This is a genomic window from Dehalococcoidales bacterium (assembly GCA_041656115.1).
In the GTDB taxonomy this organism is placed as follows: Bacteria; Chloroflexota; Dehalococcoidia; order Dehalococcoidales; family UBA5627; genus UBA5627.
On record JBBAED010000006.1, the window covers coordinates 1 to 83,111 of the forward strand.

Consider the following 83,111-nt stretch of genomic DNA (forward strand, 5'->3'; position numbering starts at 1 on the left):
GTTCAGGATGACAAAATGAGATTGCCACGTCGCTCGCTAACGCTCACTCCTCGCAAAGACGTTTATTAACTTGTCATTCTGAGCTTGGCGAAGAATCTGGGGGTTGGCGGATAGTGCACTGTTTGGTAGCGGGTTTTAGGGTAGGGAGTTGTCCCTTTTTTGTTGCTGAAGATGCCTAATAGCTTGTATTTCCCGTCCTCTTAGATCCTTCACTTTGTTCAGGATGACAAACCCCCGTTCGCCCTGAGCCTGTCGAAGGGTCTAACGAACTAGGAGAAAGACGAGGGATTACTGTCCGGTCGCCGTTATGGTTCGACAGGCTCACCACGAACGGCTGGAGCTCTCTATCTTGTATTTGCGAGCGTAGCGAAGCAATCTCATATAAGTCGCAAAGCCAGTCTTTCGGCTTTGGCGGTATGAAAGCATTAAGGTCAAGTTGGTAATAAAAAAGAAGCCGGTTTTTTAGACCAGCTTCATATTTTTACGAACTAACTTCATTGTATCCTGCGCAATCACTCGCGCACGTTCGGCGCCTTCGGTTAGAATCCCCTCCAGGGCTTTTGGGTTGGCTTCAAGGTCCCTGCGGCGTTCGCGTATCGGTCTCATTGCGTTGTTGATGGCTGTTGTTAGTAAATTCTTGCACTCAACACACCCGATTTCGGCGTTTCTGCATTTTTCGTCAATCCCTTTTCTGCCCTCAGGGTCAAACTCACCCAGCAGTTTATAAACATTGCAAATCTCGGGGTGTCCCGGGTCGGAGCGGCGCAGGCGGGCAGGGTCGGTAAAGGCCGTTTTTATTTTATCGGCGGTTTCCTTTTCGGTCATCGCTATTTCAATATGGTTTCCGGCTTGCTTACTCATTTTACCTTTGCCGTCTAACCCAACAACACTCGGGAAATCGGTTAGCTTGGCTTGCGGCTCAATAAGTGTTTCGCCGAACAGGGTGTTAAAGCGCCTGACTATTTCACGGGTTAGTTCAAGGTGCGGCAGTTGGTCTTCGCCGACTGGTACGGTATCCGCTTTGTATAACACAATATCGGCTGCCATTAGCACCGGATAGCCTACCAAGCCGTAGTTTACGTTTTCTTTTTGTAACCTTACTTTGTCTTTAAAAGTGGGGACCCTTAAGAGCCAGCTTAAAGGTGTAATCATTCCTAAAAAGGTATTGAGCTCCGTGACTTCCGGCACATGAGATTGCACGAACATGATGCTTTTTTGAGGGTCAATCCCAACCGCAAGCCAATCCAATAACATCTCGTGTACATTTGCCTGAAGATTGGTGGTATCTTCCATTGAAGTTAAGGCATGGATATCGACAATGCAGTACACGCACTCGTAATCGTCCTGCAATTTAACCCAATTCTGCAAAGCACCGAGATAATTGCCAATATGCAAACGTCCTGTGGGGCGCGCCCCGGAAAAAATACGATGTTTCATAGCTCTCCTTTGGAATGATCAAAAAAAGTTTAGCATAATACATTATTTACGACAAATTAGATTATCGTATTTGTGATTAAAGAGCAATAGTGCGATAATGTATTATGTATTGAATAAGACATAACGGTGAACAAATGATAAAGCTGGATAATATTACCAAAGAATACCATATGGGCGAGGAAATTGTTCGTGCGGTTTCCGGCGTCACTTTAGATATCAAAGAAGGTGAATTTGTTGCTTTAGTGGGGCCTTCCGGCTCCGGTAAATCAACCACAATGCATATTATCGGCGGGTTGGATACCCCGACATCGGGGAAGGTCATCGTTGACGAGCAGGATTTAACCCGTGCCAGTGACAAAGAGCTTTCATTCTATCGCAATGAAAAAATCGGCTTTGTTTTTCAGGCCTTTAATCTGCACCCAACTTATACCGCAACGGAAAACGTGGCTTTGCCGCTTATTTTTTCGCGTATCGGGAAAAGCAAACGCATTGAGTTAGCCAACGAGGCGCTCAGGGTTGTTGGGCTTGCCGAAAGGGCTTCGCATCGCCCCAATCAACTTTCCGGCGGCGAAAGACAACGTGTCAGTATTGCGCGTGCACTTGTAACTCAGCCTAAAATACTTTTGGCAGACGAGCCGACCGGCAATCTTGATACCAAAAACGGCAAAAATATTATGGAATTATTATCGCAGTTAAACAAAGAAAAGGGGATTACGCTGATAATCGTTACCCATGATATGGAAATTGCCGCGGTGGCCGAACGAATCATTAGGATGAGAGACGGAAAGATTGTTGAGGATGAGAGATGAGATTTATTGATGTAATTCAAACCGCTTTTTATAATTTGTGGCGCAAGAAATTCCGCACCTTTCTGACGGTGCTGGCGATTGTTATCGGCGCTGTTTTAATTGCCCTAATGACATCTATCGGCACAGGCTTGCAAAGGTTTATTGTTGATCAGTTTGGCCTAATGGTGCCTCAAAATGCTTTGACGGTATCCGCAAGCAGCGGAAGCCCGGTGCACACCGAAGGGCCGCATGAAATTGTCGACCTCGAAAGTATTGTTATTCGCTCCTTTAATGCCGAGGATATCGATAATCTTTATGCGATTGACGGCGTAGAAAAGGTTGACTATAACGTCAGCGTATCAGGGTTGTATATTAAGGCGGAGGACGGTGATAAAAGGTTTTCCGTTTCAATTAATACCGGCCCAGACTATAAGGCAAGGATGTTAACACTGGTGGCCTGTGACTTTTTTGCTGAAGAAGACAGCGGCAAATGTTTGATTAGCTACGATTATTTGGCAGCTTTTGGCTGGGATAAGGCGGAAGATGCGATTGGAAAGGAAGTAACGATTACAATCGGTAAATCAAATGCCTATAAAATCGAGACTGCCGATTATAATTTCATTGTTTCGGGTGTGGTTCAAAAAACAATTAATGCCACGCAAGTAGTTTTGCCTTTAGGCGATGCAACCGAAATGGCACGCTATTACCGCGATAACCCGATTCAATACACGCTTGAACAGCCGGGGACGACCTTACTTGTAAAGGTGAGTGATACCGCCGATATAGAAAAAGTGGCCGAAGAGATTCGGGCGGCCGGGTTTAGCACCATTACCCCGGACGAACTGCTTAAAGAAATTAACAATATCTTTTCAATTATCCAAATTGGTCTAAGCGCCTTTGGCGTGATTGCCTTAATTGTTGCCAGTATCGGGATTATTAATACCCTCATGATGTCTATTTACGAGCGTACGCGAGAAATTGGGGTTATGAAAGCGGTTGGTGCCACTAGGGGTGTTATTCGCTTGCTGTTTACGATGGAAGGGGCTGCGCTTGGGCTTATCGGCGGTGTAGTGGGCGTTGCCATCGGTTTTGCTGCCGGTAAAATATTAAATGTCGTTGGCAGTTATACATTCCTTAGCGATTACCCCACATTTGAGATGTCGGTATTTTCCGTTCAGCTGGTGTTAACGGTGGTTGCGATAACTACAGCGATCAGTTTGATAGCGGGGCTGTATCCGGCAAACCGTGCCGCTAAACTAAATGCGGTTGATGCTTTACGTTACGAGTAAGTTAAGCCAAACCTTCCAATCTGTCAACCACTTCATCAATGGTGGATTGGTCGGTTGAGGCGCCGGACGTGACTCCGACGGTCTCTTTTCCTTTGAGCCAAGCGGGGTTAATTTCGTCGGCTGTTTCCACGAGGTAAGTCGGGGTTACGGTTGAACAAAGCTCAACCAAATGGCGGCTGTTGGCGCTGGTGTGCCCGCCGACCACCAAAACAAGGTCGCATTCTTTGGCCAGTTCCAGCGAATTGATTTGCCTTTGGCGGATATCGTGACAGATAGTATCAACCACCCGTAATTCGGCATCTTTAAAAGCCGGTGAAACCAAGAGATTCTTAATAAAATCGGCAAAACTGTCCAAAATTTGAGTTGTCTGGGCAAGCACTCCCAACCTGCGCGGCAGGGTACCGTTTGCGATAAGCAAGTCAACGTTCATGGTAGCGATGCCGCGTCCGCCGGTTCTTCCCAAAATCCCTTTTACTTCGGGGTGTTCGGCATCCCCGAAAACAATTGTAAAAAAGCCGTCCTTAGCAAATCGCTCAGCGGTAATTTGCGCGCGTTTAACAAAGGGGCAAGTGGTATCGATGGGGTCAATTTGCCGCATTTTGATATCTTCGGCTACCTCGGGGCTGATGCCGTGGGAACTGGTAATTACGACATCCCCCTTAACATCGGTAATATCTTTTACAACGGAAACGCCTTTTTGGGCCAGTTTGCGCAGTACCGGCTGATTATGGACAATCGCCCCCAAAGTTTCCACGTTTCCGCGTTCTGCGGCGACACGTTCGACAATATCTATGGCGCGTCGGACACCAAGACAAAACCCGATTCCTTCGGCACGTTTAATCTGCAACTTCTGTCCCCTTATATCTTGTTATTTCTGATTATAGCGTCAAGCCCAAGATAAGACAATTTTTTTCATTACTTATCTTAATATAGGTTGTATCCGTTAAATAAAAGTGCTATTCTGAAACCGGAAGGAAATTATTGGAAGTGGCCGATATGAAAACATTAAGATTAATTAAAGCTGTTGGTATTCTTGTTGTTATGGCTTTTCTGCTCATGCCTTCTTATGCTGTTTTTGCACAAGGAAAGGAGGGGCTGGTTATCAGTTATGCGGGAGGAGGTTATTACAACGAAATAACCCCCGGTGAAACGATTTTGATATATGTCGAGGCTGCTAACTACAGCGACGCAAATACCTCCAATATCCGCTTTTCTTTTACCGCATCGGAAGATTGGGAGATTGAATTTAGCCCGTCAAATATTGCTGCTTTAAGCGCTAATACCTCTCAGGTTATTGAAATGAAAGTAACGGCGCCGCGTCAATTAAAAACGGGGGATCATTTTATTACGGTTGTCGCCGATTCGGATATCGGCCGCAAAGTAATGAGCGTCTATTTATTTACTAAAGAAGGTAACGTGACATGGGTTTGGATTGGCGCAGTCGCGGGGCTTATTACCTTAATTGCGTTTATTGTCGTTTACAGGGTTTTCGGCAGGGATTAACATTACCAAAAAGGAGAACAGACTATGATGATTGAAAAAGTTCACGAGCATATTTTGGGCGAATTAAACGCCAATACACGTACCGATACCATTTTTGTACTTACTGCCATCCTTTTAAATTTGATAACGCTTGGCATAAATTCCGGGTTGGCTTCGGGGAGCGGTGACGTTACAAATACAATTGTGATGTTTACCTTTGTCTTCTTAATCCTTGTGGTTAATTTTGTTGTTGAAGTGGGTCTAATCAGGGGCAGGCAAATGCGGAAGAAGCTACTGGACGGGCTGATGAAAATGTATAAAGATCAAGGTGTTGACGGATACTACGATCCCTCAATGCTCGGTGATTACAAAACCAGATATAACCTTTTTATGCTAACGGTATTGGTTACCGGTTTAATAGCAATCTTTATTCCCTTTGTAATCAGATAACTTAAATTTAACGGGTTTCATTTTAGTAAGCGCCTCTTGATTCGGGGCGCTTTGCTATTCCCTTATCGTTTTTAGAGACAGCAAATGGATTGTTACCCCGCCGGCAATTACAACCAACAGAATTCTAACTGCAAGCAATTCAATAACAAAAATTGCCGTTGCCGCCATGACTACCCACATTAAACTGATAACGTAAACCTTTAGTTTGAGAGGGATGCCCCCTTTTTCGCGGTAATCCCTGATGTACTTGCCGAAGTAGCGGTTATTAATAAGCCAGCAATAAAAACGCTGCGAGCTGCGTATGTAGCAAGCGGCTGCCAAAAGTAAGAAGGGGGTGGTCGGGAGGAGGGGGAGGAAGATACCTAAAAAACCGAGCGCAACAGACAAGGTGCCGACTGCAATCAATAAATATTTTAACCAGCCCTTCGTTTCTCGGCATTCCTTAACGTTAGGCTTTTCCGAATTCTGTTCCATTTTTATCTTTTTTTAAGATTCAACTTCAAGGCTAAAATCAAGTGATTTGGCCGAATGAGTTAATGCTCCTATCGAAATATAATCTACACCGGCAAGCGCCGCTTCTCTGATATTATCCAAATTTATGCCGCCGGAGGCTTCCAGTTTAACCTTTCCGCCGGAGGCTGCCACTACCTTTTTCATATCTTCCGCATTCATATTATCAAGCAGGATTATATCAACATCCGTTTGTAGCACTTCCATTGCATCGTCTACGTTATCAACCTCAACTTCGATTACGGTGTTGCTGTCGCTGTTTTTACGGGCTTTTCTGATAATATCGGTTAATGTTGTCCCGTTTTTTCTTAAAAAAGCGAGGTGATTATCCTTAATTAAAATCCCGTCTGCCATATTGAGGCGGTGGTTCTCGCCGCCGCCAACGGTTACGGCATACTTTTCGAGTAAGCGCATGCCAGGCAGAGTTTTACGGGTATCTCGAATAATCGCTTTGGTTCCTTTAACCTTTTCAACATAACTTGCCGTTATTGTCGCAATTCCGCTTAAATGGCTCAAAAAGTTTAAAACGGTTCTTTCAGCAACAAGGATTTTCCTTAAATTTCCTTCAATCTCCGCTATAATGTCGTCTTTTTTAATGTGTCCGCCTTCATTTTGCAGTAAGTTGACCCTGATTGTCGGGTCAACGGTGTGCAGGATTGGCAGTATAATATTCACGCATGCCAAAACCCCTTCTTCTTTGGCAATAATAAAAGCGGTGCCGGTTTGGTTTTCGGGAATAATGGCATTACTGGTAATATCGTTCTCGTAATCGTCTTCTTCTAAAGCCAGTCTGATAATGCTTTCAATTTGTTCTTGCGGCAGTTTATTCATTACACTGCTCCTGTGCATCTATAGTTATAATTATATGCCTTAGCCACTCCTCCGAGTGCTTGGGAAAATCGGTGCGGTAATGGGCACCGCGGCTTTCTTCTCTTAATAAAGCGGCCTCAGCCATTAATCTGCCGGTTGTAATTAAATTTGCCAGTTCAAAAGATTGACGGGTTGTCGGTTGCGGCAGTGATTGCTCCCAGGAACCTAAAATATTTATTGCTTCTTTTAACCCTTCTCCGTCTCTTACAATACCGACATTATTCCAAAGCAGGTTTTGAAGCGCTTCAAGAGTTAGCTGAGGGGTATCGTCTGCCGGTTTTCCGCGTCTAAGTTTATACCGGATATCCTCGCTGGGCAGATTGGAAGCGAATTGGGTTTTAATCTCTGAGCCGGCTCCTTCTTCGATTCGTCTAAAAATACGCTTTCCGATAATCATAACTTCGAGCATTGAGTTTGACGCTAATCTGTTGGCTCCGTGCGCCCCTGTTCCGGCACACTCACCGGCGGCAAACAGGCCGCACACGGAAGTTTCACCCCAGCTGTTTGTCCTTACCCCGCCGATCATATAATGGGCGGCCGGTGCTACCGGTATTGGGCTTACGGTGATATCCAGCCCTTGGTCTAAACAGAATTGGTAGATATGCGGGAAACGCGTTTTGACGCGCTGTGGCGGTAAGTGGGTAACATCCAGGAAAACATTATCCTGTTTTGTTTTTTGCATTTCACTAAGGATACTGCGCGCAACCACATCCCTGGGGGCCAGTTCGGCCAGAGGGGCATAGTCCGTCATAAACCGTTTCCCGTCTGCATTGCGCAGTATTCCCCCCTCGCCGCGTACCGCTTCGGAAATCAAAAAGGGAGCGATGCCGGGAATACGCAGGGCGGTGGGGTGGAACTGAAAAAATTCCATATCGGTAAGCTCGGCACCGGCTTTTAGGGCAAGCGCAATTCCGTCTCCGGTTGCAACTTTGGGGTTGGTGGTATATTTAAAGAGCTGCCCTGCGCCACCGGATGCCAGTATCAAATAGCGGCATCCGAATTCTTCGTAGCACCCCTTTTCGCAATCAAAAACTTTAATGCCCTTAACACAGTTTTGTTCGGTAATAATCTCGGTTGCCATATGGTGTTCGAGTACCGGTAAATTAAGTGTCCGCACCACTTTGGAAAGGGTGATTTCGATATGCTTACCGGTAGCATCGCCACCGGCATGCAAGATGCGCGGGATACTGTGAGCCGCTTCCAATGTCAGCGAGATTTCACCGTCTATGGTATCAAACGGCACCCCGAAGTTAACCAAGTCGGCAATTCGGTCGGGGCCTTCCTCGGAGAGGATACGCACCACTTCTTCGTCACACAGGCCGTCTCCGGCAATCAGTGTGTCTTTGTAGTGTAATTCGGGGGAATCATCAACGCCGATGGCAGCGGCAATTCCGCCCTGGGCATGGCGGGTATTGCAGTCCTCGATACTGCCTTTGGTTACTATTAGAACACTGCCGTACTTGCGTGCGAGTAAGGCACAATACAAACCTGCAATACCGCTGCCGATTATAACATAGTCATACGTTTTTATGGTGCCACCCCCAAATCAAATCATTAAAGCTGTGGAATGGAGTATGGCAAAGGAAATTATTTTGCCTCATCAGGCTGCTTACCGGAAATGGCGCTTTTGGCCATTCTCAGAAGTTCACCGGATTCAACTTTAATTACATAGCTATCCTCCCGGATGCTGTCAATCCTGCCGTAAATACCGCCGATTGTAATAATTCTGTCACCGACTTGCAGGCTGCTAAGCAGATTCTGATGCTCTTTTTGTCTTTTGGTTTGGGGTCTGATAATCAAAAAATAGAAAAGAGCAAATAGCCCCACCATAATAAGAATCATGTAGAGCGAACTGCCGCTTCCCTCGCCGGATGCCGGAACACAGCTTGAAAGCAGCCCTACACCGAAAATAGCGGATAGCCCCAATAACGAAGCAACAATTTTCTTTGTCATTTTTAACTCCTTAAATTTAAGATGTTTTATGTTACTAAAATCCCTTGTAACGACCAAGGGCTCGTTTTTTCAATTTTAATATTAACCAATTGTCCAAGCAGGTTATTGTTGTGGTTGAAGAATATTAGTTTACCACTTCGGCTTCTTCCGTGCCACTTTCCCTTCTTGCGGCCCTCGACTAAAACCTCGATAACACTGCCTTCAAGTTCGGCGTTTATTTCCGCTGCAATTTGCCCCTGCAGCTCCTCAATGATGGCGACACGCTCTTTTTTGGTTTCCGGCGGTATGTCATCCTCGTATTCGCGTGAGGCGATTGTTCCCGTTCTGGCCGAGTAAGCGGCAATATGAGTATTATCGAACCTTAATTCTTTTAATAAACGAACCGATGCGTTAAATTGCTCTTCGGTTTCCCCCGGGAACCCAACAATCAGATCGGTACTGATTGCAATATTGGGGGCTTTAGCACGAATACGCTGCACTAAATCCCGATATTGGGCGGAGGTGTATCCGCGGCGCATAGCCTTTAAAATTGCGTCGTCTCCGGCTTGCACCGGTAAGTTAATCTCTTCGCAAACCTTATCAAGCCCGGCAATAGCATCAATCAGCCGCTCGCTCATATCTTTGGGGTGATTGGTTAAAAAGCGCAGCCTTGCCAATCCTTCTATTTGGTTTATTTGGGCTAAAAGATAAGCAAGGTCGGGTTTATCGGGCAGGTCGTGTCCGTATGAATCCACGTTTTGTCCGACAAGTACAATTTCTTTGGCGCCTCTGGCAACCAGCGTTTTAGCCTCGTTAACTATTTCATCTACCGGACGGCTTTTTTCCCTGCCTCTGCGGTAGGGGACGATACAGTAAGAACAAAAGTTATCGCACCCCTGGATGATATTAATAAAAGTGCTAACGTCCGGTTTTAGAGGGGTAATATCCGTTATATCGGCTTCATCTTTCCAAGGGGGCATTCCCCCGGCTTTAAAGAAATAATCAATAAGCGGAAATCTTTTTTGCAGTTTGGAGATGTCGGAATCCACGAGACACCCCGTTAAAGCAATTTTCAAATTCGGGTTATTTTTCTTTAACGATTTTAAGGTGCCTATTTTACTGACAACTTTATTTTCGGCACTCTGGCGGATAACGCAGCTGTTTAAAATGATTAAATCTGCTTCTTTTGCGGACGCAGTCGGACAGTAGCCGGACTGTTCAAACAGACTGGCCAGCCTTTCGGATTCGGCCTTGTTCATTTGGCAACCTATTGTCCAAATATGATATAGAGGCATAATTGTTATTTAACTCTTAATATAATTTTTAGCGGGAAAGGATTCTATCGTCTTATCTGTAATCGGATAGCCTTTACCGATAAATCCCAAACACTATTTATTTCTTAAAACCGGCAATTTGCCCAGTTGGTGCATACATACCGGGTAATCGGTAGGGGGGTTTGCAACTTTTTTAAAGGATACTTTAATAGAAAGAGATTGGAGGTATTATTATCCGAAAGCCTTTCGGTTATTGTTTTCTTTCCGAGACAGCGGTTTTTACTTTTTAATTCCAAATTCCCTTCGCAACCAAGGCAGATAAAATCCGAGGCGGGCAATGTATCTTTCTGCACACGCAATTTATTGATAAACCCCCGGCTGTTTGAGAAGAGCTTGGATAATTATTGCCCAAATCCGTATTAAATACCGGATTTACAGCAAGGGAGTTTTATTTTATAAACATTCCCTAAAGCAGGCTGGCGGAGGGGGAGGGATTCGAACCCTCGACCCCGGTTTCCCAGGGTAAGCGCTTAGCAGGCGCCCGCACTCGACCACTATGCGACCCCTCCGTAGAAGCAGCATATTTTTAATATAGATAATATAGCATAATCGGAATGATTGCTCAAAATAACGGAGGGTTGACCGTTTTTATTGCAACGGATTTAACACACGCCCGATAAACAGTACGGAACCGGTATCAATATCGCGAATAAGGAAAATAAACGAGTGGTCAATATTGATTTCGGTTGTTTCAAGCGGCATGGAAGTTACCCCGATAATTACCGCTGTGGCAGCTGCCGCTTCGGTGCCTTCTTCATCAACGGAAACAAACGCTTTATGGACAACATCGCCGATGGCAAGACTGATTTTATCGGTAATCCCCGAAAAATCGGCGTTATCGGAGAAGGCCTCCGGCATTCCCATTGAGATTAAAGACTTCTTTAAGCCGAAATCGGATTCAAATTCGAATTTAGGCATTGTGAGGTTAACTTGTGACCGCATCAGGTTCCCGAGAATCTCATCTAAGAGTTCCGGCGAGAGGGAATTTTCAATTTCACCGAATTTACCCTCCTTCGGCATTATTATAACCATCGACATATTATAGGTATCGTAAAGCATTTCGATTGCCGTGTAGTTATTTTGAACGGTACAATCGAATGTATTGTGTTGGTGCATCATCGGGACCGTAATAACAGTGCCGTCTGGTAAATGGAAAACACCGTCGTAAGTTGATTCCTTATCAAATTGGTGCAGCCAAGCGGCTTTAAAATAGATTGCATTGGTAATTACCAGGCGCGTTAGTTCGTTAATTGTCCCCTCAGGGATTAAATCCTCAATTTTGCCTTTCGTTTTTTCGCTCACCCACTTGTTAATGATTTGCCGGCAGGCTTCGGGGTCGTTTTCGTAATCCAAGAGCCTGATTCCGGCATCGTAATTTTCGGCCAGTATATCCAAAAAGGTTTCTAAAAATTCAAAACCGAGCTGCCCCCATGTGGCATTCACGATATTAAGTTCAAAACCTTGCGACAGGCTGCCTGTTGGAACTTTACCGCGGTTGTTGAGTTCAACCGAGAGTTTGTTGAAAGCGTTATGCAGGTCTTTATCTGCCAATAAGAAGTTTAAAGTGGCGGACATCTCATCCTTGGTTTGTCCGTTAGCACCGGCATAAGTCATTGCCAAGGCCAGTGAAATACTAAAGGGTGAATAAAAGAAGTTACCTTCTTTTTGGCTGTTAAGTTCTTTATAGAGGTCAAAAGCAAACCTATTATTGCCGTCTACAAGCGCTTCGAGCACCGAATCGCTTATCTGCGGCGAATTATTATAAGCTTTGTCTGATTTTGCTTCGGCACCGTAAACCGTTACCGGGGCACATGAAATATTACTTAAAATCAATACTATACTCAGCAGTAAAAAAATAAACCTTTTCATAACAGCCTCTCTTAATTTAGCTTTCCCAATAATTATAACGCAGAAACCTATTGAGGGTTAGCTATTGGAAGTAAATATTTTTTAAAACCGCTAAAAATTATGATAATTTTATCTTAAAACAGCGCTATCCAGTATCAAAAATTGTCGATATGCTAATCCTATGCTATTATGAGCACGATGGAAATAAATATTCTGATTGATGAAGGTTTTGAGGGTTTTCTTAGCGAAGATTGGCTGCGTAAAATAATTGAAGCCACTCTTAAGGCCGAAAATGCCGGTGATAATATTGAAATGGGCTTACTGATTACCGGGCAGGAACAAATCCAACAACTCAACAAAGAATACCGTCAAATAGATAAACCGACCGATGTTCTCTCTTTTGCGATGGAAGATGAACTCCCCTCCGAAGAAGATGACGATTTTGTTTTTGTTACCCCCTCGGATGGGGTTAAGCACCTCGGAGAAGTGATTATCAGCTATCCGCAGGCTTTTATTCAAGCGGAAGAACACGGGCATTCCGTAAAAAAGGAAGTAATTGTGCTTCTTGTTCATGGTGTTTTGCATCTTTTGAGGTACGATCATATAGAAGACGATGAAGCCGAAACAATGGAAGCGCGTGAAAAAATAATTATCTCATCAATCGCGGAGGATTTGGAATGAGGGTTTTGGGTTTAGCCGGCAGTCCGCGCCGTGACGGTAATACCGATAAATTATTATCGGAGATTTTACGCGGTGCTTCCAACAGCGGCGCCGAAACAAAAACCGTTGTTCTTAGCGAGCTTAATATTGCCCCTTGTGAAAGCTGTGATTTTTGTTTTGCGGCCGGGGTTTGTAAAATCAACGATGATATGCAAGATATCTATAAAGAATTAATGTTAGCGGATAGAATCGTTTTGGCTTCGCCGCTGCATTTTATGGGGCTAACCTCTCAAACCAAGGTTATGGTTGACCGCTGCCAATCGTTGTGGGCTAAAAAATATAAATTACGAATCCCCCCGCTGGGTGATGACAGAATAAGAAAAGGCTTTTTTGTTTCGGTGGGCGGGCAGAGATTACCGAATCTTTTCCATCCGGCAATCGCAACGGTTAAATCGCTTTTTGTTAGTTTGGATGTTGAATACACAGGTGAGTTGGTTTTTGCCGGTATTGATAAAGCCGGAAATATCAGCTTGGAACCCGGGGCTTTAAGCAAGGCTTACCTTGCCGGGCAAAAATTGGCGGAGAGTTAGCAAGTTTGTTTTGCTTGCCTGGTAAAAGAAACTACCAAAACCAATAATAAAGCCCACGATATTAAGATGGCAATCGACAGTATCCCCGAAAGGTAGAGCCCGGGCGGCGCTCCCATTCTAAAAAGACCCAAAGCAACAAAGATATTATAGCCGTAGAGCGCATTAAGTACTATATTTCCGACGGCAAAGACTATTAAAAAAAGAGCCATTGGCAGGGGATAAAGTACGATTTGCCATATCGGTGATGAATTCCTTGCCATACGTGACCAAAAGAAACAGCGTTTACCTGCCCATAGTTGTTTAAGCAGCCACACCAGATAGATTATCATGCCAATAAATAGTACGGTAATCGGGAAAAGAATGCCGGTTGCCAGCGTGTCCAGTGCTTTCCAGTGTGCCCACCACGGTACATTCATCGAATTCAAATCCAACCCCAGTAATGTATTGGCAATTTTGGTAGCGATATCATGGTTATTGGTGCTAACCTGTCCGTTAACCAGTACAACAATTCCGGTATTATAGTCGGGAAGCAGTAACATATCCGTTGTAAAGTTGGGGGTATCTCCGCAGTGGAAATAATAAAGGATATCCGTGTAGCAACTGATACTCCATCCCATTCCGTAAGCCATTTTCTCGTTATTATCCTCGTAGATTACGGCTGTTTTGTGTAATTCATTGATAGCATCTGCCGGTATGATTTGTTTACCATCTAAAACCCCGTTATTTAAATTAACCATTAGCCATTTCCCCATATCTTGGGCAGATGACATTACCCAGCCGGCTGCCCGGGCGCTTTTCATTGAAGGGATATTGCGAACAACTGTCTTACCGTACAATGACTGATGCCCGTCGGCTTTGCCTAATTTCTCAGCCTTATTCGGGTCGGCCGTGGTACGGTTCATACCGAGGGGTTTAAATATATTGACATCCATAAATTTTTCGTAGGTCATCCCGGATTGGCGTTCGATTAACGCCCCCAACAGGCAGTAATTTAAATCAGCGTACTCAAAAACACTGCCCGGTTCATTATTTAATCGCAAGTTATTCAATGAAGCCAGCAAGTCTTCGTAGCTGTCGTTGAAGATTAGAATTTCGGTAAGTATTCCCGGGATTCCACCGGTTTGATTAAGAAGCTGGCGGACGGTAATATCCGCCCCCCGAGGATCGGCAATTTGAAAATCAGGCAGGTATTTCTGTAACGGTTGGTCGATATCAATCAGCCCCTGGTCTTCTAAAAGGAGCACAGCAAGGGCAGTAAACGATTTTGTTAGCGATGCCAAGTCAAAAAGGGTAGCGGTTGTTAATGGTTCGTTGCTTTCGACACCGGCGACTCCGTAAGCTTTGCAATAGAGGATTTTATCGTTTTGCACAACTACGATTGAGATTCCGGGGATATTTTCCTCTTTTTGAATTCCTCCGATGTATTTGTCGATAACCGTATATCCGGCAGACATTTTGTTGGTTTGCGGTTCCGCAGCACCGGCGCACCCGGGCAGGAAAAAAAGAAAAAGGCATACAACGGCAATCAGGCAGAATATTTTTTTATGCTGCCTTTTAAATGTTCGATTGCCTAAATAATTTGATGACATATGAAATGTCCAATCGAGTTTTAGATTTTAGAGTTTAACGGGCAAGTCCGACAAGTTTACCCACGTCTTCAAACCCCTTTTTTAGCATAAAGCTTTCTATTCCGCTTATGATTTCAATAGGAGTTTGGGGGTTAACAAAAGTAGCTGTTCCCACTTGTACGGCGGTTGCCCCGGCCATTAAAAACTCGATAGCGTCATTGGCTGTTGAGATCCCCCCGCACCCGATAACGGGAATCTTAACCGCACCGGCTACCTCGTAGACCATTGAAAGCGCCACCGGTTTTACGGCAGGCCCCGAAAGCCCTCCCGTTACGTTAGCCAAAAGGGGTTTCATTTTATTGATATCAATTGCCATTCCTCTTAAAGTGTTAATTAAAGAAACGGCATCCGCACCGGCATTTTGAGCGGCAAGGGCAATCCTTTTAATATCGCCTACATTGGGGGTTAATTTAACAATCACCGGTAAGGTTGTGGCTTTGCGCACGGCAGATGTTACTTCGGCGGCGGAATCGGGGTTTGTGCCAAATTCAACGCCGCCCGCTTTGACATTGGGGCAGCTGATATTAACTTCCAAACCGCTAATCCCCTCTACGTTATCCAGCAGTGCTGCCAGATTTGCATAGTCGCTAACGGTTCTGCCGGCAATATTAACAATTACCGGCACCTGCCATTTTGCCCATTGAGGCGCTTTTTCCGCTATTAGGGCATCGGCGCCGATATTTTGTAAGCCGATTGCGTTTAACATCCCGCCGGCGGTTTCACAAATACGGGGCTGTAAGTTACCTTCCCTCGGTTCAAGTGTTGTCCCTTTACAGATAATCGCCCCCAGCCTTTGAATATCGATTAAACCATCGTATTCATCGCCGTAACCGAACGTGCCGGAGGCGGTTATAACCGGGTTGGCAAGAAGAAGCCCGCGTTTGTTTTGGGGGGCAAGCTGTACTGAAAGGTTCAAAATACACCCTCGCTTGTTTTTAACTGATTATAAGCTACATTTTTTGAGATGGCAACCTTTTAAGCGACAACAATTTGCGGACGGAGACTACCAGTGCAAATACAATAACGCCGGTAATAATTATGGTTGCCCCGGATGCTAAATCCAGCCAATAAGAAATCATTAAACCGCTAAACGTAAAAATAATACTAAATAACACCGAAAGCGCCATCATCTTTTTCATGTCGTATGTAAACTGACGGGCAAGTGAAGCGGGAATGGTTAGAAGAGCGATTACCAAAATAATGCCGACAACGCGAATCATAACAACAATTGTCAGCGCAATCAGACAAAGCATTGTGAGATAGGTTTTTTCGGTTGGCATACCGATAACGGTGCTGTATTCCTCATCGAATGAAACCGCCAGAAATTCCTTAAAAAGAAGGACAACAACGCCGATAATAACAACATCGAGCGCCAAAATTAACAAAAGTTCAGAATCGGGTACGGTTAAGATATTTCCGAAGAGGTAACTGAAAAGATCGGTGGTATATCCCGGGGTAAGCCCGATAAAGATGGCCCCCAAAGCCATACCGGTCGCCCATAAGATACCGATAACGGTATCTTCGGGGAGTTTGGTTTTGCGGGTGGTCAGCCCCATTGCAATTGCGGAAATCAACCCGAACCCGGTAGCGCCCAAAACCGGGCTGATACCGAGGAAGTATCCCAAACCGATACCGCCGAAAGAGGCATGTGCGATTCCGCCGCTAATAAAAACTATTTTTTTGGATACGACGTAGGTGCCGATAATCCCGCAAGCGATTGATGCCAACAGCCCCGCCAGCAGTGCGTTTTGCATAAAATGGTATCCGAAAATATCAAACATTACGGATGCTCCTTTAGAACACGGTGCGGCACGGTGCCGTGAGCGATTAAATGAATCGGACAATGATAAGTGCCTTCCAGCACTTCGTGGGATATCTCTTTACCCCCGTGATAAACCAAAGTTTGGTTTAAACAGGCGATTTTATCGACATAAACCGAGATAGCGGAAATATCATGAGACACAAGAACAATTGCCATTTCCTGTTGTAAATCTTTAAGGAGTTCATAGAGTTCTCCTTGAACTTTGGGGTCCACGCTCTCCATCGGTTCATCCAAAAGCATTAACTTAGGGGTAGATGCCAGAGCGCGAGCGATAAAGACCCTTTTTTGCTGCCCGCCGGACAGCTCGCCGATTTGGCGGTTGCGGTGTTCAAGCATACTTACTTTTTCAAGGGCTTCTTCCGCTTTCTTTTTGGCGGCAGGGGAATAGTGGCGGAAAAGCCCCGTTTCTCCGTAAAGACCCATCAGCGCTACTTGCCAAACGCTAATCGGAAAATTTTTATCGAAAGACGATTTCTGCGGTACATATCCGATTTCTGAGCGGCTTTCGGAAGGGGTTTTGCCAAGTACGGTAACTTTTCCGCGCTGCGGTTTTAGAAGCCCCAGCATTGTTTTTAGCAGGGTTGTTTTACCGCCGCCGTTCGGCCCGATAATTCCCAGAAAGTCTTTCTCATAAATTGAAAGATTAACATCTTGCAATGCCGGGTGATGGTTGTAATACGCCCAAACATTTTTAAAATTAACGATTTCTTTTTCTTTGATTTCTGTCATAACTATTCAAACTCCAGCGCCAGAGAGTTTGCCGTGTCCCTCATACTTGATATGTAAGATGACGGTAACGGGTCAATGTATAATACGCTCCCCGATATCCCTTTTGCAATCGCTTCCGCGTATGATGTTGCGGATTGGGGGTCGGCGTAAACGTAATTTAAGTTATACTCGGTTGCTTGGTCAATACTATGTTGCATAATCTTGGGGGTCGGTTCTTTGCCTTCCTGTTCAATGGGAATCTGGTTCAAACCGTAAAGCGATGAAAAATAGCCAAAAGAGGGGTGATAAATCAGATAGCTGCGGTTTTGGTAGCCCTCAAAAATCTTGCCTATGTAATCATGCAAATCGTTAAGTTCCGCAATATAGTTTTCGTAATTGGCTTTATAGTAGTCCTTATTTGCCGGGTCTTCACTGATTAACCCGTTATAGATGTTTTGTACCATTTGTTTGGCATTTAACGGAGAGGTCCAGATATGCGGATCGCCGTTTACGATTTCAATTCCTTTTGAACAGTCGACAATAAGCATTTCTTTATTCATGCCGATAATCTTATCCATCCAGGCCACTTCGTAATCAACCCCCGAGCCGACTTTAACAAAGATATTCGCCTCGCTAACCGCAACCATTTGCCCGGTGCTCGGTTCATAGCTATGCGGGCTGGCCCCGGCAGGAACCATTATCGTTACTTCCACCTTATCGCCGCCAACCTGTTTTATAAAATCGGCAACCGGTGTAATTGAGGCGATTATTTTTAAAGTATCGCCGTTTGCGGGTTTGACCGGGCTGCATCCGCCGATAATAAATACCGATAACAGCGCCAATATTGCCACCGGGAGGCGTTTGAGTGTTTTATTTTTAATCATTAAGCAGCACCTTATCGGTAATCGAATTACTTTTGGGGGGTGTTTTAACATTGCAATCCGGGCATAAACCGGTAAATTCAAGGAAGTGCTCTTTAACCTTAAAGCCGGTTTCCGCGGTTATTACCGTTTTTAAATTTTCAAAATAAGCCTCATCGCAGTTGTAGTTGACAACCACACCGCAATTTGAACATAAGAGATGATGATGGTGGTCTTCGGTATTTATTTTATATTTGTTGCAATCGCCGCCGGCATGCACTTTACAAGTAAATCCTAACTCGTCCAAAATATCCAACACGCGATAGACGGTAACCATGCCGATTTTGGGATGATTTTTTCTGATTTTTTCGTAAAGTTCGGCAGGGGTTAAAAATTCGTTGTTTTGGGCAAACTCTTTGATAACAGCCAGCCTTTGCGGGGTGGCTTTATATCCGTTTTGTCGTAAAACCGCTTTAATTTTCTCACTGCTAAACTGCATATCGCAACCGAACCTTTAATTAGCCCCTAACTAACTGAAAACCTTTTCAATTACAATGTTAACAGAAGCTTTTACGGTCTGTCAATAGTTTTAGCCGAAAAACCAAGAAAGATACGATAAGTATTGATTAAGGGGTGTAAATAAGTTAAACTTAGGTTGTAAGAGAGGCTATGCAACAAAATCGGCAGGTTGCCAAATTGCTTGTAGTCTGTTTGGCTTTATGTCGGTCTAAACTGTTATCCGGATAGCTCTACCGCTTTTTGTAATACCCCCATTTATAACATACCGAATATACGGGCATATTTATATTATTGGTCTTGGATATATTAAGCAGCCTTAGAGTGATTATCTTACGGAGGGGCAGACAAGTGAATATTGCGGATTATGAACCAATGAGGCTTCGTTTAGAGGAATCTCGTCAGCGGTTGGAGGATCAGCTTGAGCAATTGAAAGCGAGCCGTCCCACCGAAAACAGGCGCGAGGGCAGTCCCTTTGGTAAACGGGAAGAAGAAGCCACCGAGGCTGCCGATTTGGAAACTCGCATGGCTCTTGAACACAGAACTGCCCAACAGCTGGCTGAAACGGAAAGGGCATTGGAAAAATTTGCCAAGGGAACTTACGGGATTTGTGAAGATTGCGGTAAGCCGATCAAACCGGAAAGATTAGAGGCTTTACCGCAGGCGTTGTATTGTATGGAGTGTAATGTCAGAAAAGCAAGAAATATCTAAATTAAGAAGTTTTGCCAAGGGGTTTCATCGTAAGGGTTCGCTCTTTTTGTGCCTGGCGCTATCGATAGTGGCGGCTGACCAGCTCACAAAATATATTGTTAAAACGAATATGGCGCTTGGACAATCCATACCGGAGAGCGGGTTCTTTCATTTCACCTATGTTCAAAATACAGGCGCCGCTTTTAGTATATTGCGGGAGCACACCTTTTTGTTATCAATATTTTCGATAATAGGTGTCGTCTTACTGCTCTTTATCGTATTTTATTTAGCGGACCGTATTGATTTTTTAAAGACGACACCGGCTAAGTTTTCGCTTGGATTGATTATGGGCGGCACCGTTGGTAATCTTATCGATAGGTTAAGCTACGGTTATGTAATTGATTTTATCGATTTCGATTTTTTTGCGACCTTTAATGTAGCCGATTCCGCAATTACAGTCGGTGTACTGCTTTTGGCCTTTTTCTATATTCGCTCGGCCGAGAACTGACGGATTTTTATGGAAGAACAAATTTATGAGCTATCTGCAAACGAAGACGGCGAGCGGCTGGATAAATATATCGCCTCGGAACTTGCTGATATTTCGCGCAGTTTTATCCAAAAATTAATCACCGACGGTAAAGTTACAGTTAACGGGCAAGTTGAAAAAGCCGGTTTTAAGCTTACCGTCGGCGATAAAATTATTATTAATGTTCCCCAAGCGGAAACCACTACCCTCAAGCCGGAGGCAATTCCGCTTAATATCCTCTACGAAGATAACGATCTCTTGGTAATCGATAAACCGGCCGGGCTGACCGTACATCCGGCTCCGGGACACCCCGAACATACGCTGGTTAACGCTGTTTTAGCGCATTTTCCGGAATTAACAGAAAGCGGCGGAGAACGCCTGCGCCCGGGTATTGTACATAGATTAGATAAAGACACCTCCGGGCTGGTGTTGGTTGCTAAAAACAGGGCGGCTCTGGCAAACCTTTCCGAGCAATTTAAATCACGCTCGGTAACTAAAATCTACTTAACGCTTGTTAAAGGGCACTTAAAACCGGAAAACGGTCTTATTGAAGCCAACCTCGGCAGAGATAAAGGAAACCGAAAGCGCATGGCCATTACCGAAGAAGGGAAAGAAGCGCGTACCCGCTACCGCGTTATAAAATATTACCCCGAGGGTTATTCGCTGCTTGAAATAACACTTGAAACCGGCCGCACACATCAGATAAGAGTGCATTTGGCGGCAATCGGCTTTCCGATTGTCGGTGACGAAACATACGGGATAAAATCTCCCTTTATTGCCCGCCAATTTCTGCATGCCCATCGGATTGGTTTCTATCTTCCCTCAACCGAAAAATATATCGAATTCAGCTCCGAACTCCCGGCGGATTTACAAGGTGTTCTCGAGAAAATATCTTAAGGCGTTTACTTTCGGTTTTAGGTCACCGATAATAATCGTGTTAGAATAAAAGAGTGGGTTTTAAAAGGCTCTGATAATGAACAACAGTGAGGTGTATGAGGAATCCGGCGGAATTATTTTGAAGTTTGCCGGTTTTTGGCGTAGGTTTGCCGCTGCCGTAATTGATTTTGCCGTAATCGCAACGGTTATCTCCGTTTTTATGCCGTTACAGCACCTTGGATATGTACGGGTATGGGATCCGGATATCTTCAGCGGCATTCCGCATTGGTTGATGTTCCCTCAACTAATATTATACAACGTACTTTTAATCGTTATTATAATCGGTTATTTCGTTATTTGTTGGGTTTGGCGCGGTCAGACGTTGGGTAAAGTTGTAATGAATATTAAAGTTATTACCCCCGACGGTTCAAACGTAACTTTCCCGATTGCCTTTTTAAGATATTTGGGCTATATCGTATCTGCGGTTCCTTTATTTTTAGGGTTTATTTGGATTGCTTTTGATAAACAAAAGCAGGGTTTTCACGATAAAATCGCCGGAACGTTTGTGGTGATTGTGCCGCAACCGAAAATAAAAGAGGCTAATCCGAGCACAACGGGTGCCGGAGTATAATTTTTTAAACATTATTTTCCCGGCTGTGATATATTATTAGTGCAAGCCGTTTGGAGTAAAATGGGTGGTTTTGGCTTTGAACAATCGGAATGTCAAAACAGGAAATTAATCCAAGAGTATTGACTGCAAACCGAAAGTTATAAGCTATTAAGGTTATGCGAGCCGAAAGACCGCCTTTTAGGTTAATGGTATAGCGCAAAATAGAATAAAAGAATATAATTACCGTAATAAGTATTTTTTATATGTGAATGAATCATGAGTAATAACATCAGAGTACGCTACGCCCCCAGCCCCACCGGTTACCCCCATGTGGGTAATATCAGGACAGCCTTGTTTAACTGGTTGTTTGCCCGTCATCACGGCGGCAGCTTTATTGTGCGCATCGAAGACACCGATGTTGCGCGTACTGTAGAGGGTGCCGTTGAGTCTATTTTGGAAGGGCTGCGCTGGTTGGAGATTGACTGGGATGAAGGCCCCGAAGTCGGCGGTAAATTCGGCCCGTATGTGCAATCGGAGCGCCTGGATAAATATTTGGCCGCCGTTAAAAAACTAATCGAGCAAGGGGATGCCTATTACTGCTATTGCACACCGGAACGCCTTGATGAAATGCGTAACGAGCAAATGAAAAATAAGCAACCCCCGGGATATGATAGGCATTGCCGTGATTTATCCGTTACCGAAAACACCTTTAAATGGATGTCGGGGATTAAAAGGGTAGTGCGTTTTCGAACACCGGTTAGCGGTAAAACCACTTTCCACGATATCATCCGCGGTGATGTAACCTTTGATAATTCCACTATCGACGATTTTGTCATCCTCAAGTCCGACGGCTATCCGACGTATCATCTCGCCAGTATCGTAGACGACAACGAGATGAAAATAACGCATGTTTTAAGGGCGGAAGAGTGGCTTTCAAGTACTCCGCGCCACCTGCTGATGTATAAGGCTATGGGCTATAACCCGCCTGAATTTGCCCATCTGCCGATGCTTCTCGGTACCGACAGGTCCAAATTAAGCAAACGCCACGGCTCGGTTTCGATAATGGAATATAAAGAGCAAGGGTATTTGCCGGAAGCAATGGTGAACTTCCTTTCGCTTTTGGGTTGGTCGTTGGACGGTAAAACCGAACTAATGACCGTTAAAGAAATTATTAAAAACTTTACGCTCGGGCGCGTTAATTCCACCGGTGCGATTTTTAACGTTGAAAAGTTGGATTGGATGAACGGCGTTTATGTCCGTAACCTTCAAACAGAAGAGTTTGCAACAAGGGTTATGCCGTTCCTTGAAAGAGATTTGCCCGCCGAGGTAAAAAGACCGCTATCTTTAGAATACGTGACACAAATTGTGCCGCTGGTTCAGGAAAGGGTTAAAAAGCTTGGTGAAATAGCGGAACTAACCGATTTTTTCTTTAACGAAAACCTCGAGTACGACCCGAATATTTTGGTTGCCAAGAAAACAACACGTGAAACAACGAAAATAATGCTTGAAACGGCGCTTGCCGAGCTTGGAGAACTTGCCGAGTTTACCGATGAATCCCTCGAGAATGTTTTGAGGCCGATGGCTGAGAAATTAGAAGTTAAAACCGGTCAGTTATTCGGAACACTCAGATCGGCAACCACAGGGAAAGAGGTTGCCCCGCCGCTTTTTCAGACAATGGTAGTGCTCGGCAAAGAGCGTTGTATCAAACGCATCGGCGAAGCGCTGGGGGTTCTGGACCGGGCCAAAGATAAAACCGTCCCCGAAGAAAAATAAACCCCTTAACGTTCAAAATTGAAAGGGCAGAGCTCTTTTTGTCCATTATCCATCTTTACATAATTCAATCGGCAAGGGATATCTTTATTTAAAGAAGATTGCCGTACGGGAATACAGAACAATTTGTCGCAAAGGAATTTCTTGGGGCAAAAAAATAATCCGCCGAGCGTCTATTTCGGTTATCGGAAAGGCTCGGCAGATTTAATTGTTATTCGTGGGATAAGTATGCTTATCTCTTGCGGTTAACAAAAGAAAATTCGATTTTCTTGCCGTTACGCTTGGTATCTTTTTTATTGACGTTTTCGATAAATCTCTGCAGCTCTTCTTTTTCTGCCGCTGTTTCTTTTTTAGTAGCCATTTGTATAATTCACCCTCTTTCTGTCAGTTAAAACATAATTATAGCAGTTTTCCTGTTACATCGCCAAATATCGTTACTTGCAAGAGTTCTCTCTTTTTGTCATCCTGCTTTCTTCTCTTGTCATCCTGAACACAGTGAAGGATCTAAGAGGTCGAGAAATATAGACTATAAGGTCACTTCAGAGTCAAAAAAGAGGCAACGTCCTACCATAAAAATCCACACCCAAACAGTGCACTATTCGCCAACTCCCAGATTCTTCGACAAGCTCAGAATGACATTATTTTTGTCATCCTGAATGAAATGAAGGATCTAAGAGGATTGAAATACAGGCTATAGGGTAACCTCGACATCAAAAAAGAGGAATCGTCCTACTATAAAAATCCACACCCAAACAGTACACTATTTGCCAACCCCCAGATTCTTCGACAAGCTCAGAATGACAATAATAGTAACGTCTTTGCGAGCGTAGCGAAGCAATCTCATATAGATTAAATTCCTTGGAGATTGCCACGTCGTTCGCCAAAGGCTCACTCCTCGCAAAGACAATAGGTGAGAGCCACGTCACTCGCCTAGTGGTTTCCTCCTCGCAAAGACATTTTCTCTCGTTCGCCCTGAGCCTGTCGAAGGGCTCAAAGAACGAGAGAGGGTGTTATCCCGAATGACAGCAAGCCCCCGCTTATAGTTTCTGGCAGTCGGGGCAGAAATAGGTCCCGCGTTGCTGAACCAATGTACGTTCCAGAATGGTCCCACACTCCGTGCAGGGTTTATTTTTGCAGTGGGCAACCTTAAATTCTCTGTGCGCGGCCCCCGTTTCTCCGTCCGGTCTGAAATAGTTCGAAACGCTGGCTCCCTTATTTTTAATCCCCAGTTTCAATACGTCTTGAATTGCCTGGTGCAAGACCTTGATTTCATTAGCCGAAAGTGTGTTTGCCGGCTTTTTGGGATGGATTTTGGAAGCAAAAAGTGCTTCATCGGCATACATATTACCGATGCCGGCAATCAGACATTGGTCCAACAACAAAGCTTTAATTGCAGATTTACGCGTACTTAGAATTTTTGTAAAGGTTTGCGGTGTAAAGGCATCGCTTAAGGGTTCGACTCCCAGTTTTCCGATAACACAGTTACAGTCCTTTACCAGTCTTATCTTGCCAAACTTGCGCGGATCGTTAAAAAAAATATTGTCACCGTTATCAAGGCGGAATACGGCGCGGGTGTAGGGTGGGGGCTCGTCTTTACCAACCATCAGCGAACCGCTCATTCTCATATGTAAAATGAGGTTTAATCCGTCTTCAAGCCCGATTATTATGTATTTACCGCGCCTGTCTATACCGAGGATTTTTTTGTTGCGGATGCCGTCAAGAAATTCTTCTTTGGAAGGCTCTTCAAGCATTCGCTCCCAGTAGAGTGCAACATCTTTGATTGTGCGTCCTACAATATAGGGCAAAAGGTCATTTTTTATGGTTTCGACTTCAGGCAGTTCGGGCATTTGTTTTCTCTTTTCTTATGCATTTATACAATATTATAACAGGAATAACTATCAATATTCCGATTGTTAATCCGGCTAAAACATCGCTTAGCCAGTGCCTTTGCAGATATAGGCGCGACAGACCTACTAAAAGGATTAATAACCCCGCCGTAATTTGAAGCGCGACACAGATTTTTTTATTTTTAATGATTTGAGGCATAAAATAAATTGTCATTCCCATTAAGGTAGATGTAAATACGGTGTGCCCGCTAGGGAAACTGTTTTGCAGTAAATCGTCTATGGGCCTCGGGCGGTCAATAAATAACTTCAAAAAAAAGCTGATAACAGCCCCAATCCCCGGTGCCGCAATTATAAAAAGCGCTTCTGTTCTTTTTCCGGCAAGCCAAAAAGCGAGCCCCAAAAGCAGACCGGCAAATATGTAATAAGGGAAATCACCAAGGCTTGTAACCAGCGGCAGAATAAAATCAAGACACGGGGCTTGCGTTTTATCTGCCCAAACGCTGACGGCAATATCGCCGGGGAAGTTTACTCCTGAGGTAGCGGCAATAACGATAAAAACAAAAAAAGCAAAAAGAGTTAAGTACGAAATACGTAATATACTCAAAAACTATTCCATCTGCGCCCAATTTTTACCGATTCGAGTAGCCACTTTAAGGGGTATGCTCAGTTTTATCGCCCCCGACATCATTTCCTCGACCAATTTGCGCATTTCTTCTGTTTCATTTTCGGCGACTTCGAAGACCAGTTCGTCATGCACCTGTAAAAGCATGGCGCTTTTAAGATTGCGTTTTGCCATTTCCCGGTCTAAATTAATCATTGCGACTTTAATAATATCGGCGGAAGTTCCTTGTACCGGCATATTGATTGCCATCCGCTCGGCGGCTTCACGTATATTGTGGTTAGATGAATTCACTTCGGGGATAAAACGCTTTCTGCCCAGTATTGTTTGAACATACCCTAATTCGCGCGCTTGTTTTTTGGTTTCTTCCATATATTCTTTAACACGCGGGTATTTTTCGAAATAGGTGCTGATAAATTTTTCGGCCTCTTCACGGCTAAACTCGGTAGCTTGTTCCAGTCCGTAACCGCTCATCCCGTAAATAACGCCGAAGTTAACGGTTTTGGCCAGCCGCCGCATGTCGGCGGAAACATTCCCTTTTTCAACACCGAACAGCCTCATTGCCGTATCAGTGTGAATATCCCCGTCGTTTGCAAAGGTTTTAAGCAGTTCCGGATCTCCCGAAAGATGTGCCAGCGCCCTTAAATCAATTTGCGAATAGTCGGCGGATAGTAATTCATATCCGGGCGGCGCAATAAATGCCTGCCGAATTTCTTTCCCCAGTTCCCCGCGTACGGGGATATTTTGCAGGTTGGGGTCGCTTGAAGAAAGCCTGCCGGTAGCGGTTTTGGTTTGGTTAAAGCTGGTATGCAGTCGCCCTGTTTTAGAGTTAACCATTTGCGGTAAGGCATCGACGTAGGTTGATCTAAGCTTGGTTAGCTGCCGGTATTCGATTATCGGCTCTATAATATCGTGCTTATCCCGCAGTTCTTCCAAAACAGAGGCATCGGTTGAATAGCCGCTTTTGGTTTTGCGTATTTTCGGGAGCTCTAATTTTTCAAAAAGGATTGGTCCCAGTTGTTGCGTTGAATTGATATTAAAACGTTGCTCCGCTTCGGCGTAAATGGTCTCTTCCAATTCGGTAAGTCTTTTACCGAGCCTGGCGGATATTTCGGAAAGGAGGTCTGTATCGAGCGCAATCCCTTTACGTTCCATATCCATTAAAATCGGCACCAACGGCATCTCAACATCGGTATGAAGTTTACGGAGGTTTTGTTTCTCAAGCTCCGCCGATAATAATTTATCTAATCTGCCGGTATTATCCGCATCGGCACAAGCGTATTTTCCGGCAACCGAAACTTCCACCTGTGACATATTAATCTGTTTTTTACCGGAACCGATTAGCTCGGTAATATCAGTCATCTCAACGTCCAGCCACTTAAAAGCCAGTGCCTTTAATCCCAATGATTTCTCGCCCAAAAGGTAGGCCGCAATCATCGTATCGGAAGTAAGATTATTAACTTTTAGATTGTGCTGTGCCAAAATCTCCATATCAAACTTGGCGTTATGCCCCACTTTTTTAATCTTCTTATCGGCAAAAATGGGTTTCAATTTTTCGATAACCGTTTCAACGGCAAGTTGCTCTACCTGTTCCCAACCGATATGCCCGATGGGGATATAATAGGCTTTCCCTGTTGCAGGGGCTAGCGAAATACCGACCAGTTGCGCGCTTAAAGCGTCTAATCCTGTGGTTTCGGTATCAAATGCAAAAAACCCTTCGCGCTTTAGCACCTCTATCATTTTATCCAGTTTTTCGATTGAGCAAACAATCTCATAATCCGTTTCGATTTTTTCGGGCATCTCAAAACTAAGCTGGGCACACCCTCCCTCTTCCGCTTTTTCATCGTTTTCCTTCGGCAAACGGGAAAGCAGTTTTGTAAACTCGAGCTCGTGGAAGAATAAAACTGCTTTATTGCGGTCGAATTTATTTACATCCGATTCTTCAAGATTAAGTTCAATCGGCATATCGGTAGCGATTGTTGCCAATATTTTACATTTCTGTGCCAGCTCTTCGTTTTCTTCCAATTTCTCGCGCAGTTTAACGGGGGTTACTTCGTTAATACGCTTATAAATGTCTTCAACGCCGCCAAAGGTTTGAATCAGTTTAACGCCTGTTTTCTCACCGATTCCGCTAACTCCGGGGATGTTATCGGATTTATCGCCCACCAGCGCTTTTAAGTCGGCAATATATTTGGGAGGGACGCCGTATTTCTCTTCAACGGTTTCGGGTTCGTATAAAATCGTATCGCCGAAAGAGCTTTGTGGCTTGGGATAAAGCACCTTTACATTGGCTGAAACCAACTGCATCGCATCGGCATCGCCGGTAACAATAATACTTTCAATACCCTGTTCGGAGGCTTTTTGGGCAAGGGTGCCGATAACGTCGTCCGCCTCGTATCCGTCCATTTCAAAAACGGGAATATTAAATGCATCGGCCAGTTCGCGTGCCCTTTTTAGCTGGGAGACAAGATCATCGGGGGTGGGGGGGCGGTGAGCCTTGTAATCCTCGAAAATTTCCTTGCGAAAGGTAGGCGCTTTGCGGTCGAAAGCAACGGCATAATAATCCGGTTTTATTTCGGTAAAAATGCGCAGCAGCATATTGGTAAAGCCGTAAACGGCTTGGATTGATTCACCGGTTTTTTTGACGGTCAGCGGCGGCATTGCATGATAGGCGCGATGCACAAGGGCGTTCCCGTCGATAAGCAGTATCTTTTTCATACTCTTATTATAACAGAGTATAGCGGTGAGTTATAAAACCCTGCTAATCTGCTTCGATTTCATCGCTTTCTGTGCCGAGCTCGGGAAACTCAAAGGTTTCTATTTGTTTCTTGTCTTTAATGTCTATTATCTTATCCAGCGGTCTCTGAAGCCTTCGTGAGCGTGTGCCTTCCAGGTTCCCGAACTCAATATGGGCCTCTTCGATTTTTTTACCCATTTTTGTCATGCTTTCCTGGAACCTTTTCCATTCTTTATCAAAATTAGCAAAAAGAGACAAAATTTCATCGGTGTTTTTTTGTAAATTAAAATTGTTAACCGCCTGCCGAATCACCGCCAGTATGGCGTAAAGTGTCATCGGCGAACAAAGGATAACCTTATTTGTTAGCGAATAATTTAATAAATCGGCATCGTTTTCCTGTATAAAATAATAGACCTGTTCGTTGGGGATAAAAACGAGGGCGTAATCCACCGTATTGTTGTTGGGGTTGATGTAATCTTCTTTTTTGGCGACTTCATTGATTCTTCCCTTAACATCGCTTAAAAACTGGCTTTTGAATCTTTGCTTATCCGTATCGGATTCGGCATCGAGGTAACAGAGGTAGTTATTCAGCGGGAATTTTACATCCATGTTGAGGATCATATTATCAGGCAATATAAACGTGTAATCGGGGCGGGTGCCCGATTCTTTGCTGGTGAGCTGTTTGTTGTAATTGATTCCCTCGATAAACCCAATCATCTGCAAGACGTCTTCGGCCATTCTTTCGCCCCATTGTCCCCTCACTTTAGTATTGGCAAGTGCGGTTTGCAGTTTATTTGTTGTTTCTTGGAGTTTACAGGTTTGTTCCGCGGAATGTTTAAGGGTTGTATTTAATGACGAAAGGCGTTCGCTGTTTGTTTTATCAAGTTCGGTAATCGCTTTTTCGACCTTATCCAGCTCTTTTTTCATTTGTTCCAGTGTTTGGTCAATCAACTGTTTCTTGCCGTCGAGCTCTTTTTCTCCGATTTCGGTATGTTTTGAAAGGGTTTGGCCGGCCAGCTTAAGAAAGTCTTCGGCATTTTGGATTAAAACCCGGCGTGAGAGCGAGTCAAATTGAGCTACCATTTCTTTTTGCTTGGCGCGGTTAATGATTAGGGTTATTACCGCTCCGATAATAATTCCCGCCACCAACCCGATTGCAAACTGTATTTCCATCACACGCCTCCGTAACTTGGATAATCTCGGTCAAACTGAGTATATTACATCTTTAGCGGGTTAGCAACGCGAAAGGTCAATGTATCGGTCTCTTTGTCATCCTTGGCTTGTCGAAGGGCGAATGAGAAAAACTGTCTTTGCGAGGAGTGAGCCGCTAGGCGAGTGACGTGGCAATCTCCAATGAATTTATCTATATGAGATTGCTTCGCTGCGCTCGCAAAGACAAAGACGGTATTGTCATTCTGAGCTTGTCGAAGAATCTGGGAGTTGGCAGATAGTGCACTGTTCGGGTGTGGATTTTAAGGTAGGACGATGTCTCTTTTTTGCTTCTGGGGCGACCTCATAGCCTGTATTTCTCGTCCTCTTAGATCCTTCACTGCGTTCAGGATGACAAGAGAGGAAGGCAGGATAACAAGTGTGGTAACTCTTCAGCCGTTCGTGGTGAGCCTGTCGAACCATAACGGCGGTCGAGCAGTAATCCCCGTTTCGCCTCGTTCTTTAGACCCTTCGACAGGCTCAGGGCGAACGAGAGAAACTGTCTTTGCGAGGAGTGAGCCTCTGGCGAACGACGTGGCAATCTAAAAGGAATTTTATTTATATGAGATTGCTTCGCTGCGCTCGCAAAGACAATCCAAATTCCGAGTACCCTGAGCTCGTCGAAGGGTCTGAGCTTGCCGAAGAATCTAGGGGTTAGCGGATAGTGCACCGTTCGGCTACGGATTTTATAGTAGGACGATGCCTCTTTTTTGATTTCGAGGTAACCTCATAGCCTGTATTTCTCGTCCTTTTAGATCCTTCACTGCGTTCAGGATGACAAGAGAGGAAGGCAGGATGGCAAAAGAGGAAGGCAGGAGAACAAACCGCAAAAAGCATTAACCGCAAATAATCATGATACGGTAGGGTATCCCTTGCTGTTCCACTCGTTAATCCCGCCCAGCATATTGTAAGCGCTCTTAAATCCCAATTTTTGCATCAGATTGATTACATGGGCGCTGCGGTTGGCGGAACGGCAGTAAACGAGATAAGTTTTGTTTTTATCGAGCCTGTCCAGTTGTGCCTCAAAATCATTGGCGTAATAATCCAAGTTTAGGGAATTTTCAATATGGCCGTCGGCATATTCGGCAGGCGTGCGTACATCCAGGATTATGAAATCCGAGCGTCCTTTATTTTCTTGAATTAAGGTGTATGCGCCTTGAATGTCGATATTTTCAAACCCCACACCGAGCGATAAATTACATGACATAACAGAAGATAAAAGGACTGCTACGCCAATCAGCCCGATAATGCCGTATTTAGTCGGTTTTTTCTTCATTAATAGTGAAATCATCCGTTTGAATCGTCTCTTTATCTACTTTTTCAACCTCAATGGTGCACTCGGTTACCAGTGCGGCAAAAGCGCCGATTGCTGCCAAAATCGGGGCGGCAAGAATTCCGATTGCGGCAACCGGTGCGCCCACCGATAGGGGAATCTCGATAATCGTTTTATTATCGTGGATAATACGCACTTTGCGAATATTGCCTTCGTGAATAAGCTGTTTTATTTTCGATACCAGCTCATCGCCGGCGACTTTAAATCTTTCACTTTTCATATGATTTTGCCTCCTTATTAAAAATAATTGAACCGCGGCATAATGTCAATATTGACCATTCGTCTTTCCTGTTAGGGCCGGCTAACGGGATAAGTTTAATTTAAGTTTAAAATCGTTGTTAGTAAGCAGTGATTCGTGATATACTTTGAACATATCGGTCAGGATAGGTGTTGATTGAAAGGCAAGGATTTATTATCGATAACCGATTTAGGCAAAGAAGATATTCAGTTGCTGCTTTCGGATGCCGAGGAACTTAAATCCAAGAGATACGATTCGTCTCTTAACGGGAAGGTACTGGCGTTGCTGTTTGAAAAACCTTCTCTGCGGACGCGTGTCAGTTTGGAAGTGGCCATGTATCAACTGGGCGGGAAGGCAATTTATTTATCTCCCGCGGAGGTTGGTCTGGGCAAGCGTGAATCGATTAAAGACGTTGCCTCCGTTCTTTCGCGCTTTGTCGATATTATCGCCGCACGAACTTTTAGCCATGAAACACTCGAAGAATTGGCAGAACACGCTTCGGTGCCGGTAATCAATGTGCTTTCCGATTTTGAGCACCCGTGTCAGGCGCTCGCCGATGTATTTACTTTGTATGAAAGAAAAGGGGCGCTAAAGGATTTAACGCTTGCCTATGTCGGCGACGGCAACAATGTTGCCAACAGCCTGATGCTGGCCTCCGCAATGTGCGGGGTAAACTTTAGAATTGCTTCCCCCAAGGGTTACAAAGTAGAAGAAAACATGTTACATTTGGCTCAAACTTATGCGGCGGGAAGCGGCGTTGAAGTTGTTTGTTCCGAAGACCCCGAAAGTGCCGTTCGCGGCGCCGATGCGGTATACACCGATACTTGGATTAGTATGGGGCAGGAAGAAGAAGCGGAAGAAAAACGCAAGGTTTTTAGCGGCTATCAGGTAAATAAAAAGCTGATGTCACTGGCTAAAAAAGACGCCTTGTTTATGCATTGTCTTCCGGCGCACCGCGGTGAAGAGGTTACCGATGAAGTAATCGACAGCGCCTCTTCGGTGGTTTACGACCAAGCCGAAAACCGTATGCATATTGCTAAAGCCTTGCTGCTTTATTTATTGGGTGGGTTGGAGATACAACTGGGTTACAGATAGGAGGGGGTTATCGATATGTTTATAACCATACTCTCGCGCAGTTGGCCTTTAATTGTTATTACGGTCGTTGCAATTGTCGGCATAATATTGCAGTGGCCTATCGAACTGATGGCCGTTATAATCGGCGTTATTTTTATTGTCGGGATAACCGTTATTGTGGTCGGTGCCCGCGAAAAAGAAATCGAGCGCAATTCGCAGCGGTTAAAAGAGCTTATCGGTTATTTTGTGCGCCGTTTTATGGTAGATTCCTCTCTATCGATTTTTGTTATTATTGATACTATTTTTAAAACGGATAATCCCAAATTATGGGAATGGGCACGCGCCTGTGATATGTCGGCTCGTGTTTTTAATACGTGGACCAGCGGCCTTGTTGCCCGTTTAGAGGCCGATAATAAAACCAACAGGTTTAATATTTACCTGAGGGCCTACACAAATGAATTGTGGACAATTAACAATCTGTATTACGAGTATGTCGAGCAATTCTGTGAGGTCGTTGAAAAGATAGAAGTGCCCGAAGAAACGGAAGAACAGTATAAAAAATTTGCGGTGGAATATAATACCTTTGTTACCCAATTTCGCGAGTTGATATCGGAGATGAGAAAAGTCGCTCGCACCGAAATTGAGCCTCCCAGTATTAAAACCGCAAGGGAAGTCGTTCCTTTTAGAGCACAGTATTCTCCGTTAAAAAATAAATAGATCTTACCTTTTAGAAGGTTTTTTATTAACCTTAGGGGAAGTTTGGAGGGGTTTTGGCAAAGCCGTTTGTAGCTATTGTCGGCAGACAAAATGTGGGAAAATCGACACTTTTGAATCGTCTGGTCGGCAAGCAGCTTTCTATAGTAAGCGATATTCCCGGTACCACGCGCGACCGTGTCGCGGCAAGCATTTCGTGGCACGAAAAAGAATTTGTGGTGGTGGATACCGGCGGTTTGGAACTTGGTTCCGATACCGGCATGTCACAGGCGGTTAACCGACAGGTTGAAACCGCTATGGAAGAGGCAGATCTTGTTCTCTTTTTGGTGGATCTTAAAGATGGGGTAATCCCTTCCGATTTTGAAATAACCGATCTTTTACGAAATTCCAAAAAACCGATTTTACTTGTTGCCAATAAAGGCGATAACGATAAATTCGCCTCCAATGCGGTTGATTTTTATCAGCTGGGAGTGGGCGATCCGCTGGTTATCAGTGCCTATCACGGGCTTGGCATCTCCGATTTGCTGGATAAGATTATTTCCTTCTTCCCCGACGCCCCCGAGCCCGATACCTCCGAAGATGTTCCTAAGATTGCGATTGTCGGAAGGCCGAATGTCGGTAAATCAATGCTTCTGAACACCTTACTGGGAGAAGAGAGAGCAATCGTTAGCGACATACCGGGCACCACCCGGGATGCGCTGGATACATCGCTTGGCTTTATGGGGCAAAATGTTATAATTATTGATACGGCAGGTGTGCGGCGACGAGGCCGCATTGACCGAGGTATCGAACGTTACAGCGTGTTACGCTCTTACAGGGCAATCGATAGGGCCGATATTGTTTTGCTTGTTTTGGACGCTACCGAGCTTCTTGCTGCGCAGGATATGCATATCGCCGGTTATGTTCAGCAAGAGGCCAAGGGCATAATACTGATTGTTAATAAGTGGGATTTAGCAATGGATTCAACTGTTGCCGCGTGCGATAGAAATATACGGGGGAAGTTGAAATTCTTACCTTACGCCCCTATAATTCAAACATCGGCTCTGTTAAAACAGGGGATCGAAAAAATAATTCCGTTGGCTTTACAAGTGCATAAAGAAAGGCACAAGCGTATTCCGACAGGCGAATTAAACAGTGTTGTTCAGCGTATATTGGCATCGCATACTCCTCCCAAAAGTGGGACAAGGCAATTGAGCTTGTACTATGTCACTCAGGCTCAAACAAGCCCGCCCACTTTTGTCTTTTTTGTTAATGATACCAGGCTTGTTCATTTTTCGTACAAACGCTTTTTGGAGAACAATTTGCGCGAAGCATTCGGTTTCGACGGAACGCCTATCCAGCTTGTATTTAAAGCAAGAGGTGAAGAACAATGACACTTATAGTAGCAAAATTTATATTGGTTGCGTTTATCGGGTATCTGTTAGGCTCTATACCTTTCGGTGTGATTGTCGGTAAACGCAGAGCCAAAATAGATATCCGCAATTACGGCAGTGGTAAAATCGGCGGTACTAACGTTTTAAGGACCTTAGGCAGGAAGGCCTTTGTGCTTGTTGCAACCCTTGATATTGCCAAAGGTGCGCTGGCGGTATTTGTGGCCGGTTTAATTGTGGGAACCGATTCGATGGCAATCGGCGAATTTGGCTATCTTGGTGTGGTTTTTGCCCAAGCCTTAGCCGGTCTAGCGGCGGTAGTCGGTCATATTTGGCCTATTTTTGTTAAATTCAAGGGCGGCAGAGGGGTGGCAACTTTCCTGGGCGGATTGGTTGCCTTATGTCCGGCGGCCGGCCTTCTTGGCGGAGAAGCCCTTATTATAACCGCCGGAATCAGCGGCTATGTTTCTTTGGGTTCGATCATCGGTGTGGTAAGCGCTTACGCCGTTCTTATTCCGCTCACAATAATTTACGGCTTTCCGATTGAATATTTGGCTTATGTTTTAATATGTACGCTGATTATAATTTTTATGCATCGTGATAATATCAAACGACTAATTTCCGGAAAGGAGCGGAAGCTGGGACAAAAGGCGGAACGCAATGATCCCCAACCTCTCAGTAATTCCCTGAAGGACTGCTAAAAATCCTTCAGTAATTGATTATGCCGAAAGTTACAGTGGTGGGAACAACTGCCTGGGGGATTACCCTTGGCACGGTGCTTGCCGGTAAGGGGATTGACGTAGCGTTATGGGCAAGGACTGAAGAAGAAGCGGAGCGCCTTCTTAAAAAGGGCCCCGATCCCAGACAGCTCCCCAATTTGGTATTCCCTCCGCAAATTACTATTACCGCTTCCCCCGAAAAGGCTTTATCGAATGCAGTCGCTGTGATGCTGGTTGTTCCCTCGCAAACAATGCGCCAAAATCTGCTTTCTGTAAAAAGCTGCATCAAAGATTCAATGCTTGTTATTAATGCTTCCAAAGGCTTGGAATACGGCTCCAATAAGCGTATGTCTCAGGTGATTGCGGAAGAACTGCCATCCGCTTGTCATCGTAATATTTGTGTTCTTTCAGGGCCTAATCTGCACAAAGAAATTCTTGCCGGGTTACCGGCTTCGGCGGTTGTTGCGGCAGAGGATGTTGCGGTTGCCAAAAAGGCGCAAAAACTGCTGACTTCACCGAATTTTGCCGTTTATACCAACAACGACATTATTGGGGTGGAGCTGGGAGGCGCACTTAAGAATATTATTGCGCTTGGAGCCGGCATGGTTGATGGGTTAGGCTACGGGGATAATGCTAAGGCGGCTTTTATAACCAGGGGTTTAACCGAGATGGCGGCTTTTAGTATGGCATTAGGCGCTAATCCTCTTACGCTTTCCGGCTTATCGGGGTTGGGGGATGTAATTGCCACCTGTGCCAGCTCTCTGAGCCGTAACCATTACGTTGGCGTAGAGCTGACTAAAGGGCGTAAGCTTTCTGAGATTACTTCGACAATGGCAGGAATTGCGGAAGGGGTTGCTACAACCGCCGCCGTTAATGATATGGCCAAGAAATTAAATATCGAGATGCCGATTGCCGAGAAGATGTATCAGGTAATGTACAATGATGCCGAAGTGAAGCAAGTTATCGGCGATCTTCTTGGAGGAAAGGGCAGGCATGAACTTTCCGGCAGGCGTTGGGATTTCAAGAGATTTTTCAGACGCCCCAAGAAAACCAACGGCAACAGTGTCTAGCGATTGCTGTCGGATTGCAGTTTTTTCTCGCCTTATTTGTAATGCCTCTCTATGAGTTCAGGATGATATTTTAATTTGTCATTCTGAGCTTGTCGAAGAATCTGGGGGTTGGCGGATAGTGCAGTGTTCGGCTGCTCTTTAAACAGTGGGACAATGCCTCTTTCGTGATTCCGAGGCGACCTCATAGATTGTATTTCCCGTCCTCTTAGATCCTTCATTTCATTCAGGATGACAAAAAGGGGAAAGCGAGATGACAAGGGGGGTAACTCTTCAGCCGTTCGTGGTGAGCTTGTCGAACCATAACGGCGAACGAATAGTAATCCTCGTTTTCTTCCCGTTCGTAGTACCCTTTGACGGGCTCAGGGCGAACGAGAGAAACGTCTTTGCGAGGAGGGAGCCGTTAGGCGAGTGACGTGGCAATCTCCAAGGAATTTTATTTGTATGGGATTGCTTCGCTGTGCTCGCAAAAACGGAGAGAGTTACTTCTTTTCACTTTCCGTAAAACTTTTCTCGAGTTCTTCAAACAGTTTCCGTTGTTGTTTGGTCAGTTTTTCGGGTGTTTTAATAAATAACCTTACCAACTGGTCGCCTTTGGAATTACGCCGCAGGTAGGGGATTCCTTTACCTTTAAGCGTAAATACCTTACCGTGTTGACTGCCGGCCGGTATTTTCAGCTTTTCATCGCCGTACAGCGTCGGTATGTCAACCTCGGTTCCGAGGGCTGCCTGTGCAACATTAACAGATAAGTCGTAAATAACATTGGTATCTTCGCGGGCAAAGAACCGGTGCGGCTTAACATCAACGGCAACATAAAGGTCTCCGGGCGGAGCCCCTTTATCGCCGACATCGCCTTGACCGTTTAACTTTAAATTGGTGCCATGATCGATTCCGGCCGGAATCTTTAACTTCATTGTATGTTCTTTTCTTTCCTTGCCGGAGCCCTTACATTTGGGGCACGGGTCGGTAATAACACTGCCCTCGCCGTTACATTTGGGGCAAGTCGTAATGTTGGTAAACTGCCCGAAGAAGCTTTGCTGGACACGTTTAACCTTTCCGCTTCCGTTACAATCGGTACAGCGAGCAGTTTCGCTTCCCGGTTTAGAACCGCTGCCGCTGCAATTTGAGCACTGTTCCAAACGGCTTATTTTAATGTCGGCATCACAGCCAAGAGCGGCTTCTTCAAAAGAAACGGTAATTTTCTGTTGCAGGTCGGCGCCGCGTCTGGCGCTTCTGCGCCCACCTCCGCCGCCAAAAGCATCAAAAAAGTCCTCAAAAATACTGCCGAATCCGCCTCCGAATCCGAAATCTCCGAATCCCTGTCCGAACGTTCCGTCAACACCGGAATGCCCGAAACGGTCATAGGCGGCGCGTTTTTCATCATCCGAAAGAACGCTGTAGGCTTCGTTGATTTCTTTAAACTGCGCCTCTGAGTTATCCCCTTGGTTATGGTCGGGGTGATACTGAAAGGCTAATTTTCGAAAAGCTTTTTTTATTTCATCGGCGTTAGCATTTTTGTTAACCCCGAGAACCTCGTAGTAATCTTTTTTTGATGCCATAATTTATTGGTTTCCGTCCTCTTGTTTGCTTAGTTGCATTTTGTTTGCTTTAAAATAAGAAGTGTTTCTTTTTAGGTCAATCCGATAATTATATACCATTAAGGCCCTGATACTCCAGCAAACACGTTGCATTTTAAAAAAAGAGGAGCGGAACGTTTTATAAAATCACAGTTCCGCCCCCCTTTGAGTTTGAGGTTAATTATACCTCGCGGAATTCTCCTTCTACCGTGCCCTCGTCATCCTTTTTGGAATCGTCTTCCGCATCTGCGGATTCGGCGCCCGGTTCGGATTGTCCGTCTTGTTGTCCGTACACAGCGGCTCCCGCTTTTTGCATAATCTCGGAAAGCTCCTGTGTTTTCGCTTTAATGTCGTCCGTATCGGAACCCTGGAGCGCCGAACGTAACGTGGCTATCTTTTCTTCAATTTCTTTCCTGGTATCTTCAGGAATCTTATCCTTATTATCGTTTAACATCTTTTCGGCACTGTAAGCCATATTGTCGCCGGTATTTTTAGCCTCTACTTCTTCTTTCTTCTTGACGTCTTCGGCGGCATGGGCTTCAGCATCGCGCTGCATCTTTTCAATATCTTCTTTACTGAGTCCGCTTGAAGCGGTAATCGTAATCTTCTGCTCCTTACCGGTGCCCTTATCTTTGGCCTTAACGCTAAGAATGCCGTTAGCATCAATATCGAAACTAACCTCAACCTGCGGGATGCCGCGCGGGGCAGGGAGGATTCCGTCTAACATAAAGCGGCCCAAAGTTCGGTTATCGTTGGCCATGGGACGCTCGCCCTGTAAAACGTGAATTTCAACGCTGGGCTGGTTATCCGCCGCGGTACTAAAGACCTGCGTTTTGGAGGTCGGGATGGTAGTATTGCGATTAATTAACGGTGTCGCAACTCCGCCCAGGGTTTCAATGCCTAAAGTCAGCGGGGTAACATCTAACAGCAATACGTCTTTAACTTCACCCTTTAGCACGCCGGCTTGAATAGCGGCGCCGATAGCAACCACTTCATCGGGGTTTACGCCTTTATTGGGTTCTTTCCCGAAGAATTGTTTAACTTTTTCCTGTACCAGTGGCATTCTGGTCTGCCCTCCGACAAGTACAACCTCATCTATCTGTGCAGGTTTCTTATCAGCATCCGCAAGCGCCTGTTTACAAGGTATTAATGTTTTTTCAACCAGGTCCATTACCAACTGCTCAAGTTTGGCTCTGGTCATTGTTATATTTAAGTGCTTCGGCCCGCTGGAATCAGCTGTAATAAACGGGAGGTTAACTTCCGCGCTTTGGACGCTTGAAAGTTCTATCTTTACCTTTTCGGCGGCTTCCTTCAAACGCTGTAGGGCAGTCTTATCGCCGGATAGGTCAATGCCTTGATCCTTTTTAAACTCGTCAATTAACCAATCTATAATCCTTTGGTCAAAGTCGTCACCGCCAAGATGTGTATCGCCGTTGGTGGATTTAACCTGGAAAGTACCGTCTCCGATTTCAAGTATTGAAACGTCGAAAGTACCGCCGCCGAGGTCATAAACGGCGATGGTTTCATCTTTTTTCTTGTCCAAACCGTATGCCAATGATGCGGCGGTCGGTTCGTTAATAATTCTTAAAACATTAAGACCCGCAATTTTACCGGCATCTTTGGTGGCTTGCCTTTGGGCATCGTTAAAGTAAGCCGGTACGGTAATAACCGCATCGGTAACCTTTTCACCTAAGTAGGCTTCGGCGTCCGCTTTAAGTTTTTGCAAAATCATCGCGGAAATTTCGGGCGGAGTGTAATCCTGTCCACCCATTGCTACTTTTACTTCGTCGTTAGCGCCTTTGGAAACCTTATAGGTTTTTCTTTTGGCGTCTTCTTCCACCGTAAGTTCGCGTCCTGCCGGTTCGTTCCACTTGCGCCCCATAAAACGTTTAATACTGTAGAGGGTGTTTCCCGGATTTATGATTGCCTGACGCTTCGCAATTTGTCCGACTAATCTCTCACCGGTTTTGCTGACTGCGACAAAAGAAGGGACGGTATTGCCTCCTTCCGACGAAGGAATGACTACCGGCTCTCCGCCTTGCATCACAGCCACTTCACTAAAAGTGGTTCCCAGATCGATTCCTATAGCCTTTGCCATGTTTTTTGATACTCCTCCTTAAAATAAGCTTAAAACTTTTACTTTTTAGATTACTTTTCACCGTTCCCGACTGTTACCATAGCCGGTCGGATTACTCTGTCGTATAATTTATAACCCTTTTGCAATTCATTAATTATAATTCCGTCTTCGCCGTTAACGTGCAGAGCGGCTTCATGCAGTTTGGGATCAAAAGCCTCTCCCTCGGTCTTAACTGCTTTAACCCCTTGGCTCTCTAAGGCGCTGTTAAACTTGCGTTCTATTAATTTTATTCCTTCTACCCAGGGTAAATTTTTTGCATCTTCCGGAACAGAACCTAAAGCCCTTTGCAAATCATCAAGCACCGGAAGAATCGCTGCCAGAAGTATTGAGTTGCCGAATTTAATTGTTTCTTCCTTCTCTTGTTCCGCACGCCTTTTGTAATTAATAAAGTCGGCCTGCGTTCGCTTCCAGTTTTCCAGATAGGTCTCGGCTTCGTTTTTCTCGTTTTGTTGAGGGTTGTCGCCGGCTGTTTCTTTCTGCATATTTTCTAAATCTTGATCCTCTGTTTTTTCACTCTGGTTTTCTTTTTTCATAATTTAATATACTCCGGACGTCAATTGTTTTTGGGGTCCTCCTTATTATTTTGAGTTTCCCCGCCGTACAGGTCGGATATAAGTTTACTCATCATTGACGACATAAAATTAATAACCGCAATAGTTCTGCCGTAGTGCATACGCGTCGGCCCAACCACCCCGATAGTCCCGGTTGCTTCATCCGGTATCCCGTAACGGCTAAGGACAACGCTGAAGTTTTGAATTGATTCAGCCCTGTTCTCTTTTCCGATAATAACTTGTACTCCGCGCTCGTTAGGCTGATTTTCAAGCATTGCTTCCATTAATTTGCGCTGTTCCACCAGTCCAATTAGATTAGATATGCGGCTTCCCGTGTTGAATTCGGGCTGGTTCATCAGATAGTAGAGCCCATCGATGTATGAATCATCGTTACTGCGCTCGTCCTCCGTTTGCATCAATTTAATGATACAATCGGTCACCTTTAGTTCATCGGGCGATAACCCGATGCGCTTTTTGGCTATCTGCAAGGCGGACAATCCGGCGTATTTTTTAACCGCTTCATCTGCCATGTTTCTGAGTTTTTCATGGGTAACCGGCTGTTCAAAGTTAATCAGCTGTTGCCTTACAACGGCTCCTCTGAGCACCAATACCGCAAGCGCCAAGTGGTCCTGCAATGAAACCAGTTCCATATGCCTAAAACGGCAGGACGGCGGTTTAGGGGTTGTCATTACGGCAATATTTTGAACTTGCTGTGCCAGTAAAGTTACCGCTAACGCAAGCCACTGCTCAATACTTTCTTCAACCTGATGGAACATATGACTTATCAGGCGTTGTTCTTCCAGTGGTAAATCGACATAGCTTAAGTTTTCAACATAAAAGCGATACCCCTTATCAGAGGGGATACTGCCGGCGGCATGGTGCGGCCGAATTATGTATCCGGCATCCTCCAAAGTAACCATTTCGTTGCGGATGGTTGCCGAGCTGACGTTCAATCCGCAATCGGTAACGACGCTTGCCGATGATACCGGCATCGCTCGAGATATGTATTGTCTGGTGATGGATCTTAATATTGCCGCCGTTCTATTGTCCAATCCCTTAACCTCCGTTAGCAATCAGGCCATTAGATTGCTAAAGTAATCATAATTTAGCATTTTAGAGGGGGATTTGTCAAGCGACTTTAACAATATTTTATAAACTTGATGATGCTTTTCTTTGCAGTCTCTTTTTTCAAACAAAAAATCGGTTGCCGCTAATTAATTTAACCTTTTTTATCCGATATGCTATGCTATATTAGTTATAAAAGCGGGTTTTACGCGGAGAATTAATGAGAATCGGGTTTTTGGAAATAGGCATAATACTTGCCGTTGTTATGGTTTTCTTTGGCATATCGCGCTTATCAAAGGCCGGCAGCGGTAATAATCAAAAATATGTAAGATACACCCCCGAAGAGGAAGCGTCTATTAGGGAGAGGCGGTTGGCGCTGATAGCGGCGCAAGAGGCCGAAGACGAAATCATTCGGAAGAAACGGCGTTCAAGTGCCAGGATGATTGGTTTGGTCCTTATAGGGTTGGGGATTCTGGCAATCTTTTATCTTCTTTTTATTATCAAGTGGGTCGCTACCAGTCCTTTATGGATATGGGGTGTTGTTGTTGTGTTTATCGGCGCTGTGATTGTATACTCGGCACGGGGTAAGTAAACCTAGTTTCGGCCGCAGACGGCCACGCCGAGGTTACACTTTTTCTTTATTACGAACAATTGATTATCAATATTATTTATATGTAAATAGGGTTGGCAGATGAAAAGATTCGGGATTGTTTATCATCCGTTAAACGAAAATGCTCCGGCGCTTGCCGTTGAGATCGAATCGTTTCTGTTATCCAAGGGGGTTTCCACTTGGCTTTGTTCGTCATGGGAGGGAGATGCCCTTCAAGAAAATCTGCCGCTAATGGATTTTGTTATTACGGTTGGCGGAGACGGCACAATCCTCAGAACCGCACAAGCTATTGTTCCGCATGCTATCCCGATTATCGGTGTTAACCTCGGAAAAATCGGTTATTTAACGGAAATAGAGCCTGATGAAGCACTGGAAAAAATAGCTTTAATACTGGACGGCGGCGGTCGAACGGACGAGAGGGCAATGTTGGAAGCCCGCCTTTTTGACGACCAAAATTGTGAAATCAGCTCATTTAAGATATTAAACGATGTTGTTGTTGCCCGCGGGGAGATTGCCCGGATTATAAACGTAACAGCCTATGTCGACGGCGAGATGCTCACAACTTACAGGTCTGACGGGGTTATTTGCGCTACCGCTACGGGGAGTACAGGCTATTCGATGGCAGCCGGCGGTCCGATATTGCATCCTCAATCCTCGGATTACTTGTTGGTGCCGATTGTGGCGCATATGAGTTTTAATAAAATACTTATTATCTCCCCCGAATCGGTGGTTCGTTTGCGGCTATCGCCGATACACAAGGCCATTTTAAGCATTGACGGGCATATCGGTTTACCCGTTGAAGAAGGGTGGTCAATCGAAGTCAGCCACAGCAAGGTAAAAACGTGTTTTCATAGGATTAACCCCAAAGGGTTTTATGCCGGTTTGGAGCAGAAAATAAAGAGGTAAATAAATGGAATACAGCATTGAAAAAGCGCGCATTACCGATGCCGCTAAAATACATAAAATGGTTAATCACTTTGCCGCTAACGGTAAAATGTTGGCGCGCTCGCTTTCCGAAATCTATGAAAATATAAGGGATTACTTTGTTACACGCTTGGACGGAGAGGTAATCGCTTGCATTGCTTTGCATATCAGTTGGAATGACTTGGCCGAAATAAAATCATTGGCAGTTAATGAAGAACACCAAAAACTCGGAATCGGAGAACAGATGGTTGTTGCTTGCCTTGAAGAAGCCAAGGAAATCGGTATTCCCACTGTTTTCTGCCTTACTTACGTGCCCAATTTCTTTGCCAAGTGCGGTTTTGAAATGGTGGATAAAAGGGAACTGCCGCATAAAATTTGGGGTGAATGTTACCGCTGTCCCAATTTCCCCGATTGCGACGAATCCGCTTTAGTGTATCGACTTGAAAAACAAGGGTAGAAAGATGATTGAAGAAACATTATCCAGCAAAACAGTCTTTAAAGGCGAAATTATGAACCTGCGCGTAGATGAAATCCGTCTTCCCGGCGGGCGTAAAAGCACGCGTGAAATCATTGAACACAGCGATGCCGTTGCTGTGATTCCCGTTGACAGAAACGGAAATGTGTTATTGGTTAAGCAATACCGCAGCGCCGCCAAAGAGGAGTTGTTGGAAATACCGGCAGGGTGTATTGAAAAGGGTGAAGCCCCGGAGGAAACCGTAAAGCGTGAATTACAGGAAGAAATCGGCTACTTACCTAAAAAATTAACTAAAATGGGCGGGTTTTATGCCTCGCCCGGCTATAATACCGAATATTTGCATTTATATTTGGCAACGGATCTGGTGCCATCCAAAAAGCATGCCGAAGACACCGAAAGTATCGAGGTTGTGCCCGTTCCGATAAAATCGATAACCGATTACATAAAGTCCGGGAAAGTGCGTGATGCCAAAAGCGTGGCGGGCATTCTGTATTATATGTTTATGAGGTAATCTTTAAACTCGCAATCTCATACGATTATTCTAATATCGCCATATTGTCTATTCAAGAAGGATTGATTTGTTGTCTCTTTCTTATTTACATCAAATTCATTCGTTCCGGCTCCAGCGTGATATCATAAAATGCCTTTGCAATCGGCGCAACTTTAAAAAAGACACGCTGTCATTTACAAAACAGGGGTTGTGTTCTCTTAGTCAAAATTCCCCGACATTTGTCTGCCGCCGAGCAGGTGCATGTGCAGGTGAAATACAACTTGCCCGCCGTGTTTTCCGCTGTTTATAACCAACCTGTAACCGCTTTCGGATAGCCCTTGTTCTTTGGCAACCTTATTGGCAACCGCAACCATATTCCCCATTAGTATATTATCGGTTGGGGCGAGGTCTGTAAGCGACGCGATATGCCTAACCGGAATTACCAGCAGATGAGCGGGGGTGAGCGGCGCAATATCTTTAAAAACAACAATCTCATCATCGCGGTAAACAATGTCACCGGGGATTTTTCCGTTTATAATTTTACAAAAAATGCAATCTTCCATAGTTAAACCTCCGTGTTTTGATAAGCTGCGCGGCTTGTTTCGTATAAATTGTTACCGCAAGTATCAACAGCAACGATAGCCGGTAAGTTTTCTACTTCCAATTTCATTACGGCCTCGGCGGCAAGTTCAGGGTAGGCGATTACCTCTGCTTTTTTGATGCATTTGGAAATTAACGCTCCGGCGCCGCCGAATGCGGCAAAATATACGGCGTTATATTTTTGCAGCGCTTGAATTACCTCGAGTGAACGGTTTCCTTTGCCGATTATGGCTTTTAACCCTTTAGAGAGCAGCTGTGGGGTATACCCGTCCATTCTATCGGATGTTGTCGGACCGGCAGAGCCGATTACTTTTCCCGGTTGGGTGGGAGAGGGGCCCATATAATAAATAGTTTGCCCGCTTATATCAAAAGGCAATGAATTGCCTTCTTCCAGCGCCTGAACCATTTTGAGGTGAGCCGCATCGCGGGCGGTATAAATAATTCCCGATATTAAAACCTTTGTTCCGGCTTTTAAATTATTGATTATGTTTTCATCGATTGGGGAGGTGATTTTAATTGTTTCCATTTTAACTTTATGCCTGCCTTCTCTTTACGGTTTTTATTGTAGGTCAAGGAATGCAAGAATTCAAATTGCAACGGAGTAGATTTGCTTTTGTTTTGATAACTTATCTGCATTTACAAGGGAAATTAGTTGGGGCGATGTTGAAAGTTGGGGTATTTAGACTAATTTACAAGCCTGACGATTTAAAATAGTCTAAATCGTCTGTTCCCGGTGTCTTATACTGTGGCATTGGATATTAACGGCAACCGGAAGGCTGGCGATATGGGTTGGCATTGTTTCGGCATGTACGGCGAGGGCGGTTGTGTTTCCTCCGAATCCCAGCGGCCCGATTCCCAGTTTGTTTACTTCTTCCAATATCTCTTTTTCCAGTTTGGCAATTTCGGGGTCAGGGTTTGCCTTACCGGTTTCTCTAAGCAAGGCTTCTTTAGCCATCAAAGCCGCCTTTTCAAATGTACCGCCGATACCGAGCCCGATTACAATCGGCGGGCAGGGGCTTCCTCCGGCTTCATTTACGGCTTTTAACACGGTTTTGATAATTCCCTTTGTGCCTTCACCGGGTTTTAGCATTACTACTTTGCTCTTGTTTTCGGCGCCGCTTCCTTTTGACATAACGCTAATTTTAATTTTGTTACCGGAGACTATTTTAGTATGAATTATTGCAGGGGTATTGTCGCCGGTGTTTTTTCTGGCTGTAAAGGGTTGGTTAACAATGGATTTACGTAAGTAGCCCTCTTTATAAGCTTTTCGGACACCCTCGTTTACCGCATCGTCCAAGCTTTCGCCTGTAACGTGAACGTCTTGACCGACTTCCAAAAAGACGATAGCGGTGCCGCAATCTTGGCAAAGGGGGATATTTTCGCTTTCGGCAATCTGCGCATTTTCGATAATGACATCAAGCGCTTCCTTCCCAAGCGGGGAGGATTCATTTTTGCGGGCGTTTTGCAGAGCAGAAAGGGTATCGTTCCCCAGTTTGTAGTTGGCTTCTACAATCATCCGCGTAACGGCTTCGGTGATTTCGATGCTCTTAATTTCGCGCATTTTTGAGTATTTCCTGTTCATATTTTCATTATGATTTAATTCTTCGAGAAACTAAGGATTGCCTTTTAATAAGGTACTACGTTTTCTTCAAGCCCTTAAAAAAATTGTGTATAAATATCAATCTGGGCTATGTTACATGTGTGTCAAATGCACTCTATTGTAATTTTTTGCAAACGCCATTGTACAAAACTTTAAATTAATTAATGCAGTAACTAGTTATATTATGATGATTATTATCGTGAAGGACGAACATATAATATTTTATATTATGTGGTTTTTATTTTATAAAATTATATAGTGTATTCTTAACTATAAATCTTCCAGCTCGTCTAAAAATTCAAAATAGTTAAATTCTGTTTCTTCATATTTCATATTATTATACCCCTCTATAGGGCTGTTACCCATTTCTAAATATTTTTGTAATCTTTCTAACAAATAATTGATATCCTCACGGTCGTCCTCATACTCATTCCAAAGCATGTCAAAATATTGTGACACTATCCAATATTCTTCTTTTTCTTTTTTACTTAACCCCGATTGCTGTAAAGCTACTTCCTCCGCATTTCTTTTTGCAGTTTCCTCCCAACCTATGACTGCCATTTTCATCAATATTGGAGCTCCACGCATATTCATCATTTCAATATACTCTCCTTTTGGTTCCCCATGATTTATAGATTTATTATACCACTAGCAACACAAAAAGGGTGTACTTTTATATAAAAATATTTAACAGGAGACATTGTAATAGAAGAAATGATGGAAGTAAGATATGATAAACATATTGATTATGAGGAGAGGTAAAGTGTCAGCTATCCGATATTATCTAATGTATCGATTAACGCCCTAACAGCCTCAGAAGATTTTTTAAGGGCGGAAAGTTCTTCGTCCGTTAAGTTAAAATCAACAATTTCCTCAATCCCGTTCTTTCCCAGTTTAACCGGAACACCGATAACCACATTGTTTAAATTGTATTCCCCCTCGAGATAAACGGCGCAAGGAAGGATTTCTTTTTTATCCGCAATAATCGCTTCTGCCATGCGGGCGGCGGCGGCGGAAGGGGCGTAAAAAGCACTGCCGCTTTTAAGCAAGCCGACAATTTCAGCCCCGCCGTTAATTGTACGGTTAATCAGCTTATCAATCGTTTCATTCGGCAAAAGTTCCGTAATCGGTTTCTTGTTTACGGTTGCCAAGCGCGGGAAAATAACCATATTTTGCCCGTGTTCACCGAGGGCATAAGATTGCACCGAAGTCATCGGGACATCCAATTCCGTAGCAATAAAACTTGAAAGCCTGGCGCTATCCAAAACCCCTGAAAGCCCGAAAACCCTGTTTCTGGAGAATCCGCTTGTTTTTAATGCCAGATAGGTCATTGTATCGACCGGGTTGGTAACGATAATTATAACGCAGTTCGGGGAAAACTTAACGATGTTTTTGGTAACCTCGCCAACAACATTGGCATTGATTTTAATTAAATCATCACGGCTCATACCCGGTTTGCGGGCAACACCGGAGGTAATAATCACAACATCGGAGCCGGCGGTATCTTTATAGTCGTTTGTACCGATGATTATGGAATCAAAACCGATAATCGGTGCCGATTCCTGTAAATCAAGAGCTTTTCCCTGAGGCAGCCCCTCAACGATATCTAAAAGTACGATATCGGCAATATTTTTGACCGCTAAACATTGTGCGAGGCTGGCCCCGACATTACCGGCACCGATAACACTTACTTTTGCTCTCATTATCCGTTACTCTCCAGTTTTTCGATTATAGCATCGGCTACTTGAGAAGTTCCGACAGCCGAATCCCTTTCTGAATTCGGTTTTAAATCATAAGTTATATTTTTGCCTTCGGCAATTACATCGGCAATCGCTTTTTCCAACTTTTCGGCGGCATTGTTTTCGCCGATATGCTTTAACATCATCACCCCCGATAACATCATCGCCATCGGGTTTACTTTATTTAACCCCTTGTATTTCGGTGCGCTGCCGTGGGTCGGTTCAAAAAGGGCAACCCCGTCGCCGATATTGGCACCCGGCGCAACACCCAAACCGCCGACCAATCCTGCACAGAGGTCCGAAAGGATATCCCCGTAAAGGTTGGGGCAGAGGATTACATCAAACTGCTGCGGTGTTTTGACCAGTTGCATTGTCATATTATCAACAATCCTATCTTCGAATTCGATATCGGGATAGTCTTTGGCCACCTCACGGGCGATTGCTAAAAATAAACCGTCCGAGAATTTCATAATGTTTGCTTTGTGAATTGCGGACACCTTTTTGCGCCCTTCTTTGCGGGCAAATTCAAAGGCGTACTTTGTAATTCGGCGGGTACCGAATTCGGATATCGGTTTAATACTGATGCCCGAATCTTCCCTGATATTTGAACCGCTTTTTTCGGAAATAAATTTAATTAGCTCTTCCGTTTGCGGTTTACCTTTTTCAAATTCAATACCGGCGTAAAGATCCTCGGTATTTTCTCTAACAATAACAACATCGATATCTTGATAGAAAGTAGGAATTCCGGCATAGCTTTTGCAGGGTCTGATGCAGGCATAGAGTTCAAGCTGCTTGCGCAGTGCAACGTTTACACTGCGAAAACCCGAACCGACGGGGGTTGTTACCGGCCCTTTAATCGCTACTTTATTTCGGCGTATCGATTCTAAAACATGCTCGGGGAGAGGGGTGCCGTATTCGTCCATAACATCGACACCGGCATGTACAATATCCCAGTTAAACCTGACTCCGGTTGCTTCCAAAACCCTTTTTGTGGCGTTACTGACATCGGGTCCGATTCCGTCGCCGGGAATAAGGGTAACATTATAAGTGTTGGTCATTTATAAAACCTCCCAAATTACATCTGAAAATCGCCGTACTTTTTAATGTACGGCATTAGCCCGCCTTCTTCCAAGATGCTTAACATGGCATCCGGTATTTTGTTGAAGGTCAGTTCGGCTCCGTTGGTTAAATCTTTAATAATTCCGCGTTTTAAATCGACTTCCAGTTCGTCGCCGTCATCAATTTTATCGGTGTCGCAGATTAAAACCGGCAGTCCGCGGTTAATTGCATTTCTAAAGAAAATACGTGCCACCGATTTGGCAAGCACCGCACTTACTCCGGACATTTTAATTACAAGCGGGGCATGTTCGCGGCTGGAACCGAGCCCAAAATTATTGCCGCCGACAACAAAATCACCCTCTTTAACACGAGAGGCAAAGGTCGGGTCGGCATCTTCCAAAACGTGCTTTGCAAGCTCGGGCAGATTACTCCTTAGATGTGCCAGCCTGCCGGGTACGATATGGTCGGTGGAGATGTTATCTCCGAATTTAAAGGCTTTCCCTTTCATTAAAGAACCTCCCTGGGATCGGTAATCTCACCGGTTATTGCCGTTGCCGCCGCTGTTGCCGGGCTGGCAAGATAAATAAAGGAATTGGGGTTGCCCATTCTCCCTTTAAAGTTGCGGTTGGCGGTTGATAAACAAGATTCGTTATCGCCCAGCACGCCCTGGTGCAAACCGAGGCAGGAACCGCATCCCGGCGGTAAAATCATAGCCCCGGCATCCAAGAGGGTTTCGGCATAACCTTTTTGGATCATCTCTTTTAAAATTGTTCTGGAAGCCGGTGTAATCAGTAATCTTGTTGCCGGATTTCTCTTTTTGCCTTTTAACATAGAAGCGGCAATCTCAAAATCTTCAATTCTGCCGTTGGTACAAGTTCCGATGGCAACCTGTTGGATTTTGGTTCCCTTTAAGTCTTTAACAAGCGCCGTGTTATCGACAGTATGCGGTTTGGATAACGTCGGCTCAAGCGTAGATACATCAATATTAACGATTCTTTCATAAGCCGCGTCGGGGTCTGCGGCAAGCGGTTGATATTTATCCCCGCGCCCTTGTGTTTTAAGATAATCTTCGGTAGTTTTATCGGCAGGGAACAGCCCGACTTTGGCGCCGGCTTCCACTGCCATGTTGGCAATCGTTAAACGATCTCCGATTGGCATCTTGTCAACCGTATCGCCGGCAAATTCCAACGCTTTATAGGTTGCTCCGTCCGCGCCGATAAACCCGATTAAATGCAGTATTAAATCTTTGGCATAAACGTGCTTTTGGAAACTTCCGCTGCAAACTACTTTTATCGTTTCGGGTACTCTAAACCAAGTTTTACCGAGCGCCATTGCAACGGCGATATCCGATGAGCCCATTCCGGTCGCAAAGGCGCCGATGCCGCCGGCAGTAACCGTGTGCGAATCCGCACCGACAATTACATCACCGGGTACGGCAATATTCTCAGCTACCAGTTGGTGGCAAACGCCATCCCCGGCATCCGATAGAATGCAGCCGGTTTTTTGAGCGAAATCTCTGAGCGTAATATGATCGGTTGATAATTGGCTGTTGGGGCTGGGTGCGGCATGATCAATAAAGAGTATCGTTTTTGACGGATTGGCCATTTTTTCAAAACCGTTATTTAAAAACTCGCGTACCGTTAAAGGCCCCGTTGTATCTTGAACAAATGCCAAATCAACAGGAGTAATAACAATATCACCCGCTCTAACATCGGTTTTGGACTTTAAACTTAAAATCTTTTCAGCCAGAGTTTTTCCCATATTCACATACCTTTCAAACAAGGAATATTTATGCAACAGTAAGCCTGTCTCTTTATCATGGTAATATTAATTACGATAAAAAGCCAGGGTTAACCGATGACAGCAAGAACATCATCACGTACGACGTGATCACCTGCTTTGAATCTGATTTCCGTCACCTTGCCCTTAACGACTGCCGGTAAATCAATCGCCATTTTCATAGCTTCGATAACAGCTACCGTGTCGCCTTCTTTCACTTCGTCGCCAACGTTGACGGTAAAGCGAATCACAAGCCCGGGCATAGGGGCAACAATGGCAGTTCCGTTAACAGGTGCGCCGTTTGCCGCCGGTGCGGAAGCGGCAGGGGGCGGTGCCGGTGCCGGAGCGGGAGGCGGCGCAGGTGTGGCCGGGGCTGCCGCTTGAGTTTGAGCCGTCGCTTGAGGCGCCTGATTTTTCGGTGCCTCCGCAGGCGTGGCAACAGGTGCCGGAGCGGCAACAACCGTTGCCGGGTCTACAAGTTTACCGGCCTTGGCCTTTGCGATAAGCTCATCTTCCCGTTTGATATCCTCCATCTTTTTGCCCTTGGTTTCAGGGGGAGGAGTTTCAAGCCCGTATTTCCATTTTAAGAAGCGCATTCCGGTAGTCGGATAAAGCGCATATGTTAACACATCGCCTAAATTGCGCGCGATATGTGCGGTATCGGCATAAGCCTTTTCCATTTCGGGTTCCAATATATCGCCCGGTCTTGATTCAATCGGTGTTTCACCGCGTTCAAATCCCTTCAAAATAATTTTCTGAATTTCGGGGGAAATGGGGACGGGGGTTCTGCCGTATAAGCCGTAAACAAGGTCTTTGACTTGTGCCGAAACAACCTTGTATCTGCCAAAAAGAACGTTCTGAACGGCCTGAATACCCACTATCTGGCTGGTCGGGGTTACAAGAGGCGGATAGCCGAGCTCTTCCCTGACCTTGGGGATTTCGGCATAAACCTCACCGATTCTTTCAAGGGCATTGGCTTCTTTAAGCTGAGAAATTAAGTTTGATATCATTCCTCCGGGAACCTGGTGTACAAGAACCTCGGTATCAATTGTCGCCATTTTGTTGGTGCCCATAAAATCACGGTATTTGGGGGCAATCGACTCAAAATATTCCCCTAATTTAACAAGCTGCTTCATATCAAGTCCGGTATCTCTGTCGGTTCCCTGTAAAGCCGCCACAAAGGGTTCTATCGCCGGGTGTGATGTTCTTAGTGCAAACGGAGCCAGTGCGGCATCAATAATATCCACGCCGGCTTCAATCGCCTTCATCATACTCATTGAAGCCATTCCGCTGGTGTAGTGGGTGTGCAACTGTACCGGAATCTTAATTTCCTTCTTTAGTGCCGATATCAGCGTATAAGCGTCATCGGGGCGGATTAAACCTGCCATATCCTTAATACAAAGGGTATCGGCTCCCATTTCTTCAAGCTTGATAGCTTTATTGATATAGTAGTCCAGGTTATAAACCGGGCCGCCCATGCGGGGCTCAGTCAGCGAATAACAAAGCGACAATTGCGCATGTTTACCGCTTTCCTTAATTGCTTCTAAAGCTGTTTCGAAGTTGCGTTCGTCGTTTAGCGCATCAAAAACACGGAAAATATCGATACCGGTTTTAGCGGCATGTTTGACGAAGGCGACTACAACATCATCGGCATAATTGCGATAACCGACAATATTCTGCCCTCTAAGCAGCATTTGGAGCGGGGTTTTGGGCGCCAGCCATTTAATGGCGGCAAGCCTTTCCCACGGGTCTTCGTTAAGGTATCTGGTAGGAACGTCAAACGTCGCGCCCCCCCATACTTCCAACGAATGGAAACCGGCCTTATCCATCTCGGCTGCAATCGGCAACATATCCTCTGTACGCATACGGGTTGCCAAAAGCGATTGGTGTCCGTCACGCAGAGTAACATCTGTAAACTTTAAAGGATTCTTACTCATAACTGTCCTTTCTTTTTATGGCTGAATTTTACTTATTTGCACATAAAAAATGTACGGATAAAAATACGAATAGTTAGGATAATAATATCACACCCTCTTTTAAGGGGCAAACAAAACTTGTTTATAGCGACCTTATATAATATAATTTTAGGATATTAAATCATAGTCTAACCTTCTGCTTAATATCGTTGATAACCGAATATCTGTTTTGTCAGCGATATTCCCCCGTGTTTTAGCCGTAAATTTCAACTAAGGATAGGTTTTAATAAAAAATGGATATATTATCGGGATTTAGCAGGGATAAAAGTAATTTGGTTGATATCCTGCAGGCGTTTCAAGATAAGCTCGGTTATTTACCCGAAGATATTATAATTGAAGTCGCCGATTATTTGCGGATGTCGCCTTCCGCGGTTTACAGCGTGGCTACTTTTTATCCCCGTTTTAAATTTACCCCCTCCGGCAAAAAGACGGTTTGCGCCTGCAGAGGTACCGCTTGTCATGTTCGCGGCGGCGGGCGGGTGCTCCGTGAAATTGAAAACAAGCTGGGAATTAAACCGGGCGAAACCACATCGGATATGGAATACACTTTGGAAACGGTGTCTTGCATGGGTGCTTGTGCGCTTGCCCCGGCAGTTATGGTAGATAACGAAATACACGGGCAGATGACTCCTGCCAAAGTTTCAGAGGTTATCGGTGAATAATAACGGCAATATTTCTCGCAGTGTTTTAATCTGCCAGGGGACGAGTTGCAGTTCTCAAAAATCGAAAAAAATCCGCGAAGCCTTTGAGTGCGGAATTCTTGAAGCCGGTATTACGGATACAAAAGTAGATTTTACGGGGTGTCAAGGTTTTTGTGCGTTGGGCCCCGTTGTTATTATTGAACCCGAGGGAATCTTATACACGCGTGTTACCGTTGAATATGTCCCCGAGATTATTAGGTCGCACTTACAAGAGGGGCGGCCGGTTTCCGCTTTATTTTATACGGACCCCGAAAGCGGAGAGGCGGTGCCTTATTATAAAAATATCGGAAAATATAAAAAACAACACCGTTTAATTATGCGTAATTGCGGGCATATTAACCCCGAAAAAATCGCAGATTACGAAGCGGTGGGCGGTTACAAGTCTTTAAAGAAAATAATCTCGCATATGTCGCCGCAACAAGTTGTCGATGAAATCAGGTGTTCGGGTCTGCGCGGCAGGGGAGGCGGCGGTTTCCCGATTGCTCAAAAATGGGATTTGTGCCGTGCTACAACTGCCGATTCCAAATATGTGATATGCAATGCCGATGAGGGCGACCCCGGCGCTTTTATGGATCGTAATATTTTAGAGGGCGATCCCCATTCGCTGCTTGAGGGTCTGATTATTGCCGGTTATGCCGCCGGTGCTTCAAAGGGCTTTATTTATCTTCGTTCGGATTATAAGTTGGCGGTCAAGCGTATTAAATTAGCAATCGAAGCCGCTAAAAAACAAGGCTACCTGGGTGAAAATATTTTCGGCTCCGGTTTTAGCTTTGATGTATCTATCCGCACTGGGGTTGGCGCCTATGTTTGCGGAGAAGAAACCGCCCTTATTGCTACAATAGAAGGTAAAAGAGGCACCCCTCATCCCCGCCCGCCTTATCCGGCAGAGCGCGGTTTATGGGGGCAGCCGACCGTTATTAATAATGTCAAAACACTGGCCAATATTCCGCTTGTTATATCACAAGGTGCCGATAGTTACGCAAAAATCGGCACGGTAAATAACAGCGGCACGGCTGTTTTAGCCCTTTCCGGTAAAATCGTTAACGGCGGTATTATCGAAGTCCCGATGGGAACGACCTTACGTGAAATTATCTTTGATATCGGCGGCGGAATTCCCAACGGCAGGCGTTTTAAAGCCGTGCAAATCGGCGGCCCTTCGGAAGCATGTTTGCCGGCCGGCTTGTTAAATACGCCGGTTGATTTTGATTCCTTGGCAAAGGTTGGAGCCAGCCTGGGTTCCGGCGGCATTGTCGTAATGGATGAAGATACCTGTATAGTTGATATCGCCCGCTACTTTTTGTCTTTTACTCAGCTTGAATCGTGCGGTAAATGTACTCCCTGCCGTTTGGGAACTAAGCGGATGTTAGATATATTGGAACGAATCTGTAACGGCAAAGGTAAAATGTCCGACCTTGATTTACTTTTAAAATTGGCTAAAACCGTTAAAGAAGGCTCTTTATGCGGGTTGGGGCAATCGGCCCCGAATACGGTTTTAACCACTCTGCGCTATTTCAAAAAAGAATACGAGGAACATATCCTCAGGCACCATTGCCGTGCGGCGGTTTGCCGCGGGATGGTGAAGGCGCCCTGCATTCATACTTGTCCGGCTGAGATTGATGTTCCGCGTTATATCCGTTCTATTCAAAAGGGGCAGCCCGGTGAGGCCCTGGCGATTGTGCGGGAAAAGATCCCTTTCCCCGCCGTTTGCGGGCTGGTTTGTTTCCATCCGTGCGAATCACGATGCCGTCGGGCACAGCTTGATGAAGCTGTTTCGATTCGTGAATTGAAGCGTTACGCCGTTGAATACGGTAACGATATTTGGAAGAGCCGCACCAAAAAAGCGCTCCCTTCCGGTAAAAGGGTGGCTGTTATCGGTTCCGGTCCGGCCGGTCTTACCGCCGCTTATTATCTTGCCAGGTCAGGGCATTCCGTAACCGTATATGAATCCCAGCCGCTTGCCGGTGGAATGTTACGCATGGCAATCCCCGATTATCGCCTTCCGAAAGATATTTTGGATGCCGATATCGATGAAATAATCAGCGCCGGGGTTACAATCAAAACGAATACGGAAATTTATAATGTGGAAAGCCTTTTTGAACAAGGTTTTAATGCTGTTTTTGTGGCGATTGGCGCGCAAAACGATCTTAAAATCGGTATTAGCGGAGAAGATGACCACCGTTTTATTGACCGCTTGGCATTTTTAAAAGAAGTTAACTCCGGTAAAAAATTCTCGCCGGGTGACAGGGTCGGTGTTATCGGCGGCGGGCATGCCGCTGTCGATGTGGCACGAACGTCTCGAAGGTTGGGTGCCGGTGAAGTAACGATTATTTACCGCCGCAGCCGTGAAGATATGCCGGCCGGCCTTGAAGAAATCGAAAAAGCGCTTGCCGAAGGGATTAACATTTTAGAAATGACGATGCCGGTGCAAGCCGTAAACGGAGAAGATGGGGTAACACTTGAATGTATTCGCATGCAGAAAGGTGATATTGATTCTTCCGGCAGGTACCGTTCGGTTCCGATGGAAGGCAGTGAGTTTAGTATTGAACTCGATAGTGTAATTGCTTCCGTCGGGCAGCGTTTACATATTCCCGATCGCTTTGGTTTGGATACCGCCGATGATGGGTTTATCGGGGTTGATAACTTTACGCTGGCAACCGATAAACCCGGGGTTTACGCCGGAGGCGACGCCGTTTTGGGTCCTTCTTCCGTAATTGAAGCGATTAGCCAAGGGCGCCAGGCGGCTAAATCGATCGATATCTATCTTGGCGGTTCGGGTATCATTGACGAAACATTGGCAATTCCCGAGGATATCGATTTCCTCGAAGACCCGTCAGAACTGCCAAGGCAAGTTTCACCGGTATTACCGGCTTCCGAAAGAATAAAGAGTTTTTCCCAAGTTGAATTGGGTTATGACAGAGAAATTGCGGAAGAAGAGGCCCGGCGTTGTTTGAGATGCGATCTTGAATAATATCAATCGGGTGTTTTATTTGATTTAAAAGGAAATTTTATTGTGAGTAAAGTAAATTTAACTGTTGACGGCAGAAAAATAACAGCCGAAGCGGGGATGTCGGTTTTGGAAGCGGCGCTGCAAAATGGGATTTATATTCCGTATCTGTGTCATTCTGCCAACCTTAAACCGCATGGCGGTTGCCGCCTTTGTATTGTTGAAATAGAAGGCATGGAGGGGTTGCCCACATCTTGTACTGCCGTTATCTCCGAAGGAATGGTTGTTAAAACTGCCACGCCCGATGTAAATGAAGTGCGCCATAATATTATGCAATTACTGCTTGCCGACCATCCGTTGGATTGTTTAACTTGCGTTAAAAATCAGAATTGTGAATTACAAAAAGCGGCGGCATATCTTGGGATTAAAGAAAGAATATTTGATCATAATGATAGAAATTTCCCGGTTGACGACAGTAATCCCTTCTTCACAATCAACCGCAATTATTGCATTCTCTGCCAAAAATGCGTGCGTGTTTGCGATGAAATAACGTGTGTCAACGCCATTGAAGTTATTAACCGCGGATATGAAAGTGCCATCGGCACTTTCGGCAATAAACCGATTATGGAATCCAATTGTCAGTCCTGCGGGGAATGTGTTGTGCATTGTCCGACGGCGGCTTTAACAATAAAAAAGACGGAAGTCCCCGCTTACGAAGTAGAAACGACGTGTCCCTATTGCGGTGTCGGCTGCAGTATGTATTTGGGAATCAAAAACAATAAAATTGTTTCCGTGCGCGGCAGTAATACCGATGTAAATAACGGCAAGCTTTGTGTCAAAGGGCGTTTCGGAATTGCCGATTATGTTCACAGCCCGGAAAGATTAAAAACCCCCTTAATTAAAGAGGACGGCAAATTTCGTAAAGCAAGCTGGGATGAGGCGCTAAGCCTTATAACCGCAAAACTCTCGTCATATCCTAAAGAACAAGTCGGTGTTATTTCTTCTTCGCGCTGCACCAATGAAGATAACTACGTCGCCCAAAAGTTTTGCCGTTTGGTGCTTGGTACCAATAATGTCGATCACTGTGCCAGGTTATGCCATGCCCCGACGGTTGCCGGGCTGGCGCAAACATTTGGCAGCGGGGCAATGACCAATTCCATTGAAGATATGGCCGAAACCGACTGTTTCTTTGTTATCGGTTCCAACACAACCGAAGCCCACCCCGTTATTGGTATGAATGTTAAGCAGGCGGTCAGAAAAGGGGCTAAACTCATTGTTGCCGACCCGCGCGAAATTGATATGGTGCAGTTTGCTGATATCTGGCTGCAACAATATCCGGGCACCGATGTGGCACTGCTAATGGGAATGGCCAAAATAATTATTGATGAGAAATTACATAATTCGGATTTTATAAACAAGCGCTGCGAAAATGCGGAAGCCTTTTTGGAATCGTTAAAAGACTACGATATCGATTTTGTTGAAAGGGTTACCGGTGTGCCCCGTGAGAAAATCAGAGCGGCAGCACATATGTATGCGGCGGGGAATCCCTCTTCAATTCTCTATACACTCGGAATTACCGAACACTCGCACGGAACCGATAATGTCATTGCCATTGCCAATTTGGCGATGATTACCGGTAATATCGGTAAACGCGGCAGCGGCGTTAATCCTTTGCGCGGTCAAAACAATGTTCAGGGCGCCTGCGATATGGGGGCGTTACCCAATGTTTACGTTGGATACCAATCTTCAACCTCTCCCGAAACGAAAAAGAAGTTTGAAGCTGTTTGGGGCGGCAATCTTTCCGTTGCAAGAGGGCTCAGAACACAGGAAATGTTTGACGGTGCCTGTGACGGAACATTTAAAGCCCTCTATTTAATCGGAGAAAATTCGGTTTTAAGCCAACCCAATTCAAATCATGTGATTAAGGCTTTATCGGCGTTGGATTTTCTGGTGGTCCAAGATATCTTTTTAACCGAAACGGCACAACTTGCGGATGTTATCCTGCCGGCGTCGTCGTTTGCCGAAAAAGACGGGACATTCACCAATACCGAAAGGCGCTTCCAGCGTGTCAGAAAAGCGATTGAGCCCATTGGCGAGTCGCTTGCCGACTGGGAAATCACCTGTGAAATTGCAAAAAGGATGGGTGGTAAAGGGTTTGATTATAAACATCCATCGGAAATAATGGATGAGATTGCCTATTTAGCGGAATGTTACGGCGGGATTAACTATGCAAGATTGGAATCCGGCGGTTTACAATGGCCTTGCCCAGCGAGCGACCATCCCGGCACACCGATACTGCATACCACACAGTTTGCCTGTCGCAAGGGTAAACTTTTACCGCTTAAATATCGTCCTTCGGAAGAACTGCCCGATGATGATTATCCCTTGTTATTAACTACGGGAAGGCGTTTGTTCCACTACCATACCGGTACAATGACGCGTAAAACCGAAGGGCTGAATATTTTTATGGGAAGGGAAAGGGTACAAATCAATCCGCTTGATGCGGAAAAACTCGGTATCGGTGACAGTGATGTCATTAAAGTCAGCTCTCGCCGCGGTGAAGTTCAAGCAGGGGTTGAGGTAACGCGTGTTGTGCCCCCGGGGGTAGTCTTTATGTCTTTCCATTTTGCCGAGAGCCCGACCAATATGATAACAAGTTGTGCTATGGATCCGGTTACTCAGACGCCGGAATATAAGGTTTGTGCCGTTAAAATTGAAAAAGTAATCGTAAATTGATATTACATAATATTCCAAACGATTAAGCAAAGAATTATGGTATTATATACAGTGATTGGGTTTATTTGTAAGAGAGGTTAGTATGCAACAGGTTGGAGTGGATATTATCGAAATCAAGCGAATTGAAGAAGCCGTTTCCCGTTGGGGCAGCCGCTTTTTAAATCGTATTTATACCGATTCCGAACTTCGGCTTTATCAGGATAAACCGGCGTCGCTGGCGGCGCGTTTTTCCGGCAAAGAAGCGGTTATCAAAGCCCTGGGAGATAACCAACTATCCTATCGTGATATTGAAATAATATCCGATGAAAACGGAAAGCCTCTGGTTAATTTGCACGGTGATGCAAAATTTAAGGCATGTAAAAATGGTTTACAAGCTATTTCAATCAGTCTTTCTCATTGCCGCGACCATGCGGTTGCCTGTGTTTCCGCCGAAATCGGTCCCGTTGGCGGAGTGCCCCCTAACTGCCTGTAATTATAGCAACTCTTTTTATTCAACTTGTCGGTTGGAAGTGATAGAATTAAAAATACAGGTGTAAATCTGCGAAGGGAGCAAAAATATGGCAGGTCATTCTAAATGGGCTAATATAAAAAATCAGAAAGGTGCCGCTGACGCCAAGAGAGGGCAGCTTTTTACCAAATTAACTCGCGAAATAATGCTGGCCGTCCGCGAGCACGGCAGTAACCCCGAGGCCAATCCGCGCCTTAGGCTTTGTATCCAAAGGGCACGCGATAACAATATGCCGATGGATAATATCGAAAGGGCAATCAAAAAAGCCGATGGGACACTGGAAGGCGTAACCTATGATGAGTTTGTTTTGGAAGGCTACGGTCCGGGCGGTGCCGCAATTTTGGTTGATATTTTATCCGATAACCGGATTCGTTCAATCCAAGAAGTAAGGAGTACCTTTACACGTACCGGCGGAGGGCTTGGTGAAGCGGGCAGCGTCAACTGGCAATTTGAACTAAAAGGTGTTATCGGCATAGAAGTGGCGGAAGGGATGGATATCGATGACGTTTCTTTGTCGGCTATTGATGCCGGAGCCGAAGATGTCAAAGCGGACCCCGAATATATCGAGATAATTACCGGCCTTGAAGATATGGAAAATATCCGTAAGGCTTTGGAAGAAAATGGAATCCCCGTTAAATCGGCGGAACTTGCCAAAGTTGCCAAAAACACAATCGAACTTGACGATGAAACATCGCTTTCGGTTCTAAAATTGATTGACAGGCTCGACAACTTGGATGATGTTCGCAGCGTTTGGAGTAACGTTGATTTTAGCGACGAGGTGATGGAAAAATACGAGGGGTAAAATCGGTATAGCAAGATGAGGATATTGGGCATTGATCCCGGTACAATTATAATGGGTTACGGTATTGTCGATAGTGAAGCGGATAACGTTTCCTATGTCTGCTGTGACGCTCTAAAATGCAAACAGCGCTCTCCGATCGGAGAGCGTTTGTGTAATATCTACGACCGGATTTGTTCCGTAATAGAGGATTACCGCCCCGATGCTATGGCGGTGGAACAGCCCTTTGTCGATAAAAACGTTCGAACCGCGCTTGTTATCGGCAAGGCGCAGGCAATTGCTATTTTGGCGGCTGAAAAGCACGGCATTCCGTGTTTTGAATATTCACCGATGCAGGTTAAACAAGTGGTTACCGGTTACGGCGCCGGTTCTAAGGAACAGGTTCAACAAATGGTTAAATTACAGCTTAATCTGTCCGAAATACCTCAACCGAACGATGCTGCCGATGCTTTGGCGGTTGCTATTTGTCATATCAGAACAATTCATCAGGACGATATTATTAACAGGGCAAGGAGATAGGTGATGATATCCAATATCAGCGGTAAGTTAGAGGCATTGGGAACCGATTGGGCTGTTATTAATGTCGGCGGTATAGGTTTTCAGGTTCATTTATCTACCACCGCTATCAGCAAACTGGGAAATGTCGGTTCAAGTGTTAAGGTCTACACCCATCTGCATGTCCGTGAAGATAACCTTACTCTCTTTGGTTTTATCGGCGTTGATGAATTAGAGCTTTTTAAATCGGTAACCAGTGTTTCGGGAATTGGTCCGAAACTTGGGCTGGCAATGCTTTCGGCAATGGATCCGGATCAGATTATTATGGCGATTGCTTCGGGAAATGCCGATTTATTGACCGGAATCCCCGGTATCGGCAAGAAAACTGCCAGTCGGATTGTACTTGAACTTAAAGATAAAATCGGTACCGGCATGATGGCGACGCCGATGGCGGAAATTGCTCAAGAAAATGCAGACGTGCTGGCTGCGCTGACATCTCTGGGATACTCGGCTTCGGAAATTACCCGGGCTTTATCAAGTATCCCGCGCGATACCTCACTGACTATTGAGGATAAGATTAAATTGGCCTTGGGATACTTTGAACAAAAGTAGGGGCTAATTTTTAAGGGGTGTTCCTTTTGTCTTTGCGAGCCCCTTTTTTGTCATTTTGAGCCTGCCGAAGAATCTAGGAGTTAGCGGATAGTGCAGCGTTTGGTTAATCTTTATACGGTAGAGCGATGCCTCTTTTTTGTTTCTGAAGACACCTCATAGCCTACACTTCCCGTCCTTTTAGATCTTTCACTTCGTTCAGGATGACAAGAGCGAGATTGCCGCGTTGCTCGCTAACGTTCACTCCTCGCAAAGACGTTTCTACTATTGTCATTCTGAGCATAGCGAAGAATCTAGGAGTTGGCGGATAGTGCAGCGTCTGGTTACGGATTTTATGGTAGGGCGATGCCTCTTCTTGTTGCCAAGGCAACCCTATAGTCTGGATTTCCCATCCTCTTAGATCCTTCACTTCGTTCAGGATGACAAAAGCGAGATTGCCACGTCACTCGTCTAAAGGCTCTCTCCTCGCAAAGACGTTAAAAATCCCGTTCGCCCTGAGCTTGTCGAAGGGTCTAAAGAACGGGGCGAAACGAGGATTACTATTTGGTCGCCGTTATTGGTTCGACAGGCTCACCACGAACGGCTGAAGGCTACTTTTTTGTCATTCTGAGCCTGCCGAAAGGTAAAAAGACCAGGCTATTTTGCGTATCTGCGGCGCACAATTGAGAGCCCGCCCAAAGCCGGTGTTAGAATCTGAACTTCAATAGTTTCTCCCGCCGGAATTTTTTCAACCCCTTCGGGGATACAAATAAAGCATGTAGCATTGGCGATAGATTGCAGACGGCTGCGGTTGTGGTAAGGGGTAACCATGTACTCGCCGTTGTATACCAGTACGGCGGATTTGAACTCAGCCCAATCCCTATGGCGGCTGATAACATTTTTAGTCAGTTTGGCAAATACCGTCGGCAGAGGGTGACGTTTTTGCCCTTCCATTTTCAATATGCCCGGTAACGCCAGTTGTAAAAAGGCCATTTCGTTACTGGCAGGGCCTCCGGGTAAACAAAATACCGGTTTGTTTTGCCACAAACCGAAAGAAACGCCTTTGCCGGGTCCCATTCGGACATTGCCGAATTTCTTTTGCCAGCCAAGTTCGTCCATTATCCCGATAATTAAATCGCGTTCACTGCCCCACGCCCCGCCGCTGGTCAGAATAACATCCGCGGTCGCAAAGACCTCCTCCAGTTTTTTACGAATTTCCTCTTTATCGTCCTTAACGACTGCTGTTTGGCAGGGGAAAGCGAAAGAGTCAAGCCAAGCGGCGATAGTTACCAAATTGCTGGCATATAACTGGCCGGGATGTAAATGCCCCCCGGGCGCTACAACTTCATCTCCGATTGCAATTACAGTGACTCTGGGCTTACGGTAAACATTAACGGCTGAAATACCGGCTGAGGCGATTAAACCGAGGTCTCCCGGCAGTAAAATGCGTCCGTGCGGCGCTAACTCTTCGCCTTTTTTGATATCTTTTCCCGTAGTCAGAATATTTTGCCCTTTTTTAGCGCCTTTTATAATGCGAACACATTCAGGGGTTATTTCACAAAACTCACCGGCGATAACCGTATCGGCCCCCTGCGGAATGGGAGCCCCCGAGCAGATATTGACTGCATCTTTAGCAAAAACCTCACCGTTAAATGCGTTCCCCGCAAAAGCCGAGCCGATAATATTTAAACAAACCGGCTTTTTTGCGGAAGCGGTTGCAATATCTTCAAACTTTACCGCAAACCCGTCTTTAAGAGAAACGTCGCATGAGGGATTATCTAATTGAGAGTGCAGGTTTTCGGCTAAGATTCGATTATTGCAGAGATCTATCGGCAGTTTTTCGGTTCCGACAGGTTTACAACCGGTCCCGACGATGGCCAAGGCTTTGCCGAATCCGGTGTAAATTTTACCTTCATCGATTTCGGAACAAGACATTTTTTAACCTCACACTAACATAACGGAAACGGCGTAAAACAGCCGTGGTTTTTTGGAAACCAATCTTTAGCGGTTAGGCATAAAAATATAACCGCTAAAAACGATAATACTAAATCGCCGACGCTATTTTGCGAACGGACAAACAGGGAAAATGCACTCATCGCATTCGAGGCACATCCCACCGTGAGATAATTCAACAATATCTTGTCTGGTGATTTTATCTCCGGCAAGCATTCGCGATAACAGGGCATCGATAATGGTCGTCCTTTTAAAGATAACCGCACCGGGGGCACCGATGATGGGAATACCGTCCAGTTCGGCAACCAATGCCATTGCTCCGGGCATTACCGGAACCCCATAAGATATAATTTGCGCTCCGCTTTTTTCAATTCCTTCGGCGGTAACGTCATCCGGGTCAACTGAAAGCCCGCCGCAAAGGATCATAACTTCGCTGCCTCGGTTTTTCATATCAAGAATGGCTTTGGCAATAATATCTTCATCATCGGGGACAATGGTTTCGCCGATTACGGTAGAACCGTATTTTTCCACTTTTTTACGCATAATATCGGCAAACTTATCTTCGGTTATGCCTTTGTAAACCTCGTTGCCGGTAATAATAACGCCCACTTTTTTGTTAAGGAAAGGCATCACGCTAACTACATGCCCTTTTTCTTTACATAAAGCCTCTAATTTCTGTATGTTTTCTTCGGTTGTAAAGAGCGGAATAATTTTTGTTCCGGCAACAATCGCGTCTTCTTTGCAGGTGACGTTATTGTGCTGGGTGGCGATAATAATATCCGTTATGGAGTGAATCTCATATAAGAGCGGTTTATTGATTTTAATAATGCCGTCAACTGTGGCTTTCATATTGACACGCCCTTGCCGCGGCGCCGTAAACTTGAGGTTTTCTCCGGCAATTGCCGTGGCGATACGCGTTGCCGCTTCTTCTTCATGAACAAAATTCGCATCTTTTTCAATAATATAGATATGTTCTTTCCCCATGCTCAGCAGTTCGGGGATATCTTCCTGTTTAATAACATCTCCGCGACGGAACCTGGGTCCGTCACAAACACCGGGGATTGTTTTAGTCATATCATGGCCGATTACCAGCCCTACAGCGTTTTCGGTTTTTACTTTTTTTAACAACGGCGTACTCCTCAATTTAGAATAGATGCTAATATAAATAGGTTAAACTATTATGCCTTTTTTTACAAGGAGATTAATGCATATACCGCGAAGCGGATTGTATTTATCGGCGGCGGTATCCTAAAATAACAATCGGAAGAAAACCCCGAGGTTTTGAGATGGAGTTTAAAATAAATAACGTAGTTATCGCACTTAAAAAAGGCGATATAACCGCTCAAAAAGCGGATGCCATTGTTAATGCCGCTAACCCCGGTCTGATGGGCGGGGGCGGAGTAGACGGTGCTATCCACCGGGCGGGCGGGGTGGCGATATTAAATGAATGTAAAGAGATTGTTTCCAGGCAAGGCAATTTACCGCCTGGCAAGGCTGTTATTACAACAGCGGGGGATTTAGCGGCAAAATATGTAATCCATACCGTCGGACCGATTTGGTACGGCGGAAATAACAATGAAGAAGCGATTTTAGTAAGCGCCTACACCGAAAGTTTAAAGCTGGCTGAAAAATATGGGCTTGAAACCGTTGCCTTTCCGTCGATTAGCACAGGGGCCTACGGTTATCCCGTTCAGCCGGCAGCGCGGGCGGCAATAACGGCTGTAGCTCGGTTTGCCGCCGAAAATGCATCATCTCTTAAAGAAATAATTTTTGTTTTGTTTAGCGAAGATGTGTATAAAAGTTATACCGAGGCGCTTGGTAAGGAAATTCAAGAGAGGTCTGCGGAAAAGTAATTATTTACCGATTAGCTTGATAATAATATTTATAAAAACGGTAATTACAACACTGATTATAATCCCCGTTGTAATCGGGAAAAAGAATTTAAAGTTGCCCTTGTCAATAAATATATCCCCCGGGAGTTTACCCAAAAGCAGTATTTTGTTCCAAAACATAATGATAATTCCAAGGATTGCAATAAAGATTCCGATAACTATCAAGTATTTACCGATGCTTTCAAGGCTAGACATATCTCTCCGATTGTTTAAAATGATATTTTACCCTACAATTATAGCTGATAACTACAATCCGATTCGATTTATTATTGCAATCTGGATTGATATTGTGATTTATGGTACCTTATTATACTTAAGAAAAGGAATTGTATAAGTGAGAGTAATTGCCGGTGAGGCTAAAGGCTGTACTTTAGTGACGCCTCCGGGGCTTAGAACGCGCCCGGCAACGGAATTGGTAAGGGGAGCAATCTTCTCCGTGCTGTATTCGGTTGCCAATAACTGGAGAAATGTGCTGGATCTTTTTTCCGGCAGCGGCTCGTTGGGAATAGAGGCTTTAAGCAGGGGGGCTGGCTGGGTGGATTTTGTTGAGCAAACACCCCGCTGTTGTGCTATAATAAAGCAGAATCTTGAAAAGACCAAGTTTACCGAGTATGCACGTGTTCATTGTGCGGACGTGGTAAAGGCAATATCTTTTCTGGATAAGGAGTATGATATTATTTTGATGGATCCTCCCTATGCGAGTCCATTAATAAACACCATCATAGAACAACTGGCAAACTCTAAGATTGTCGGGAATGATTCTGTACTCGTTGTTACCCATTCAAAACGTCGCCCCCTTAATACAGAGTATGCGTCCTTGCGCCTCTTTAAGGAGCATCGTCACGGCGATAGTTCCATCGCTTTTTTCAGAAAGGAGCCTTTATCTTGACTGTTGCTATGTATCCGGGGAGTTTTGATCCGATTACCAACGGCCACATTGATGTTGCCCGCAGGGCGGCCGATGTTTTTGATAAGGTTATTCTCGGCATATTCGAAAAACCAACCAAAATTGTTACCTTTACTCTTGAAGAAAGGGTGAATATGGCGAAGGAAGCCTTAAAAGATATTGCGAATATAGAAGTAAAACCCTTTTACGGACTTGCCGTAGATTTTGCCAAGGAAGTTAAAGCCGACGTAATGGTGAGGGGATTAAGGGTCAGCGCTGATTTTGAGCGCGAGTTTGATATGGCGATGATGAATCGCGAACTTTCTCCGGACCTTGAACTGGTTTGCTTTCTGGCAAAACCGAAGTATCAGTTTTTGCGTTCGAGCCTTTTAAAAGAGGTTGCCAGAGTCGGCGGAAACGTTAACGGGCTTGTTCCGGATCATGTCGCCCGTGCCCTAAAAGAAAAAAACGGGGCGAATAAAATACAGTAATTAAGTTTTTTAGTAAAATATAAAATAATAACCAAATTAGGAGGAAACCAATCTAATGGCATTCATGATTAATGAGGACTGTATAAGTTGCGGAGCTTGCGAAGCAGAGTGTCCGAATCAGGCTATTTCCGAAGAGGAAACTACCTATGTCATTGATCCCAACAAGTGTACCGAATGTGTCGGTAGCTACCCCACCCAGCAGTGTGCCGAAATTTGCCCGGTAAGTTCATGCGTTGCCGATCCGAATCACAAAGAAACTCGTGAAGAATTACTTGCCAAGTGGAAGCAGTTGCATCCGGGTGAAACCCCCAAAGAAGGCTAGAACTCTTAGCCTTTCCGGTTTTTCTAATACCAAAATACGAACCGAAGTGCTTTGTCCGTTTTATTTAAAACGGACAAAGCACGAAAGTTAGCCTATACCTGAAAGAATTCCTTGATGGCTTGAAAGTCCTCCGGGAGCAGCCCCATGACAATCGGAAAATAATCAAGCATAATTTTGGCCATAAAAGATTCACCGATTATGACGCCTCCGGTGAATTTTGCAATAACAGCCAGAATCGCCCCCAGTACCAAAAAACCGGATAACAGCCCGAATAAGGCGCCGCCTAAATGGTCAACCCAGCCGATAAGCAGTGTTTTGACAACAAACTTCAGCAGTTTAGCGATAAGCAGCCCGATAACATAAACAATTGCTATAATCAGCACAAAGGCCAATGCATTGGCGACCGTTTCGTTATTGGTAAAACCGAATATCCCCGAAAGTGAACCATGAAAACGCCCCGCAAGTACGATACCGATTGTTAAACTGACAAGCGAAATTGCAGTTTTAATCAGCCCTTTTCTTAAACCGATAAACGTGGGGATAAACAGCAAAACTAAAAGTACAATATCCAGCCAATTCATAGTTTTATCCTCCCAATTCTTTGGCTCTTTTATAAGCGGCAACAACCGCTTCTTCGACCAGCCCTTTGAAATTACCGTTGGCAAATACGGTTAACGCTGCTGCCGTGGTTCCGCCGGGAGAGGTTACCGCTTCCCGCAGTTTGTCCAGCGGCTTATCGGAATTATCGGCGTATTTTACGGAACCGATCATTAATTGCATTACAATTTGATGGGCTTGTTCACGTGAAAACCCTATCCGTTCGGCGGCATCTATCAGCGATTCCATAAAAAGAAAAACATAAGCCGGTCCGCTGCCGCTTATAGCTGTTGCTATATCAATGCTGTCTTCGTCGGCAACGTAAAGTTCTTTCCCCAAAGCGCTGAGAATGTTTTTTGCCAGCGCCGATTGTTTATCGGTAACATCTTCCAAGGCGGTCCACACTGTCATCCCATAACCCAATTGGGCGGGGGTATTGGGCATTGCGCGCACTACGGCTTTGTGTTTAAGGCTGTTTTGAAGGGTTTTTAGGCATTTTCCGGCAATAATCGAAATAACCAGTTGTCCGTCGCATAACTTGCCGCTGATTTGAGACGCCGTCTCGGCTAAGTTTTGCGGTTTAACGGCAAGGATTACAACCTCCCCTTTTTCGATAACATCAAGGTTATTGTCGGTCGTATAAACCCCGAATTTTTTACTAACCGATTCACGGTATTCTTTGTTTATTTCGCTGACATAGATTTTTTCGGGTAAGGTTATCCTTTTTGAAACTATTGCCGAAAGGATTGCCTGTCCCATATTGCCGCAGCCTATCAAAGCTATTTTCATAACAGTTTCCTTATTTTAAAACCAAGTTTAACAATTTCTTGGGAACATAAATCATTTTAACTATCTCTCTACCTTCAAGATATGCTTTAACTTTAGAGTTGTCAAGAACTGTCTCTTTAACTTCTTCTTCCGTAACGGAAGCGGAGACCATCACTTTTTCGCGTGTTTTGCCGTTGATTTGAATAACAATCGGTATTTCTTCATCTGCGGCCAATTTTTCGTCCCATTCCGGCCACTTCCAGTTATGAATACTGTACATATGTCCGGTTTGCTGCCAAAGTTCTTCGGCGATATGAGGTGCGGAAGGGGCTAAAAGGAGCAGTAAAATTTTAACGTTTTCCTCCCAGTCCTTTTCGCAGATACTGCCGGCATCCTTGATTTTACCTAAGTAGTTGGTATATTCCATTAACGCCGATATCATCGTGTTAAAGCGAATTCTATCGATGTCATGGGTTACTTTTTTAATTGTTTGGTGCGTAATACGCTGCAGGTTACGGTATTCTTCCTCGCTAACGGTGTGTGAATTATACTGTTCGGTTGCCAGCTTCCATATACGGTTTAACCAGCGGTAAATACCGGCAATCCCTTGGTCGTTCCAATCACCGCCTTGTTCCCAAGGCGCGACAAACATCAAATAACAGCGAACTGTATCAGCCCCCATTTTGGAAACATACGAATCGGGGTTAACAACGTTACCGCGCGATTTACTCATTTTTTGCTTGTTGGAAATAACAATTCCCTGGTTAAAGAGCTTAATAAACGGCTCTCCGAAATCGATTAACCCCATATCACGCAAGGCTTTGGTAAAGAACCGGGCGTAGAAAAGGTGCATTACCGCATGCTCGGCGCCGCCGGTATACAAGTCAACCGGCAGCCAATATTTAACGGCTTCCTGATCAAAGGCGGCGGTATCGATATGCGCATTGGCATATCTTAAGAAATACCATGACGAACACATAAATGTATCCATCGTATCAATTTCGCGTTTTGCCGGTCCTCCGCATTTGGGGCAGGTTGTATTAACAAAGTGGTCGCAATATTTTAAAGGGGATTCGCCGGTAGGTCTGAACTCGGCATCTTCGGGAAGCAGAACCGGTAAATCTTGTTCCGGAACGGGAACAATCCCGCAGTTTTGGCAGTAAACCATCGGTATCGGTGCCCCCCAGTATCTTTGGCGTGAAATCAGCCAATCGCGCAGCCTGTAACTGACAGTTCTTTTTCCCCAGCCCTTTTCTTCCAAGAATTCGGCTACTTTATCAATCCCTTCTCTGTTCGGCGTTCCGTTAAACTCGCCGGAGTTGACCATTATCCCGTCATCAACGTAGGCTTCTTCAAATGCTTCTCCGTTCCAGTCGGGCGGTGAAATAACAACCTTTACCGGTAAGTCGTACTTTTTCGCAAAGGCAAAATCCCTTTCGTCGTGTGCCGGAACCCCCATAACCGCGCCCGTTCCGTATCCGGCAAGGGCATAATCAGCAATCCAAACCGGTACTTTATCGCCGTTTAACCTGTTTGTGACATAGGCTCCGGTAAAGACGCCATCTTTTTCTTTTTCGGTCGAAAGCCTTTCGATTTCGGTTAATGTTCTGGCTTTAGTAACGTAGGCCTCCACAGTTTCTTTCCTGTCGGGGGCGGTGATTTTAGCTACCAGCGGATTTTCGGGAGCCAAAACCATAAATGTTACCCCGTAAACGGTATCGGCGCGGGTAGTAAAAACGCGGATTTCCTTTTCGGGAACACCAGGGATATCCAATTCAAAAGAAACTTCGGTGCCGATGCTTTTACCGACCCAGTTATGCTGCATAGTCTTGATGCGTTCGGGCCAATCCAACCCTTCGTGCTGCATCAGTTCGTCGGCATATTTGGTAATCTTAAAAAACCATTGTTCAAGGTCTTTGTGAATAACCGGTTCGTCGCATCTTTCGCAAGTGCCGTCGGATAAAACCTGCTCGTTGGCAAGCACTGTTTGGCATTTGGGGCACCAGTTGACGGGGGCTTTTTTACGGTAAGCCAATCCGTGTTCGTAAAGTTTTAAAAAGAACCATTGTGTCCATTTATAATATTCCGGTTGGCACGTTATTATTTCCCTGTCCCAGTCGTAAATAGCGCCGATTGTTTTAAGCTGTTTGCGCATATTATCGACATTTTTCATTGTCCACTGGTAGGGATGAATGCCGTGCTTAATGGCGGCATTTTCCGCCGGTAAACCGAAGGCGTCAAATCCAATCGGATGGAGCACATTAAACCCTTGCATCCTTCTGAAGCGGGCATGCACATCCGACGGTGCCATAGCGTACCAGTGCCCGATATGTAAATCACCCGATGTGTAAGGGAACATGGTCAGCGCATACCATTTCGGTCTGTTGCTGTGTTCGCTAACTTTGTAGAGTTTATCGTCGGCCCATCTTTTTTGCCATTTATTTTCGATTTCAACCGGATTGTAAATGTTATCCATATTTAAAATTCCTTTCAGATTAAGTTTCATTGTAGCAACAAGCCTGTTTACTTTGCAATAAAAATCTCCGAATGTTTGTTATCCGATACTCAAAAAGGCTCAAACGTTTCCGAGCGGTTTATGTCCTTAAATAAAAATCAATAATAGCCATAGCAAGTAAATTTAGTTTTAATTGATTTGCCACGACAATTGCTTTACTGCTATTATGAGAAACTATGTTAAATCCCATTTTTATAATTATCGGTATTAATTTATTTATTTTTGTTGCCGCAAACATATCAAATTCCCTGGTTTACGATCTCGCTTTGTGGGTTCCCTTTGAGCTTACCGTACAACAGCCTTGGGGTATTTTTACAAGCATGTTTACCCATGTTGGTTTAACGCACATGCTTTTTAATATGTTGACCCTTTTCTTTTTTGGTAATTATGTTTTAAAACTAACGGGGTTGCGCCAATTTTTGATAATTTACCTCGGCGGCGGCCTGTTAGGAAGCGTTTTTTACGTACTAATCAGTACGCTTATCAGCCCGGATATTCCCGGTTTGGCAATCGGTGCTTCCGGCGCCATATTTGCCCTCGGCGGGGTTTTGGCGGTGCTGATGCCGCGGACGAAGGTTTATATTATGTTTATTCCGATTCCCGTTCCGCTTTGGATTGCCGTCATCGGCGGCGGTGTGTTGATGTCTTTCTTCCCCAGGGTGGCTTGGGAAGCTCACTTGGGAGGCTTTGTTTTCGGGGCGCTTTCCGGTCTTATTATCAAGAATCGGCGTAAACAAACCTATTACTATTAAAGACCTGCCGTAATCGTTAAAAACAATCAGTATTCCGCTCGGTTTGCTGCAACTTTCGAGGGTGTTCTATGCCTCAAAAGGAACTCACCCCAAAAATTTCCTGTAGATAATTTTACTGTCTCCCGGGGCGTAAAAATCGGGGATATTACAGATTTCGCTGTAGCCGCGGGCGGTATAGAACCTGCGCGTCTTATCGTATTCGGGCTTGCCCGATGTTTCAATAAAAGCCATCTTGCCGCCTTCTTGCAAAATGTTTTCTTCGGCAGCCTTTAATAGAGATGCCCCTGTGCCGCAGCCTTGAAATTCGTGTTTGACATCCAGCCAATAGATATCCCATGCGTATGCCGTAAGCGGTATCGGCCCGTAGCTGACAAACCCGATAATTTGACCGTCTTCATTTTCGGCGGTAAGCGAATAATAACCCGATGTTTGCGGATTATCAAGCGAATCGTCGATAACCTCTTCGGCAATAACAACCTCTCCGGCCGTAAACTCGGGTGTATTGCGTAATATTGCGAATAGTTCCGGTTCATCCTTTTTTTCAAGCAGACGAATTTTAATAGTCAATCCCTTTCTCCGTTGCCAATTGAACGATTTTATTAATAAATGCCGCGTAGTCCATTCCGGAAGCCTTTGCTTGCAGGCTGGCGCCGGCATCGGGTGAAATATCGGGGTTGGGGTTTATCTCTAAAACGTAAATGTTTCCGTTTTTGTCCATCCTCATATCGACTCTGGCATAACCGCGGCAGCCGGTTACGGAATAGGTCCGCACGGCAGTTTCAATAATTAATTCCTTTGTGTCCGTATCCAAATCGGCCGGGCATTGCGGTTGTGTTCCCTTATAGTAGATGCTTTCAGTGTCCCACTTTGCTTTGTAGCTTAATATTTTGGGGGTTCCTTCCGGTAGCGTAAAGCAAATTTCGGAAATCGAGAGCGGTATCGGGAGCTTGTTTCCCATAATTGTAATATTGAATTCACGCCCGTCGATATACTCTTCCACCAGCGCCTTTGTGTTATAAAGGGTACTGATTTCAATAACCCTTTGTTCCAGTAATATTTGGTTTTCAACAACGCTGTTGGAGTTGATGCTATGGCTGGCATCCTCGTAATTCGGTTTAATGATACAGGGAAAGTTAAGGTTAAATTCTTTCAGGTTTTCTTTATCCAGTAGTTGGAAAGCGGGTGTGCGGATGCCCTCTTTGTGCAATAACTTTTTGGCAGAAGCTTTATTCAATGCCAGTTTTAAGGCCTTTGAAGGCGCTCCGGTATAGCAGAATTTAAGGGATTCCAGTTCTTGTGCTATTAAATATTCGGTTTCCGGATAACCGCCGAATCCCTCAAACAGATTAAAAATAAGGTCGGCTTTTATTTGTGCAAGTTGTTCAAAAGCCCGGTTTAACGGCAGTTCCAGCGGGATTATCTCCACCTTATAGCCTAGTGATTGCAATGCCTTGCTTGCCGCATCAACCTCTGTTAAAACCCCTTCCTCGGCAGCCTGTTCGTTTCTGTTTAGAAGCGGATTTGTTTGCGGCCGATTATAGATAACAGCTATTGAGGTAGGCATTGTGGGTACCTTTTAAAGGCGGCTGAAAGGATCTTATTAATTAGTTTGGGGTGTGAAATACCCAACTTTGCGGTCATAATTACCAAATCACTGTGGTTTCCAAGCCCCGGCAGCGGATTTATTTCCAAAAAATAGGGGGTTCCATTCTCATCAAGTCTAAAATCAATGCGCGCAAAATCACGGCAGCCGAGTATTTTAAATATTTTAACGGCGGCTTCTTCCAATTTCTTTATAACTTGCGGTTCCAAGTTAGGCGGGCTTTCGTAATCTACCGTATTTAAATAATCCCTTTTAACCTCAAGTGAATAAACAAAGCGTTCCGTTTTTTGCTTGGGAATAACGCGCAGCATCGCGATTACCTGCGGCTCTTCGTTTCCGGTGATGCCGACGGTAATCTCGTCTCCGCCAATAAATTCTTCGATTAAAAGCGCTTGGTTGTAACCTGCAAACTGGCGTTTTGATTCGGTTTTTAACTCTCCGATATCGGTAACAACCGATGATAACCGAATCCCTTTACTGGAACCTTCATGCACCGGTTTTACAATCAATGGGAATTTAAACTCCGACCAATCAACCTGATTTAATTCCTTAATATCCGCAACAGTTCGCCATTTGGGGGTAACTACTCCTTCCATGGCGACTATTTTCTTTGCCAGTTCCTTATCCAAACAAATACCCAGGCACAAAGGGTCCGAGCCGGAATAGGGAATATCAAGCATCTCCAAAACGGCGGGAATCTGTGATTCACGGCCACGATGGTTACCTTGCCCCTCGCTAAAATTAAATACAAAATCTACCTTTTCCTTGCCTATATTATCAATAAAAGTTTTCCCTCCGCCGAGAAGCACGGTTTGATGCCCGTTAGCTTCAATGGACGATCGGATAAGATTAACGGTCTCTATGGAGTCGTATTCTTCCATAGAGTCGTCGGCACAATTATTATCCGGAAGTTTGTCCGGTTTTAAATCAAACGATAATCCTATCCGCATCCATTACCTCTGAAAAATTATAGAAAGGGTCTGCCGGCTGGGTTTCCGGCGCCGCTGTTTGTTCGGTTAATGTGTTATTGCAATTAATCATGCGCCCCAAATAATTACTAAACAGGATTTCCTTTTCGTTGCGGGCAACGATGTAATTCGGCTGTAATGTTATCTTACCGCTGCCTTGGGGTAAATCGACCGTAAAGTTGGGGATTGCAAGCCCTGAAGTAAAGCCGCGCATGCCTTCGATAATCTTAATTCCGGTGTCTATCGTTGTGCGCAGGTGATCGGTGCCTTGCACTTCATCGCATTGGAAAAGATAATAAGGGCGTACTTTAATTTTTAATAACCCTTGGCATAATCTGGTTTGCTTTTCAACGGTATCGTTAATACCGCGCATCAGTACGCTCTGGTTATTAACCGGTACGCCGGCACGGATTACGCGGTCGATGGCTGCCGCCGAATCCGGCGTTATTTCGTTTACGGTATTAAAGTGGGTGTTTAACCAAATCGGGCCGTACTCCGAGAGCATATCGCAAAACTCACTGTCGATACGCTGCGGTAAAACAACGGGGAAGCGGGTACCGATGCGAATTATTTCAACATGATTAATTTGCCTCAGCTCTCGAATAACATCGGCCAAGTGTTTAGTTGAAAGGGTCAGGCAATCTCCGCCCGATAAAATAACATCCCTGATGTTTTTATTAAGGCGAATATAATTTAACATCCTCTCGATGTCGTTGGGGGTGCGAATCCAATCGCCGTTTTTCCATTCGCGCTTGCGGGTGCAATGACGGCAGAGCATCGGGCATATATCGGTCAGCACCATCAGCACCCTGTCAGGGTACCTGTGCACCAATCCGGGAACGACCGAATCTTTTTCTTCTCCAAGGGGGTCTTCAACGCCGGTTGTTTTAAAGGTTATCTCTTCAATGGAAGGAATTGCCTGCATCGCAACCGGGTCATGCGGATCGTTTAAATCCATAATCGAAAGATAATAAGGAGTAATTGAAAGTGGGTAAACTCCGGTTACCGCACTTATCTCGGCATACCTTGTCGCCGATAGGGAAACATACTTTGAGAGTTGTTCAACCGAAGTGATACGATTGCGAAATTGCCATTTCCAATCGTTCCAGTCTTTATCGGGAATTGTCCCGAAAAGTTTGAGCCTGTTGGCTACAGAGGGGGGTTGCGGGGGTTCCGAGTCTTCTCCTCCGCTAGGGGGTTCGTCGTCACCTTCACCGTTGCAGCTATCCGAAAGGGGAATAAAAGAATTGTTACTGCCGATTCTTTTTAAGTTTTTCTTCACCTATTTGTTTCATACTCCTTTTACCTTATAAGTACCTAAATCGTACTCTCGACTTTTAAATTATTTTTAATTTTCAGCACCCTATAACTTAATTATAGAGCATTTTTTGCAAATGTAAAATACGCTTATTTACGACTAAAACGAGCGGAACGGATGATATTTTATTCTTTAGTTTATTGAATTGCAAGTGGCATTCAAATACAAGCTGGTATAAAATAGATAAATTATTTCAAACAATTTGGCAGGAGGGGTTATGAGAGATATCAGAATTGAAAAATTGGCTGAACTGTTGGTCAATTATTCCGTTAGTGTCCAAAACGGAGATAAGGTCAGAATACGCGGCGATTATTTAGCGGCGCCTTTGGTAAAAGCGGTATATGCCGAAGTTTTAAAAGCCGGCGGGCATCCGATTGTCTTTTTTGAACCGGAAGGGCTAACCGAAATATTTTATAAGTATGCCTCCGATGAGCAGTTACGGTTTATTCACGAACCGGAAAAAATCATTACCGATAAATATGACGTCTCGATTTCTATCGGCGCTGATTCCAACACTAAGGCTTTAACAAGTGTTGACCCGCAGCGGATGGTTACAAGGCATCAGGCTCGAACCGAGCTTGTCAAAACCCAAATGCAACGCTCCGCTGACGGGCAATTTCGTTGGGTTTACACGATTTTCCCCACCGCTGCCTACGCTCAGGATGCCGAAATGAGCCTTACGGAATACGAGGACTTTGTTTACGGCGCTTGTCTCCCTGATATCGAAGACCCGGTCGGCTATTGGCAGCGCTTTTCAAAACGCCAGCAAAACATAGTTGATTGGTTTAAGGGCAGAAAGTGTGTTTACATTAAAGGGCAGGAAACCGAATTGACTTTGAGTATTGAAGGTCGCCCGTTTATTAATTGCGACGGCCGTTACAATATGCCCGACGGCGAGGTGTTTACCAGCCCGGTTGAAGACAGCGTTAACGGACATGTTTATTTTTCTTATCCGGCAATCGAAGGCGGCAAAGAAGTCAGCGGCATTCGGTTGTGGTTTGAAAACGGCAAGGTGGTTAAAGCCAGCGCCGAAAAAAACGAAGATTATTTGCTTAAAATGTTGGATACCGATGCCGGGTCGCGGATATTAGGTGAATTTGCAATCGGCACCAGCCCCAAAATTAACCGCTTCACCCGTGAAATCCTTTTTGATGAAAAAATTAACGGCAGTTTTCATATGGCATTGGGGGCGGGTTATCCCGAAAGCGGCAGCAAAAACGAATCGGCAATCCATTGGGATATGATTTGCGACCTACGAAACGGCGGAGAAATCCGTGTTGACGGCGACCTATTGCATAAAAACGGTCGTTTTGTTATCGATTTTTAATTTTGTTACATGAAACAGTTTTCCCTTACCGGCCCTAACAGCGGTTTATCGGCCGGTGGGGGAATAAATATATTGGCATCTTTAATCCGGGGTTTTGTAAAACTTTTTGCCCCACCATAAAAAGCTGATAGCGGCAACCAGTGCAAATGCCCCCAGCCCCGCCCAAATAAAAATCGGTTCGCTTGGGAAGAGATCCAATAGTATTCCGCCAACCAGGGGTCCGGTAGAGTGTCCTAAGGTTTCGCTTAGCGAAAAAGTGCCCATATACAAACCGCGCCGGTTCTTTGGGGCGATATCGCTTACTACCGAAAGCGCTACCGGCGAGAAAGTAATCTCCCCGAAACTTAACATAACCATGGCTAAAATGGCGAGCGTATAACTGCCGACCCAAGAAAAGATTACAAGCCCCACAAATACCAACAAACTGCCGGCAACAAGAACCTTGTACCTTGACCTATTACTTGTAGCAGCAGCCATCGGATATTGCAAAAGGACAACAATAATTCCGTTAAGCGTTAAGAGTGAGCCGTATTGTGCCGTTGTAAAACCGACAAAGTCTACGGAATAAACCGAAAGGGTGCTTAACATTTGTCCGAATCCGATTAATAACAGGAAAGTAATTACAACATAAATCATAAAACTGCGGTTTTTGACTACTTCCCCGATATTTTTAATTGCAATAACAGCTTTTCTGTCGCTATCTGTTAAACTTTCTTTTAAAAGTAAGACGGTAATCAAGAGCGGTATCAGTGCCGTTAGCGTTGCGAGCATAAACAGCCATTCGTAAGACGCAACGGTTAAGAAATAGCCGCCGATTGCGGGGCCGAATGCCCAGCCGACGTTAATTCCCACCTTTAAAACCCCGTAGGCTTTGGTTAGCTTTTCGCGCGGGGTTAAATCGGCTACGGTTGTGGATAATGTCGGGCGGATTAAAGTCATCAGCACGTAACTGGCAATAAAAACGGCAATCAGTATCCAGGTAGGGGCGGCTATTTTAATAAAAAAGGCCAGCATTACAAAGGTTATACACGAAAAGAGCATCGACCAAACCAGGAGAGGCTTTCTGCCGAAACGGTCGGTTAACATTCCCCCGTAAACCTGTGACAATGCGGAAACAACCCCGATAAAAAGGACAATCAGACCGATTATTGTCATCGGAATGCCGCGCTCTTGGTAGAGATAAAGCGAAAAGAACGGCAAGCACATCGAGAAGCCCGTCCAGTTTAACATGCCGATTACAGTAACCAGCCATATTTCACGCGGGAATTGTTTGGGGATATATTTATTAAACAGTTGTTTTATCAATCTCTAAAAGGGTTTAATTATATTTGGATTAACGGGTCTTTTGCCGAATTATCGGAAACCGCTAATCGTATTTCAAATTATGGAACGATTAGGTTAAAAAATCAAATGGTTGAAATTGTCTAATTTGCAAATTACAATATTAAAACCCCATTTTTTGTAGCTAAAAATCCTCCTAAACTGTAGATTGTTCTCAAAAAGGCGCAATTTGGGTCGCATCAATGTTATAATAACTCATCACAATTTACGGGGAGATTACGAAAATGTATAGTGGGCTTGAAGTAAAACTATTGGCGATTACCCCTGATAGTGAAAACCTGGTTGAAACAGCCGGCAGGCTGTGTTATGCCAGTGGGGATAGGTTGGGGACAAGCGAAAACTGGATAGCGGCGCGCATCAAACAGGGGCATGAGAGTTTAATTGAGCATGCTTCCGCTACATTTTATATTAAGGCCTCGCGTGCCCTTACGCATGAATTGGTTCGCCATCGTATTGCCAGTTATTCCCAGCGCAGTCAGCGTTATGTGCGCGAGATGCAGGCGGATTACGTTATTCCGCCTGAGTTTAAAGATCAAAATTCGGAAACGGCAAAATTATATTACGAGGCAATGAATTCGGCATGGGACAGCTACAAAAAATTGCTGGATGCCGGGATGAAACCCGAAATCGCGCGCTATGTGTTGCCGAATGCGTGCCTTACGGAAATTATTTGCACATGGAACTTCAGAGAAATCCGTCATATCCTCAAGTTGCGCACCAGTCCGGCAGCACTGCCGGAAATCCGTGAAGTTGCGCAAAAAATTGAAGAAATCATGAAGGAACAAGCCCCGAAGGTTTTTGGCGATTTATAAAAATTAAACCAAACTAAAAACACCCCCAAGGGTCTACGCGGGGGTGTTTTTTAATCTCTTATTCGTAACCGGTCATTTCCAGATAGCCGGTGCCGATTATCTCTCCACTGTTTTGCGAGTCGTAGATATTGATTGCCCCTTCCCAGTAGCGTGTGCTAAGGTCCAGTTCCTGCCCGTTAAATGCTGCTTCAACGATTAGTGTTTTGCCGAGCGGTTTTACTTCTGCCTGCCACTTTAAGGGATAGACAACACCGGTTGGGCTTTTCCAAGTATCAAGTACGGTTAAGGCAATATCATTTGTTTCAAGTTTAACGGTAGTGCCGTCTTTATTTACAATTAAACCCTCGTTATAGGGGTAAACACTGCCGTCTTTGTATCTCAGTTGGAAATAAACGATTTCGGTATCATCGTTTAGTTGTAACGAAAACCAATCCCAGCCGCCCTGTTCATCGCTTAGGGTGCTTGTACTCCATTCCCGGTCCAGCCAGCTGTTACCGCTGACGTTGTATTTTATCCCGTCGATTTCAATGTAACCGCTGCTTGCCAAGCGTGTAATCGAATAGTAATAGGAGGCGCTGGTTTTATCGATACTCTTGTAACTTAACCCGTTATCGCCTTCAAAAACAACATCTTTTAAAGGCGTTACATCCAGAGAAAGTGTGATACCGTTTTCGGAGGCATATAAACGGCACGGGAAGAACTCTTCGGCGGTGCCAAGCATATACCAGTTTTCGACGTTCATTCTAAACGGTTCTTCGCTAAAGCCGGCCAGCCCTAAGGCATCGCGGTTGAATTTTTCAAAGGCGTAAAACTGCTTGTTTTTGATATCGGATATTGTAAAATGTGCCATATAGATTTGATTGGTTCCCCATTCGGATGGTCTCTCGATTGCAAAGGGGGTTAGCGAGATGCGGAAAAAAGTTAGTTGATAGCCGAACCTGTTACCCGCTTCATCGTAGATATTACCGGTAAAATACCACCATTCATTGCGGAAATTCTCGTGCGGTGCGTGGTCTTTGGGAAAAGAGAAATCAATAACCCTGTTTGCGATGCTGTAACCTTCCGTTGAGCTGTCGCTAAGCGCCTCGATGATATTGATTTTTTTATCTTCGGAACCAGCATTTTTACCGTTGCATCCGCCAAATCCGAAGGATGTTAATGCCAGTATCGTTACAGCTAAGAGGGCAAAAAATCTTAGAATTAATTCACGTTTCATTTTATTCCTCCCTCAATGCTTCGGCAGGTGAAATTTTAGTCATTCTCCAAGAAGGATAAACGCTGGCAAGCAGGGATGCAACAATCGCAATCGCCAGCGCTTCGATGATTGTTTCGGCGCTGACTGTCATATTAATACTCCATCCGAACGAGCGGATGTTAATTATTTGGATTAGAATTACCGACATAATGATTCCCAAAGGAATGGCCAGTATTCCCGAAATGGCGCCCATCAGCCCCGTTTGTAAGCCGGTCATTCCCCATATTTGCCGCGGGGTTACGCCTGCTGCCCTTAAAATGCCCAGCTCCTTTATTTTTTCAAGCTGGTAGGCCATCAGCGCGCTTAATATTCCGATAAAAGCGACAATAATTGCCAAAAACTCCAATACTTTGGTAATCAGAAAAGTGCGGTCAAAGACTTTGAGCGCATTACCTCTTATAGATAAACTGTCGGTTACCGTAACCCCTGGAGTATCCGCAACAATGGCTTTAACGGCATTCATCACGGCGTCTTTATCGTTATGGTTTTTAAGATAGAGCCCGATTGAGGCGATTGTATCGTCATCCCAATATTTAATATAGACGCTTTGAGCCATAATAACCTTGCCGACATCCGAACCGTAGTCGTAATAAATACCGCTGATAACATATTGAAGATTCTCTTGTTCGGTTGTAAACGTAATTGCATCACCGACCGCCAAATTGTGTTTGTAGGCTAAGGGTTCGGAAACATAAATACCGTTACCGGATTTCAAATCTTCCCATGCAGAAGAAAGGCTTCCGGATTTTAATTGATATTCCGTACGGCATTGTTCGATAGGGGTGATAACACTTGTTGATAATATGCCGTGGTCAGACGGCAAGAAAACAGTTTTTGAACCCTTGGTTGCTTCAATTCCGTCTAAGGCAATAATTTGTTCCACCAAATCAATCGGCAAAGGGTCTTTGGCCGTACTTGAAACACTTTCCATTGTGTTAACGTATACATCGCCCTGAACGGTTTGCTCCATCCATAACTGTACCGTTGTGCGGAAGCTTTCTATCATAATCCCCATACCGATAACAACCGAAATAGCCATTACCATGGCGGCAATTGCGGTGCCGGTGCGGCTAATCGAGCCGGCAATGCCGGTAACCGCCATTTTGTATAAAACGCTTGTTTTGCTGCCGACCTTATCCATAAAAATGCCGAGGTATTTCGAAAAAACTTCGGCAACCATCGGTACGCACAGCGTAAAGCCGATTACCAATATAAAAAGCGAGGCGAATCCGGCGGTTAGGTTACTGTCAGAAAAGAACAAAATAAAGACTGAAATTACCATCATTCCGAGCCCTATCAAGCTTAGTTTGGGTAAAATGTTTTGGGCAATGCTTTCAATTCCCGAACGGAAGCGAACAATTTGCGGACGGGAAGAGGCGGCTTCAAATGCCGGTACAAACGATGCAACCAGGGAAGTTAAAACACCTAACAATATCCCCTTAATAAATACACCCGGGGCGATTTCAAAGGTTGTCACCGTTAGCGTAAAGTAAAGGCTGTTAATAGTTCCGGCTACCAGTTTTACAAGCCCTTGCCCAAGGATAACCCCCAGAACAACCCCCATCCCCGTACCGATTATCGCTATAATAAAGGCTTCAATTAACACTTCGGAAAATATCTCGCGGCGGGTTACACCGAGTACGCGTAGAGAGCCCAGAAGCCCCCTGCGCTGCAATACCGAGAAAGTCATCGTGTTATAGATTAAAAACATGCCGACCAAAAGCGCCAGCATGCTCATTGCCGATAAGTTTGTCCTAAAGGCGTTGGTAATATTTAAAGTGGAAGCATTGCTTGCGGCGGTTGAGTTTAATGTTAACCCTTGCGGCAGCCGGTTTTCGATGGCCGTAAAGGTATCCGTATCGTTTTCCGCAATAACAAGGCTTATATTATCGATTACGCCGATTTTTCTTAAAAGTTCCTGCCCGGTCGAAATATCGGCAACCAAAAGCCCGTCTAAATTGGCGCTGTCTTCGTCTCCGATGTTACCGATAACTTTTACTTCGGTGCCTACCCCCGCAATTGAAATCGTAATCTTATCACCGACAGCGATAGCCATTCTTTCGGCCATAACATGGGAGATAAGGACCGTTTTCGGTTCAATAAGCAGTGCCAATGCCGATAAATCAAAGGTATCGCTCATTCCGTCGGTCATATAAGAGCTGGAAAAGATATCCATCCCCATTAAGTGGATTGTTTCGCCGTTTAGTTTTACGTATCCGCTAACCACCGGCGAGGCTTCAACATCGGGGAAATCGGTTATAAATTCGGTGTAGTAATTTTCATCTATGCCCAAAGGTCCGCCGATGATTTGGTGAGTGGCGGGTCCCGTTACGTTTTCAACCGAGATTTGAAAGGCTTTTTGGGCGCTGGTGTTAGCGATATCAATTGCGATTACAACCGCAACGCCGATTGAAACGCCGATAATAGAAAGCAAAATCACCCAAGGGTGTTTAAAAAAATACTTCCAGATTGAGCGTGAGAGTATCGGGCTTACCATGCGATTTCCTTATCGTGCTTTTTGAGCTTTCCTTCCTCCAAAAGCAGTAAACGGTCGGCAAATTTGGCAACCTCTTTACTGTGGGTAACCATTATTAAATTTTTATTACGCTTGCGGATTAAGCGATCCATAATATTGAGGATATTCTGCCCGGTATCTTTATCGACGTTTCCGGTCGGTTCATCCGCTAAAATCACCAACGGGTCATGCACCAGGGCGCGGATAATGGCGATGCGCTGCTGTTCACCGCCGGATAATTTATCGGGGGGATCGTTTTTACGATCCAAAAGCCCGACTTCTTCCAATAATTCAAGAGCGGGCTCCCGGTCACTGATTTT

At 44.9% G+C, this 83,111-nt stretch carries 81 protein-coding genes, 1 tRNA gene and 1 pseudogene; 34 read left to right on the forward strand and 49 right to left on the reverse strand.

From position 1 onward, the window contains the following. Positions 1-462: 462 nt before the first annotated feature. Positions 463-1,437: a tryptophan--tRNA ligase gene (gene trpS, locus WC958_04530; protein MFA5629495.1), complete on the reverse strand. Its 975-nt coding sequence runs from the start codon at positions 1,435-1,437 to the stop codon at positions 463-465. 134 nt (positions 1,438-1,571) lie between these two features. On the opposite strand from trpS, the gene WC958_04535 reads away from it, so the two are divergent. Together WC958_04535 and WC958_04540 are read left to right on the forward strand one after the other, a co-directional pair. After that, positions 1,572-2,246 carry an ABC transporter ATP-binding protein gene (locus WC958_04535; GenBank protein MFA5629496.1) on the forward strand — a complete coding sequence of 225 codons (675 nt, stop codon included), beginning with the start codon at positions 1,572-1,574 and terminating at the stop codon, positions 2,244-2,246. Further along, the gene (locus tag WC958_04540) at positions 2,243-3,514 is read left to right on the forward strand and encodes an ABC transporter permease (GenBank protein ID MFA5629497.1); all 1,272 of its coding nucleotides are present in this window, start codon (positions 2,243-2,245) and stop codon (positions 3,512-3,514) included. The genes WC958_04535 and WC958_04540 overlap by 4 nt, the downstream gene beginning before the upstream one ends. Position 3,515: 1 nt before the next feature. Here the strand turns inward: WC958_04540 and ispH are convergent, their stop codons facing one another. Beyond that, positions 3,516-4,361, reverse strand: a complete 846-nt coding sequence (ispH, locus tag WC958_04545; protein ID MFA5629498.1) for a 4-hydroxy-3-methylbut-2-enyl diphosphate reductase — start codon at positions 4,359-4,361, stop codon at positions 3,516-3,518. 149 nt (positions 4,362-4,510) lie between these two features. On the opposite strand from ispH, the gene WC958_04550 reads away from it, so the two are divergent. Both WC958_04550 and WC958_04555 read left to right on the forward strand, forming a co-directional pair. Then, a complete protein-coding gene (locus tag WC958_04550; GenBank protein MFA5629499.1) occupies positions 4,511-5,017 on the forward strand; it encodes an NEW3 domain-containing protein in 507 nt (168 codons plus the stop codon). 24 nt (positions 5,018-5,041) lie between these two features. Continuing rightward, positions 5,042-5,446 (forward strand): hypothetical protein, encoded by a 405-nt coding sequence (locus WC958_04555; protein ID MFA5629500.1) that lies wholly within the window; start codon positions 5,042-5,044, stop codon positions 5,444-5,446. A gap of 54 nt (positions 5,447-5,500) precedes the next feature. Here WC958_04555 and WC958_04560 read toward each other — a convergent pair whose 3' ends face one another. The 7 genes from WC958_04560 to WC958_04590 form a co-directional block, all read right to left on the reverse strand. After that, positions 5,501-5,920, reverse strand: coding sequence for a YbaN family protein (locus tag WC958_04560; protein MFA5629501.1), 420 nt, complete (start codon positions 5,918-5,920; stop codon positions 5,501-5,503). 12 nt (positions 5,921-5,932) lie between these two features. Continuing rightward, positions 5,933-6,787 carry a carboxylating nicotinate-nucleotide diphosphorylase gene (gene nadC / locus WC958_04565; protein ID MFA5629502.1) on the reverse strand — a complete coding sequence of 285 codons (855 nt, stop codon included), beginning with the start codon at positions 6,785-6,787 and terminating at the stop codon, positions 5,933-5,935. After that, entirely contained in the window at positions 6,780-8,357 is a 1,578-nt protein-coding gene (gene nadB / locus WC958_04570; GenBank protein MFA5629503.1) for an L-aspartate oxidase, read from the reverse strand. Before nadB ends, nadC begins: the two co-directional genes overlap by 8 nt. 56 nt (positions 8,358-8,413) lie before the next feature. After that, positions 8,414-8,779 carry a preprotein translocase subunit YajC gene (gene yajC / locus WC958_04575; GenBank protein ID MFA5629504.1) on the reverse strand — a complete coding sequence of 122 codons (366 nt, stop codon included), beginning with the start codon at positions 8,777-8,779 and terminating at the stop codon, positions 8,414-8,416. A 26-nt stretch (positions 8,780-8,805) separates the two neighbouring features. Next, complete coding sequence (gene miaB, locus WC958_04580) at positions 8,806-10,053, reverse strand: tRNA (N6-isopentenyl adenosine(37)-C2)-methylthiotransferase MiaB (protein ID MFA5629505.1); 1,248 nt, start codon at positions 10,051-10,053, stop codon at positions 8,806-8,808. 456 nt (positions 10,054-10,509) lie between these two features. Then, positions 10,510-10,601: transfer RNA gene (locus WC958_04585), tRNA-Ser, on the reverse strand. A 79-nt stretch (positions 10,602-10,680) separates the two neighbouring features. Continuing rightward, positions 10,681-11,961 carry a serpin family protein gene (locus WC958_04590; protein MFA5629506.1) on the reverse strand — a complete coding sequence of 427 codons (1,281 nt, stop codon included), beginning with the start codon at positions 11,959-11,961 and terminating at the stop codon, positions 10,681-10,683. A 177-nt stretch (positions 11,962-12,138) separates the two neighbouring features. Between WC958_04590 and ybeY the strand changes: the two genes are divergently transcribed. Together ybeY and WC958_04600 are read left to right on the forward strand one after the other, a co-directional pair. Next, positions 12,139-12,621: an rRNA maturation RNase YbeY gene (ybeY, locus tag WC958_04595; GenBank protein ID MFA5629507.1), complete on the forward strand. Its 483-nt coding sequence runs from the start codon at positions 12,139-12,141 to the stop codon at positions 12,619-12,621. After that, positions 12,618-13,190, forward strand: coding sequence for a flavodoxin family protein (locus tag WC958_04600; GenBank protein ID MFA5629508.1), 573 nt, complete (start codon positions 12,618-12,620; stop codon positions 13,188-13,190). Before ybeY ends, WC958_04600 begins: the two co-directional genes overlap by 4 nt. Here WC958_04600 and WC958_04605 read toward each other — a convergent pair. From WC958_04605 to WC958_04630, 6 genes are read right to left on the reverse strand one after another with little or no spacing between them, the layout of a single operon-like run. Beyond that, positions 13,187-14,779 carry a serine hydrolase domain-containing protein gene (locus WC958_04605; GenBank protein MFA5629509.1) on the reverse strand — a complete coding sequence of 531 codons (1,593 nt, stop codon included), beginning with the start codon at positions 14,777-14,779 and terminating at the stop codon, positions 13,187-13,189. The genes WC958_04600 and WC958_04605 overlap by 4 nt on opposite strands. Before the next feature lie 34 nt (positions 14,780-14,813). Continuing rightward, complete coding sequence (locus WC958_04610; protein MFA5629510.1) at positions 14,814-15,734, reverse strand: dihydroorotate dehydrogenase; 921 nt, start codon at positions 15,732-15,734, stop codon at positions 14,814-14,816. 34 nt (positions 15,735-15,768) lie between these two features. Then, on the reverse strand, positions 15,769-16,599 hold the full coding sequence (locus WC958_04615) for a metal ABC transporter permease (GenBank protein MFA5629511.1): 831 nt from the start codon (positions 16,597-16,599) through the stop codon (positions 15,769-15,771). Beyond that, positions 16,599-17,369: an ABC transporter ATP-binding protein gene (locus tag WC958_04620; protein ID MFA5629512.1), complete on the reverse strand. Its 771-nt coding sequence runs from the start codon at positions 17,367-17,369 to the stop codon at positions 16,599-16,601. The genes WC958_04615 and WC958_04620 overlap by 1 nt, the downstream gene beginning before the upstream one ends. A gap of 2 nt (positions 17,370-17,371) precedes the next feature. After that, entirely contained in the window at positions 17,372-18,232 is an 861-nt protein-coding gene (locus WC958_04625) for a zinc ABC transporter substrate-binding protein (protein MFA5629513.1), read from the reverse strand. Further along, entirely contained in the window at positions 18,225-18,707 is a 483-nt protein-coding gene (locus WC958_04630) for a Fur family transcriptional regulator (GenBank protein MFA5629514.1), read from the reverse strand. Before WC958_04630 ends, WC958_04625 begins: the two co-directional genes overlap by 8 nt. Before the next feature lie 368 nt (positions 18,708-19,075). Between WC958_04630 and WC958_04635 the strand changes: the two genes are divergently transcribed. The 5 genes from WC958_04635 (at position 19,076) to gltX (ending at position 23,199) form a co-directional block, all read left to right on the forward strand. Continuing rightward, positions 19,076-19,435, forward strand: a complete 360-nt coding sequence (locus WC958_04635) for a TraR/DksA C4-type zinc finger protein (GenBank protein MFA5629515.1) — start codon at positions 19,076-19,078, stop codon at positions 19,433-19,435. Beyond that, positions 19,410-19,922, forward strand: coding sequence for a signal peptidase II (gene lspA / locus WC958_04640; GenBank protein ID MFA5629516.1), 513 nt, complete (start codon positions 19,410-19,412; stop codon positions 19,920-19,922). Before WC958_04635 ends, lspA begins: the two co-directional genes overlap by 26 nt. A gap of 9 nt (positions 19,923-19,931) precedes the next feature. After that, positions 19,932-20,837 carry an RluA family pseudouridine synthase gene (locus WC958_04645; GenBank protein ID MFA5629517.1) on the forward strand — a complete coding sequence of 302 codons (906 nt, stop codon included), beginning with the start codon at positions 19,932-19,934 and terminating at the stop codon, positions 20,835-20,837. 76 nt (positions 20,838-20,913) lie between these two features. Further along, the gene (locus tag WC958_04650; protein MFA5629518.1) at positions 20,914-21,447 is read left to right on the forward strand and encodes an RDD family protein; all 534 of its coding nucleotides are present in this window, start codon (positions 20,914-20,916) and stop codon (positions 21,445-21,447) included. A gap of 255 nt (positions 21,448-21,702) precedes the next feature. Beyond that, positions 21,703-23,199 carry a glutamate--tRNA ligase gene (gltX, locus tag WC958_04655; GenBank protein ID MFA5629519.1) on the forward strand — a complete coding sequence of 499 codons (1,497 nt, stop codon included), beginning with the start codon at positions 21,703-21,705 and terminating at the stop codon, positions 23,197-23,199. Positions 23,200-23,428: 229 nt separating this feature from the next. Here gltX and WC958_04660 read toward each other — a convergent pair whose 3' ends face one another. From WC958_04660 to WC958_04690, 7 genes are all read right to left on the reverse strand, one after another. After that, positions 23,429-23,557 carry a hypothetical protein gene (locus WC958_04660; protein ID MFA5629520.1) on the reverse strand — a complete coding sequence of 43 codons (129 nt, stop codon included), beginning with the start codon at positions 23,555-23,557 and terminating at the stop codon, positions 23,429-23,431. Between the two features lie 676 nt (positions 23,558-24,233). Next, complete coding sequence (gene mutM, locus WC958_04665) at positions 24,234-25,043, reverse strand: DNA-formamidopyrimidine glycosylase (protein MFA5629521.1); 810 nt, start codon at positions 25,041-25,043, stop codon at positions 24,234-24,236. Then, positions 25,027-25,647 (reverse strand): phosphatase PAP2 family protein, encoded by a 621-nt coding sequence (locus tag WC958_04670; GenBank protein MFA5629522.1) that lies wholly within the window; start codon positions 25,645-25,647, stop codon positions 25,027-25,029. Before WC958_04670 ends, mutM begins: the two co-directional genes overlap by 17 nt. A 3-nt stretch (positions 25,648-25,650) precedes the next feature. After that, positions 25,651-28,380 (reverse strand): DNA polymerase I, encoded by a 2,730-nt coding sequence (gene polA, locus WC958_04675; GenBank protein MFA5629523.1) that lies wholly within the window; start codon positions 28,378-28,380, stop codon positions 25,651-25,653. Between the two features lie 43 nt (positions 28,381-28,423). After that, positions 28,424-29,572: a DNA recombination protein RmuC gene (gene rmuC / locus WC958_04680; protein MFA5629524.1), complete on the reverse strand. Its 1,149-nt coding sequence runs from the start codon at positions 29,570-29,572 to the stop codon at positions 28,424-28,426. Between the two features lie 886 nt (positions 29,573-30,458). Next, complete coding sequence (locus WC958_04685) at positions 30,459-30,884, reverse strand: rhodanese-like domain-containing protein (protein ID MFA5629525.1); 426 nt, start codon at positions 30,882-30,884, stop codon at positions 30,459-30,461. Next, a complete protein-coding gene (locus tag WC958_04690) occupies positions 30,865-31,161 on the reverse strand; it encodes a DUF4342 domain-containing protein (protein ID MFA5629526.1) in 297 nt (98 codons plus the stop codon). The genes WC958_04685 and WC958_04690 overlap by 20 nt, the downstream gene beginning before the upstream one ends. Before the next feature lie 174 nt (positions 31,162-31,335). Here WC958_04690 and argF point away from each other — a divergent pair, with 174 nt between their 5' ends. From argF to WC958_04715, 5 genes and pseudogenes are all read left to right on the forward strand, one after another. Continuing rightward, positions 31,336-32,274: an ornithine carbamoyltransferase gene (argF, locus tag WC958_04695; protein MFA5629527.1), complete on the forward strand. Its 939-nt coding sequence runs from the start codon at positions 31,336-31,338 to the stop codon at positions 32,272-32,274. A 15-nt stretch (positions 32,275-32,289) separates the two neighbouring features. After that, positions 32,290-32,970: a hypothetical protein gene (locus WC958_04700; GenBank protein MFA5629528.1), complete on the forward strand. Its 681-nt coding sequence runs from the start codon at positions 32,290-32,292 to the stop codon at positions 32,968-32,970. A 71-nt stretch (positions 32,971-33,041) separates the two neighbouring features. Further along, a pseudogene (gene der, locus WC958_04705) lies at positions 33,042-34,340 on the forward strand (ribosome biogenesis GTPase Der). Then, positions 34,337-35,038 carry a glycerol-3-phosphate 1-O-acyltransferase PlsY gene (gene plsY, locus WC958_04710; protein MFA5629529.1) on the forward strand — a complete coding sequence of 234 codons (702 nt, stop codon included), beginning with the start codon at positions 34,337-34,339 and terminating at the stop codon, positions 35,036-35,038. Before der ends, plsY begins: the two are co-directional and overlap by 4 nt. A 20-nt stretch (positions 35,039-35,058) precedes the next feature. Beyond that, positions 35,059-36,126, forward strand: coding sequence for an NAD(P)H-dependent glycerol-3-phosphate dehydrogenase (locus tag WC958_04715; protein ID MFA5629530.1), 1,068 nt, complete (start codon positions 35,059-35,061; stop codon positions 36,124-36,126). A 479-nt stretch (positions 36,127-36,605) separates the two neighbouring features. Here WC958_04715 and dnaJ read toward each other — a convergent pair whose 3' ends face one another. The 4 genes from dnaJ to hrcA all read right to left on the reverse strand — a co-directional run bounded on the left by dnaJ (position 36,606) and on the right by hrcA (position 41,440). Then, entirely contained in the window at positions 36,606-37,682 is a 1,077-nt protein-coding gene (gene dnaJ / locus WC958_04720; protein MFA5629531.1) for a molecular chaperone DnaJ, read from the reverse strand. A gap of 199 nt (positions 37,683-37,881) precedes the next feature. Next, entirely contained in the window at positions 37,882-39,798 is a 1,917-nt protein-coding gene (gene dnaK, locus WC958_04725; GenBank protein MFA5629532.1) for a molecular chaperone DnaK, read from the reverse strand. Positions 39,799-39,848: 50 nt separating this feature from the next. Further along, positions 39,849-40,370: a nucleotide exchange factor GrpE gene (locus tag WC958_04730; GenBank protein ID MFA5629533.1), complete on the reverse strand. Its 522-nt coding sequence runs from the start codon at positions 40,368-40,370 to the stop codon at positions 39,849-39,851. Between the two features lie 20 nt (positions 40,371-40,390). Next, complete coding sequence (gene hrcA, locus WC958_04735; protein MFA5629534.1) at positions 40,391-41,440, reverse strand: heat-inducible transcriptional repressor HrcA; 1,050 nt, start codon at positions 41,438-41,440, stop codon at positions 40,391-40,393. A 233-nt stretch (positions 41,441-41,673) separates the two neighbouring features. Here hrcA and WC958_04740 point away from each other — a divergent pair, with 233 nt between their 5' ends. The 4 genes from WC958_04740 (at position 41,674) to WC958_04755 (ending at position 43,973) form a co-directional block, all read left to right on the forward strand. Further along, complete coding sequence (locus WC958_04740; protein MFA5629535.1) at positions 41,674-42,045, forward strand: hypothetical protein; 372 nt, start codon at positions 41,674-41,676, stop codon at positions 42,043-42,045. Positions 42,046-42,144: 99 nt separating this feature from the next. Beyond that, a complete protein-coding gene (locus WC958_04745) occupies positions 42,145-42,969 on the forward strand; it encodes an NAD(+)/NADH kinase (GenBank protein MFA5629536.1) in 825 nt (274 codons plus the stop codon). A 4-nt stretch (positions 42,970-42,973) separates the two neighbouring features. Then, positions 42,974-43,444 carry an N-acetyltransferase gene (locus WC958_04750; GenBank protein MFA5629537.1) on the forward strand — a complete coding sequence of 157 codons (471 nt, stop codon included), beginning with the start codon at positions 42,974-42,976 and terminating at the stop codon, positions 43,442-43,444. A 4-nt stretch (positions 43,445-43,448) separates the two neighbouring features. Continuing rightward, complete coding sequence (locus tag WC958_04755) at positions 43,449-43,973, forward strand: NUDIX hydrolase (GenBank protein ID MFA5629538.1); 525 nt, start codon at positions 43,449-43,451, stop codon at positions 43,971-43,973. A gap of 197 nt (positions 43,974-44,170) precedes the next feature. Here WC958_04755 and WC958_04760 read toward each other — a convergent pair whose 3' ends face one another. The 9 genes from WC958_04760 to WC958_04800 all read right to left on the reverse strand — a co-directional run bounded on the left by WC958_04760 (position 44,171) and on the right by WC958_04800 (position 52,666). Continuing rightward, positions 44,171-44,515, reverse strand: coding sequence for a histidine triad nucleotide-binding protein (locus WC958_04760; protein MFA5629539.1), 345 nt, complete (start codon positions 44,513-44,515; stop codon positions 44,171-44,173). 2 nt (positions 44,516-44,517) lie between these two features. Beyond that, positions 44,518-45,078: a Fe-S-containing hydro-lyase gene (locus WC958_04765; protein ID MFA5629540.1), complete on the reverse strand. Its 561-nt coding sequence runs from the start codon at positions 45,076-45,078 to the stop codon at positions 44,518-44,520. 189 nt (positions 45,079-45,267) lie between these two features. Further along, on the reverse strand, positions 45,268-46,113 hold the full coding sequence (locus tag WC958_04770; protein ID MFA5629541.1) for a fumarate hydratase: 846 nt from the start codon (positions 46,111-46,113) through the stop codon (positions 45,268-45,270). Positions 46,114-46,422: 309 nt separating this feature from the next. Then, on the reverse strand, positions 46,423-46,749 hold the full coding sequence (locus tag WC958_04775; protein ID MFA5629542.1) for a hypothetical protein: 327 nt from the start codon (positions 46,747-46,749) through the stop codon (positions 46,423-46,425). 173 nt (positions 46,750-46,922) lie between these two features. Next, on the reverse strand, positions 46,923-47,855 hold the full coding sequence (gene mdh, locus WC958_04780) for a malate dehydrogenase (protein MFA5629543.1): 933 nt from the start codon (positions 47,853-47,855) through the stop codon (positions 46,923-46,925). Beyond that, entirely contained in the window at positions 47,855-48,949 is a 1,095-nt protein-coding gene (locus WC958_04785) for an isocitrate/isopropylmalate dehydrogenase family protein (protein MFA5629544.1), read from the reverse strand. Before WC958_04785 ends, mdh begins: the two co-directional genes overlap by 1 nt. Positions 48,950-48,966: 17 nt before the next feature. Beyond that, positions 48,967-49,458 carry a 3-isopropylmalate dehydratase small subunit gene (locus tag WC958_04790; protein MFA5629545.1) on the reverse strand — a complete coding sequence of 164 codons (492 nt, stop codon included), beginning with the start codon at positions 49,456-49,458 and terminating at the stop codon, positions 48,967-48,969. Then, a complete protein-coding gene (locus tag WC958_04795; GenBank protein MFA5629546.1) occupies positions 49,458-50,711 on the reverse strand; it encodes a 3-isopropylmalate dehydratase large subunit in 1,254 nt (417 codons plus the stop codon). Before WC958_04795 ends, WC958_04790 begins: the two co-directional genes overlap by 1 nt. 89 nt (positions 50,712-50,800) lie before the next feature. After that, positions 50,801-52,666, reverse strand: coding sequence for a pyruvate carboxylase subunit B (locus WC958_04800; GenBank protein ID MFA5629547.1), 1,866 nt, complete (start codon positions 52,664-52,666; stop codon positions 50,801-50,803). Positions 52,667-52,938: 272 nt separating this feature from the next. On the opposite strand from WC958_04800, the gene nuoE reads away from it, so the two are divergent. From nuoE to ruvA, 7 genes are all read left to right on the forward strand, one after another. Then, a complete protein-coding gene (gene nuoE / locus WC958_04805; GenBank protein MFA5629548.1) occupies positions 52,939-53,367 on the forward strand; it encodes an NADH-quinone oxidoreductase subunit NuoE in 429 nt (142 codons plus the stop codon). After that, positions 53,360-56,374: an FAD-dependent oxidoreductase gene (locus WC958_04810; protein ID MFA5629549.1), complete on the forward strand. Its 3,015-nt coding sequence runs from the start codon at positions 53,360-53,362 to the stop codon at positions 56,372-56,374. Before nuoE ends, WC958_04810 begins: the two co-directional genes overlap by 8 nt. A 42-nt stretch (positions 56,375-56,416) precedes the next feature. Beyond that, a complete protein-coding gene (fdhF, locus tag WC958_04815) occupies positions 56,417-59,086 on the forward strand; it encodes a formate dehydrogenase subunit alpha (GenBank protein ID MFA5629550.1) in 2,670 nt (889 codons plus the stop codon). Positions 59,087-59,168: 82 nt separating this feature from the next. Further along, the gene (gene acpS / locus WC958_04820; protein ID MFA5629551.1) at positions 59,169-59,558 is read left to right on the forward strand and encodes a holo-ACP synthase; all 390 of its coding nucleotides are present in this window, start codon (positions 59,169-59,171) and stop codon (positions 59,556-59,558) included. Positions 59,559-59,643: 85 nt separating this feature from the next. Continuing rightward, a complete protein-coding gene (locus tag WC958_04825; GenBank protein MFA5629552.1) occupies positions 59,644-60,396 on the forward strand; it encodes a YebC/PmpR family DNA-binding transcriptional regulator in 753 nt (250 codons plus the stop codon). Between the two features lie 15 nt (positions 60,397-60,411). Further along, on the forward strand, positions 60,412-60,912 hold the full coding sequence (ruvC, locus tag WC958_04830) for a crossover junction endodeoxyribonuclease RuvC (GenBank protein ID MFA5629553.1): 501 nt from the start codon (positions 60,412-60,414) through the stop codon (positions 60,910-60,912). Between the two features lie 3 nt (positions 60,913-60,915). Continuing rightward, positions 60,916-61,500, forward strand: coding sequence for a Holliday junction branch migration protein RuvA (gene ruvA, locus WC958_04835; protein ID MFA5629554.1), 585 nt, complete (start codon positions 60,916-60,918; stop codon positions 61,498-61,500). 633 nt (positions 61,501-62,133) lie between these two features. On the opposite strand, the gene glp is transcribed toward ruvA, so the two are convergent. Then, the gene (gene glp / locus WC958_04840) at positions 62,134-63,411 is read right to left on the reverse strand and encodes a gephyrin-like molybdotransferase Glp (GenBank protein ID MFA5629555.1); all 1,278 of its coding nucleotides are present in this window, start codon (positions 63,409-63,411) and stop codon (positions 62,134-62,136) included. Positions 63,412-63,534: 123 nt separating this feature from the next. Beyond that, a complete protein-coding gene (locus WC958_04845; GenBank protein MFA5629556.1) occupies positions 63,535-64,557 on the reverse strand; it encodes a molybdopterin-binding protein in 1,023 nt (340 codons plus the stop codon). A 158-nt stretch (positions 64,558-64,715) separates the two neighbouring features. On the opposite strand from WC958_04845, the gene WC958_04850 reads away from it, so the two are divergent. After that, positions 64,716-65,282, forward strand: a complete 567-nt coding sequence (locus WC958_04850; protein MFA5629557.1) for an O-acetyl-ADP-ribose deacetylase — start codon at positions 64,716-64,718, stop codon at positions 65,280-65,282. Here the strand turns inward: WC958_04850 and WC958_04855 are convergent, their stop codons facing one another. Then, positions 65,283-65,516 carry a DUF2905 domain-containing protein gene (locus tag WC958_04855; protein MFA5629558.1) on the reverse strand — a complete coding sequence of 78 codons (234 nt, stop codon included), beginning with the start codon at positions 65,514-65,516 and terminating at the stop codon, positions 65,283-65,285. A 139-nt stretch (positions 65,517-65,655) separates the two neighbouring features. Here WC958_04855 and rsmD point away from each other — a divergent pair, with 139 nt between their 5' ends. From rsmD to WC958_04870, 3 genes are read left to right on the forward strand one after another with little or no spacing between them, the layout of a single operon-like run. Beyond that, positions 65,656-66,210 (forward strand): 16S rRNA (guanine(966)-N(2))-methyltransferase RsmD, encoded by a 555-nt coding sequence (gene rsmD, locus WC958_04860; protein ID MFA5629559.1) that lies wholly within the window; start codon positions 65,656-65,658, stop codon positions 66,208-66,210. Continuing rightward, positions 66,207-66,698, forward strand: coding sequence for a pantetheine-phosphate adenylyltransferase (gene coaD, locus WC958_04865; GenBank protein ID MFA5629560.1), 492 nt, complete (start codon positions 66,207-66,209; stop codon positions 66,696-66,698). Before rsmD ends, coaD begins: the two co-directional genes overlap by 4 nt. Positions 66,699-66,753: 55 nt before the next feature. Next, positions 66,754-67,020 (forward strand): YfhL family 4Fe-4S dicluster ferredoxin, encoded by a 267-nt coding sequence (locus tag WC958_04870; GenBank protein MFA5629561.1) that lies wholly within the window; start codon positions 66,754-66,756, stop codon positions 67,018-67,020. A gap of 92 nt (positions 67,021-67,112) precedes the next feature. On the opposite strand, the gene WC958_04875 is transcribed toward WC958_04870, so the two are convergent. Genes WC958_04875 through leuS form a run of 3 tightly spaced genes read right to left on the reverse strand, consistent with a single transcriptional unit; the run spans position 67,113 to position 70,861 of the window. Then, positions 67,113-67,601: a CvpA family protein gene (locus WC958_04875; protein MFA5629562.1), complete on the reverse strand. Its 489-nt coding sequence runs from the start codon at positions 67,599-67,601 to the stop codon at positions 67,113-67,115. A gap of 4 nt (positions 67,602-67,605) precedes the next feature. Next, positions 67,606-68,406 (reverse strand): pyrroline-5-carboxylate reductase, encoded by an 801-nt coding sequence (gene proC / locus WC958_04880; GenBank protein ID MFA5629563.1) that lies wholly within the window; start codon positions 68,404-68,406, stop codon positions 67,606-67,608. 10 nt (positions 68,407-68,416) lie between these two features. Beyond that, the gene (gene leuS / locus WC958_04885; GenBank protein MFA5629564.1) at positions 68,417-70,861 is read right to left on the reverse strand and encodes a leucine--tRNA ligase; all 2,445 of its coding nucleotides are present in this window, start codon (positions 70,859-70,861) and stop codon (positions 68,417-68,419) included. A gap of 215 nt (positions 70,862-71,076) precedes the next feature. On the opposite strand from leuS, the gene WC958_04890 reads away from it, so the two are divergent. Further along, positions 71,077-71,652: a rhomboid family intramembrane serine protease gene (locus tag WC958_04890; protein MFA5629565.1), complete on the forward strand. Its 576-nt coding sequence runs from the start codon at positions 71,077-71,079 to the stop codon at positions 71,650-71,652. A gap of 84 nt (positions 71,653-71,736) precedes the next feature. Here the strand turns inward: WC958_04890 and WC958_04895 are convergent, their stop codons facing one another. Genes WC958_04895 through WC958_04910 form a run of 4 tightly spaced genes read right to left on the reverse strand, consistent with a single transcriptional unit; the run spans position 71,737 to position 75,505 of the window. Continuing rightward, positions 71,737-72,219, reverse strand: a complete 483-nt coding sequence (locus WC958_04895) for a GNAT family N-acetyltransferase (GenBank protein MFA5629566.1) — start codon at positions 72,217-72,219, stop codon at positions 71,737-71,739. Then, entirely contained in the window at positions 72,209-73,216 is a 1,008-nt protein-coding gene (locus tag WC958_04900) for an ATP-grasp domain-containing protein (protein MFA5629567.1), read from the reverse strand. Before WC958_04900 ends, WC958_04895 begins: the two co-directional genes overlap by 11 nt. Then, a complete protein-coding gene (locus WC958_04905) occupies positions 73,201-74,205 on the reverse strand; it encodes an ATP-grasp domain-containing protein (protein MFA5629568.1) in 1,005 nt (334 codons plus the stop codon). The genes WC958_04900 and WC958_04905 overlap by 16 nt, the downstream gene beginning before the upstream one ends. Beyond that, the gene (locus WC958_04910; GenBank protein MFA5629569.1) at positions 74,183-75,505 is read right to left on the reverse strand and encodes a KamA family radical SAM protein; all 1,323 of its coding nucleotides are present in this window, start codon (positions 75,503-75,505) and stop codon (positions 74,183-74,185) included. Before WC958_04910 ends, WC958_04905 begins: the two co-directional genes overlap by 23 nt. Before the next feature lie 253 nt (positions 75,506-75,758). Here WC958_04910 and WC958_04915 point away from each other — a divergent pair, with 253 nt between their 5' ends. After that, on the forward strand, positions 75,759-76,868 hold the full coding sequence (locus WC958_04915; GenBank protein MFA5629570.1) for an aminopeptidase: 1,110 nt from the start codon (positions 75,759-75,761) through the stop codon (positions 76,866-76,868). A gap of 81 nt (positions 76,869-76,949) precedes the next feature. Here the strand turns inward: WC958_04915 and WC958_04920 are convergent, their stop codons facing one another. After that, the gene (locus WC958_04920) at positions 76,950-78,173 is read right to left on the reverse strand and encodes an MFS transporter (GenBank protein ID MFA5629571.1); all 1,224 of its coding nucleotides are present in this window, start codon (positions 78,171-78,173) and stop codon (positions 76,950-76,952) included. Between the two features lie 260 nt (positions 78,174-78,433). Between WC958_04920 and thyX the strand changes: the two genes are divergently transcribed. Beyond that, positions 78,434-79,021: an FAD-dependent thymidylate synthase gene (gene thyX, locus WC958_04925; GenBank protein MFA5629572.1), complete on the forward strand. Its 588-nt coding sequence runs from the start codon at positions 78,434-78,436 to the stop codon at positions 79,019-79,021. A gap of 58 nt (positions 79,022-79,079) precedes the next feature. Here the strand turns inward: thyX and WC958_04930 are convergent, their stop codons facing one another. The 3 genes from WC958_04930 to WC958_04940 all read right to left on the reverse strand — a co-directional run. Continuing rightward, a complete protein-coding gene (locus WC958_04930) occupies positions 79,080-80,237 on the reverse strand; it encodes a lipocalin-like domain-containing protein (protein ID MFA5629573.1) in 1,158 nt (385 codons plus the stop codon). 1 nt (position 80,238) lies between these two features. After that, the gene (locus WC958_04935) at positions 80,239-82,773 is read right to left on the reverse strand and encodes an FtsX-like permease family protein (protein ID MFA5629574.1); all 2,535 of its coding nucleotides are present in this window, start codon (positions 82,771-82,773) and stop codon (positions 80,239-80,241) included. Then, a partial coding sequence (locus tag WC958_04940) for an ATP-binding cassette domain-containing protein (GenBank protein ID MFA5629575.1) occupies positions 82,767-83,111 on the reverse strand: 345 nt, incomplete at its 5' end. The genes WC958_04935 and WC958_04940, both read right to left, overlap by 7 nt.

Excerpts from the sequence above, each read along its gene's own strand:
- lspA (MFA5629516.1), top strand. The coding sequence starts at position 19,410 with ATGTCAGAAAAGCAAGAAATATCTAAATTAAGAAGTTTTGCCAAGGGG.
- WC958_04540 (MFA5629497.1), top strand. The coding sequence starts at position 2,243 with ATGAGATTTATTGATGTAATTCAAACCGCTTTTTATAATTTGTGGCGC.
- WC958_04790 (MFA5629545.1), bottom strand. The coding sequence starts at position 49,458 with ATGAAAGGGAAAGCCTTTAAATTCGGAGATAACATCTCCACCGACCAT.
- WC958_04750 (MFA5629537.1), top strand. The coding sequence starts at position 42,974 with ATGGAATACAGCATTGAAAAAGCGCGCATTACCGATGCCGCTAAAATA.
- WC958_04825 (MFA5629552.1), top strand. The coding sequence starts at position 59,644 with ATGGCAGGTCATTCTAAATGGGCTAATATAAAAAATCAGAAAGGTGCC.
- WC958_04905 (MFA5629568.1), bottom strand. The coding sequence starts at position 74,205 with ATGCGGATAGGATTATCGTTTGATTTAAAACCGGACAAACTTCCGGAT.
- mdh (MFA5629543.1), bottom strand. The coding sequence starts at position 47,855 with ATGAGAGCAAAAGTAAGTGTTATCGGTGCCGGTAATGTCGGGGCCAGC.
- mutM (MFA5629521.1), bottom strand. The coding sequence starts at position 25,043 with ATGCCCGAACTGCCTGAAGTCGAAACCATAAAAAATGACCTTTTGCCC.
- WC958_04730 (MFA5629533.1), bottom strand. The coding sequence starts at position 40,370 with ATGAAAAAAGAAAACCAGAGTGAAAAAACAGAGGATCAAGATTTAGAA.
- WC958_04550 (MFA5629499.1), top strand. The coding sequence starts at position 4,511 with ATGAAAACATTAAGATTAATTAAAGCTGTTGGTATTCTTGTTGTTATG.
- WC958_04590 (MFA5629506.1), bottom strand. The coding sequence starts at position 11,961 with ATGAAAAGGTTTATTTTTTTACTGCTGAGTATAGTATTGATTTTAAGT.
- nuoE (MFA5629548.1), top strand. The coding sequence starts at position 52,939 with ATGGATATATTATCGGGATTTAGCAGGGATAAAAGTAATTTGGTTGAT.
- WC958_04760 (MFA5629539.1), bottom strand. The coding sequence starts at position 44,515 with ATGGAAGATTGCATTTTTTGTAAAATTATAAACGGAAAAATCCCCGGT.
- WC958_04555 (MFA5629500.1), top strand. The coding sequence starts at position 5,042 with ATGATGATTGAAAAAGTTCACGAGCATATTTTGGGCGAATTAAACGCC.
- nadC (MFA5629502.1), bottom strand. The coding sequence starts at position 6,787 with ATGAATAAACTGCCGCAAGAACAAATTGAAAGCATTATCAGACTGGCT.
- WC958_04755 (MFA5629538.1), top strand. The coding sequence starts at position 43,449 with ATGATTGAAGAAACATTATCCAGCAAAACAGTCTTTAAAGGCGAAATT.
- WC958_04685 (MFA5629525.1), bottom strand. The coding sequence starts at position 30,884 with ATGAAGAAAAAACCGACTAAATACGGCATTATCGGGCTGATTGGCGTA.
- acpS (MFA5629551.1), top strand. The coding sequence starts at position 59,169 with ATGCAACAGGTTGGAGTGGATATTATCGAAATCAAGCGAATTGAAGAA.
- gltX (MFA5629519.1), top strand. The coding sequence starts at position 21,703 with ATGAGTAATAACATCAGAGTACGCTACGCCCCCAGCCCCACCGGTTAC.
- WC958_04890 (MFA5629565.1), top strand. The coding sequence starts at position 71,077 with ATGTTAAATCCCATTTTTATAATTATCGGTATTAATTTATTTATTTTT.
- WC958_04650 (MFA5629518.1), top strand. The coding sequence starts at position 20,914 with ATGAACAACAGTGAGGTGTATGAGGAATCCGGCGGAATTATTTTGAAG.
- WC958_04775 (MFA5629542.1), bottom strand. The coding sequence starts at position 46,749 with ATGATGAATATGCGTGGAGCTCCAATATTGATGAAAATGGCAGTCATA.
- WC958_04715 (MFA5629530.1), top strand. The coding sequence starts at position 35,059 with ATGCCGAAAGTTACAGTGGTGGGAACAACTGCCTGGGGGATTACCCTT.
- WC958_04855 (MFA5629558.1), bottom strand. The coding sequence starts at position 65,516 with ATGTCTAGCCTTGAAAGCATCGGTAAATACTTGATAGTTATCGGAATC.
- WC958_04930 (MFA5629573.1), bottom strand. The coding sequence starts at position 80,237 with ATGAAACGTGAATTAATTCTAAGATTTTTTGCCCTCTTAGCTGTAACG.
- WC958_04625 (MFA5629513.1), bottom strand. The coding sequence starts at position 18,232 with ATGATTAAAAATAAAACACTCAAACGCCTCCCGGTGGCAATATTGGCG.
- WC958_04620 (MFA5629512.1), bottom strand. The coding sequence starts at position 17,369 with ATGACAGAAATCAAAGAAAAAGAAATCGTTAATTTTAAAAATGTTTGG.
- miaB (MFA5629505.1), bottom strand. The coding sequence starts at position 10,053 with ATGCCTCTATATCATATTTGGACAATAGGTTGCCAAATGAACAAGGCC.
- WC958_04600 (MFA5629508.1), top strand. The coding sequence starts at position 12,618 with ATGAGGGTTTTGGGTTTAGCCGGCAGTCCGCGCCGTGACGGTAATACC.
- WC958_04915 (MFA5629570.1), top strand. The coding sequence starts at position 75,759 with ATGAGAGATATCAGAATTGAAAAATTGGCTGAACTGTTGGTCAATTAT.
- WC958_04785 (MFA5629544.1), bottom strand. The coding sequence starts at position 48,949 with ATGACCAACACTTATAATGTTACCCTTATTCCCGGCGACGGAATCGGA.
- WC958_04690 (MFA5629526.1), bottom strand. The coding sequence starts at position 31,161 with ATGAAAAGTGAAAGATTTAAAGTCGCCGGCGATGAGCTGGTATCGAAA.
- trpS (MFA5629495.1), bottom strand. The coding sequence starts at position 1,437 with ATGAAACATCGTATTTTTTCCGGGGCGCGCCCCACAGGACGTTTGCAT.
- WC958_04615 (MFA5629511.1), bottom strand. The coding sequence starts at position 16,599 with ATGTTTGATATTTTCGGATACCATTTTATGCAAAACGCACTGCTGGCG.
- WC958_04935 (MFA5629574.1), bottom strand. The coding sequence starts at position 82,773 with ATGGTAAGCCCGATACTCTCACGCTCAATCTGGAAGTATTTTTTTAAA.
- WC958_04850 (MFA5629557.1), top strand. The coding sequence starts at position 64,716 with ATGGAGTTTAAAATAAATAACGTAGTTATCGCACTTAAAAAAGGCGAT.
- WC958_04770 (MFA5629541.1), bottom strand. The coding sequence starts at position 46,113 with ATGCGCGAAATTAAGAGCATCGAAATCACCGAAGCCGTTACGCGGATG.
- WC958_04740 (MFA5629535.1), top strand. The coding sequence starts at position 41,674 with ATGAGAATCGGGTTTTTGGAAATAGGCATAATACTTGCCGTTGTTATG.
- proC (MFA5629563.1), bottom strand. The coding sequence starts at position 68,406 with ATGAAAATAGCTTTGATAGGCTGCGGCAATATGGGACAGGCAATCCTT.
- WC958_04630 (MFA5629514.1), bottom strand. The coding sequence starts at position 18,707 with ATGCAGTTTAGCAGTGAGAAAATTAAAGCGGTTTTACGACAAAACGGA.
- WC958_04800 (MFA5629547.1), bottom strand. The coding sequence starts at position 52,666 with ATGAGTAAGAATCCTTTAAAGTTTACAGATGTTACTCTGCGTGACGGA.
- ruvC (MFA5629553.1), top strand. The coding sequence starts at position 60,412 with ATGAGGATATTGGGCATTGATCCCGGTACAATTATAATGGGTTACGGT.
- WC958_04765 (MFA5629540.1), bottom strand. The coding sequence starts at position 45,078 with ATGGAAACAATTAAAATCACCTCCCCAATCGATGAAAACATAATCAAT.
- WC958_04700 (MFA5629528.1), top strand. The coding sequence starts at position 32,290 with ATGTTTATAACCATACTCTCGCGCAGTTGGCCTTTAATTGTTATTACG.
- WC958_04870 (MFA5629561.1), top strand. The coding sequence starts at position 66,754 with ATGGCATTCATGATTAATGAGGACTGTATAAGTTGCGGAGCTTGCGAA.
- WC958_04745 (MFA5629536.1), top strand. The coding sequence starts at position 42,145 with ATGAAAAGATTCGGGATTGTTTATCATCCGTTAAACGAAAATGCTCCG.
- WC958_04605 (MFA5629509.1), bottom strand. The coding sequence starts at position 14,779 with ATGTCATCAAATTATTTAGGCAATCGAACATTTAAAAGGCAGCATAAA.
- polA (MFA5629523.1), bottom strand. The coding sequence starts at position 28,380 with ATGAAAAAGATACTGCTTATCGACGGGAACGCCCTTGTGCATCGCGCC.
- WC958_04560 (MFA5629501.1), bottom strand. The coding sequence starts at position 5,920 with ATGGAACAGAATTCGGAAAAGCCTAACGTTAAGGAATGCCGAGAAACG.
- WC958_04645 (MFA5629517.1), top strand. The coding sequence starts at position 19,932 with ATGGAAGAACAAATTTATGAGCTATCTGCAAACGAAGACGGCGAGCGG.
- WC958_04660 (MFA5629520.1), bottom strand. The coding sequence starts at position 23,557 with ATGGCTACTAAAAAAGAAACAGCGGCAGAAAAAGAAGAGCTGCAGAGA.
- dnaJ (MFA5629531.1), bottom strand. The coding sequence starts at position 37,682 with ATGGCATCAAAAAAAGATTACTACGAGGTTCTCGGGGTTAACAAAAAT.
- thyX (MFA5629572.1), top strand. The coding sequence starts at position 78,434 with ATGTATAGTGGGCTTGAAGTAAAACTATTGGCGATTACCCCTGATAGT.
- plsY (MFA5629529.1), top strand. The coding sequence starts at position 34,337 with ATGACACTTATAGTAGCAAAATTTATATTGGTTGCGTTTATCGGGTAT.
- WC958_04795 (MFA5629546.1), bottom strand. The coding sequence starts at position 50,711 with ATGGGAAAAACTCTGGCTGAAAAGATTTTAAGTTTAAAGTCCAAAACC.
- leuS (MFA5629564.1), bottom strand. The coding sequence starts at position 70,861 with ATGGATAACATTTACAATCCGGTTGAAATCGAAAATAAATGGCAAAAA.
- WC958_04535 (MFA5629496.1), top strand. The coding sequence starts at position 1,572 with ATGATAAAGCTGGATAATATTACCAAAGAATACCATATGGGCGAGGAA.
- rmuC (MFA5629524.1), bottom strand. The coding sequence starts at position 29,572 with ATGGAAATACAGTTTGCAATCGGGTTGGTGGCGGGAATTATTATCGGA.
- WC958_04900 (MFA5629567.1), bottom strand. The coding sequence starts at position 73,216 with ATGCCTACCTCAATAGCTGTTATCTATAATCGGCCGCAAACAAATCCG.
- dnaK (MFA5629532.1), bottom strand. The coding sequence starts at position 39,798 with ATGGCAAAGGCTATAGGAATCGATCTGGGAACCACTTTTAGTGAAGTG.
- ruvA (MFA5629554.1), top strand. The coding sequence starts at position 60,916 with ATGATATCCAATATCAGCGGTAAGTTAGAGGCATTGGGAACCGATTGG.
- glp (MFA5629555.1), bottom strand. The coding sequence starts at position 63,411 with ATGTCTTGTTCCGAAATCGATGAAGGTAAAATTTACACCGGATTCGGC.
- ybeY (MFA5629507.1), top strand. The coding sequence starts at position 12,139 with ATGGAAATAAATATTCTGATTGATGAAGGTTTTGAGGGTTTTCTTAGC.
- yajC (MFA5629504.1), bottom strand. The coding sequence starts at position 8,779 with ATGACAAAGAAAATTGTTGCTTCGTTATTGGGGCTATCCGCTATTTTC.
- WC958_04875 (MFA5629562.1), bottom strand. The coding sequence starts at position 67,601 with ATGAATTGGCTGGATATTGTACTTTTAGTTTTGCTGTTTATCCCCACG.